Source organism: Mesorhizobium sp. WSM4845, assembly GCF_055811455.1.
In genome coordinates, this window is sequence record NZ_JBVVQA010000007.1 from 1 (window position 1) to 112,596 (window position 112,596).

The window sequence follows — 112,596 nt, forward strand, 5'->3', positions numbered from 1 at the left end:
TTGACCCGGTCGCCGAGCTCGGCCGCCAGCGTTTCCAGCTTCTCGACGCGGGTGCCGTGCAGGCCGACGACAGCGCCCTGCGCATGCAGCACCCTGGCGATCGCCTCGCCGATGCCTCCCGATGCGCCTGTGACGAGCGCCTTGCGGCCGGTCAATTCAAACATGTCTTATCCTCTTCTCAATCGTACAAGCCGGGTGAGTTCGGCTACCTCTAAACGCGTGGTTCACCCTAACGCCGCCAGCGCCGCCTCGACATCGGCCGGCGTGCCGACCGCGCCGGTGGCGATGTCGCGGTTGATGCGCCGCGCCAGTCCCGACAGCACCTTGCCGGCACCCACCTCGTACAGCGTCGCAATGCCGTTGGCGCCAAACCATTCCACCGTTTCGCGCCAGCGCACGCGCCCCGTCACCTGTTCGACCAGGCGGTGGGCGATCGCATCCGGATCGCTGGACGGCGTGACCGACACGTTGGAAACCACGGGTACGAACGGCGCGTTCTTCGTCACGCCGGCCAGCGCCTCGCGCATGACCTCGGCCGCCGGTGCCATCAGCGCCGAATGGAAGGGCGCCGAGACCTGCAGCATCAGCACCCGCTTGGCGCCCTTTTCCGTGCACAGCTTCGCCGCCTGCTCGACGGCCGCCCTGGCGCCGGAGATCACCAGTTGGCCACCGCCATTGTCGTTGGCGATCTGGCAAATCGAATCTTTGGCCGCTTCAGCGCAGGCGGCTTCGACATCGGCCTGTTCCAGCCCGATGATCGCCGCCATGGCGCCCTCGCCGGCCGGCACAGCCGCCTGCATGGCATTGCCGCGGATACGCAAGAGCCGGGCGGCATCGGCGACCGAAACGAAACCGGCGGCGGCAAGTGCCGAATATTCGCCGAGCGAATGGCCGGCGACATAGGCGACCTTGTGCTTCAGCGAGAGGCCGCGCGATTCCAGCGCCCGGATCGCGGCGAGCGACACAGCCATCAGCGCCGGCTGGGCATTGGTGGTCAGCGTCAGCCTCTCTTCCGGCCCTTCCCAGATCAGCTTCGACAGGTTTTCGCCGAGCGCGTCGTCGACCTCTTCGAAGATCTTCCGCGATTCCGGAAAGGCGTCGGCGAGGTCCTTGCCCATGCCGACAGCCTGGCTGCCCTGTCCCGGAAAGGTGAATGCGACGGCCATGCGTGCCTCCCAAGCGGCTGATTTTTCCTGCCTGTGACGCAAGGCGGGCGGACAAGTCAAGTCCGCTAGCACCCCGACCCGCGCCGCTCCGGCTCGGTATCGCTGGCCGAGTACCTGTTCCAAAAGGCTTTTTTTCGATCACTCATGATGAAAATCGCTCACGATTCGTTTGCTGGCTCTTCTTATTTCAGCCACAGACGCTAGCTTTTCGTGACATATCGATGACAGCTGAATGACACTTTTGTGTGTGGTCGGGGGAATTGTAAGGTGGCAAGGATTAAGAAAGGCGTTGGCAAATCCGCGCCACAGTTTCTAGAAGGCGATCCGGCCACCGGCTATCTGCCGGGCCGGAAATGGCCCGTTATCCGCTATGGCCTCGTCAGCCTTCTCGCCGCCACCATCCTGGTTTTTGCCATCGAACTGATCGTGCGCGGCGACTTTGCCGGCACCGTCGGCTTCTTCCTGCAGCCCTTCAAGCCGGGCTGGACCACCATCATCATCTTCGCGCTGATCCTGATCGGCCTCGATGCCGTGCTCGGCCGCAGCCACCAGAGCCTGATGATCGTCGCGCCGCTGACGCTGGCGCTGGCCTTTGTCGGCCACCAGAAATCGCTCTATCTCGGCGATCCGCTCTATCCGACCGATTTCCTCTATTCACGTCAGATCGTGGCGCTGATGCCGCTGCTGGTGCGCGAACGTCCGGGAACCGCCATCGCTCTGGCGGTCGGCACCGTCGGCAGCCTCTCGCTGCTCGTTTATGGCTGGCGGCTGTGGCGCCGCCGCGTACCGGCGCTCGGTCGCAAGGGACGCCTGGCCCGGCTGACGCTGACCGTGCCGCTGCTCGCCTTCTTCGTGTCGATCATGGATTACGCGACGTTCTCGTGGACCCGCGACCGGCTGCAAATCATCCCGATCATGTGGGACCAGAAGGAAAATTACGCCTCCAACGGCTTCGCACTGGCCTTCGCCCTCAACGTGCCGATGGCCCATGTCCCCGCGCCTGCCGGCTACTCCGACAAGGCGATCGCGGCGATCGAAAGACCTGATGTGAAGGCATCGGTGCCAGCCGAGAAGCCAGACATCATCATCGTCATGAGCGAATCCTTCTGGGATCCGACCGAACTGCCCGGCGTCACCATCACGCCCGATCCGATTCCCAACGTGCGGGCGCTGCGCTCCGGCCACGTGTTCTCGCCCGAATTCGGCGGCATGACCGCCAATGTCGAGTTCGAGGCGCTGACCGGCTTTTCCAACGCCTTCCTGCCGGCCGGCAGCATCCCCTACCAGCAATATGTCCGCGCGCCGGTGCCGTCGATGGCGACGTTCCTGAAAAGCCAGGGCTATGAGACACGCGCCATCCATCCGGGTACAAGCTGGTTCTGGAACCGAACGCCGGTCTATGCCGATTTCGGCTTCGATGACTTCAAGTCCGAAGAAAACATGCCATATCTCGAAAAGCGCGGGCCGCTGACGTCGGACGCGGCGATGACCGACGAGATCATCCGCGAAGCCGACGCCACGGACGATCCGTTCTTCTACTTCGCCGTCAGCCTGCAAAACCACGGACCCTATGAACCGAATCGCTATTACAATCCGACCCACAAGGTGCAGGCTCCGACCAGCCAGTGGGCAAAGGATTCGCTGCTGAGCTTCACGGAAGGCGCATCCGACGCCGACAAGAGCCTCGAGCGCCTCATCGAATGGGCGAAGAACCGGCGGCGACCGACGGTCATCGCCTTCTTCGGCGACCATCTGCCGCCGCTCGGTCCGGTCTATGTCGAGACCGGCTTCCTCAAAGATAACGTCGCGCCACGCAAGGAGCCGCCCGACCAGATGCTGCTGCATCACCGAACACCGCTGATCGTATGGTCCAACCGCACCGGTCCGGTCGCGGACATGGGAACTGTCAGTCCAGCTTTTCTGCCCTACCATGTCCTGACCACGGCCGGGATCAGCCACCCCTATTACACCGGCTTCCTCGGCCAGATGCGCGAGCGCTACAGCGTCGTCGACCGCAATTTGTTATTGACGCCGACGGGCGAGGACACGCCCGACTGGGCGCGCAAGAAGCAAATCGACCCGGCGATTCGCGATTTCCGTCTGCTGCAATACGACATGATGTTCGGCAAGCGCCGTGCAGCGCCCGATTTCTTCCCGGAGACGGTGAACAAGCGGGTCCCGCATACAAGCTGAAGATGCGCGACATGTCGTCCTGAGCGCGGCGGTTTTTCGGCTCGCCCTTGTCTTGCGGCCAAATTCCTGTATAGACGCCCGCAATCTGCCGGTCCTTGCTGGGGGCTGAACGGAGGGCCGGAGGTTTTTCGAAACCTTCGTGTGGAGCCAGAAGCGCTTCCGCCTCCCGTGTCTCCGCTCTCGACCGTCTCGTCATGCTCCTTTCTTCCCCGCCCTGCCAGGGATCGCCGGGTCAGAGAAGTTGCAGAGGCTTTTGCCGCCGGGACCGGGAGAGAAACGAAGAAAGGCAAAGAACAATATGGCTCTTTACGAACATGTGTTTCTTGCCCGGCAGGACCTCTCGCAGCAGCAGGTCGATGCGCTTGTCGAACAGTACAAGGGCGTCATCTCCGCGAATGGCGGGTCCGTCGGCCGGGTCGAGAACTGGGGACTGAAGTCCCTCACCTACCGGGTCAACAAGAACCGGAAGGCATACTATACGCTGATGGACATCACCTGCCCGCCGGCCGCGCTCAACGAGATGGAACGCCAGATGGGCCTGTCGGAGGATGTGCTGCGTTTCCTCACCATCAAGGTCGATGCGCATGAGGAAGGCCCGTCTGCGATGATGCAGAAGCGCGAAGAGCGCTCGGAACGCGGCGGCTTCGGCGACCGTGACCGTGGCCCACGCTCGTTCGGCGACCGCGATCGCGGCGATCGCCCGCCGCGCAGCTTCGGTGGCGATGGTGCAGACCGTGGCCCGCGCCGTCCGCGCGAAGCTGTTGAAGGGGGTGCAGAATAATGGTCGACATCAACCAGATCCCGACCCGGCGCCCGTTTCATCGCCGCCGCAAGACCTGCCCGTTCTCCGGCGCCAACGCGCCCAAGATCGACTACAAGGACGTACGTCTGCTGCAGCGCTATATTTCCGAACGCGGCAAGATCGTGCCGTCGCGCATCACCGCCGTCAGCCAGAAGAAGCAGCGCGAACTCGCCAAGGCGATCAAGCGCGCCCGCTTCCTCGGCCTGCTGCCCTACGTGGTTCGCTAACACTGATCAGTTGACCATGATCTTATCCGAAAACCGGTTTCCACTTTTCGGGATCATGGTCTAGCCAGCGGGCGGTTCGCCGCCCGCTTTTCCCACGGCGACGGGCGCCGCGGGGTTGCCATCAAATCCCGGGTTGGGGTGAAGACCTCTAACTGCCGCGACAGGCAGGACAGCGACATCGGCGGCGACGCCCTCAGCTTCCTGACCTGTTCCAGTCAATTCGGCGTCGATGCCAGTGATTTGGCGCCCAAACGAAGGAACAAAACCATGGAAGTCATTCTTCTCGAACGCGTTTCCCGCCTCGGCCAGATGGGCGATACCGTCAAGGTCAAGGATGGATTCGCCCGCAACTTCCTGCTGCCGCAGGGCAAGGCGCTGCGCGCCAACGAAGCCAACAAGAAGAAATTCGAAGGCCAGCGCGCCCAGCTCGAAGCCCGCAACCTCGAGCGCAAGTCCGAGGCCATGCAGGTTTCGGAGAAGCTGGACGGCAAGAGCTTCATCGCCGTGCGTTCGGCCGGCGAAACCGGCCAGCTCTACGGCTCGGTGTCGACCCGCGACATTGCCGAGTTGCTGACGGCGGAAGGTTTCTCGGTCAACCGCAACCAGATCCTGCTCAACCAGCCGATCAAGGCCATCGGCCTGACCAATGTGGCGATCGCGCTGCATCCGGAAGTCGAGGTCACCATCACGCTCAACATCGCCCGCACGGCCGACGAAGCCGAGCGCCAGGCCAAGGGCGAGACGCTGACCACAGCCGAAGCCATCTATGGCGACGACATCAACGACAATGCGCGCCCGGACAACTTCTTCGATCCCAATGCCGAGTTCGAAGGCGGCGAAGACAACGGCTGATTGCACGTCACAAGGCGTCAGGGCGGCGCTTTAAAACGTTTCGTCGGCTTCCAGTCATTTCTGGACCAACGCCCGGGCGCCTCGCCCGGGCTTTTTTGTGCCAAACGGAACTTTTCGACCCCCTATATCTTGATGCAGACTATAGCGCCGCGCGTCGTTTGGACGCGCAAAGGACGCTGCAGACTTTGGTTCGGCGCATGATCCTTTCCGAAATCGATTTCGATTGTCGGGTCATGCGCCGAGACAGCGTGTCTGACCGAGAGGGGACATTTGTTCATGAATATTCTGCTGAAACGCATTCTCGACCGCCTGGTGCGCACCGGCAATCTCAAGGTCACCGGACCGAAAGGCCTCTCCGTGACTTTCGGTGACGGCAGCGGCGATCTGGTGCACATGCACATCAAGACCACGCATGCCGAGCGCGCCATCAGCTTCGATCCGATGCTGGCGGTGCCGGAAGCCTATATGGACGGTGAGCTCGACATACTCGAGGGCGGCGTGCTGGGGGTGATGCGCATCGCCTTCCAGAACATGGATAGCGGCGGCATCGATGCCACCTGGTCGAAGGCGATAGAAGGCCTGCGTCACGCTTTCCGCCGCCTGCAGCAGATCAACACGGCGGCGCGCGCGCGCCGCAACGTGCAGCGCCACTATGATCTGTCAGGCGACCTCTACAGACTCTTCCTCGACGACGACATGCAGTATTCCTGCGCCTATTTCGAGCAGCCTGACATGACGCTCGACGAGGCGCAGGCAGCCAAGAAGCGCCATATTGCCGCCAAGCTCAGGCTGAAGGCCGGCCAGACGGTGCTCGACATCGGCTCCGGCTGGGGTGGGCTCGGTCTCTATCTCGCCAAGTCCTTCGACGTCGAAGTGCAAGGTGTGACGTTGTCGACAGAGCAGCATGGCGTCGCCACCGACCGCGCCCATGCGCAAGGCCTGGAGAACCGCGTGCATTTCGAAGTGAGGGATTACCGCGAGCTCAACGAGCGCTTCGACCGCGTCGTCTCGGTCGGCATGTTCGAGCATGTCGGCGTCAACCACTACCGCACCTTCTTCGACAAATCGGCGACGCTCTTGAAGCCGGACGGCGTCATGCTGCTGCACACGATCGGCCGCTCCGGCGCGCCGTGGGCAACCAGCGCCTTCATCCGCAAATACATTTTCCCGGGCGGCTACGTCCCCTCGCTCTCGGAAGTGATGCCGGCGATCGAAAAGTCGGGCCTCATCGTCACCGACATCGAAGTCCTGCGGCTACATTATGCCGAGACGCTGAGACATTGGAGCCAGCGCTTTGCCGCCAACCGCGACAAGGCCAAGGCGATCTATGACGAACGGTTTTGCCGCATGTGGGAGTTCTATCTGGCAGCCTCGGAAGCCGCTTTCCGCTGGCAGGATCTGGTGGTCTTCCAAATCCAGATCGCCAAGAAGAACGACACGCTGCCGATGTCTCGTGATTATATGGCCAAATGCGAGAAGGCGTTGCAGCTGCGCGACATGGGGCATCGTCCAAAAGCCCCTGCCGCCAAGCCCGCCCGGCGCCGCAAAGTGGCGGATATGGAATAGACCGCCGGCGATCACGCCATTGCCGCTTGCCATTGCCGGCCCACACGCTGAAAAAGGTCTCGCCGTCGCCGCGAGACTTTTTTCATGACCTATCTCATCTACATCGTTGCTGCCCTTGCCGAGATTGCCAGCTGCTTTTCGATCTGGGCGTGGTGGCGGCTGGAAAAGTCGCTGCTGTGGCTGGCGCCAGGCCTGGTCTCGCTCGCTTTGTTCGGCTTCCTGCTGGCGCTGGTAGACATCAGTGCTGCGGGCCGCGCCTATGCCGCCTATGGCGGCATCTACATCTTCGCCTCGCTCGGATGGCTGTGGCTGGTGGAAGGCGTGCGCCCCGACCGCTGGGACCTTGCCGGTTCCGCGCTCTGCATCGTTGGCGCCTCGGTGATCCTGCTCGCACCTCGGGGTGCCTGATCTATGGAACTGCCTATCCCGCTTCGACGGGGCGTCGAGCGCCTCCTCGAAAAAGTGCCGCTGCCGACGCTGAAGCAAGCGGCAAAAACGCTGTCGGACCGCTATCGCGCCGAACTGCGCGACGGCCGCCTGCATTTGGCCGAGGAGATCGCGGTCAAGGCCTATCTGGCGACGCGGCTGCCGGCGACCTATGCCGCTGTCCGTGCCAGTCTCGATGCGGTCAGCGAGGCAAAGCCCGATCATGCACCCAAAACCCTGCTCGACGTCGGCGCCGGCCCCGGCACCGTGCTTTGGGCTGCGCTCGATCTCTGGCCCGACCTCGAGCAGGCGGTGCTGATCGAGGCGAGCGCCGCGGTGCGCCGGGTCGGCGCGGCGCTTGCCGCTGAGGCGATGACGGCCAGGGTCGCCTGGCTGGCCGGCGATGTCAGCCTCGATCTCGCCGATCTCAAGCCGGCCGAGCTGGTCACCTGCGCCTATGTGCTGGACGAGATCGGACCGGTGTCGCTGCCAAAACTGATCGACCGGCTCTGGCACCTGACCGATGACACGCTGCTGGTCGTCGAGCCGGGCACGCCGGCCGGATGGCAGCGCATCCTTGCCGTGCGCCGGCAGCTGATCGAGGCGGGTGCGCACGTGCTTGCGCCTTGCCCGCATAAGTCACCCTGCCCGCTCGCGCCGCCCGACTGGTGCCATTTTTCGCGCCGCGTCGCGCGTTCGCGCCTGCACCGGCTGGCTAAGGACGCCGACGTGCCATGGGAGGACGAGAAATTCATCTATGTCGCCGCCTCCCGCCACGCTGTTGCCCCGCCGCAGGCGCGTGTGATCGCACCACCGAAATCAGGCTCGGGCAAGGTCCTGCTGAAACTTTGCGAAAGGGACGGCGGTGCGGACGAGAAACTGTTCACCAAGCGCGACGGCAAGATGTTCAAGACAATGCGGCGGCTCGACTGGGGCGACGCGCTGCCTGAGTGATTGGCAGCTATTTTCCTGTTTTGTTCTCGCCCGAGAACGGCTAGGCTCGCCGTCTTGATTCGAGTCAATCGAGATTCTTTCCACCGAAAAATCTTGGCTGTGAATCGCGGGCACCGAAGCTGATTGAATGAAGACTGATGCAGATAAGTCATCACCGACCTATCCCGTTCTGATATCGAGAGACCGGCATCGAAATCGGGGACGTTATGGCAGAGGCAGCACGAAAATTCGGCGTGGCGGAAACACCGCTCTATCGCGAGGCACCGAACAACATCGAAGCCGAGCAGGCGCTGCTCGGCGCCATCCTCGTCAACAACGACGCCTTCTACCGCGTGTCGGATTTCCTGAAATCCGGCCATTTTTACGAGCCGCTGCACAGAAAGATCTTTGAGGTCGCCGCCGAGCTCATTCGTATGGGCAAGATAGCGACGCCGATCACGCTGAAGACCTTTCTGCCGGCCGACGAGAGGGTCGGCGACATGACGGTTGCGCAATATGTGGTACGGCTGGCCGTCGAGGCGGTCACCGTCGTCAATGCCGCCGACTACGGCCGCGCCATCTATGACCTCGCCACGCGCCGCGCCCTGATCACCGTCGGCGAAGACATGGTCAACATCGCCTACGACGCGCCGGTCGACATGTCGCCATCCGAGCAGATCGAGGATGCCGAGCGGCGCCTGTTCGAACTGGCCGAGACCGGCCGCTACGATGGCGGCTTCGAGAGCTTCACCGACGCGGTCAAGACCGCTGTCGACATGGCCAACGCCGCCTATATGCGCGACGGGCATCTGTCGGGCGTCGCCACGGGCCTGCGCGACCTCGACCGCCGCATGGGCGGCCTGCAGCCGTCCGACCTGATCATCATCGCCGGCCGCCCGGGCATGGGCAAGACCTCGCTTGCCACCAACATGGCCTTCAACATCGCCGAAGCCTATGTGCCGGCGCAACAGGCCGACGGTTCGTTCAAGGCGGCAAATGGCGGCGTCGTCGGCTTCTTCTCGCTCGAAATGTCGTCGGAACAGCTCGCCACCCGCATCATTTCCGAACAGACCGAAATCCCGTCGTCGAAAATCCGCCGCGGCGAGATCAGCGAAATGGATTTCGAAAAGCTGGTCGCCTGTTCGCAGACGATGCAGAAGATCCCGCTGTTCATCGACCAGACCGGCGGCATCTCGATCGCTCAGCTCTCGGCGCGGGCGCGGCGGCTGAAGCGCCAGCGCGGCCTCGACGTCATCGTCATCGACTATATCCAGCTGATGCAAGGGTCGAGCGCCAAATCCTCGCAGAACCGCGTGCAGGAGATCACCGAGATCACCACCGGCCTGAAGGCGCTGGCCAAGGAGCTGGCCGTGCCGATCATCGCGCTGTCGCAGCTGTCGCGTCAGGTCGAAAGTCGCGATGACAAGCGCCCGCAGCTCTCGGACCTGCGCGAATCGGGTTCGATCGAGCAGGATGCCGACGTGGTGATGTTCGTCTACCGCGAGGAATACTACCTGAAGAACCGCGAGCCGAAGCCTGGCACCGACGAATACATCAAGTGGGAACACGAGATGAACGAGATGCGCGGCAAGGCCGAAGTCATCGTCGCCAAGCAGCGCCATGGACCGACCGGCTCGGTCAGCCTCGCCTTCCAGGGCGAGTTCACCCGCTTCTCCGACCTCGCCGAGGAGCATCATATTGCGGAGAGGTTTGAGTAGCTTTTGACTTCCCGCCGCGCTCCTTCCCACCCCCCTCTGGCCTGCCGGCCATCTCCCCCGCAAGGGGGGAGATCGGCAGCTTTGCCGGCGTCGCTCTTCCTGCAACGTCAGCGATTGGCCAAAGCGATGGCGACATCCAATCTCCCCCCTTGCGGGGGAGATGTCCGGCAGGACAGAGGGGGGTGGGAAGGATCACCAGCCTCCGGCCGCTTTGGAGCGTCGTCAGCCTGATGGCCAAGTCCCGCGTCCAGTTCATCTGCCAGAATTGCGGTTCGGTGCATCAGCGCTGGGCTGGCAAATGCGATGCCTGCGGCGAGTGGAACACGCTGGTCGAGGAAGGCACGTCCGGCGGCATCGGGTCGGGGCCGGCCAACACCCGCAATGCGCGCAAGGGGCGCGCGGTGGTGCTCACAACTTTGTCCGGCGACATCGAGGACGCGCCGCGCATCGTTTCCGGCATCGGCGAGCTCGACCGCGCCACCGGCGGCGGTTTCGTGCGCGGCTCGGCCCTGCTGGTCGGCGGCGATCCCGGCATCGGCAAGTCGACGCTGTTGACCCAGGCCGCCGCAGCACTGGCGTCCAAGGGCCACCGCATCGTCTACGTCTCGGGCGAAGAGGCGGTTGCCCAGATCAGGCTGCGTGCGCAGCGGCTCGGCGTCGCCGATACTCCGGTGGAGCTTGCCGCCGAAACCAATGTCGAGGACATCCTCGCCACCATCACCGACGGCAAGCGGCCGGACCTGGTGATCCTCGATTCGATCCAGACCTTGTGGACCGACATGGCCGATTCGGCGCCCGGCACCGTCACCCAGGTGCGTGCCGCGGCCCAGGCGATGATCCGCTATGCCAAATCCACAGGCGCGGCGATCGTGCTCGTCGGCCACGTTACCAAGGAAGGCCAGATCGCCGGGCCGCGCGTCGTCGAGCATATGGTCGACGCGGTGCTTTATTTCGAGGGCGAAGGCGGCCACCACTACCGCATCCTGCGCACGGTGAAGAACCGCTTCGGACCGACCGACGAGATCGGCGTGTTCGAAATGTCTGATATGGGCCTGCGCGAGGTCGCCAATCCATCCGAGCTTTTTCTCGGCGAACGCCATGCGAAAGCGCCGGGCGCCGCGGTTTTCGCCGGCATGGAGGGTACCAGGCCGGTGCTGGTCGAGATCCAGGCGCTGGTGGCGCCGTCGTCGCTGGGCACGCCGCGTCGCGCCGTCGTCGGCTGGGACGGTGCCCGGCTGTCGATGATCCTCGCCGTTCTCGAAGCCCATTGCGGAGTCCGCTTTGGCACGCATGACGTCTATCTCAACGTCGCCGGCGGCTACCGTATCTCGGAACCGGCCGCCGATCTGGCGGTTGCGGCCGCACTGGTTTCCTCGCTCACCGGTCTTGCCCTTCCCGCCGATTGCGTCTATTTCGGCGAAATCAGCCTTTCGGGCGCCGTGAGGCCGGTTGCGCACGCGCAGCAGCGCCTGAAGGAAGCCGAAAAGCTGGGTTTTGGAAGCGCGGTTCTGCCCTTGGGCAGCGAGGAACTTGCCGGGGGGATAGGGGCCGGCGCTTTCCAGCCCACCGAGCTTGCCGATCTCGTGGCGCGCATAGCCGGCTCACGGCGCAGCCGCGCCGACGAGCAAGAATGACGCGGCTCATGAAGTGGGGCAAAAGACATGCCGATTACGCTGCTTGACGGAATTCTCGTCGGCTTCACCTTGGTCTCGGCGATGCTCGCCATGGTTCGCGGCTTTTCGCGCGAGGTCCTTTCCGTCATCTCCTGGATAGCGGCGGCCGCGGCAGCGTTCTTTTTCTATCAACCGGTCCTGCCTTACGTTCAGCCCTATGTCGACAATGAGAAGATTGCCATGGTGGTGGCCGCCGGCATCGTCTTCATCGTCGCGCTGATCGTCGTCTCCATCATCACCATGAAGCTCGCCGACTGGATCATCGATTCCAGGGTCGGCGCGCTCGACCGCACGCTTGGTTTCCTCTATGGCGCGGCGCGCGGCATCCTGGTCGTCGCGGTGGCCCTGCTGTTCTTCAACTGGCTGGCCGGCCCCAAGGCTCCGGGCTGGGTCGCCGATGCCAAGTCAAGGCCGCTGCTCGAATCGATCGGCGCCAAGCTCGAAAGCCTGCTGCCCGAGGATCCGGAAAACGCGATCCTCAACAGGCTCAATCCGAATCAGCCGGCACCCGAGACCGGCACCGAGACACCTCCGGCAGCGGATGCACCCGCGGCGGACGCACCGGCAACCGGCGACGATGCTCCGGCGCCCGACGGCAGCGAGACCGACGCACCACCGGCTGACAATGCACCGGCCAATCCGGCGCCTGCAAACTGACGATCATGTGAAGGCCGCAAACTCTACGTTGCTCTCGAGCCGTCATCACACTATATAGCGACTTTAGCGGAGCTGAAGATGGCAGACGCAGACGACGTGCTTTCCGCCGAGGCTGACGATCATTTCCATGACGAATGCGGTGTGTTCGGTATTTTTGGCCGGCAGGACGCTGCGGCTATCGTCACGCTCGGCCTGCATGCATTGCAGCACCGCGGCCAGGAAGCGGCCGGTATCGTTTCCTATGACGGCACCCAGTTCCATGTCGAACATCATGTCGGCCTGATCGGCGATACGTTCACCAAACAGCGCGTCATCGACAGCCTGCAAGGCAACCGCGCCATCGGCCACACCCGCTACGCCACCACCGGCGGCGCCGGCCAGCGCAACATCCAGCCGTTTTTCGCCGAACTCGCCGATGGCGGCTTCGCCGTCGCCCACAACGGCAACCTCACCAACGCCATGACGGTGCAGCGCGCGCTTCAGAAACAGGGCGCGATCTTCTCGTCGACCTCCGACACCGAGACACTGCTGCATCTGGTCGCCACCAGCAGGGAACGCGATCTCAACTCGCGCTTCATCGATGCGGTGCGCCAGGTCGAAGGTGCCTTCTCGCTGGTGGCGATGACTTCAAAGAAGATGATCGGCTGCCGCGATCCGCTCGGCATCCGGCCGCTGGTGCTCGGCGATCTCGACGGCGCCTGGATCCTGGCTTCCGAAACCTGCGCGCTCGACATCATCGGCGCGCGTTTCGTACGCGACCTGAAGCCCGGCGAGATGGTCGTCGTCACCGCCAAGGGCATCGAGAGCCTGTTTCCGTTCGAGCCGCAGAAGACCCGCTTCTGCATCTTCGAGTATGTTTATTTCGCGCGTCCGGATTCGTCGGTCGAGGGCCGCAACGTCTACGAGGTGCGCAAGCGCATCGGCGCCGAGCTGGCGCTCGAAAGCCCGGTCGAGGCCGATATCGTGGTGCCGGTGCCGGACAGCGGCACTCCGGCGGCGATCGGCTTTTCGCAAGCCGCGGGCATCCCGTTCGAGCTCGGCATCATCCGCAATCACTATGTCGGCCGTACCTTCATCCAGCCCGGCGATTCGATCCGCCACATGGGTGTCAAGCTCAAGCACAACGCCAACCGCCGCATGATCGAAGGCAAGCGCGTGGTGCTGGTCGACGACTCGATCGTGCGCGGCACCACCAGCCAGAAGATCGTGCAAATGGTGCGCGATGCCGGCGCCAAGGAAGTGCACATGCGCATCGCCTCGCCGCCGACGCGCGCTTCCTGTTTCTACGGCGTCGATACGCCGGAGAAGTCGAAGCTGCTGGCGTCACGCATGTCGGTGGAAGAGATGGCCGAGTTCATCCGCGTCGATTCGCTCGGTTTCCTGTCGATCGACGGGCTCTACCGCGCCGTCGGCGAGGCCGGCCGCGACAATGAGCAGCCGCAATTCTGCGACGCCTGTTTCACCGGGCAATATCCGACCCGACTTGCCGATTTCGAAGGTTCGGACAATGTGCGCACGCTGTCGCTGCTGGCGGCGGGCGGGGCGTAAGATTGCCGGAACACCAATTGCCTTCCGAGTTTCACGCCTGCTCACGGAGGCCCTCGCATGATCCCTGCCACTAGCCTCGACCTGTCCGGCCGCGTCGCGGTCGTCACCGGCGCCTCGCGCGGCATCGGCTACTTCATCGCCCTGGAACTTGCCGCCGCTGGAGCGCATGTCATCGCGGTTGCCCGCACTGTCGGCGGACTGGAGGAACTCGACGACCAGATCAAGGCGGCGGGCGGACAGGCGACGCTGGTGCCGCTCGACCTCGCCGACATGGCCGGCATCGACCGGCTGGGCGGCGCCATCCATGAGCGATGGGGCAAGCTCGACATCCTGGTCGCCAACGCGGCGGTGCTCGGCGTCATCTCCCCGATCGGCCATGTCGAGGCCAAGACTTTCGAGAAAGTTATGACCATCAACGTTACCTCGACATGGCGGCTGATCCGCTCGGTCGACCCGTTGCTCAGGCTCTCCGACGCAGGCCGTGCCATCGTGCTTTCCTCCAATGCCGCCCATTCGGCGCGGGCCTTCTGGGCGCCCTACGCGGCGTCGAAGGCGGCAGTCGAGACGATGATGCGTTCCTGGGCGCATGAGACGGAAAACCTGGCCCTCAGGGTCAATGCCGCCGATCCCGGCGCCACCCGCACCGCCATGCGGGCGCAGGCGGTGCCCGGCGAGGATCCGGAGACGCTGCCGCATCCCCAGGAGATCGCCAAACGCATCGTGCCGCTGGCCAGCCCTGCGCTTACGGAAACCGGGCTGATCTTCCAGGCCAAGCACAACCGCTTTGTTGCCTACCGGCAGCCGGAGTAGACGCATCGCGCATTTCGACGGAAGAATTGCGCCGCCGCCGACGTTATTGGAATGCCAGATTTTCCGAAACGGAGGACCACCATGCGCAGACTGCTTCTCGTCACCGCCGCTGCATCGCTGGCAGCCATCGGCGTCGCATCCTCGCAGGACGCGACGATGAGCTTCTTCGTCACCAGCGTCGGCTCGGGCAAGGGCGCCGATCTCGGCGGCCTCGCGGGCGCCGATGCGCATTGCGCCTCGCTGGCTGAAGCCGCGGGCGTTGCGGGCAAGACATGGCGCGCCTATCTTTCGACCAGCGACACCGATGCGCGCGATCGCATTGGCACGGGACCGTGGTTCAACGCCAAGGGCGCCAAGATTGCCGACGATGTCGCTTCGCTGCATAGCGATGCCAACGCCATCACCAAGCAGACGGCGCTCAACGAAAAGGGCGAAGTGGTCAACGGCCGCGGCGACAAGCCCAACCGGCACGACGTGCTGACCGGCTCCAAGCCCGACGGCACGAAAATTGCCGACCAGACCTGCGGCGACTGGACGCTCAGCGGAGCGGAAGGTGCGGCAATGACGGGCCATCACGACCGCACCGGTCTCGACGATTCGGCCGCCGCCAAATCGTGGAATTCCTCGCACGCTTCACGCGGCGGCTGCAATCAGGAGGCACTGAGGAGCACCGGCGGCGACGGCCTGTTCTACTGCTTTGCCGTAAACTGAGCCGGCCCAACAAATGCAGGACATCACGCGGCTGTGGCGACCCACCGCGCCCGGCCGAGCTTTCGTCGGTTGCCCAGAATTGATAGGATCGCCCGACTCCCACAACAAACGAGGAATCCCATGGCGGCTCCGAGCGTAGCGCTGGTCTGGTATCTGGTGATTGCCGGCCCGCAAGGCGGCATGGTGGTGCTGCCCAGCACGTTCGACACTCGCGAACAGTGCGCCTTCGCCGTCACCGAATATCAGAAGCAGCCAACGCCGGCCGGCTGGTCGGTGCAGTGCGTGCCGAGCGCCTCGCCGTTCGCCGACGAGGGCGAAAGCGAGTAGCCGGCGGCGCGCGTTCAGCGCTGAGCGCTGACCGTCAGTTCCGGCCTGGTATTGATGGTCTGAAACACCACGCAATAGCGTTCGGTCAGCTTGAGCAGTGTGTCGACGCGCTCTTGTGGCTCGTCGGTGTCGAGGCCGAAATTCAGCCGGATGGCGCGGAAGCCGACCGGCGCATCTTTTGCCACGCCTAAAGTGCCGCGAAAATCGAGATCGCCTTCGGCCTCCACGGTGGCGGCGCCGAGCTTGAACTCCAGTGCCGTCGCCACCGCCTTCAGCGTTACGCCAGCGCAAGCGACCAGCGCCTCCAGCAGCATGTCGCCCGAGCACAGTTCGAGCCCGGAACCGCCGGTAGCCGGATGCAGACCGGCAACGGCGAGCGCCCTGCCGGTCTCGACCTTGCAGGCGATCGACTGGTCGTCGACCGAGCCCTTGGCCCGAAGCGTGATCAGCGCGCGCGATGCGTCGTCGCGATAAACCTCCTTGAGCGGCGCCTGCATGGCCTTCAGTCCGGTGGTGTCCATGTCCAACCCTTTTCGGCAGTCAGCTTTATCGCTCGTCAGGATACTCGAATAGAACCGGTACGGCCTAAACCTTGATTTCACGACATTTGGATCGGAGTGACAAGCTGTCCAGACATTGCTGCGTCGTTAGACCTGGCGCCCTTTCATGCGGCCTGGGGCCGCCACGCGATGACGCCGTCCGTCCGCGCCCGCACCTCGGGTGAGGCCAGGCAGGTGGCGACGGCCTCGTAGCCGGGAGTGCCGGGGTACCGGGCGACGTACGTTGGCGGGCTGTGATTGGCGGGGCAGAGGATGATCGCTTCGTCGGTGCCGACAGCCGCCAGGTCCAGTATCGCGCAGGAGCGCGTGAGCAGAAAAAGCGGTCGACCGCCGGGGCCGCGGCGACGCAAATGGGCAATCAGGGCTTCTTGCGAGGCTTGATCCAGCCCGTGTTCGATCATGTCGACGACCAGGATGGCCGGACCTTCGGCTTCCAATCCGACGAGTAGAGCGATCATTTCGTCGGACACCACGGCGCCGTCCTCGACGAGCCAGGCCAGCGTCTGATCGACCTGCGACCTGAGAGCTGGGTCGGCGTCCACGCGAGCCAGAGCCGCCGCACAGCCATTCGCCAGTCGGTCCAGGCCAAGGAAGGCGGCGTCAGGCAATGTCTCGGCCAGGCGCTGAGCCAGCCGGGTCTTGCCACTGCCCAGCGGGCCGATGATGTAGTTCAGCGGTCGGATCTGTCCCAGTTCGAACCGCTCGCCTCCCCAAGGCCAGGGAAGGTCGAAAGCGACGCTGAGCGTAGCCTCTGGCGCCAGCAGGCGCGCCAGTTCCCCGGCGCCTGGCGCTTCGCCTCGAGCGAGGTCGTCCCGCAGGCTACCGATCTTCTCTATTACGCCGACAAGCTGGCGCAGCCGGCTCTCGAGTACCGCCTGGTGTGCGGCCAAGGCCGGCTCCATGCCCCGGGAGTCACCCTCCAACACCCGCGCCACTTGGGCCAGGCTGAAGCCAAGCGCGCGCAGGGCCGCGATCTCGGCGCCCCGGCTCATCTCGACAGGACCGTAGGCCCGCCATCCGGCCGCGGTGCGGATCGGAGCGATCAGGCCACGCTGCTCATAGAGCCGCAGGGCCTTGGCCGACACACCGAGCCGGCCGGCGGCTTCGGAAGCATTCAGGAACTGGGCGGAAGAGTTCATGAATCACCTCGTTGCTGTTGACCGCGTTTCTATCGGGGCTGACCCTGGGGCCGAGTCAACAGGGATGTTCGCGGTCCGCAGGAGCCGTGCGAACGGGATGGTCACTTCGTGTCGAACTGACACATCGGCTTTGATGAGATGAATCGACTTGCAATGAACATTCCCGAAGGCGGCTGCAGGATACGGCAACCCTGCTGACAGTACGGTGTCAGGACAAAGCAGCATAGTCTGGTGACATGACTGGATTCCTAACCATGCCTGACTCCGCTGCCGAGCGCACCCTTGGCATCATCCTGGTTTCGGCGTCGGCGGCGGTGTTCGGCCTGACCGGCGTATTGACCAAGTCGATCCATGCCGATCCGCTCACCATCACCTGCTGGCGCGGCTTCGTCGGCTCGATCCTGATCAGCCTCTACGTGCTTTTGCGCCGCCGCCAATCCGGTGGGCGTGAAAGCCTGCGCCTCGGCTGGCGCGGCTGGCTGTTGGCGATTGAGGGCGCGCTCGCCAGCATCGCCTTCATCTCGGCGTTCAAATTCACCTTCGTCGCCAATGTTGCGATCATCTACGCCACTGCGCCCTTCGTCACCGCGCTGCTTGCCTTCATTCTCGTTCGTGAGCGCTTCCGGCTGCAGACGCTTGCCGCCGCCGCCGTGTCGCTCAGCGGCGTGGCGATCATGGTCTGGTCCGGCTTCGGCACCGGCCATCTGTTCGGCGACGGGCTGGCGCTGCTGATGACAATCGGCAGCGCGCTCTACATGATCATGGTGCGGGCTTTCCGCGACACGCCGGTGGTGTGGGCCGGGGCGGTGTCGGCATTCCTTTTGTTCGTGCTCGGTTGGTTCGTCACCGATCCATTGGCCGTCTCGGCCAGGGACGCATTGTTGCTCGTCGCCTTCGGCACGTTGTTCGCGCTGGCCTCTATTCTGTGGACGGAGGGCGCGCGGCTCATTCCGGCTGCCGAATCCGGCCTGCTGGGCTCGGCTGAAGTACCGTTCGCGATCCTGTTCGCCTTCCTGTTCCTGGCCGAGGTCCCGCCAGCCGCCAGCATGATCGGCGGCGCCATCGTGCTCTGCGCGGTGTTCGCCCATGCCGGGCGCGACTGGCAAGCGGCCAGGCAGCGCTCTGCCTGAGAAAAATCTGCCGCCGAATAAATTTGCGGGTGCAAATAAATTAGCAAGGTCATGGAACCATCAACAGGTTCAGGCATTGTTAGGTTTGACGGGTCATCCAAGTCCCCCCAAACCCCTCGGCCCGTCTAACCTATAGCCGATCGCAAGGTCGGCTTTTTCTTTGCGAAATCAGCTTGGTGCGCCTGCCAAGGCAAGGTTGCCGCTGAACAGCGCAGCCAGATCCTGGGCCGGGGGCTCGGCATCCTGGCGCAGCCGGATGGCGAACTCGGCGGTGGGAACCGGCGGCAGGCCAAGGTCGCGCGGTGCCTCGACGATGCCGGAATGGGCAAACCGCGCCGTCCGCAGCGTCAGAGCGATCCCGGCATTCACCGCCGTGCGCAGCCCGGCCAGGCTGGCACTGCCGGCGGCGATGCGGTAGCGGCGGCCTGCCCTGTCGAGTGCCGCGATCGCCGCTTCGCGAAAGCCGCAATGCGGATCGAGCAGCGCCAGCGGCAGTTCGTCCTGGTGTGTGGCCAAGCCTCTTTGCGAACAGAGCCACATCATCGGCTCGCGGAGCACACCGATTTCGTCCGGCGCCGGAGCCTGTCGCATGGCGACCATCAGATCGAGGATGCCAGTTTGCAGCGCCTCGGCCAATTCGGCGGAGCGGCCGACGCGCAGTTCGATCCTGACGCGCGGATAGCTCGCGGCAAAGGCCCTGAGCAAATCCGGGAGGCCGCTGTCGGCGAAATCTTGTGTCGTGCCGATGGCCACGCGCCCATCGGCTCGCACGCCCTTGAGGGCCAGCCACGCCTCCCGATGCACAGCAAGGATGCGCCGTGCGTGGCCGACCAGATCTTCGCCCGCCGGCGTCAGGACGCGCCCTCTTCCCTGCGGCACCAGAAGTGGTTCGCCGACAATATCCTCAAGCCGCTGCATCTGCGTGGTCACCGCCGACGCCGAGCGCCCGACAAATGACGCCGCCTGCGCCAGCGAGCCGCTGTCGACGAAGGCGAGAAAGGTTTTGAGGAGGTCGGGGTCGAGCATAATTCGACAATATCAAAGTTTTCCCTGAAAACAATTCGATATTCATAACGCAAGAGCGACGGCAAAGATCTCCGACGGCGAAGAGACGCCGTGTGACCCGAGGAGAGAAATTATGCCGATCATCAATGTCAGTGTCACAGGCAAGCCCGATGCCGCTTTGTCCGCCGCCATCGCCAGGCAGGTGACCGAACTGACCGCCACCCATTTGCGCAAGGATGCGACGATCACGGCGGTGGCCATTTCCTACCATGACCCCGAGCACTGGTTCGCCGGCGGCAAGTCGCTGGCCGAGCACGGCGCCAAGACCTTCTGGCTCGACATCAAGGTGGTCGACGGCACCAACACCAAGCTCGAACTGGAAGCCTATCTCAAGGCGATCTTCGCCGCCTTTGGCCGCTTGCTAGGTGAGATGCACGAAGAAAGCTACGCCTTCGTGCACGAAGTGCCGGCCGCCGCCTATGGCTATGGCGGCAAGACGCAGGAATTCCGCTTCATCAGCGGGAGGCTGAAAGCGGCGTGAAGGACGCCCCCTTGGGTTCCCTTGCGGGGAGAGATAGGGCGCAGGCATTCGTCTCACGGCTGAAACGGGCAACACCCGCAACGGCGCGTTGATCATGACGCGCAGCACTCGTCGCCGAGACGGCAAAAGCACGACGCACGAATCTCGACGTCGGCCCGCGACATCGCCAGATCGAGGCGAGGCTGAATGGCGTCGGCCTCTTCGTGCTGGCCAAGCCGATGCAGGGCTTCGACATAGCCGTGCAGGCCCCAGACGTTGTCGGGGTGCCTCGAGATCCGCCTGTAGCCACGATCCATTCCCAGATCCGCCTCATAGACCTGCGCCGCTCTCGGGCGTGCCCCTGCTCGAGGAGTAAGACCCCAAGGGCGTGCCGTGTCGGCTGCATCCAGCCCCAAGGCTCGTCATAGGGAAGGCCGTCGTCCCGCGCCACTGCGGCGCGGAGATGCGCGAAGGCCGCTTCGTGATCGTCCTTCCGATACGCGATCTCGCCTCGAAGCATCTCCGCGGCGACCGCCAGAATGTCAACGTAGCGGTAATTGAAGAACATGCGTGCTTCCGGAACGCGGGCGAACGCCTCCTCGAAGCGGCGCTGCTCCGCTTCGGCCACCGCTGTTCGTCCGAGCGCGGCATGGGCAATGCCCTTAGCATAGTGCCAGACCGTCGTGGTCGCCCGGTAGAGATCTGGATCCTCGGGAAGCGGTTCGTCCAGAATCTCCTGCCATTTGCCGAACCCCACCAGCACGTGCGCTTTCATGGGCAAATAGCCTTCCAGCCAGTCGGCCATCGGCGGCGTTGCCTGTCGCAGCAGCGCTTCCGGGACGGTGTCAAGCATTTCGTTGGCTGCGTCCAGGGCGGGACGGAACTGGCCGAGGAACATCGCCGCATAGAGCTTGAAATGATAGTCGTGACATCGCGAGAGGTATAGAAGTTGAAGGGACCCTCCCGCTCCAGATACTTGCGGTCGGCTTCGATTGCCCGCTCGTTGGCGACTAGCGCTGAGTGATAGTCACCGCAGAGAATATCGATGTGCGAGGGCATGTGCCGCAAATGGCCGGCGTCCGGCACGAGATCGCGAAGGGTATCGGCCGGGCGCAGTGCCCGTTCGGGATGCGGCGACATCTCCATGGCGTGAATGTAGTGATGGATGAGGCCGGGGTGCGCAACCTCGCGCTTATCCAATAGGCGCAGGCTCTGTTCCAGCACCGCCACGACTTCGACTGTATCGGCGCCCTCAGCGGGTTCGCCGCTCTCGAGGTCCCACAACTGCCAGGGCGTGCGGTCCATCAATGCCTCAGCGAAGAGCGCGGCGACGTCGGCATCGTCCGGAAACGCTGCGTAGACTTTCCGCATTGCCCCCGCATAGGCGTCGCTCCAGGTGCGCAGGTCTTCGTTATCCGCCACGTGATCCGACTGGTAGCGACGCTCCAACCCCCCGGATCAGCGCCTTCTCCACCGGCCCCGCACCATCGGCGAGCGCCAGCGCTTCCTCCGTCGCGCGACGCGCCTCGACCAGCGTCTGCTTAAGGTCCTCCTCGTTGAAGTCGGCCCACGGCTTGTTGTAATAGGGGCCGAGGGCATAGGCGACGCCCCAATGGGCCATGGCGCAGCCGGGATCACATTCGGCCGCTTTGCGGAAACACTTGACCGCCTCTTCGTGGTTGAATCCATAACGCCAGATGAGGCCGCGATCGAACCAGACCTGAGCCTCGGACGAGCTTGTCGTCACCGGCCGGCTGTATCGACCGAGGTTATAATACTCGTGCATCGCACCCCCCAACAGACAAATAGCGGCAGGGTAGGCCCCACTCCCGGCGATAGCCTGCGGTTGTAGCGTTAGGCGAGGAACGCTTCCTCCCTGCAGAGGTTCCGGTCGACCGAACAGGGCCTTCTCTGAAGACAAGATCTGCACCCATCTGACTGTCTCACGGAGCATCCAACATAGTCTACGAACCGGACACCCATTCGCAAATGTAGGCGTGGTGCCGAATGCGGTGGGCTGTTCGAGCAGCATCTGCATTTGCGCCGAATACGGCAAGACGCCGAAACTGACGAAGGACGCCCATCGAGGAGTATCGGGCACGGCGGGCGGCGAGAAGAAAGAACCTCCGCATTGACGTTGAGCCCACTTCGTCTAGGTTCTCATCGAAGCGGTCACGAAGAGCCGCGAGGTCAAAATCTGTTGGGAGAGACGCGGCATGATCCTGACACTGGCGCTGCTTGCAGGTCTCGTCGCGGCCTGGCTGCTGATCGGCGTGGTGGAAAAATTCCGCCTCGGCCTGCGCTTCACGCAGGCGCTGCTCTATGTGCCGTTCAAGCTCGCCTACCGGATTGCCGATGACCGTATCAAGATCGCCCGCAGAACAGCCGCCCCGGTCATCTACGTCATTTCGCACCAGTCGCGCCTCGAACCGGCGCTGATGCTGTCACTGCTGCCGGAAGACACGCTGCACATCCTCGACGAGGTCTCGGCGCGATCGCCCTGGCTCGAACCATGGCGCGAGCTTGGCCGCACCATCGCTTTCAACGCCGAGCATGTCTTCGTCAGCCGCCGGCTGGTGCGGGTGCTGAAGGGCAAGGGCCGCCTTGCCGTCTATCTGCCGGATGCGGTCGAGCCTGATATCAAGACATTTCGCCTGTTTCGCGCCGTCACCCGCATCGCCATGCAGGCCGATGCCCGCATCGTGCCGATCTTCGTCGCCGGCGCGCGCACTCTGCCGGTATCGCTGACTGCGGCGGACAAGGCGCCCCGGCGCTGGTTTCCGCTCCTGTCGATCAGCGTGCTGGAGCCGATGACCATCGCCGAGCTGGTGGCGCGAAACCCTGATCAGTCCTCGAACACCAATACGCTGTTCGACCGTTTCGCCGAAGCCCGGCTTTTCGGCAGCGATCTTGACCGCGGCCTGTTCCTCGCCATACGCGACGCCGCCGACCGAGTCGGCGCCTCGCATCCTATCGTCGAAGACGTGGTCAGCGGCACGCTGGATTACAGAAAGCTGTTCATCGGCGCGCGGGTGCTGGGCCGCCGCTTCGAGGCGGTGACGGCGCCGAATGAAGCGGTTGGAGTGCTGCTGCCCAACGCCAACGGTGTCGTGCTGTCACTCGTTGGCCTGTTGTCGGCGAGCCGGGTGGCGGCGATGATCAACTACACCGCAGGCCCGGCCAGCGTCACCGCCGCCGTGCGCACGGCGGAGATCCGCACCGTGGTCTCGTCGCGCGCCTTTGTCGACAAGGCCAGCCTCGCTGACATCGTCGCGGCGGTAGAGGAAGGCGGCGCCAGGCTGTTGTGGCTGGAGGATGTGCGGGCCAGCGTAACCGTACTGGACAAGCTCGCCGCCGCCTTGCTGTGGCGCTGGCCGCTGCAGCCGCAGAATGCGGCCAAACCAGCGGTGATCCTGTTCACCTCAGGCTCGGAAGGCACGCCGAAGGCGGTGGTCCTGTCGCACAGAAATCTTCTCGCCAACGCCATGCAGGCTGAGGCCCGCATCACCATCTCGCCGGCCGACATCCTGCTCAACGTGCTGCCGGTGTTCCACTCGTTCGGGCTCACCGGCGGCACCATCCTGCCGCTGGTCACCGGCGTGAAACTGTTCCTCTACCCCTCGCCGCTGCACTACAAGCTGATCCCCGAGATCGCCCGCAAGGCAAGGCCGACGGTCATGTTCGGCACCGACACGTTCCTCGCCAACTATGCGCGCACCGCCAAGGACGGCGATTTCTCCAGCCTGCGCTTCATCGTCGCCGGCGCCGAGGCGGTGAAACCGGAGACGCGCCGCGTCTACCGGGAGCGCTTCCAGGCCGAGATCATCGAGGGTTTCGGGCTGACCGAGGCAGCGCCCGTCGTTGCCGTCAACACCGCCATCCACGGCCGCGACGGCACGGTCGGGCGACTGTTGCCGGGCATGCGCATGAAGCTCGAGCCGGTCGAGGGCATCAGCGGCGCCGGACGGTTATTGCTCAAGGGGCCGAATTTGATGATGGGCTACATGACCTCAGATCGGCCCGGGGAATTGCAGCCGCTCGACGGCTGGCACGATACCGGCGACATTGTTTCTGTCGACCGCGAGGGCTTCATTACCATTCGCGGCCGGGCCAAGCGCTTCGCCAAGATCGCCGGCGAGATGGTGTCGCTGGGCGCGGTCGAGATGCTGGTGCAGTCGCTGTGGCCGGAAGAGCACCACGCTGTGGTGGCGGTGCCGGACAAGCGCCGCGGCGAGCGTATCGTGCTGGTCACCACCGCCGATGACGCCGACCCCGATGAATTGCGCAAATTCGGCAGACAAGCCGGCGCCGCCGATCTGATGGTGCCGAACGACATCGTCAAGGTCGAGGAAATCCCGGTGCTGGGCTCTGGCAAGACCGACTACGTCTCGACCCGCAAACTGGCAATTGACCGACTGGGGCTCAGCGCGGCGGCCTAGCGCCTAAAGCGCGTCGCGTCTGGAGGGATTTATGCGACGCGCTTTAAGTTCTTGCTTGAATGCATCTCGTTGTCCCAAAACCGCTGCGCACCTTCGGGTCAGGCCCGAGGGCATGCTTTTGGGCGACATGCATTAGAGGACCACCACCGACAACAGCAGGATGAACCCGACCGCCATCATCAGCAGGCCCGGCCAGTTCTGCGACAGGCCGAGGAAACCGAGGCCGCGCCGCCGCGGCTCAAGTGTCGGGCCTGGCGTTGCAAGATTTGGCGTCGAGCGATCCGGCGCCGCGCGAGCAGGCGCCGGATCGCTGAGCCGCCCACGCCAAAGGGCTGCGCCGGCCATATACACAATGCCAGCGACAATGAGCAACGCGCCAATGAGGACGACAGCCATTTCTCTCACTCTTCTTTAAGCTCCTGCGCCTGGGACAGCAGCTTCAAGGGCTGATAGCGAGGCGTTCGCGACGTCGCTCGCCTCGCCCGCTGAGACAGAACGGTCAAGACGCCGGCAGGTTCCCGCTAGAGCGGGATGCGTCCGACTTGAACTAGTTGAACTATCAGCGAATTGGCGACAGATCTGTCAGCCGAAGTCCGAAGGCGGCACCTTCTCGCCTTCGCGCTTGGCGCGCCTGGAATAGGCGCGGATGCTGAGCGGCAGGAAGAGCAGATAGCCGGCAACCGACGCCGTCAGCGTGTACCAGGGATAGGTCATCAACAGCAGGATGTAGAGGACGACACCGAGGATGATCGGCAGCACCTTGTCGCCCGGGACTTTCAGGCTTTTTCCGGAATAGACCGGCAGCCGGCTGACCAGCAGGAAGGCTATCAGAACGGTGAAACCGGCGGCGATGAAGGCGGCAGGGCGGGACGGCTCCACACCAAGCCGCAGGAAGTACAGGTAAAGCGGCAGCATCACCAGCACGGCGCCCGCCGGCGCCGGCACGCCGACGAAATACTCGGTCTGCCACTGCGGGCGATCAGTTTCTTCGTCGAGCACGTTGTAGCGAGCGAGTCTCAGCCCGCAGGCGATGGTGAACAGCAGCGCGGCAATCCAGCCCGGCGAGCCGGCCTGGTCGAGCAGGAAGGCATAGAGCACCAGCGCGGGTGCTACGCCGAAATTGACGATGTCGGCCAGCGAATCCATCTGCGCGCCGAATTTGGACGTCGCCTTCAGCATGCGTGCCAGACGGCCGTCGATGCCGTCGAGGAAGGCGGCCAGCAGCACCATCACCACTGCCGGCTCGAAACGGCCTTCGAAGCCGAAGCGGATGCCCGAGAGGCCGGCGCAGATGGCGAGCACTGTGACAAGATTGGGCAGCACCATGCGCATCGGAATTTCACGGATGCGCGGGCCGCCGCTGCCATGCGCCTCGAATTTTTTGAACGGCGCGCCCACGGCTCAGGACACCCGCACGAGCGGCGTTGCGGCAACGCCGCCGAATTCGGCCAGTATGGTTTCACCGCCGACTGCAGTCTGGCCGACGGCGACACGCGGCGTTGCGGTCGACGGCAGGAACACATCGATGCGCGAGCCGAAGCGGATCAGCCCGAAGCGCTCGCCGATGCCGATCGTGCCGCCGGTCTCGGCCCAGCAGACGATGCGCCGCGCCACCAGGCCGGCGATCTGCACCGCGGCCACCGTGCCGTTCGGGCTGTCGATGACCAGGCCATTGCGCTCGTTGTCGGCACTCGCCTTGTCAAGTGCGGCGTTGAGGAACTGGCCGGGCCGATGCTCTATCCTTGTGATGCGGCCGCGCACCGGAGCCCGGTTCACGTGGCAGGAGAAGACGTCCATGAACACCGAGATGCGGGTCATCTCGCCGCCCCCGAGGCCAAGTTCGCGCGGTGGCACTGCCGGACCGACCGCCGTGATGATGCCGTCGGCCGGGCTCACCACCAGCCGGTCGTCGACCGGCGTGACGCGCTCGGGATCGCGGAAGAAATAGACGCACCAAGCCGTCAGGATGAGGCAGACCCAGAACAGGATCGAAGAGAAATAGCCGAGGAAAAGCGTCACCGCTGCGAAGGCGGCGATAAACGGATAGCCTTCGCGATGGATCGGAACCAACGTTTTCTTGATCGTGTCGACGAGGTCCATGGAATGGAAACAGCCTAGTTTCAGGTCCGGCCTCAATAGCGGAAACACCCTGTGGCCGCAACGCGACAATGAGGGAACGCCGGATCCGGCGTTCTCGTCCGCATTAGCCGATCGCGGGCGTTGGAAGGGGTCCAATGAGCCTGTCCAAAAAAGCATGACTGGTGTCGGGGCGAACCGGCCTCATGCGTCCTTGGAGATACGGGCCTTGTCAAAGCGCCCGCCGAACGAAAGCTGGAGGCAACAAATGCTGTCACGGAAATCAGCAGCAAAGGAAGCGCGGGTCGTGATGAACGGTCTGGCGTTCGGCGAATCGCCGCGCTGGCATGATGGCAGGCTTTGGATCTGCAACTGGGGAACCGGCCAGATCATCGCCGTCGATGCCGACGGCAACAGTGAGGTCATGCTCACCGTGCCGGCCACCCTGCCCTATTCGGTCGACTGGCTGCCGGACGGTCGCCTGGTCGTCGTCTGCGGGCGTGAGGGCTTGGTGCTGCGGCAGGAAGCAGACGGGACGCTGGTCACCCACGCCGATCTGCGACACCTCTCAGGGAACGCCTGGAACGAGATCGTCGTCGACGGGCGCGGCAACATCTACGTCAATGGCGGTGGGCCAGCGCCGGTTCCCGGCCAGCATTTCGGCCCCGGCACCATCGTGCTGATTGCACCGGACGGGTCGGTGCGGCAGGTGGCGGACAAGATCGCCTTCGCCAATGGGATGGCGGTGTCGCCTGACAACAAGACGTTGATCGTCGCCGAGTCCCACGCCAACAGGCTGACCGCCTTCGACATCGCCGCCGATGGCGGCCTTGCCAACCGGCGGCGATGGGCCGACCTCGGCAACGGCTTTCCCGACGGCATCTGCCTCGATGCCGAAGGCGCCATCTGGTATGCCGACGTCCCCAACCGGCACTGCGTGCGGGTGCGCGAGGGCGGGGCGATGCTCGACAGTGTCGATGCCGATCGCGGCTGCTTTGCCTGCATGCTCGGCGGCGCCGACGGCAAGACGCTGTTCATCGTCGCCGCCGAATGGCGCGGCTTCGAGCACATGATCAGCGATGCGCGCACCGGCCAGGTGCTCAGCATCGAAGCTTCCGCGCCGGGCGCTGGCTGGCCGTAGGGGCTAGGACACCTCGGAGGGGCGGCGGCGGACGACAACGCCGAACTCGTCGCGCTCGCGAGCAATGCGCAACCGCTCCTCGGCCTCGGTTGCCTCACGCTGGCGATCCCACATCGACGCGTACAGGCCGGCCTTGCGCATCAAGGCGGCATGCGTGCCGCGCTCGGCGATCTGGCCGTCCTGCAGCACGATGATCTCGTCGGCCGAAATCACCGTCGACAGCCGGTGGGCGATGACGATGGTGGTGCGACCCTTGCTGACGAGGTCGAGTGCCGCCTGGATCTCCTGTTCGGTATGGCTGTCGAGAGCCGAGGTCGCCTCGTCGAGCATCAGGATCGGCGGCGCCTTCAAAATGGTGCGGGCGATTGCCACGCGCTGCTTCTCACCGCCGGACAATTTCAGTCCGCGCTCTCCGACCATCGAACGGTAGCCGTCGGGCAGCCGCTCGATGAACGGTCCGATCTGGGCGAGTTCTGCCGCCTTGCGCACATCCTCCTCGCTGGCATCGACGCGGCCGTAGCGGATGTTGTAGGCGATGGTGTCGTTGAACAGCACGGTGTCCTGCGGCACCATGCCGATCGCCGCGCGCAAGCTCTGCTGAGTCACGTCGCGAATATCCTGGCCGTCGATCAGAATCTTGCCGCCCTGGATGTCGTAAAAGCGGAACAGCAGCCGCGAAATGGTCGACTTGCCGGCGCCCGATGGCCCGACAATGGCAACCGTCTTGCCGGCCGGCACTTCGAAGCTGATGCCTTTCAGGATCTTGCGGTTGGGATCGTAGGAAAACTGCACGTCGCGGAACTCGACCTTGCTGGAGCCGACGACCAGCGGCTTGGCCCCCGGCATGTCGACGATCTCCTGCGGCACATCCAGCAGACCGAACATCTGCTCGATGTCGGTCAGGCCCTGGCGGATTTCGCGATAGATGAAGCCGATGAAGTTGAGTGGCACCGAAAGCTGGATCAGCATGGCGTTGATGAACACGAAGTCGCCAACCGTCTGCGTGCCGGCCTGCACCTCCAGCGCCGAAAGGCACATGACGATAACCGTTCCGAGACCGAAGATGACGCCCTGGCCGAAGTTCAGCCAGCCGAGCGAGGTCCATATCCTGGTGGCAGCGGTCTCGTAGCGCGCCATCGAACGGTCGAAGCGCTCGGCTTCCATGCCCTCGTTGTTGAAATATTTGACCGTCTCGAAATTGAGCAGCGAGTCGATCGCCTTGGTGCTGGCATCGGTGTCGCTGTCGTTCATGTCGCGGCGAATGACGATGCGCCAGTCGCTCGCCCTGATGGTGAACCAGATATAGAGCCAGACCGTCACCGCCACCACAGCCACGTACTTCCAGCCATAGGTGACCGCGAAGATGCCGGCTGTTAGCGCGAATTCGAGGATGGTCGGCAAGGTGTTGAGCACGGTGAAGCGGACGATCGTCTCGATGCCCTTGGTGCCGCGCTCGATGATGCGCGACAGGCCGCCGGTGCGGCGCTCGAGATGGAAGCGCAGCGACAATCGATGCATGTGGATGAAAGTGCGGAAGGCGAGTTGGCGCACCGCGTATTGTCCGACGCGGGCAAACAGCGCGTCGCGCAGCTGGTTGAAACCGAGTTGCACCAGCCGCACGACATTGTAGGCGATGACCAGCATGACTGGCGCCAGCATGAAGGCCGGCAGCGGCGGCGCCGACTTGGCGTCACCAGCCAGCGCATCGGTCGCCCATTTGAAGAAGTAGGGACCGGCAACCAGCGTCAGCTTGGCGACGACCAGAAGCACGGTCGCCCACACCACCCTCGCCCGCAAATCGGCACGGTCGGCCGGCCACATATAGGGCCAAAGATTGCGCAATGTCTTGAAGGTCGAGCCAGAATCGGCGGAGACGGTTTTTTCGGCCATTTTATCGCCTTTTCGTATTTCTTATTGTTTGACCACGATCTTTTCCGAAAACCGGCTTCCACTTTTCGCTGAGACGGTCCTTCGGTTCGGGATGATGGTCTAGCGGCCGGAGCAGCACGAATTGACCAGAGCGGCCAGCGATGCGGAAACATCTTCGAGCGCATCGCTGTCGACTTCATAGCGCGAGCGTTGCCGATCCGGCTGGTAGCGGACGAGCCCGGCTTCGACCAGTATCTTCAGGTGCTGCGAAACGGTGGACTGCGCCAGGTCGAGATGGTCGACGACCTCGCTGCAGCAGCAGGAGCGGCTGGCCGAAAGGTGCCGGAGAATTTCGATCCGGGCCGGATGCGAAAGCGCGGCGAGCTTCGCGGCGACGGCCTGGCTGTCGGCGAAGCCGCAGGTCTTCTCGGTCAAGGGAGCGTTCATCGTCTATCGGCGATAGACGATGAATGAACTTTCCGCAAGAGCCCGCTAGAGAAGAAAAGGATTTCTAGTTGGCCTTTGTCGGGGCCGTCGTCATCTGGTCGCCCATCGCCTTGAGGTTGGCGGCTTCGCCTTCCTGCGATTTTCCGGGGACCTTGAACACCTGCCCCGGCCAGATGCGGTCGGGATTCCTGATCTGATCCTGATTGGCGAGGTAGATGGTCGAGTAGCGAACGCCTTGGCCGTAGACGCGCCGCGAAATCCGCCACAGCGTATCGCGGCGGCGGATGATAACGGCGCTGTCGGCGTGTTCGAGCTTCGGCGCCGCGGTCTCGGGCACTCCGGTCGGGGGCGTCGCAGCCGCCACATCGGCTGGCGCCTCGGTCGCGGGCGCCGCAGGCGTGGTTGCCGGCGCGGCCGGCCTTGCCTCGGCAGGCGCCACGGCCGCGATCGACTCGCCCGGCTCGCGCTCGAACGGCACGGCGGCACGGGCCACCACCTTGACCCCGTCGGCATCGAGCGCATCGACGTGGATCGTATAGGTGCCGACCGGAATGTTGCGCGTCGCCTCGACCAGGAAATGACCGTCGGGCGAAGTCTTCGCGTCGCCGAGCAAGATATCGTTGGCATAGGCGCGCACCTTGCGGCCGGGGTCGGCGAGCCCGGCGACGAAGATCTTGTTGCCGTCGATCTCGATCGCTTCGACGACGACCTTTGGCCCTGCAGCTAGTGTCGCCGGTGCGGCCGGCCCGCCCGGAGCGGGCGCGGGGGCGGCGTCGACGGTGGCCGGCGCCGTGGCAGCCGGTGCGGCTGGTGCTGCGGCAGCGGGGTCCCCGGCAGCGGAGTCCTCGGAAGCCGGGGCGGCCGCCTTGTCGCCGGCAGACGGCGATTCAGGCTTTGTCTCGGGTGAAGGAACGGTGAGCAATTCGGAGGCCTTGCCCGGCTCCTCGATCATCGCCAGCACCTGGCCAGCAGGACTCTTGGGAATCGAGACGATAGCCGTCTGCGCCGAGGGGGTCACGACATTGCCGGTCATCGAGCGCAGCGCGATCGTGTAATCGCCGGGTTTCAGCGCATCGTCGAGAACGATGGCAAAAGCGCCATCGGCACCGGCGACCGTCGAGCCGAGAACCGTCGAACCGTTGAGAATCTCGACCTTGGCGTTGGGTGCGGCTTTGCCGGCGACGACAATAGAGCCCTTGATCTCGACCCGAACGATGTCGAAAGTCGGCGCAATCGCATCGGCCGCCGCCGGCGCTGCCGGTGCCATCGCAACAGCGGCAGGCGCCGGCGGCGGCGGTGCATCGGTCACTGGTTCGGCCGGCGTCTCCACCGGCGGCGTCAGCGATGCCACTTCCGCCGGCGGCGTGCGAGTGAGATACGGATCGAGCGCGCCCGACACATAGGCGGTTCCCGCCGCGGCGACGGAGCCGCCGACGACGAACAAAAACGCCTTCAAAGGATTAATTGCCATATTTCCCTGCCCTTAGCCACCTAATGCGGTCTAGCCTGTTTTGCCCAAGGCGACAAGAACAAGGGGGACCGACAAGAAAAAGGGCCGACACGAATAAACCGGGCCGACAAGAAAAAACCCGCCCGGGCTTGACCGCGAATAAAGACCCAATCACCAATCATCTCATGAACACGATTCGATCCATCTGCGTCTATTGCGGCTCGTCTCCGGGCCGCGATGTAACCTATGCCAAGGCCGGACACCTGCTTGGGCGTTCGATCGCCAAGTCCGGCCTGCGTCTGATCTATGGCGGCGGCACCAGGGGCATCATGGGAGCCGTCGCCGAGGGCGCAATGCGGGCCGGCGGTAAGGTGACGGGGATCATTCCGCGCTTCCTGATCAACAGGGAGGCCACCGAAACCGCGCTTGACCGACTTGACGAGCTCGTCATCACCGAAAACATGCACGAGCGCAAACATACGATGTTCGAGAAATCCGACGCGTTTGTGGCGCTTCCGGGCGGCATCGGCACGGTCGAGGAAATCATCGAGATCATGACCTGGGGCCAGCTCGGCCATCATCGCAAGCCGATCGTCTTCGGCAACGTTGGAGGATTCTGGGACCCGATGCTGGCGCTGCTCGACCATATGATGGCCGAAGGCTTCATCCACACCGCGCAGCGGGTCAGGCCGCTGGTGGTCGACGATCCGGAAGCGATCGTCGCTGCCATCATGGTCGCGGGATCGTCGGTCGACGCACCGACCGAAGGCGTGCAGTCGGTGATCGACAAGCTTTAGGGGTATATAGGGGAGTATGTAGTGCATGCCGCGCTCATGAGGCGCTGCCCTACTGCCCTACTGCCCTACTGCCCTACTGCCCTACTGCCCTACTGCCCTACTGCCCTACTGCCCTACTGACCCGCCAGATGACATTGCCGACATCGTCGGCGACGAGCAGTGCGCCCCTCTGATCGATAGCAACGCCGACCGGACGGCCCATCGCCCTGCCGTCACGCCCGACGAAGCCAGCGAGCACATCTTTCGGGGGACCGCTCGGTTTACCACCGCGGAACGGCACGAAGATCACCTTGTAACCGCTGAGCACACTTCTGTTCCACGAGCCGTGCTGACCAACGAACGCGCCGTTGCCGTAGGCTGGGCCGAGCGACGCCCCTTTGGAGAAGGTCAGTCCCAGCGAGGCGGTATGGGAACCCAGCGCGTAGTCGGGCTTGACCGCCCTAGCCACGAGACCGGGGCGCTGCGGCTTGACGCGTTCGTCGACGTTCTGTCCGAAATAGCTGTAGGGCCAGCCGTAAAAAGCGCCGTCACGAACCGAGGTCATATAGTCCGGCACAAGATCATCGCCGATCTCGTCACGCTCGTTCACGGCGACCCAAAGCTTGCCGGTTTCAGGGTTCCAGGAGAGCCCGTTCGGGTTGCGCAGCCCTGACGCGAAGACCCGGGTACGGCGGGTCGACCGGTCCACTTCAAGGACGGCGGCGCGGTTCTTCTCCGCGGCCATGCCGTTTTCTCCAACGTTACTGTTGGAGCCGACGGTGACATAGAGCTTGCGTCCATCCGGACTTGCGATCACATCCTTGGTCCAATGATGGTTGAGATCTCCGGCCGGTAAGTCGACGATCGTTTCCGGCGGCGTTGTGGCTCGGGTCTGGCCATTGGAGTAGGGGAAAGCGACAAGCGCGTCGGTGTTCGCTACATAGAGAATGCCTTTGGACAGCGTCATACCAAAGGGAGAATTGAGGCCTTCTGCGAACGTCCTGCGCACATCCGCAATGCCGTCGCCATTGGTGTCGCGCAGGAGCGTGATGCGGTTGGCGCTTTTGGTCGCGGCCCCGGCGCGCTTCATAGCCAGGTCCATAAAGACCTTTCTAAGGCTGAAGCCTTCGTCATGCTTGGCAGGGGCATTGGTTTCGGCAACCAGCACGTCCCCGTTCGGAAGCACGTGCAGCCAGCGCGGATGGTCGAGGCCGGTGGCGTAGGGGTTCACCGTCAGCCCGTTCGCCGGGGTCGGCATATCACCTTTCTGCCAGCCCTTCGCCTCGGCGATGTTGACGGTCGGGATCAGCGTCGGTCTTGGTTTCGGTAAGGTTGGGTTGGGGCCATAGCCGGTTATTGCCCCCGTTTTCTGCGCCGAAAAGCCAGCGCAGCCCGCAATGACGGCTCCCAATACCGCTATGAGTAGGCTTCGTGGGAAGCCGGCATGCATCGGACGTCCTCCGCATGGATTGCGTCGTGCCCTTTACGCAAACGCGAGTCAACGACGTATTATTCCAAACTGGCTCCAAACAACGGCGTTGGTACGCCGCCTCGGATGACCGTCAAAACAGTCACACGAAAACGGTTCGCCCGTGCTAATAATCACAGTCTAGGTCGCCACCACGCGGCGAGACTGGCGACGCGATCATGAACATCCCTCTCAATCCAGACGGCAGCGATCTGTCGCCTTACCTGCCGGACGAGCACGGGCTGTTCTTCGTCTATCACTTCACCGCCGAAGGCACGAGAACCAAAGACGCGACCACCACACACTGGACATGGCGCAGCTACCAGGTTTCCGACATGCGCGCCCGCCACGAGATCGCCACCGAGCCGGCTTTGCCGCCGCCGGTGCGCGATGCCTTCCTGTCGGCCGGCCATGGCTGCCATATCGACCTCGAGGGCGACTGGCTCTACGGCGATTTGCCGGACCTGCGCCACGACTATTCGGCGGAGGCGCGCGGGCTTGGCCATTTCCGCTTCGCCTTCAACGACACGATGCTGATCGGCGGCCGCAAGCAACCGCTGCAATCGGTCGACAAGATCCGCAAGGCGATCGACAACGGATCGCGAAAGTTCCGCTCTCCGGCCGAACTGATCGAGGCTGTCATGGGCCAGTCGCTCGACGGCATGACGACGGAACTCGCTGGCCTTGGCGACACGCTCGATGGCATCGAGGACCGCATCGTCTGCGATGCATGGCACAATGAGCGGCAGGCGCTGGTCGATGCGCGGCGGCAACTGGTGGTGATCCATCGGCAGATGGCGACGCTGACCAGCCTGTTCCGCCATCTCGACCATTCGCATCGCAATGATCTGCCGGACGCGATCAACGACATGGCGGCACGGCTTTCGCATCGCGCCCATACCTTGCATCATGACGGCGAGCAATTGCAGGCCCGCGCCCGGCTCTTGCAGGACGAGCTGATGGCCAAGCTGACGACGCAGTCGAACCAGTTGCTTTACATGCTGTCGGTGATGACCGCGGTGCTGTTGCCAATGACGATCATCTCAGGCCTGTTCGGCATGAATGTCGGCGGGCTGCCGCTGGTCGATACGCCGGTGGGCTTTTGGGTGGCGTCGGCGATATCGCTCGCCGTTGCGGTGGTCGTCTATCTGTTCGTCAGGCGGCTGGGGCGCGGGATGTAGCGGCACCGTTACAAGGTCGCGCGAAAATCCTCGATGACAGTGCCGGCAGCGCGCACCTCCGCTTCGTGGTTCGGCTCGCGCCACACCTCCGCAAGGGCTGCCGCGTACCATTCGCGCATCGCCGGCAGAGCCAGCAATCGCGCCGGATAGGTGGCAGCTGCGCCCTCGAAGGACAGTCCGTAGGATTGAGCCCTAAACGCCACCGGGGCAAAGAAGGCGTCAGCGGCAGTGAAGCGATCGCCAGCCAGGAACGGTCCGCCGAAGCGGCGAAGCCCATCGTCCCAGAGATCGCCGAGACGAAAGAGGTCGTGCTTCAGCGCATCCGACATCGGCACCGGCGCGACGCGGACACCGCAGTTCATCGGACAGGAGCCGCGCAAGGCGGTGAAGCTCGAATGCATTTCGGCCGCTGCCGACCGCGCCCAGGCTCGCGCCTTCGCGTCGGCCGGCCAGACGCCAGCGTGGCGCTCGGCCAGATATTCGGTGATGGCGAGCGAATCCCAAACTGCCCAGCCGTCGTCAATCAGGCACGGTACGAGGCCGCTGGGCGAGAACGGCCGGTAGAGGCTCCAGCTCGATCCGGTCGGAAACGGTGTCCGCCGCTCCTCAAAGGGGACGCCCAATGTCCGCATCAGCACCCATGGCCGCAGCGACCACGAGGAATAATTCTTGTTTGCTATGTGCAGCACGTACATCGAAAATCCTCGCTCTAACGCATTGCCGGCCGGATCTCGCGGCCGCGGAACATCGACCAGGAATAGATCGCCAGCGCCGCCCAGATCAGGCCGAAGGCGATGGCCTGGGTGCTGCCGAAGGGTTCGCCGAAAATCAGCACGGCGATCAGGAACACAATGGTCGGCGCGATATACTGCATGATGCCGATGGTGGAGAGACGCAGCAGCTTGGCCCCGAAGCCAAACAGCAGCAGCGGTATGGCGGTGACCGGGCCGCAGCCGATCAGCAGTGCGGTATCGTTCAGGGAACTGGAGACGAAATGGTCCTGCCCGGTGACGATGAGGAAGATGATGTAGCCGAGCGCCGGCACCGACAGCAAAAGCACTTCAAGCAAGAAACCCTGGCTGGGACCGATCGGCAGCGTCTTGCGGAAGAAGGCGTAGGCGGCGAAGGAAAACGCCAGCACCAGCGACACCCAGGGCAGCTTGCCGGCGTCGATCGTCAGCACCGCGACCGCGATGGCCGCCAGCACCACCGCCGCGATTTGCAGCCGGTCGAGCCGTTCGCTGAGCAGCAGCGCGCCGACGACGACGCTGACAAGCGGGTTGATGTAGTAGCCAAGCGCGGTCTCGATGGTACGGTCGACCGCGATGGCCCAGACATAGATGCCCCAGTTGACCGAAATCAGCGCCGCCGTCAGCGCCGCCATGGAAATGATGCGCGGCGAACGCAACGCCGCTTTGAAATCCGCCGTGCGGCCCGCCCAGATCAAAACGGCCGCCGCGATCGGCACCGACCAGACGATGCGGTGCGCGATGACTTCGGCCAGCGGCAGATGTGCGACCGCCTTCATATAGAAGGGCAGCAACCCCCACAGGAGATAGGCGCCCAGCGCCAGCAGGAATCCACGCCGGGCCTTCGAGTCTGCTTCGAGCTGAATTGCGTCCGTGGCCATGGCCCAACGCTATGCGCCAGCCGCCGGGCCAAGACCATCGCAAAGTTCTGATGGATCAATGGACTTTCGCTGATGGTTCAATCCTACTCCGCCGCGACCAGCCCGGCCATTTCGCGCTTCTTCATCAGCTTGTAGACGATCGAATCCATCAGCGCCTGGAACGAAGCGTCGATAATGTTTTCGGAGACGCCGACCGTCCACCAGCGGGCGCCGGTCGCATCGTGCGATTCGATCAGCACACGCGTGATCGCCTCGGTGCCGCCATTGAGGATACGCACCTTGAAGTCGGCAAGCTCGAGGTCAGCGATCTCGTTCTGGAATTTTCCAAGATCCTTGCGCAGCGCGATGTCGAGTGCGTTGACCGGACCGTGCCCTTCCGCCACCGACATCTTCTCCTCGCCATCGACCAGCACCTTGACGATCGCCTCTGAGACCGTCTTCAGCTGGCCATTGGCGTCGAAGCGGCGCTCGACCATGCAGCGGAACGAGGTGACGCTGAAGAATTCCGGCAGGCCGTGCAGCATCTTGCGCGCCAGCAGCTCGAAGCTGGCATCGGCGCCTTCATAGGCATAGCCCTCGGCCTCGCGCTCCTTGACCACTGATATCAGCGCGTCCAGCCGGTGATCGTCTTTCGGCATTTCGATGCCGCGCCGTTTCAACTCGGCGAGGAAATTGGCCTTGCCGCCCTGGTCCGAGACCATGACCCGGCGGCGGTTGCCGACCGCTTCCGGCGGCACATGCTCGTAAGTGGCCGGCTCCTTGGCCAGCGCCGAGGCATGGATGCCGGCCTTGGTGGCGAAGGCGGAAGCGCCGACATAGGGCGCCTGCGCTTCCGGCGCGCGGTTCAGCAATTCGTCGAGGGCGCGGGACAGGCGCGATATGCCGGCCAATGCTTCGGCCGAGATGCCTGTCTCGAAGCGGTTGGAAAAGGCCGGCTTCAGCGCCAGCGTCGGCACGATCGAGATCAGATTGGCGTTGCCGCAGCGCTCGCCGATGCCGTTCAGCGTGCCCTGGATCTGGCGCACGCCGGCCTCGACGGCGGCCAGCGAATTTGCCACCGCCTGGCCGGTGTCGTCATGGGCATGGATGCCGAGATGGTCCCCCGGTATGCCTGCCTCGATGATCTTCTCGACGATGGCGCGCACTTCCGACGGCTGCGTGCCGCCATTGGTGTCGCACAGCACCACCCAGCGCGCGCCGGCGTCGTAAGCGGTCCTGGCGCAAGCCAGCGCATAATCGGGATTGGCCTTGAAGCCGTCGAAGAAATGCTCGCAGTCGACCAGTGCTTCCTTCCCGGCAGCAACCGCCGCCTCGACCGACGCCTTGATCGCCTCGAGGTTTTCTTCGTTGGTGCAGCCCAGCGCGACGCGGACATGGTAGTCCCAGCTCTTGGCGACAAAGCAGATGGCGTCCGACTTCGACTGGACCAGTGCCGCAAGGCCTGGATCGTTCGAGGTCGACACCCCTGCCCGCTTGGTCATGCCGAAGGCGACGAATTTGGCGGTGGCCGTGCGGTGCTTGGCAAAGAAGGCCGTGTCGGTCGGATTTGCGCCGGGATAGCCGCCTTCGATATAATCGACGCCGAACCCGTCGAGCAGCCCGGCGATGGCGATCTTGTCCTCGACCGAAAAGTCGATGCCCGGCGTCTGCTGGCCATCGCGCAGTGTGGTGTCGAAGAGATAGAGGCGCTCGCGGCCCATGATCATTTCCCCGCAAACTTATCCGTCGCCCGGATCAGCCGGTCGAGGATGCCCGGCTCCGAATAGGCATGGCCGGCGCCCTCGACCAGATGGAAGTCCGCCTTCGGCCACGCCTTGTGCAGCGCCCAGGCATAGCGCGCCGGGCACGGCATGTCGTAGCGGCCATGGACGATGGTGCCGGGGATGTCCTTCAACTTGAAGGCATCACGCAGCAGTTGCCCTTCCTCAAGCCAGCCAGCATGGACGAAATAATGGTTCTCGATGCGGGCGAAGGCCACGGCGTAATCGTCTTCGCCAAACCGGCTGCTGGTTTCCGGATCGGGCAACAGCGTGATCGTCTCGCCTTCCCACAGGCTCCAGGCGCGGGCGGCCTCGACCTGCGCCTTGCGGTCGCTGCCGACCAGCCGCTTGCGATAGGCGGCCATCATGTCGCCGCGCTCGCCCTCGGGGATCGGCGCCAGGAAGCGCTCCCATTTGTCGGGGAACATTTCCGAGACGCCGAACTGGTAATACCATTCGAGCTCCGCGCGCGTCAGCGTGTAGATGCCGCGCACGACCAGTTCGCTGACCCGCTCGGGGTGCGTCTCGGCATAGGCCAGCGCCAGCGTCGACCCCCACGAGCCGCCGAACACCAGCCATTTGTCGAAGCCGCACATGTCGCGCAGGCGCTCGATGTCGGCGATCAGATGCCAGGTGGTGTTGGCCTCGAGCGAGGCGTTGGGCGTCGACTTCCCGCAGCCGCGCTGGTCGAACAGGATGACATCGTAAAGCTTCGGATCGAACAGCCGTCGGTGCTTTGGCGAAATGGTGCCGCCCGGTCCGCCATGCAGGAACACGGCCGGCTTGGCGCCCCTGGTCCCGGAACGCTCCCAATAGACCTGATGGCCATCGCCGACATCGAGCATGCCTGAGTCGAAGGCCTCGATCTCCGGATAGAGGGTGCGCAGGTCATTGCTCATAATTTCAGGCCCTGTTGCGGCCAATTGGCCGTCTCGTGATCCGGATGCTGGAAGGAGATGATCGATTCCTGCCGGGTGTAGTAGTCAGGATCGTCATGGACCGGCGCGTCGAAGATCTTCTCCACCCAAGGCAGCCGGGCGGCATAGTTGATCTGGATCTGCGGTGCTAGGTCGGAGCGATCGTCAAAGGCGCCGATGGCGATCTCAAGCCCGCCAGGCTGCCTGTAGGTCAACGGCGTGCCGCAGCGGCTGCAAAAGCCGCGATCGATGTTGACCGACGACTGGAAATAGCTCGGCTCCTCGCGCACCCATTCGACACCGTCCTTCGGCACCGTCACCAGCGCGCCGAAGAAGGAACCGAACTGTTTCTGGCACATGCGGCAATGGCAGATGGAAGGGCGTCCAAGCGCCCCACGAATGCGGAAACGCACGGCGCCGCACTGGCAGCCGCCGGTTCGAACGGTTTCGGTCATGATCTTTCCTCCGGCGGCCATTGTTCGGTGTCGTGGTCGGGGTGCTGGTAAGAAACGAGATCGGCGAGATAGGAGGACGACGAAACATCGGCCATCGTGTCCTCGCCAGGCAATTCGTGGATGTGATCGACATAGGGGAGTTTTGCTTCGGTGCCCCACTGGATGGTCGGCGCGATCTCCTCCGCATGGTCGAAGGCCGCGATGGCGAGTGCGATGCCATCGGGCGCCTCGAAAGTCAGCGGCGTGCCGCAATCGGCGCAAAAACCGCGCCAGGCGGCGTTGGAGGAACGAAAGCGTTTGGGCGGGCCGCGCGTCCAGTCGAGTTTTGCGCCACGCACCGACACCAGCGGCAGGTAGAAATTGCCGCTTGCTTTCTGGCACATGCGACAATGACAGACGGAGGCGTCGCCCAGCGCGCCTTCGTCACGGAAACGCACGGCGCCGCACTGGCAGCCGCCTGTGTAGACCGGTCTGTTATCCAGGCTCATCACTTCACTCCGGGGCCTGGCAGACGGCTTCGACATTGTTGCCGTCGGGGTCGAAGACGAAGGCGCCATAGTAGTTCGCGTGATAGTGCGGACGAAGGCCCGGCCCACCATTATCCTTGCCGCCGGCGGCGATGGCGGCGGCGTGGAAGGCATCGACTTCAGCGCGGCTGCGCGCGGTGAAGGCGACATGCTGGCGGTCCTTCGGGTTGTCCTTGCCTTGATGCAGCCAGAACACCGGCCGGTCGCGGCCATAGCCGCCGACCATGGCGCCACCGGTGTATTCCTGCGGCACCATGTAGAGCAGCGAGGCACCGAGCGGCGCCATCGCCCTGTCGTAGAAAGCTTTCGACACGTCGAAATCGGAAACGGTGATGCCAAGATGGTCGATCATGGAACTACCTCCCTCGCTGCTTCGCCGGCCGGCATTTCGGCAGCGGCCAGGCCGGCTTCGATGACAATGTGCTGGCAGACGTTGTCGATGTCGCGAATGACGTCGTCGTTCCAGAAACGCAGGATGGTCCAACCCAGCGCCTCTAGCTTCGCGCTTCTTGCCAGATCGGATGCCGAAGGTTCAGACCGGGCATGCTGGGAGCCGTCCAGTTCGACAATCAGCTTTTTGGCGGGGCAGGCGAAATCGACGATATAGTAGGCGATAGGCATCTGCCGCCTGAAGGCTAGTCCCATCAGCCTGTGCGCTCTAATCTCATTCCAAAGCTTCAGCTCGGGTTCGGTCATAGCGCTGCGCATCTTGCGCGCATTGCTGCGGTTGTTGGCGGGTGTTGGGAAATGCGTCATCGCGTTTCGCCCCCCTCTGTCCTGCCGGACATCTCCCCCTCAAGGGGGGATATTGGACGGCACTTCGGCTTTCGCCAATCGCCGTCGTTGGTGATTGGGCGAAGCTGCCAATCTCCCCCCTTGAGGGGGAGATGTCCGGCAGGACAGAGGGGGGTGCCTCGCGCCACCTTCACCGCTTTACCTCCCAGTTGGTGATGCGGGAGCCGGTGGCGGGGTCCTTGCCGTCTTTCAGTTGCACGCCTTGCGCCAGAAGCTCGTCGCGAATGCGGTCGGCCTGGGCCCAGTTCTTGGCGGCGATCAGTTCCAGGCGCCTGGCGATGGCCCTGGCGATGGCATCTTCATCAACCTTGGCCGGCGCAACGTCGAAGCCGAGGAACGACAGTGCCGCCTTCAGCGAAGCGGCAGCATGGTTGCCCGCGGCGGCAGCGTTGCCGCCGCCAGCAGCATTGGAATCCACAGCCTCGCCGGCCAGTTGCGTCAGCACCTGGAACGCAGGATAGGTTGCGAGATCGTCCGACAAGGCTTCCACCACTTCGACCGGCAATTGATTGGCCGCCGCCGGTGCCAGGTCCGCCGCCCGCTTCCATTTGCGCAGCGTATTTTCCGCCTCCTCCAGCTTGCGCACGGAAAAGTCGATCGGCTCGCGATAATGCGTCATCAGCATCGCCAGCCTGAGCACCTCGCCCGGCCACTTGCGGCCGCCAAAGGTCTCCGTCTCCAGCAACTCGTTGATCGAGTAGAAGTTGCCCAGGCTCTTGGACATCTTCTGCCCCTCGACCTGCAGGAAGCCGTTGTGCATCCACACCTTGGCCATGACCTCAGTGCCATGGGCACAGCGCGACTGTGCAATTTCGTTCTCGTGGTGCGGGAAGATCAGGTCGAGCCCGCCGCCATGAATGTCGAAGACCTCGCCGAGATAGGCGGCCGACATCGCCGAGCACTCGATGTGCCAGCCCGGCCGGCCCCTGCCCCACGGGCTGTCCCAGCCCGGCTCTTCCGGCGAGGACAGCTTCCACAGCACGAAATCGCCAGGGCTCTTCTTATGCGGATCGACGGCGACGCGAGCGCCGGCCTGCTGTTCGTCGAGATTGCGTTTCGACAATTGGCCGTAGTCCGGCATCGAGGCCGTGTCGAACAGAACTTCGCCTGCCGCAACATAGGCATGGCCGCGTTCGATCAAGCGTTGAATCAAGGAGATCATGTCGACTTTGCCATCTGCGCGCGGCTCGACGAATTCAGTGGCCCGCGGCTCGACCGTAGGTTGCAGGCAGCCGAGCGTCGCTACATCCTTGTGGAACTGGTCAGCGGTCTTTTCGGTGACCCGCCGGATCGCCTCGTTCAGCGACAGCGTTCCCGAGGCAATCTCGGTGCCGAAATCGCGCAGTGCGCGGTCGTTGATCTTGTCGTCGACATCCGTGATGTTGCGCACATAGGTGACGTGCGCTTGCCCGTAGAGATGGCGCAGCAGACGAAACAGCACGTCGAAGACGATCACCGGTCGCGCATTGCCGATATGGGCAAAGTCGTAGACCGTCGGGCCGCAGACATACATGCGCACATTGCGCGGATCGATCGGGAAGAAATCCTCCTTGGTCCGCGTCAGCGTGTTGTAGAGGCGCAGGCCCTTCGATGTGTCAGACATTCGTGCCTTCCCGGTGCGTTACTTTTTGGTTGGGGCCACTTGCGCCGAGACGCAATCAGCCACCAGCCTGCTGGCTGGGGCGTTTGTCCACTCTAGAAGGAAGATAGGCGAAAACGTCCGGACCAGCGCGAAGCTAGCCAATAATGCAGATGCCACAAATGGCGAAAGACGTTCTCATGAGCGGCTTTATCGCCTCAGCCAGTGTTGCCGTCAAGTCGCAACTTTCGGCAAAAGAGCCGCTGGATCACAGGTAATGACGCGGTGAAACATTTTATTAAACATCTCGGCACAGTCATGAAACATTCACCGGCTAGATCAGCAGATGTCACGATTTGGTCGGATTCGACCAGCAAACGCGGACACGAAGACGTTACCAGGGAAGAGAAAGATGCCTCGAGCCAAGCAGGACTCCAGCAGCGCCAAGCAACCGGCGCTCGGCACCCAATACCGGGCGATCGGCCCGGCCGCGATCGTCGCCGCCCTTCTCCACACAGCGAAGAAGAAGAAGCCGGCGCAGAAGATCACCTCGCCGCGCGCTGCCTGATGTGACGTGCGGCCGGCGGGTTCGCCAGGAAATGGCAGCGCCGGCAATGAAGGCGCTGAAGCGCCCCAGAAAATAGCAGCTACTGCTGAAACAAGCTCATCTGACTGTCGTCGGCGCCCGGCTTCCGGCGCCTGGCCTTCTTGAGCTCCGGCCACCTTTCCTGAATCTCCGGTCCGGTGTTGGCGACCTTGTTGACGAGGTCGGAAACCGGGACGGCCTCGAAGAAATCGAGTTGTGCCGGTCTGAGCAGGTCGGCCACGTCGCGCGGCTCGCGCGTGCGGCAATCCAGCCAGCGGGCGAAATCCTGCGGATCTATCACCAACGGCATGCGGTCGTGGATATGGGCAATGTCGGCATTGGCGTTGACGGTCAGGATGGCGCCGGTGTCCATCTCCGAGCCGCCCGGCTCGGCATAGGTCTCGATCAGTCCGGCGAAGGCGACAAGCCCGCCATGCTTCGGCCGCACCCAATAGGGCTGTCCCCGCTTGCCGCCTGATTGACGCCATTCGTAGAAGCCGGAAGCCGGCACCAAAGCGCGGCGATGGCGCATGGCGGCGCGAAACGAGGCCTTTTGCGCTGCTCCCTCCGCGCGCGCGTTGAACAGCAACGGAAACGCACGCGTGTCCTTCACCCACGCCGGGATCAGCCCCTCGCGCACCAGCATCGGCTGCCGGTCTTGCAGGTTCGAGTCTGGCAGGTTCGCGCCTGGCGCTCGCGGCAAGCCTGCAATCGCCATCAGCACCGGCTGCGTCGGTGCGATGTTGTAGCGGGGCGGGAAATCCTCCAGTTCTGGCAGACCGAGAAAAGCGGCGGCCCGGTCCGGCGTGGCGGTCAAGGCGAAGCGTCCGCACATAAGCTGAAACTCGTTGGATTGGTCGGATGTGAAGGTGGCGATGGAACCGGCGTTGCGCAACCGCTAATGCTTGCTCTCGCCGACCGGTCCACAACCGGCTGCGGCAAATGGCGATCGGAGATCCATGGACGAGATGCGCAAAATACTCCCGGCTGTATCGGTCGCCATTGTCCGCGGCGACACGGTGCTGCTGGTCAAGCGGGCTCGGCAGCCTTCGCAAGGATTCTACGCGTTTCCAGGCGGCAAGGTCGAGGCCGGCGAAACGCTGGAACAAGCCGCGCAGCGCGAATTGCTGGAGGAAACCGGGTTGCATGCGCACAACTACCGCCGCCTTCGGGAAATCCACATCGACGGCGGCAGCGACGGGCATCCGGTCGACTATCTGCTGACGGTATTCGGCGCCACCTATGCCGGCGGCGAGCCCGTGGCCAGCGACGACGCCGAGACCGCCGCCTTCTATACACTCAGCGAAATGACGGCGCTGCCGCTTGCCGCTTCAGTATTTGCCGTTGCCGACGAATTGCTCAGGAATGCAGGCGCGTAACCTCCAAAATCGCCTTGCAGGCGACAAATTGTTTGGCCACATAGATTTATGATCCGCGCATCGGTTTTCCTTGCAGCTTGCCTCGCCGCCAGTACGGCAATCGGGACGCGGCCGGCCATGGCCGCCGAGTCGCCGTTCGAGCCGGGGCTGATGCGGCTGGCCGAGGTGCTTGGCTCGCTGCATTTCCTGCGTAATCTGTGCGGCGAGAAGGGCGACCAATGGCGGGTCGAGATGGAGAAGCTGATTGCTTCGGAAAACCCGAACCCGGAGCGGCGCGCCCGCTTCATCGCCAGCTTCAACCGCGGCTACCGCTCCTTTGGCGGCACCTACACACAGTGCACCGCCTCGGCGACCGAAGCCATCAGCCGCTACATGAAGGAAGGCGAGACGCTGTCGCGCGACATCGCCTCGCGCTACGGCAACTGAGCCTGACCTGGCTCCCCCTGCTTGTGTCCCGGCCCGCTTGTGTCTGGTGGCGTCTTGGTGCAATTGTTGTGTTGCACTTCTGCAACGGTGTTAACAAAACGTTACGGCGCGGATGTGGAATTAACTCAAACTGAAGGTTTTCATCCCGCTCGCCGGCCTAATCGGCTAAGTTTTGAATCGGATCGAACGCAGGTTTGCAAAACGTGACGAACCCTTGTCGAAACGACCCCAGAAATGTCGTATTTACAAGTACTTACTTAACCTGCGAGTAAAAGGGACAGCCCAAGCCTGATCCGCATCCGCCGGATCGCCGCTTGAAAAGGGTGGACATCGCAATGGAACATGGCGTCAACGACATCGACGCGCTGGTCAGGGAAGAAAAGCGCCTGACTGCAGTGGAAAGCCACAGCGAGGCCTGGGCGGAAGGGCTTTCGGCCGGAATCGAGACGGAAATCATCGCCGAGGCGGCCCTCGAAACCGCGTTCGGCGAGATGCTGCGCGCCAATGGCGAGACCTCAGCCCTTGCCTTGCTCGACCGCATGCGTGAAAAGGTCATAGCTGGGGCCTTCGAGCCGGGACGGCTGCGGCACTGATTGGCATCAGGCTCTTCGATGACGGCGTGCCGCTTGGGCGTCTGCCCCGGGCACCTGGGCGGGCCTGGGCAGCTGGACGGAATCATGGAGAGGCAGGCGGTGAATTTTTCGACGTCAGGCCAGCCGCGTGGCTTGGCCCTCAGCATCCGGCTTGCCGCTGTTTGCGCCGCGTTTCCGCTGGCGCTTTGCCTCGCAATCAGCCCCGCCTATGCTTTGAGTGAAATCAAGCGCGAGGACCTGCCCTCGCCAGTCACGCCGCCCGCCGACGACGACATGTCGCCGCCCGGAACCGCGGTGCCGACGCCCGGCCCGCTCGGCGCGACGCCGCCTGCGGCGAGCCAACCGACGCCACCCGACGAACGGGAACAGGTCGAACCGGGCGGGCCAACAGACGATGGTGGCATAGCCAATCCGCAAGTCGACCCGGATGAACCCTTGCCCGAGGTCGTCTACGATCTCGGCAAGCTGCCGGAGCCGGTCAGGCGCATGCACGATTTGATTATCGGGGCCTGCAAGAGCGGCGACATCGAAAAACTCCGGCCGCTGATCGGCCAGGGCGATGCGATGACCCAATTGTCGCTGGCCGAGATCGAAGGCGATCCGATCACCTTCCTGAAAGGGCTTTCGGGCGACGCGGAAGGCCAGGAAATCCTCGCCATCCTGGAAGAGGTGCTCAGTGCCGGCTATGTCCATGTCGATGTCGGCACGCCGCAGGAGCTCTATGTCTGGCCATATTTCTTCGCGCTGCCGCTGGACAAGCTCGACGCCAGGCAGCGGGTCGAGCTGTTCAAGATCGTCACCGCCGGCGACTATGACAGCATGAAGCAGTTCGGTGCCTACATCTTCTACCGCGTCGGCATCACCCCGGATGGACAGTGGACGTTTTTCGTCGCCGGAGACTGAGCGGCATAGCCTCTCCTACCCTCAAGCCCGCCCAGAGCATCGGAGTCGATACCGGTTTTGGGAGAATCCGATGCTCAAACAGAAGATAAGCGGCGGGACGATGCGATTTGAAAGTCCGCCGCTCTATACCGCCAGCGCCTCGGAAAACTCCACCGCACTGCCCTGTCCGGGTGTGACGATCTCGCCTTCCCACATTACGCGCCGGCCGCGCACGATCGTGCCGACCGGCCAGCCGGTGACTTGCCGGCCGTCGTAGGGCGTCCAGCCGGCCTTCGAGCCTGCCTGCGCCTTGGTGATGGTCTCGCGGCGCTTCAGATCGACGATCGTGAAATCGGCGTCGTAGCCGGCGGCGATGCGGCCTTTCCTGGCCATGCCGAAGATACGCTGCGGGCCGTGGCTGGACAGGTCGACGAAACGCTGCAACGTCAGCCGGCCGGCATTGACGTGATCGAGCATGATCGGCACCAGCGTCTGCACGCCGGTCATGCCCGACGGCGAGGCCGGGTAGGGTTTCGCCTTCTCGGCCAGCGTGTGCGGGGCGTGGTCGGAACCCAGCACATCGACAATGCCTTGCGCAATGCCGCGCCAGATGCCGTCGCGGTGGCGCGATGCGCGTACCGGCGGGTTCATCTGGATCAGTGTGCCAAGCTGCGCATAATCATCCGCGCTCAGCGTCAGATGATGCGGCGTCGCCTCGCAGGTCGCGACGTCCTTGTGCTGTTCGAGGAAAACAATCTCCTCGGCGGTCGAGATGTGCAGCACGTGGATGCGGGCGCGAACCTGGCGCGCAATGCGCACCAGGCGCTCGGTGCAGTGTAAGGCGGCGATCTCGTCGCGCCACACAGGATGCGAGGCCGGGTCGCCCTCGATGCGCTCGCCAAGCCGCTCGCGCAGCCGGAATTCGTCCTCGGAATGGAAGGCCGCACGGCGGCGCGTATTCCTCAGGATCGAGGCAACGCTTTCATCGTCCTCGACCAAAAGGTCACCGGTCGACGAGCCCATGAACACTTTTATGCCGGCAGCACCGGATAGCCGCTCAAGGTCGCCGGCGTCCTTTGCGTTCTCGCGGGTGCCACCGACCCAGAAGGCAAAGTCGCAATGCATGCGGCCGGTGGCACGGCGAACCTTGTCGGCAAGCGCTGCTTCGCTGGTGGTCAGCGGGTTGGTGTTGGGCATCTCGAAGACGGCGGTGACGCCGCCCAGCGCCGCTGCCCGCGAACCTGTCTCCAGATCTTCCTTGTGCTCCAGCCCCGGCTCGCGGAAATGCACCTGGCTGTCGACGACGCCCGGCAGGATGTGCAGGCCGCGACAGTCGACCGTTTCGCCAGCGGAAGCCTGGCCGAGATCGCCGATAGCGGCGATGCGCCCGCCGTTGATGCCGATGTCGCGCCGGCCTTCGCCGTCGTGGTTGACCACCGTGCCGCCTGTCAGGATGAGGTCGTAGGTCGTGGCCATGCTGATCCGGTCTCTTGCGGGGGGAGTGCCAGCGGCTTACGTAATGGCCGACCGTTTTGCAAGATCAGGTTCTTTTCCGCCCATGCCCTTTGCCCAGTTGAAAGACCGCGCGCTCGTTTCCGTGTCAGGCCCGGATGCCGAGAGTTTTTTGCAGAACATTCTGACCACCGACCTCGACGCGCTGGCTCCCGGCGAGGCAAAGCCGGGCGCTTTGCTGACGCCGCAAGGCAAGATTCTGTTCGACTTCCTGATCTCCCGCGCTGGCGAGAATTTGTTCCGCCTCGAATGCCGATCCGATATATCAGACGATTTCATACGCCGGCTGATGCTCTACAAATTGCGCGCCAAGGTCGAGATCGCCAAGGCAGATCAGGGACTTGTCGCTGTTGTTTGGGGGGATGATTCAACTGCTTCGCGGTTTGATTCAACGCCGGTTGCCGATGCACGGTTCCGCGACGCAGTCGTCAATCGCTTTTATGGCGCCGCTGCCGCTGGCGGCGACCCGGCCGCATGGCAAGCTCTGCGCATCGCCCATGGGATTGCCGAAAGTGGCAGCGACTATCAGCTCGGCGACGCCTTCCCGCATGATGTGCTGCTCGACGAGACCGGCGGCGTCGGCTTCAGGAAGGGTTGCTATGTCGGCCAGGAGGTGGTTTCGCGGATGCAGCATCGCGGCACCGCCAGACGGCGGGTGCTGATCGTTTCGGCCGAACGGCCCCTGCCCGCTCCTGGCACAGAGTTGACAGTTGCAGGGCGACCGGTCGGCACGCTTGGTACGGCCGCCGGCACGGCGGGCCTCGCCATAGCCCGCATCGACCGCGTCAAGGCAGCGCTCGACTCCGGCCAGCCGATCATGGCGGATGACGTCCCGGTGTCGCTCACCATCCCGGCCTGGGCGAAATTCATCTTCCCGCAGGAACCCGTCGGCGCGGAGGAGGCCTGATGGCGACCGACCGTCCCGGCGCGCCGCCGCGCGCCTGGCAGCGCATGCTGTCGGGCCGGCGGCTCGATCTGCTGGACCCCTCGCCGCTCGACATCGAGATTTCGGACATCGCCCATGGGCTTGCCCGCGTCGCCCGCTGGAATGGCCAGACCATCGGCGATCACGCCTTTTCCGTCGCCCAGCATTCGCTGCTGGTCGAGGCGCTTTTCGGCGAGCTGGTGCCGGACGCCCCAGCCGATGCGCGGCTGGCGGCTTTGCTGCACGACGCGCCGGAATATGTCATCGGCGACATGATCTCACCGTTCAAATCGGTGATGGGCGGCAGCTACAAGGAGTGCGAGCTGAGGCTGCAGCGTGCCATCCATCTGCGCTTTTTGCTGCCGGTCGAACCGGTTGCGGGCCTGCGCAAGGAGATCAAGCGCGCCGACCAGATCGCCGCCTATTTCGAGGCGACGCTGCTTGCCGGTTTTTCGACCGCCGAGGCGACCGAATTCTTCGGCCGGCCGCGCGGCTTCAATGCCGACCGCTTCGATTTCACCCCGCGTTCGGTGACCTGGGCGCAAAACGCGTTTCTCAAACGGTATGCGGCAATCGAGAAATCGCGGCGCCAAACAGTGCAGCCGGCCGACTGAAAAACGCTGAGGGGATACAGCGCCGTGTTCGGGCGGGGAGCCGAAGGTGTGAGCCTGCCGCGACGGATAGAAGGCTGGGGCGTCGATCGGATAGAACCCCTGCTACCGTCCCTGTCGGTCGAGCCGCTCCAGGAACCACTGCGTCAGCCGCACCCAGACCTCATCTTTTTCGCCAGAGTCCTCCCAGCCATGGTCGAGGTTGGGATTGTCGTTGACCTCTATGACGAAGACACCGTCCTTGGTCTCTTTGAGGTCGACGCCGTAGAGGCCATCGCCGATGCAGCGCGCCGCCCTCACTGCCGTCTCGACGACATGGGCCGGCGCCTCCTTCAAGGTGAAGGTCTTGATGCCGCCCTGGTCAGGCTTGCCGTTGGCCTTGTGGTTGACGATCTGCCAGTGCTTCTTGGCCATCAGGTAGTGCACGGCAAACAGAGGCTGGCCGCCGAGCACGCCGACGCGCCAGTCATATTGGGTCGGAATGAATTTCTGTGCGATCAGGAGATCGGAATCCTCCAGCCATTCGGTGGCAAGCGTCTTCAGCTCCTCCAAGGTAGCGCATTTCTTGACTCCGCGTGAAAACGACGAGTCCGGGATTTTCAGCACCAGCGGAAAGCCCAGCGTCTGCGCCGCCACTTCAAGGTCCGAGATGCCGGCGATCATCACCGTCGGCGGCACCGGCACCTTGTTGTAGGTCATCAGCTCGTTGAGATAGACCTTGTTGGTGCAGCGGATCATCGACAGCGGATCATCGATGACCGGCATGCCTTCCTGCTGGGCGCGGCGCGCGAAGCGGTAGGTGTGATTGGAGATCGAAGTCGTCTCGCGGATGAACAGCGCGTCGTAGTTGGCGAGCTTGGCCAGATCCTTTTTGGTGATCGGCTCGATTTCGACGCCCATCTTCTCGGCGATCTTGGCCCAATAGCGCAGCGACGAGATCTCCGATGGCGGCAACTCCTCATGCGGATCGACCAGCGTGGCGAAGGTGTAGCGCGCCGGCGTGCGGCCCTTGGTGTCACGCCACTCGCGGCTGGTGTAGGTCTCGAGGCACTGAAGAAAGCGCTTTTCTTCCTCCTCGGTCATCCTGGCCAGCGGATGGAAGCCGATCTTGCGGATCGAGGCCCATTCGGCGCTGTCCGTGATGTGGACTTCCAACGCCGGCGCCCGGAACCAGTCGAACAAAAGCTTGGCGAAGCGATCCCATATCCTCGACGAGCCGATGCCGAAGAAGATGCAGACTTTTTGCGGAAAGGCTCCGCCCAGATCCTTGCGGCATTTGTTGAGTGCGAGTTCCAGTTCCGGCAGCGCATGCTCGTAGAGCTTGCGCTCGGACAGGTCGATCATCGTCTCGACCGTCGGAATGACCTTGTGACCGCGCGAACCGGCGAGCAGCGAGGCATAGTAGCCGCGGCTTTGGTAGCCATAATTGTTCGACAGGTTGATGACTTTCGGCCGTTGGCCGCGAAACAGCGCCGGATGCGCAAGATAGTCGCGATTGGTGATGATCTTGTGCGGTGTCGCCACCTGATCGAGATCGTTCTGCCGGCCGGTAAGGATGACCCAGGTCATTGTCTTCAGCGCTTTCCGAGGATTATGGCGGCACGCAATCCATCGCGGCCGAATTGCGCCATGTTCATGAAGATGCCGTAAGGCACCGGAATGTTGGCGGCATCAAGGATGGTCTCCTGTCTCTCGTCTTCGACCCAGGGATCATGGATCAGGATATGGTCGCCATCGTCGCCGATGGCCAGCACCCAGTGCGGAACCTTCTTGCCGAACATAAGGAAGCCGCTGATCAGGACCAACACCAGTTTTCCTTCTGCGATTGCGGTGCGGATATCGTCGATGGCGAATGGACGGTAATTCACCGGGATGCCGTAACGTTCCGCGCGCCGGCGAAAGTCGACCTGCGCCAGTTCCATCACCCGGCGCTTGTCTTGGCTGCGCACCGACTGCAGGAACAGCGCACCATGAAAGGAGACATATATCTCGGCAGACAGCCCGCTTTCGTGGCCGGCAACGGCGAGGCCGAACGGCTCGCAGCCGCCCGGCCCCGACATCATGAAAACGGTGGTCGACTCGCGCCACAAACGGATTTCCATCACCGGGTCGGGCACGAAGCCGGCATCGAAATTGGCCATCGCCATCATCAGGCAGCACGGGCCGCACGTGAATTCGCAGGTCTGCTGGTAGAACGGCACCCTGGTGGCGACCGGAATGTCGCCGCGCAGGGTCTTTTCGTAGCGCAGCGCCGTGGCGCCGTCCTCGTAATAGCCCGGTTCGCGGCCGATCTTGCGGTAGCCGCTCTGCTCGTAAATGCGGATGGCTCGGCTGTTGTCCTCGCGCACCTCGAGACGCAGCATCATGCGGTTGTGCTCGAAGGCGGCTTCCTCGGCCCGTTTCAACAGCATGCGGCCAATGCCGAGCCCGCCGAAAAGCGGACCGGTGGCAATGGAATAGAGCCGCGCGACTCCGCTGCCCTTGCGAAACAGCACGACCGCATAGCCGGCGATGCGGCCGTCGTTTTCGGCAACCAGCATCTCGGCGGTCTCGCGTTCGATCAACTGACGAAAGGAGCGGCGGGAAATGCGGTCGCCAGAGAAAACAGCTTTTTCGATCGCCGCGAGGTCATCGACGTCGGACGCGCGGGCCGTGCGAATCTCGGCAGGCATGCGGGCTTGGAAAACCTCGATTGGATTCTTGGAAAGGCCTGGTCAGAAGTGTCGACAACACAGCCGAAGCGCCAGCATCCGTCAAGCGCTATCGCACCTCGGTTCTGTAGACGCAAGCTTTGAAAAACAGCGCAGTTCAGCTGGCAAGCCCGGCGACAAGCTGGCTGTAGGCGCTCTTCGCCACTGCGGTCAGTTGCGCGCGCGGCAGCGAGCCGACGACGGCGCAGCCATAGCCCTTGTCCAACCAGTAGATCGCCTCGGGGCCGTCTTCTTCCGATCCATAAGTGCCCTTGGTCTTCTCGGCCGATTCCGCTGTGACGAACAGCGAGATGCGCTCGCCCTTGGCGTCCTCATAAAGCAACATCGCGGCCTTGCTCTCGCCAGCGGGCAGCAGCCGACCGCCGACGAGCTGGAATCCTTGCGCCGCCAGATCCGGTGCGACCAGCTTCAGGCCGACCCTATTGGACAGCCAGGTCTGCAGATGATCCTTGTCGCTGGCCGGCACTTCCACCGCATGCCGTTGCTCGGCGGCATAGAGGACATGGGCTGCGATCGCCTGCTCGACGAGTTGGTCCTCGGCCGGATCTTCCACACCGAGATGGTCGATGCCGGCGACATAACCGCCAACACCGCCGATGGCCAGCATCGCCGCTGCGGCAGCCGCCCGCCACCAGCGCGAGCTCGATGCCGCCGTCTTGACCGGCGCCTCGCCGAACACGATATTTTGCAACCGCGCCGGCACCGGCTCGTCGAGCACGCCGGCGAAGGCGGCGCGCAGTGCTGCGCGGTCGGCGACATAGCGGACGCTCCTCGCCTTCATTTCAGGATTGGCCTCGAGCCAGGCATCATAAGCCACGCGCTCGTCAACCGGCAACTCGTCATCGAGGGCCATATGGATGTCGCGTTCGGAAAAGTCGCGCCGGGTCATTTCTCGACGATCCTTATCGCCCGGCGCCGCGCGGCATCATCCAGCAGCCCGCGCAACTCGTCCCGCCCGCGCGCGATGCGCGACATCAGCGTGCCGGCCGGAACGCCGAGGATGTTGGCGGCCTCGGCATAAGAAAAGCCTTCGATGGCGACCATGACCAGTGCTGCGCGCCGATCGGGGCTGATCGCCTGCAACGCGTCGATGATCTCGCGCGAGGCGATGCTCTCCACCTGCTCAGCGGGCGCTGCCTGCGCCTCGCGCGCTTCCAGCGGCAGGATCGCTGCTTCGCCGCGCCGGTTCACCTTGCGCATCTGGTCGATGAACAAATGATGCATGATCGTAAACAGCCACCTCCTGGGGCTTTCTCCAGTCTGCCAATTGTCGAGCCGCACAAGCGCCCGCTCGAGACAGTCCTGAACGAGATCGTCGGCGGAATCGCGGTCGCGCAGCAGCGAGCGCGCATAACGGCGCAGGCGTGGTATCTCGCCCAGGATTGCTGCCTTCTTTTCGTCCATGACCGCTGGTTCTGAGGTCGCCCTTGTTCATCCGATTGAACGCGCCTTCACAGCGCGGCGCAAGCGGCCAGCGCGAAGCGGTCCGCCGCCCGGCCACCCAAGCAACATGATAACGCTGGCGCGGACTGGTTTATTCCCGGTGGGATTGAGAGGGAAGGCAGAGTCGTGGCATGTGCCGGAAAGCGCAGCGATCTACAATCGAGCCGTCGAGTTCCTTCGCATCCCCCAGCGCTGCGGAATATCCCACGCCGTATTGGCACTCACAGTTGAACCGCCCGGATCGGGCTCGCCAACGTCAGTCTTCCCATGCCTCGTCGGTGAATGCCTTCATGTCGAAGTTGGGGTCGGATGGCCCCAACGCGGCACACTTCTCCTGCCACACCGCAATCCTGTCACGCAAAGGCTTGCGGGCGTGGTTACGCTCAAGTTCATGCAAAAGTGCAATCCGCACTGCTTCCGTTTTACTGGCAGCGTTGATCTCACACTGCAATTTTGCGGCCACCGCATCCACTTCTTTGTCGCGAAATTAGAGAGGCACTTTTGAATATCTCCTGCTGAACCTTCAACTATTCCATTTTATTGGACATTCAAACAGACGATTCCTTAGGTTCCTCTGGCCGCTCTTGTCAGCAGCCGCTGGTAGAACAGGCCGATGCCGATCAGCACCGCGCCGAGGCCGATGAAGGACAGCGCCCTCAGCACGCCTTCCAGTTCCGACATGTCGAAGAGGAACACCTTCAACACCGCGACCGAGATCAGGGCGGCCGACGCAACGCGCAGCACCTGCGACTTCAGCCAGACGCCGGCGGTGAGCAGCGCCACACCGATGATCAGCCACAGCGCGGAATAGGTGTAGGTTTCAAGCTGACCGAGGCCGCTCCACAGGCCGATGAACTCGCCCTTGAACAGCCGCCGCACCGACAGCGTCGCATAGACGAAGGCGAGCAGCGCCGCCACCAGCGCCAGCATCGCGGCATACCATTTCGGCCGCTTGTCACGTGCGTAAAGCGCGAGCCCCCCGGCAGCGAGGGCCGGCAAGAGATAGGCGAGGAACAGCAGGTTGAACACCGGGATCCGGCCGGTTGATTCGTCGGTAAACAGCGGGTTCAGCGCCACAAAATGCTGGATGACGATGAAGGCGACCGAGACGACGCCCGCGGCAAGCGAACCATAGCGCAGCACCAAGCTTGGCGAGCGCATGTCGACGGCGACCAGGATGGCGCCGGCGCCGATGGCGATCAGGGTGTAGATCGCCTGCTCGGCGAGCGTCGCAGCACCCATGTCGATGACGCCGCCATGCATGGCATGGCGCACCAGTATGGCAACCGTGAGCACTGCAAACAGCGCTGCGCCCGCTTCCATGGCGAGGCGTGGCCGGCTATTTGTGGTGCGGGCGAGTTGCCAGGCGGCGAAGCCGAAGGCAAGCGCCGGCACGCCATAGCCCGGCAGCAGCCAGTTGAACACCGGCGTCCTCGACAGGAATTCAGCGCCGACGATTGTCGGATCGAAGGCGATGCGGCCGAGCACCGCGATGACCGCAGCGACCGAAATCCAGCCGAGCACCGGGTAGGCGCGCCAGCGGGTGGCCAGCGCCGGCACGATGGCCGCGGCACCCAGAAAGATGGTCGTCCAGCCGGACCCAAAGGCCATGTAGAGCATCAGCAAGGCAGCGACTGCTGCCCCGCCAAGCGCGAACGAGACGGCCGCACCGCCCTGCAGCGGCGGCTGTTCACCGCGCGCAATCCACTCGCCGCCGGTGGCGAAGACCACCACCAAAAGGGCTGCAACCGCCGCGTAGACAAGATCGCGGTCGAGATTGCCGAAGGTGAACCAGAGCGCCAACAGAATGACCAGCGGCGCGACAACGCCCCATGCCGCCCATGAGGCGGCGCGGATGTGAGCCGATGCAGCAAATTTGCGCGCTGCCCAGAAGCCGGCTGCGATGAACACAAGTCCGAGAACGATGCCGATCCTGAGTATCAGCGTATCGGCAACTGCCGCCGGCAGGCCATCGACGCCGAGAGCGCCACCCGAAAAGTCTGAAACGACAGAGGTTGGCGGAATGATGCCGAGATAGACCAGAACCGTCGCCAGCCCTGCGGCGTGCAGAAGCGCCAGCGCCAGCGGTCGGTAGAGCGCTACCGCGACCAGGGCTGCGATAAGGGCTGCACCCGGCAGAGCATCGCCGGCAGCGTATGCGGGGTCGACGAACAGCGCCATCGCCGAAAGGCCGACGAAGAAGCCAGGCGCGACCGATGGCCAGTCGAAGCCCCTGGCGGGTTCTGCTTCGCCACCGCGACGGCCGAGCCAGACGAGGGCGAGCACCGCCAGGGTCACCGCATTGATAAAGAGGACGACAGGCAGGTTGGTGCCCGGCGCATCGGTCATGTAAAGAATGGTCCAGAGGCCGGTGCCGACGAACGCTGCCGCCATCAGCAATTTCCAGTCGCGCAGGCGGGCGATCACGCCGGTAGCGGCGAGCACAATCGCCAAATAGCCGAACAGCGCCCAAGGATTCGGCGCCTGCGAGGCGACCAGCATGGGCGTCACCACCGCGCCGAGCAGGCCGACACCGGCCAGCGCCTTGCCATGGACGAGGGCTGCTGCGATCGTCGCCACACCGATGGCGCCGAGCAGCGTGAAGGCGAGCGCCGGCCCGATGAAGCCGTAGACGCCATGCGCGGCATAAACCGTGCCGAACAGGATGAAAGCACCGGCCGCCGTCAGGATCGCCGGAATATAGGCGCCGGCGACTCCCTGCACCGGCACCTTGAAGCCGGTACGGCGGATGAACTCGCCGACGGCGACCAGCACCAGCCCGAGCATTGCTGCCATGCTCAGCCGCACGCCGGGACCGAAAATGCCGGCCTCGATGGTGTAGCGGATCAGAAACAGCCCGCCCAGCGCCAGCGCGATGCCGCCGACCCAGACCGCCCAGCGGGTGCCGAGCGCCGTTTCAATATCGGGTTTTTGGGCCGGTTTCGCCGTCGCGGCCACCGGTTGCGCAGGTGCAGGCCCAGCCGGCGCCGCTTCACCCGCAGCCCACGGTCCGGATGCAGCCTCCGTGGCTTCAACCTCCGTGGGCGGCTTTTCCTCAGCAGCAGCTTCGCCCGCCGGTGGCGGGGCAATGTCGGTGACGGCCGCAATTGCCGCGTCTGCCGGCATGCTGTCGTTTGCGGCCTGTTCTACCGGCTTGGCCTGCGGCGGGGCCACATGGACGCCCGAAAGCACGAGGCTGCGCAGCGCACCAAGTTCGCGCTCGATCAGGCCGATGCGGCTCTGCTGGCGCGAGATAATGACGAACAGCGCGATGATCGCGACGAGGCCGATCAGGCTTTCGAACATGGCGGTTCCCCCAACCAAGCCAGTAGTGACCGACAAATACGGCGGCCAGACGGCCAGCCGAGTCAGCGCCGCCAGACTGGCGAGCGGAAAGACTGGCGAGCGGAAAGATCGAGCATGTTTCGGTGCCGAAAGCCAGCGGCGGCGCCTTGTATTTGTTGTCGATGATGCGCTGGAGTAATTCCAGGCCGGTATATTCAGCCGATGTCGGCGTGTGGAATGGTGCCGAGGCCGGGCGGCGAGACCCGGCCTGGAAAGAGTTCCACGTCGCTCATGTAATGATTTCTCCGGCGGCGGTCTCGGCGCCAATCTCTTTGCCCGCCGCATGGTGCTTGCGTAGGGCGGCGAGGAAGCCGGTGCGGGCACCGGGCGCCTCGATCCCGCGCGGCTCGTAGACATGGCGGGAAAAAAAGAAGCCGGTCAGCCGGAAGGCGTCCTCGATCGCCGCCGGATCGGCGCGCAGCCCGGAGCCGCGCTGCAGGAATTCGGGGAGCACCAGCATCTTGTCGCGCCATGGCGCGCCTGCGGCGCGCGACACGGCGCGCCCGGACTTCGGCGAGACATAGGCAAGGTCCTGCCTGGCGCCGGTCGCGGCACACTGGCTGAGATCGAGGCCGAAGCCGAGTTCGTCGAGAATCAGCAATTCGAAGCGCGCCACCAGCTCGCCGGCGGCGTCCGCATCGTCGAGATGGGCGATCATCACGGCCAGCGTCTCGTAGAGACCGTCATGCGCGTCGCGCTCGGGCAGCAGGCGCAGATGCGCCGCCATGGTCTGCAGCCCATAGATGGCGACGGCGCTGTCCATGAGCCGGGCGGCGTTCATCTCGATCGCCTCGGCCTGGAAGGTGCCCAGATGCTCGTCGAGTCGCGCCCGCCACAACAGGTCGACGCGGTTGCCGGGCTGCAGAACCGGCTGCTGCTTGCGCGAGCGGCCGCCGCGCACAAGGCCGAGGTGGCGGCCGTGCGCACGCGTCATGACCTCAAGAATGGCGCTGGTTTCGCCATGCTTGCGGGTGCCGAGAATAATTCCCTCGTCGCGCCATTCCATGAACGTAGCTTGTCATCGCTTCGGTGGCGAAATCAAGTTTTTCAGGTGCTGTGTGGGTGCCCTCCGCGGCGATCCGCGCGGAGGTGATCGGCAAGCACTTCATCGATCACGCGTCGCGACTTTTCAACCTCAATTGGATTGATGTCTATATGGCCAGCGACCGTAATCAGCGCTTTCCATAGCGTCCAGCCACCGCCTCGCGCCCAGGTTGCCTCATCGGCCTGAAGACCGGCGCGAAACACCTCTCGGCTTTTCCCTTCGAAGAGCGTCCACGCAATCGCCAAGTCGCACGAGGGATCGCCCACGCCTGAAGTTCCGAAGTCGATCACGGCGCTCAAAGCACCTTGCCTGACCAACAGGTTTCCCCAACTGACGTCGCCGTGGAACCAGACGGGCGCGCCGTGCCATGTCGCGGCAAGCGCTGCTTCCCACACCGCGCTCGCGGCGACCCTGTCGATCTTGCCGTCGAGGGTTGCAATTGCTTGCCGGGTCCTCACCGTCATAGACGCTCAGTGGTCCGCCGCGAAAAAAATTGTGCTGCCCTGGCGCCGGTCCACCGGCGGGATCGATCCGTTGCAGGGCGACCAGGAACTGGGCCAGGCCGGCCGCGAATTGCGGCAGGCTGGCAATACGCTCCAGCGTCGCCGTCTCGCCTTCGATCCAGCGGTAGACGGACCAATGCCAGGGATAGTCATCGACCGGGGCTCCCATCGCCAGCGGGACAGGGACAGGCAGCGGCAGCAGAGGCGCAAGCCTTGGCAGCCAGCGATGTTCCTTTTCGACCTGCAAGGCATAGGCCGCCGCACTCGGCAGCCTCACCAGCATATGGTCTCCGAGATGAAAGGTCCTGTCGTCCCATCCGCCTGATGCAACCGGCCGGACAGCAAGATCCTTCCATCGGGGAAATTGCGTGGCGACCAACCGGCTCACGAGGGCTGTGTCGATAGTGACTTCTGGTTCGAGCATGATCTTTTCCGAAAACCGGCTCCCACTTTTCGGGAACATGCTCTAATGCGGAAAATCCAGCCCCATCTCGCGATAGCGCTCGGGGTCGTCGCCCCAGTTCTCGCGCACCTTGACGAACAGGAAAAGATGCACCTTCTGTTCAAGGATACCGGATATCTCCATGCGTGCCGCCTGGCCGATGGCACGGATCGTCTCGCCCTTGTGGCCGAGCACGATCTTCTTCTGGCTGTCACGCTCGACATAGATGGTCTGGTCGATGCGCACCGAGCCGTCCTTCTTCTCTTCCCATTTCTCGGTCTCGATATGGGAGGAATAGGGCAGTTCCTGATGCAGCCTGAGATAGAGCTTTTCTCGGGTGATCTCGGCCGCCAGCTGACGCATCGGCAAGTCGGAGATCTGGTCTTCCGGGTAATACCAGGGGCCGGCAGGCAGGGTTTCCGAGAGATAGTCGAGCACGTCCTTGCAGCCCGACCCGGTTAGCGCCGAGACCATGAAGGTGCGCTTGAACGGCACTCTTTCATTCGCTGCCGCGGACAGGGCCAGCAGCGTCTCGGGCTTGACCCGGTCGACCTTGTTGAGGATCAGCACCATCGGCTGGCGGACATCCTTCAGCCGTTCGAGGATCGCGTCGGCGTCGCCCCTGATGCCGCGCTCGGCGTCGATCAGCAGCAGCACGATGTCGGCGTCCTTGGCGCCGCCCCAGGCGGTCGTCACCATCGCCGTGTCCAACCGCCGCTTCGGCTTGAAGATGCCCGGCGTGTCGACGAAGACGATCTGTGCGTTATTGTGGATGGCGATGCCGCGCACGATGGCGCGCGTCGTCTGCACCTTGTGGGTGACGATCGACACCTTGGCGCCGACCAGTTGGTTGACCAGCGTCGATTTCCCCGCATTGGGCGCGCCGATCAACGCGACGAAGCCAGAATGCGTGGTGGCGGCTTCTGTTGCCGGCGGCGGGACGTCTTCGGTGGCGGTCATGCCGCGCTCCCCTTGTTCAGCCAGACGCCTTCGCGCAACAGCAGTGCAGTAGCGGCGGTTTGCTCGGCCTCGCGCTTAGAGCGCCCGCTGCCGGTCGCCGGCGGATAGGCGCCGACCTTGACGCTGACGGTGAACAGCGGATCGTGGTCCGGTCCCTCGCGGCTGTCAATTATGTAGACCGGCACGGCGCCTGCCGCCTGATGCGCCCATTCCTGCAGTTCGGTCTTGGCATCGCGGCGGGCGGCACCGATGGCCTGCGAGCGCGGCCGCCAGTATTTGTGGATGAAGGCGCGGGCCGCCTCCAGCCCGCCGTCGAGATAGAGCACGGCGATCAGCGATTCCAGCGCATCAGCCCGCAGATTGACGCGTTTGCGCCCGTCCAGGCCGCGTACGTCCGAGCCGGCACGGATCAGCTCCGGCAGGCCGATCTCCTCGGCGATGTCCGCCAGCACCTCGGCATTGACCAGCGCGTTGAGCCGGAGCGACAGCTCACCTTCGGCAGCATCAGGATACGCCGCCAGCAGCATGTCGGCGACGACCAGGCCGAGGACGCGGTCGCCCAGGAATTCGAAACGCTCATAGTCGATGCCGGCATGGCTGCTGCGGGCGCTGGCATGGGTCAGCGCGCGCTGCAAGCGCAGTCGATCGGCAAAGGCGTGGCCGGTGCGCTCCATGAGCGCTTCGGCGAGCGCGTCGACGGTCAGCCGTTTTGTCGCCACCATGACCTATTTGACGAAATGGAGCAGGCGCGACGCGCGCATCTGCGACGGCCATTTCCAGATTTCGAGCGGGCTGGCGCTGCCACCGATCGAGAAGAAGATGAGGTTGGCGCGACCGACCAGGTTCTCGTCGGGCACGAAACCGACGGTGAAGCGGCTGTCCGAGGAATTGTCTCTGTTGTCGCCCATCATGAAATAGTGGCCGGGCGGCACGTCGAACTCCTGGGTGTTGTCACCGATCGAGTTGGGTATCAGGTCGAGCGTGTCATAGCTGACGCCATTCGGCAATGTCTCGCGATAGACGTTGACCGGCCCGCTCTCCTCGGTGATGTCGCGATTGTCGATCTGCCCGACCTTCTGGCGCTGCACGCCGACGCCGTTGATGAAGAGCTGGCCATCCTTGACCTGGATCTTGTCGCCCGGCAGGCCGACGACGCGCTTGATGTAGTCGACGGAGGGGTCCGGCGGGAACTTGAACACCGCCACGTCGCCGCGCTTCGGCTCGGCGCCCCAGATGCGGCCCGAAAACAGGTCCGGCCCGAACGGCAGCGAATAGCGCGAGAAGCCATAGGACCATTTGGTGACGAAGAGATAGTCGCCTTCGAGCAAGGTCGGCCGCATCGACCCGGACGGAATAGAAAATGGCTGGAAAAGAAGCGTACGGATGACCAGAGCGAGCAACAGCGCCTGGACGATGACGCTGACGGTTTCGCCAAGCCCGCCGGATTTCTTCTGGGATTTTTCAGCCACGCTCATGTCGTCCTCGATTATGCGTTGGTTGGTATAGAGTCTCGGCGCGCGCTGGGCAACGTCATGCCGGTGGTCAGATGCGATCAATATGGCGCTTATTCGACGGGCATCGCCTCGATTATCACAAAGGCTTGAGCAAGCGGAAAATCATCGGTGATGGTGAGGTGGATCGCCGCTCTGTGCCCTTCAGGCAGGATCTTGTCCAACTGCGCCGCCGCCCCGCCGGTCAACGCCATGGTCGGCTTGCCGCTGGCCAGATTGACGACGCCCATGTCGCGCCAGAACACCCCTTGCGCCATACCGGTGCCCAGCGCCTTGGCGCAGGCCTCCTTGGCAGCAAAACGCTTGGCATAAGAGGCGGCGCGGGCGCCGCGGTTTTCGGAGCGGGCCTGTTCGACCTCGGTGTAGATACGCTGGATGAAGCGCTGGCCATGGCGCTCCAACGATTTTTCGATGCGTCTGATATCGATCAGGTCGCTGCCGATGCCAATGATCATTGAGCGGGAACTTCCCGTCCGGCCGTTCCAGCTCTGTTCGTCAGGCGCATGGAGCGCGAGAAAGAGCGGCGTGGCCATACGTAGGTGCGCACCCGCTCGAGAAGACCATCAGGCTTGCGGCGTCGAAAAAGCACTCTGTCCCTGTCCTGATCCAATACGCCGGCCCCGGCCACCCGGTAGCGGGTCTTCAAGCACGCCGGAAGGCAACCAAGGCTTCGATATAGCGACACCCAAGTCCCAAGACAACGAATCGCTGCCGCGATGGTCTGCCACAGGAGGTAACCAAATGCGACGGGTTCGCCTTGCCCCGAAGCAGCAAGTTGCATGGATGTCAGCTTGCGAGCGCCAAGCTTCAGCCGCAATCCTATAGTGCGCGGCCGGCGTTGCCGGTCTCGAAAACCCAGCCGTCGGGGTAATCTTGAGCAAAGCCAGCCTCGGGAATGAGCAGCGTAGCACGGTATGGCACTGTGGGAGCCTCGTAGATGTACTCGGTCTCACTCACACGATGGTAGGTTTGCGGCAGAACAACCAAACTCGACACGCCAGCCACCAGCCAGGCCACCGGAAAATCCGCCTTGTCGCCGACCTTCAGGTTCATTCTGCGAATTTGTTGTAGGTTCGTCGCCGGCGTAAAGCTGTAGTCCAGATCCACCATCGACTGAACCGCCGGCTGCCGCTGCCCATTGACAGTCCAGCCGGTCTCGTTGCGGATTATTGTGAGATCAACTGACTGGGAACCGATGAACCCGCGAACGCTGCCGGATTTGGTCGTCCAATCTTCGGCCAGTTGCACAGTGTAGTCCAAACGTGCCGGGCCCGCATCCGACAGGTATACAGCGGCTCCATTCAAGTGCCAGCCGAGGTCTGCCTGCTTTAGCTGCACGACATCGTGCCCTGGTTCGTCCGTCCTGCGCCAGATAGCGAGTAGAGACATCTCTCACCTCTCGATGCGTTGTTCATCACCACGATCAATTTTTCGGCCGAGGTCGGATACGAGTTGCTGAAGACTGCTCCCCAATATGACCAGGCTCACTCCGAGCAAGGCGACATCCTTGATCAGAAAGGCACCTAACCCGTTGAGGAAGGGAAACCCTCCGGAGCCCGTTTCCCAGATCGGCAGGGTGAACATTGTCGAGGATGTCAGCGCGAAGATGACTGAGCCGATGGCACCCCCCACGAGGCCGGCCCAAACGCTGCGGACAGATGCTATCAGCAGAAGCGCTGTGACCAGTTCGACCACGCCCAGGAAGTAGGAGGCTCCCGCAGATCCGAACGCGGGATAGAGCCATGCCAGCCAAGGCGTATTCTCGATGAAAGGCCTAAGCGCCTCGATCTCGATTGCAGTAAATTTCAAAATGCCGATCAACAGCAGAGGGAGCGCCACCCCCAGAAGGGTTACCGCGCGACCGACGGCAGCAAGGTGGTAGCCAGCTTGATTGATGCGCGCCACGAACGGAGCGTTGGCGGTTGCAGAGGTGAACATGGCCTTCTCCTTTCGATTTGTATGCTCAAAGCATATAATAATTCGACCTTGATGTATATGCTCCGAGCATATATTTTTTGGCGATGACCGATTCCAGGATTGAAAATGTGATTGGCGCTCTAGCGCTCGCCTTTGCGGACATTTTGCAGCGGGACGCTCAGGCCAAAGCACCGGAGCCCGGCCCAGCGGCTTCCGCGATCACCCTCATTGGCCACGTACCGGGCCTGTCGATCGAGAGGCTGCGCCGCGCATTGTCACTGTCCCATTCGGGCACCGTCAGACTGGTCGATCGACTGGTCGCGGAGGGATTGGCGGCTCGGTTCTCGGCGCCTGACGACCATCGCGCGGTAGCGCTAAGGCTCACTCCTTTGGGCGAGACGACCTGCAGTGCTATTCTTTCCGCTCGCCAGAAAGGGCTCGCGTCAGCGCTCGCTGTTCTAAGTCAGGAGGAGCTGCAGGAATTCGGTAACCTTGCCGCCAAGCTGTTGCGTGGGCTCGTCAGCACCGAGGACCATGCATACCGTATTTGCCGGCTCTGCAACTATACCGCTTGCCTTGACTGCCCTGTGGAAGCGGAACTGGCCTGAGCTGTGGCTTTGGCAAAACTAAAGCGCGTCGCACCTCGATGATGGCTGCGGCGGGCGTGAACACGGTTGCCCGCAAGCCGACTTGCCGATGCGCTCGTTCGCGCCGAAAATTCCGGTTACCTGTTGTACCAGCTGATCTCGACGAGATTGCCGTCCGGATCGCGGAAATAGACGGACATCATCGGGCCACGGGCTCCGATCCGCTCGACCGGCCCGACTTCTATCGCCACGCCATTGGCAGCCAGGCTGGCACATATCTCCGAGAGCGGGCGCGCGGCGACCAGGCAAAAATCCGCGGAGCCCGGCGTCGGCGCCTTGGCCTTCGGCTCGAAAGTGTGGCCTGCCTCATGCACATTGATCTTTTGCGTTCCAAACAGCAGCGTCGTCGGCCGGTCCGGCTCGTCGAGGCGCTTGAAGCCGAGCACGCGCTGATAGAAGGCGCAGGTGTCTTCGACGGAGCGAACGGTCAGCACGAAATGATCGATGCCGGTAATCACGGTAGCGCCTCAGTTAATGTTTGTTTTAGCAGGTCGTGTCCCAAAACCGCTACGCACCCTCGGTTCAAGCCCCGGTTCAAGCCCAAGGCATGCTTTTAGGCGACATGCCTTAAATGTTGCGGCTGCCCGGCTTGACAGGCGGTATGGCGGCAAGCTCGGGCGGCAGCCTGTCGGCCGGGTAGGCCGGAACCTCATATTCGGCGAGCGCGATCAGCGGCACGCCGACATCGGTCTTGCCGGCCGAGCGGTCGATGATGCAGGCAGCGGCAACCACCTCGGCGCCAAGCGCGCGCAGGCAGTCGATGGTCTCGCGGATCGACAGGCCGGTGGTGACGATGTCCTCGACGATGACGACGCGCGACCCGCTGGCGATCTCGAAGCGGCGGAGCCTGAACTCGCCCGCTTCCCGCTCGACCCAGATCGCCGGTGCGCCAAGATGGCGCGAGGTTTCGTAAGCCGGGATCAGCCCGCCGATCGCCGGGCCGACGACATAATCGATCCTGCCGGACACAGCAGCGCGGATTTTTTGGGCCAGCGCCTTGCACAGGCGCTCGGTCTTGTCGGCATGCATGAAGACCCGCGCCTTCTGCAGGAAGACCGGGCTACGCAAGCCCGATGTCAGGATGAAATGCCCTTCGAGAACGGCACCGGCTTCACGGAAAACGCCCAGCACTTCGTCGGTGTTCATTGTTCGCTCCATGTGGATGGCAGTGAATAGTGAATAGTGAATGGTGAATAGTCAGTAGTCAGTAGTCAGTAGTCAGTAGTCAGTAGTCAGTAGTCTGCAGTGAGAGCACCCTTCTTTCACTATTCACTATTCACTATTCACTATTCACTATTCACTATTCACTATTCACTATTCACTATTCACTATTCACTACTCTCGCCATTCACCCATTCACGCGCCGTGCATCGCTGACGCTCGAATTGTCCTTGAGCTGCGACAGCAGCCGGTTCAGGTGCTTCAGGTCCCAGACTTCGAGATCGATCAGCATTTCGGTGAAATCAGGCGCGGTGCGCACCATCGACAATGTATGGATGTTGGCGTCGTTGGATGCAACGACCTGCGCAATGTCGGCCAGCGAGCCCGGCGCGTTGATGGCGGTGACCGAGACGCGCGCCGGAAACCGCTCCTTGGTGCGCTCGTCAATGTCCCAGCGCACGTCGATCCAGCGTTCTGGCTGGTCGTCGAAGGCCTGCAGCGCCGGCGACTGGATCGGATAGATGGTGATGCCGGTCCCCGGCTGCACGATGCCGACGATGCGGTCGCCGGGCACGGCACCTTCCGGCGCGAAGCGCACCGGCAGGTCGCCGCGCACGCCGCGGATCGGTACGGCGCCGTCCCTTAGCTGGTCCTTGTCCTTGCGTGCGGCGCGGCCCGGAATCTGGAACAGCATGCCGGCGGCGTTGCGGATCTTCGACCAGCCCTCCTCGCGCTGCTTGGGCGCCGCCAGCGTGATGCGCTCGTCCTTGTAGTCGGGAAACACCGCCTTGATGACATCGGTAGAGGCAAGTTCGCCGCGGCCGACAGAGGCCAGCACATCCTCGATGTCCTTGCGTGCCAGCCGATGCAGCACCGATTTCAAGCTTTCCTTGGTAAAAATTTTGCCTGACCGTTCGAAAGCACGTTCCAGTATGCGGATGCCGAGACCCGAATACTGCTTGCGGATGGCGTTCTTGGTGGCGCGGCGGATCGCCGAGCGCGCCTTGCCGGTGACGACGACCGATTCCCATGCCGCCGGCGGCACCTGCGCCTTGGAGCGGATGATCTCGACCTCGTCGCCATTCTTCAGTTCGGTCATCAGCGGCATGATGCGGCCGTTGACCTTGGCGCCGACGCAGGTGTCACCGACATCGGTGTGCACGGCGTAGGCGAAATCGATCGGCGTGGCGCCGCGCGGCAGCGCGATCAGCATGCCCTTGGGCGTGAAGCAGAAAACCTGGTCCTGGAACAACTCGAGCTTGGTGTTTTCGAGGAAGTCCTCGGGATTGTCGCCTTCGGCAAGCTGCTCGATGGTGCGCCGCAGCCAGGCATAGGCGTTGGTCTCCTTCGAGATCGCATGGGCAGTGCCGTTCACCTTGCCGCCGCTGTCCTTGTAGATCGAATGCGCGGCAACGCCATATTCGGCGATCTTGTTCATCTGATAGGTGCGGATCTGCAGCTCGACGCGCTGCCGCGACGGTCCGACGATGGTAGTGTGGATCGAACGGTAGTCGTTCTGCTTCGGCGTCGAGATGTAGTCCTTGAAGCGACCGGGCACCATCGACCACGCCGTGTGGATGGCGCCGAGCGCCCGGTAGCAGTCCTCGACGGTATCGACGACGACGCGAAAGCCGAAAATGTCGGACAGCTGCTCGAAGGACAGCGCCTTGGCCTCCATCTTGCGGAACACCGACCACGGCTTCTTCTGGCGGCTCTTGACCTCGGCCTTGATCGCATATTTGTCGAACAGCGTGGACAGCGCCTTCTCGATCTCGGACAGCACATCCTTGTTGCGCTCGAAGATTTCGGCGAGCCGCGCGGTGACGGCGCGGTAGGCTTCGGGATTGATGAAGCGAAAGGCGATCTCCTCGAGCTCCTCGCGCATGCCTTGCATGCCCATGCGCCCGGCCAGCGGCGCATAGATATCCATCGTTTCCTCGGCGATGCGCAGGCGCTTGGCTTCGGGGACATGGTCGAGGGTGCGCATGTTATGCAAGCGGTCGGCAAGCTTGACCAGAAGCACGCGAACGTCTTCTGATATCGCCAGCAAGAGCTTGCGCAGGTTTTCCGCCTGCTCGGCCTTCTTGGAGACGAGGTCGAGTTTCTTCAGCTTGGTCAGGCCTTCGACCAGTTTGCCCATTTCCGGGCCGAACAGCTCGTCGATCTCGGCCCTGGTCGCCGTGGTGTCCTCGATGGTGTCGTGCAGCAAGGCAACCGCGATGGTCGCCTCATCCATGTGCATTTCGGTGAGGATGGCGGCGACTTCGAGCGGATGCGAGAAATAGGGATCGCCGGAGGCGCGCTTCTGGTGACCATGCTTCTGCATGGCGTAGACATAGGCCTTGTTGAGCAGCGCCTCGTTGACGTCAGGCTTGTAGCGCTGGACGCGCTCGACAAGCTCATACTGACGCATCATGGGCGGGATCTCGCAGTGCTGAAATGAATCATGCGCCGCACTGGCGTACGGCGCATGTCATAGATAACCACGAAACCGCCGGCGCGAAAGTGTCGGCGGCCGGTGGGAAGATTAATAATCGTCGCTTTTTTCCGGCGGCACCAGACCTTCGATGCCGGCCAGGAGGTCTTCCTCGGTCATGCGGTCGAAGGTGATGTTGTCCTCGGTGTCGTCCGCGTCAGTTGCCGCAGCGGCGGTACCGGTCTGGTCGGCGATCGCCTCGCCGTCGGCTTCCGGCTCGTCGACCTCGACATGCTTCTGCAGCGAGTGGATCAGGTCTTCCTTGAGGTCGTCGGGCGACAATGTCTCCTCGGCGATCTCGCGCAGCGCGATGACCGGATTCTTGTCGTTGTCACGAGGAACGGTGATCTGCGCGCCCTGGCTGATCTGACGGGCGCGGTGGCCGGCCAGAAGCACGAGCTCGAAGCGGTTGTTGACCTTGTCGATGCAATCTTCAACGGTTACGCGGGCCATGAGCTGCCCCTTTCATGCCTGGATTTGATGGAAAACAGGCGCGGTCCATAACCCGAACGCCGCCAAAATACAAGCTTTTTGGCAGTGCCGGACAATGCCGGGCCTGGGGGCCTGGGCCCGGGGTCTGGCCAAGGCCAGTCTGGGCGCGCGCCGCCTGCGACATGCGGCACCGATCACAATTGCTTGCTATGCAGCATCATACCCTTGGATTGCCGTAAAACCGGCGTTATCTCGAATGACGAAGGTCAGCCGGTTATTTCAAGCTGACCGATAGTCACGCGCATTTAGACGACCGCATATTTTCGAAAAGGAATATTTCCATGTTCGACCCTCGTGAAAAAATCGCCCTTTTCATCGACGGTGCCAATCTTTACGCCACCTCGCGCGCGCTCGGCTTCGACATCGACTACCGCAGGCTTTTGTCGAACTTCCAGAAGCGCGGCTACCTGCTGCGTGCCTACTACTACACCGCGCTGGTCGAGGATCAGGAATATTCCTCGATCCGGCCGCTGATCGATTGGCTCGACTATAATGGCTTCAAGGTGGTGACCAAGCCGGCCAAGGAGTTCACCGACTCGACCGGCCGCCGCAAGATCAAGGGCAATATGGACATCGAGCTGACCGTCGATGCGCTGGAACTCGCCGATGTCGTCGACCACTATGTCATCTTTTCCGGCGACGGCGATTTCCGCACGCTGGTCGAGGCGCTGCAGCGGCGCGGGCGCAAGGTCTCGATCGTCTCGACCATGGCTTCGCAGCCGCCGATGATTTCCGACGATCTGCGCCGCCAGGCCGATCATTTCATCGACCTGATTACCTTGAAGAGCGATGTCGGCCGCGATCCGTCAGAGCGGCCGGTGCGCCGGCCCGAACCGGCCGAAGTCGACGAGGACGAGTATTGACGGCGGCGGTCTTGACCGCTCCCCTGGTCGCGTCCTCCGAGCCCGACCGCGATTGCCCGCTCTGCCCGCGGCTGCATGATTTTATCGCGCAATGGCGGCAGCGCGAGCCGTCCTGGTTCAATGCACCAGTGCCAACCTTTCTGCCACCCGAGGGCGAGGATGCGGTGCGGCTGCTGATCGTCGGACTGGCGCCGGGCCTGCGCGGCGCAAACCGCACCGGACGCCCTTTCACCGGCGATTTTGCCGGCGACCTGCTCTACAACACGCTGATCGCACACGGCTTTGCCCGCGGCCAATTCAAGGCGCGGCCCGATGACGGGCTGGAGCTTGTCGGCACGGCGATTACCAATGCAGTTCGCTGCGTGCCGCCGGACAACAAGCCGGCCGGCGCCGAGATTGCCACCTGCCGGACGTTCCTGGTGCCGACGATCGCGCGGTTCAAGAACCTGCGCGCCGTGCTGGCGCTGGGCTCGATCGCGCACCAGTCGACCGTGCGGGCGCTCGGCCAGCGTGTCGCCGCTTATCCGTTCAAGCATGGCGGGCAGCAGCAAACCAATGGCGTGACGCTGTTTTCCAGCTATCATTGCTCGCGCTACAACACCAACACCGGCGTGCTGACGGAAGCAATGTTCGTCAACGTCTTCAGGGAGATAGCGGCGTTTCTGGAGAGATAGATTCGGGCGGTGACGCAAACAGCTCGGCCAATTTCTCCGGCCCGCCCTGAAGCACATTCAGATCGACATCCCCGATGATGCCGTCGACGCGACCGCTGTCGTGGTACTGCCAATAGATCCAGTCGTCATGACCTGGCTGCAGCGCCAGCGAACGAACCCAGCGCCGGCGGCCGACAATCTGGCCGGCATAGGCCCGTGCCGCGTCGTCGGTCACGTAGAGTATCGCCGTCTTGCCGAAAGCTGCCTCGACAGGGCCGAGGAAAGCCGAGAGTTCAACACTCAATTCTTCGGGCGATGGCCGCCGCTGGCAATTGCCGACGAATTCGATATCCGCCACCGGCGGCAGCAGCGCTTGATCGCGCGGCACGACGGAGATGAAATTCTTCGCCTGATCGGCGCCAGGCCGGCAGAAGGTGAAGAAATGATAGGCGCCGACCGCCAGACCAGCCGCTCGCGCCTCACGCAGATTGGCGGCGAAGGCATCGTCGACGTGGTCGCCGCCTTCAGTTGCCTTGATGATGGCGAAGGCGACATCGTCGGCGGCTACACGCCGCCAGTCGATCTGTCGCTGATGATGCGAAACGTCGATGCCCCTGACCGGATATTTGCTGCGGTCCGGAGAAAACGGTCGGGAGTAAAAATAGCCGGCGGCCGTGACAAGGCACGCCAGGATCAGGCTGGCCGCACCCCAAAAGACAATCCGGTTCCTCATCCGGTTCTTCAAAAGAGTGGCTCCCGGCCTACCCACGCTCCTTCAGCAGCCGGCCCTTTTCGCGCGACCAGTCGCGCTGCTTTTCGGTCTCGCGCTTGTCGTGCAGTTTCTTGCCGCGGCCGACGGCGAGCAAAAGCTTCGCCCGGCCTTTTTCATTGAAATAGATTTTTAGCGGCACCAGCGTCATGCCTTCGCGATCGACGCTCTGCGACAGCTTGGCCATCTCGCGCTTGTTGAGCAGGAGTTTGCGGCGCCGGCGCGGCTCATGGTTGAAGCGGTTGGCTTGCAGATATTCCGGCAGATAGGAGTTGATCAGCCAGATCTCGCCGCCCTCGACCGAGGCGTAGCTGTCCTGGATGTTGGCCTGGCCCTGGCGCAGCGACTTCACCTCGGTGCCGGTCAGCACCAGGCCGGCCTCGATCGTGTCGAGCACCTCGTAGGAAAACCGCGCCTTGCGGTTTTCCGCAACGGTCTTGTTGTTGGGATCGGCTTTTCTGACCTGGTTCATGACGTCTAGAGTCCGTTTCGAAACTCGCTCCTGCGAGTCAGATGATGGTGGCACTAGAGCGCCGCGCGTTTTTTAAACGCGCAAAGGACGCTCTAGAAGTCTGAGTTTGCGCATGGTCCTTTCCGAAAGCGAACGCTTTCGGGGCCATGCGAGAACCGGAGCGGAACGTACATATAGTACGTGAGCACCGGAAGCGCAGGTGACGCCTTCAGTTGGCCGCGGGAGTAGAGTTTCCAAACGGGCTCGCTAGTTAATCAAGCCGGCGTGCTTCATGGCCGCATCGATCTTCTCGGCGGTCGACGGCTCGACGGTGACCAGCGGCGAACGCAGCACGTTCTCGACCTTGCCGAGCTTCGACAGCGCATATTTCGCGCCGGACACGCCGGGTTCCAGGAAAATCGCCTTGTGCAGCGGCAGCAGGCGGTCCTGCAAGTCCAGCGCCTTGGCGTTGTCGCCGGAAAGCGTCGCCTCCTGGAATTCGGCGCACAGCCGCGGCGCGACGTTCGCCGTCACCGAGATGCAGCCGACGCCGCCATGGGCGTTGAAACCGAGCGCCGAGGCGTCCTCGCCGGAAAGCTGGATGAAATCTTTGCCACAGGTGGCACGCTGCTCGGAAACCCGCTCGACCTTGCCGGTGGCGTCCTTGACGCCGACGATGTTCTTGAAGTCATGCACCAGCTGGCCCATCGTCTCGGGCATCATGTCGATCACCGAGCGCGGCGGAATGTTGTAGATGATGATCGGCAGGCTGGTCGCTTTGGCGACGGCAGCGAAATGCGCATAGAGGCCGCGCTGCGTCGGCCGGTTGTAGTAGGGCGTGACGACGAGTGCCGCGTCGGCGCCGGCCTTCTCGGCATATTGCACCAGGCCAACCGCCTCCTCGGTGTTGTTGGAGCCGGCGCCGGCGACGACCGGAACGCGGCCCTTTGCCACCTCGACGCACACTTTGACGACGTGGCGGTGTTCGTCATGCGACAGCGTCGGCGACTCGCCGGTGGTGCCGACCGGAACCACGCCGGTCGTGCCTTCAGCGATCTGCCAGGCGATGAAGGCGCGAAACGCTTTCTCGTCGAAACGGCCGCTCTTTTCGAACGGTGTCACGAGCGCGGTAAGCGAGCCTCTCAGCATGTCGTCCAACTCCTTGGGACTGGCGCATGAGCCCGAAATCGGAGCCGATTCACGGAAAGGTCATGCGCCAAATTAAAAGTGCCACAGCGTCCTTTGCGCGTCCGAGATGACGCGCGGTGCTGCAGGTGTTTTGTCGTGCGCGCCTTCTAGCCGAAAGCGAAGCGGCGCACCATAGTCTCGACATTGTTGCGCGGCAAGCATGACAAGAATGCCAGCAAGCGCAATTTGAACCGATAGCCCCGTTTACAGGCTCTTCACCACAGCCAACTAGGCTTCAGTTGATCTGTGCCTGTTGGTGATTGTGCAAGACAGGAAATGATGAAGACGATGCCGACCCGGCAGCCTCATTTTTTCGCGCTGCTTGGCGCAATTCTCCTGTTGACGCCGACCCTTGTGGCCGCCGGCAAGGTCGATGCACAGGTCACGTCGACCATTCCGAAGCCAAACCTGCTGGATACCGGCCTGCAGGGTCCGGAATCCCCTCCCGCCAGCGTCGCCAGGTTGAAGAGCGGCCTCGATGCGCTGGCGGCAAACGACATTGCCGGTGCGCGCCAGGTGCGCGACGCCCTGCCGGTCAATTCGCTCGACCAGCACATCCTTGCCTGGGCGATCGCGTTCTATGGCGGCGACAAGGTGCCAAGCGGCGACATCGCCGATGCTGCGAAAATGCTGCCGAACTGGCCGGGCATGATCGCCTTGCGCAAGAACAGTGAGCGCGCGCTCTACCGCGAAAACCCCGCGCCTGAGATCGTGGTGCAGGCTTTCGGCGGCAGCCAGCCGCAAACAGCCGAGGGCGTGGTGATCCTCGCCCGCTCCTATGTCTCGCTCGGCAACGTCGAGGCGGCGCGCTCGGTGCTGTCGCCTTTCTGGCGCACCGAAAAACTGCAAGCCAGGGACGAGGCGGCAATCATCCAGGAATTCGGCAAGCTGATTCCCGCAGCCGACCACCGGTTCCGCATGGAGCGCATGTTTTATGCCGACCGGGTGAATTCGGCGCTGCGCGTCGCCGGCCTTGCGGGCGCCCGGCAACTGGCCGACGCCTGGGCCGCGGCGGACAAGGGCGACAAGAATGCGGTCGACAAGAACGCGGCCAGGCTGCTGAAGGTGGTGCCCGCCGCGCAGCGTTCGGCCGGCTATCTCTTCGCCCAAGCCCAATATCTGCGCAAGCAGCAGAAGTTTTCCGACGCCGCCGCAATGGTGATGAAGGCGCCGAGCGACCGCAACGCTCTGATCGACCCGGATGCCTGGTGGGCCGAGCGCCGGGTGCTTTCGCGCGAACTGGTCGACCAGGGCGACATGAAGACCGCCTACAGGATAGTCGCCGCACACGCCGGCGAAACTGCTGCCAACGCGGCGGATGCGGAGTTTCATGCCGGCTGGTACGCGCTGCGCGGCCTCAACGATCCCACCACCGCTGCCAAGCATTTTGAGCGGATCGCCGGTCTCGCGCAGGGGCCGATATCGCTGTCGCGCGCCTACTATTGGCTCGGCCGTGCCGCCGCGGCCGGCGGCCCCGGCAGCGCCAGGGATTATTTTAGCCGTGCCGCAGGTTATGGCACGACGTTCTACGGCCAGCTCGCCGGTGAGCGCGTCGGCCGGCAGGTCCTCAACATCGCCCATCCGCAGCCGAGCGCCACCGATCACCGGAATTTTTCCAGCCGCGAGGCGGTCAGGGCCATCAGGCGACTTCAGCAGGCGGGCTATCAGCGCTACGCCGACACGATTTTCCGCGACCTCGCCGGCCAGTTGAGCAGCCCCGGAGAGCTGGCGCTGCTGGCCGCGATGGCGGAAAAGCAGGGCAATCACTTCCTGGCACTGAAAGTCGGCAAGATCGCCGGCGCGCGCGGCATCGATGTCGGGGCGCTTTCGCATCCGCTCGGCGTCATTCCCGAGACAGCCAATATTTCCGGCTCCGGCAAGGCGCTGGCCTATGCGATCGCCCGCCAGGAAAGCGAGTTCAATATCGGCGCCGTCTCCAGCGCCGGAGCGCGCGGGCTGCTGCAGCTGATGCCGGCGACCGCCAGGCAATTGGCTGACAAGGCCGGGATGACCTTCTCGCAGGCGCGGCTGACCACCGACGCCGGCTACAACGCGACCTTGGGCGCCGCCTTCCTCGGTGAGCAGCTCGGCCGCTTCGACGGCTCCTATGTGCTGACCTTCGCCGGCTACAATGCCGGCCCCGGCCGCGCCGCCCAGTGGGTGGCCAGATATGGCGACCCGCGCGGCAAGGACATCGACGCCGTCGTCGACTGGATCGAGCGGATTCCCTATACCGAAACAAGAAGTTACGTCCAGCGCGTGATGGAGAATTACGAAGTCTACAAGATGCGTATTTCCGGCAAGTACGACATTGTCGGGGACCTGGTGAACGGGCGGAGTTGATCCGTTCGGGCGAAGGCTGGCTTGGCGAAGCACCCCCCTCTGCCCTGCCGGGCATCTCCCCCTCTTGCCATATGCGCTAAGGTAGGAGTTGCAGCGGGGAATCGGTTGTGATTCTACGCTGCGATGACTCACGAATCGCTTGTAGATGACGGCTGGGCCGAGACGATTGAGCTTCTCGGTGGTGAAGAGTTGATCGCGGGGAGTGCTCGCGAGACGAAGGCGTTCCTGCGGCCGCGGGGCGTCAGATCGGCTACTGATCTGTTGCGCCTGACTCTGGCTTACTGCCTTGGCAAGGTGGGCATGCGGGGCGTCGTGGCCTGGGCGGCGGCGAGCGGGATCGCCGACATCTCGGACGTGGCGTTGCTCGGCCGGCTGCGCAACGCAGGGCCGTGGCTGCAGCAGTTGATTGGGTATCTTTTGAAGCGCGAGGAGGTAGGCTTGGCCAAGGGCCGGCTGATCCGCATCCTCGATGCGACATCGGTTGCCAAGGCCGGTGTGCATGAGAAGAAGAACAATGGCCTTTGGCGTATGCACTGCGCCTTCGATCTTGAGCGCGAGCAGTTCGATTTCCTCGAGATCACCGACCAGAGCGAGGCCGAGCTGATCGACCGCGTGCCGGTGGTGGCGGGCGAGATCCGCATCGGCGACCGCGCCTATCTGCAGGCCGAGCGGATCGCAAAGGTCATGGCGCAAGGCGGCGACGTTGTCGTGCGTGCGGCGTGGAAGAATGTGCGATGGCTCGATGCCAGCGGTAAGCCATTCGATCTCATCGGCCACCTGAAGAGCTGCCGCGAGGAGGTCATCGAAACGCCTGTCTGGCTGGGCCTCAAGAAGAAGGGCGAGCCCCTGAAGATGCGCCTGATCGCCTTGCGCAAATCCGAGGCCGCGACACAAGAAGCGCGGCGCAAAATCAACAAGGAAGCCAAGGCCAAGGGCAAGCAGGTTCAACCGGAGACGCTGATTGCTGCCGGGTTTGTTATCCTTGTGACCTCGCTTGACCAGGAGGAGTTTCCCTCCGGCACAGTTCTCAAGCTCTATCGCATGCGCTGGCGCATCGAGCTCGCCTTCAAGCGTCTGAAGAGCCTGATCGGACTGCGCGCGCCTCCCGCCAAAGACCCAAGGATCGCAAAGCCTTGGATTCTTGCCCACTTCCTCATCGCGCTTGTGACCGAACCCCTCTCGCAGGAGTTGGGTGTCTCTCCCCCTTGAGCGACGGACGCCCGCTGCTGTGGCGCGCTACCCGCCAGATCGTCGCCTCTCTGATCGCAGCGATCTTTGCTCAACCTCCCTTGGCAACCCTGCGCCAAAATCTCCATGCCTTGCGACATCGATGGCGTGAACCACCACGAAAGCGCAAATTTCAGTCCATGCCGAAGCTATCTTAGCGCATATGCCCTCAAGGGGGAGATTGGCAGTTACACTGGCAGCGCCTTCCTTATCAGCGTTGGCGATTGGCGAAAGCAAAGGGACAGCCAATCTCCCCCCAAGTGGGGGAGATGTCCGGCAGGACAGAGGGGGCGCTGTCCGGGGCGCTGTTCCGCCGACATCTCGAAAATGACGCTTCGATTTGACCACCCCCGCCCTCGCCTGTAGCAGTCGAGACGATCCGACAACGGCGAGGAATCGAGTCCCAAAATGTCGAGCGGTTTTTCCGACTTCTTCTACGCCTCGCCGGACGGGCTTGAACTCCACGCCCGCATCTATGGCGAAGCGAATTCCGGCCACTGGCCGGTCGTCTGCCTGCCTGGCCTGACCCGCAATTGCCGCGATTTTCATGAGCTGGCGCTGCATCTGTCGCGGCGGGCGCAAACGCCGCGAAAAATCGTCGCTTTCGACTATCGCGGGCGCGGGCAATCCGCCTACGACCCCGATGTCGGCCACTACAACATCGGCGTCGAAGGCGGTGACATCCTCGCCGGGTTGGCGGCGCTGGGCATCGACGAGGCTGGTTTCATCGGCACGTCACGCGGCGGGCTGATCATCCATGTGCTCGGCGTGATGCGGCCGGCAGTCCTGCGGGCTATCGTGCTCAACGATATCGGCCCGGTGCTCGAGGCCGGCGGTCTCGCCCATATCCGCTCCTATCTCGAGCGCGCGCCGAAGCCGAAAACCTACGCCGAGGCCGTCGGCGCCCAGCGCGGCGCGCATGGCAGCGACTTTCCTGCCCTGACCGAGGCGGATTGGGAGCGGATGGCAGCGGCGCTCTACCGAGATACGGTTGAAGGATTATTGCCGGATTTCGACCCGAAGCTGGTCGACACGCTGGCGGGACTCGACCTGACCCAGAAGCTGCCAGACATGTGGCCGCAGTTCGAGGCACTGGCGGCAATACCCTTGCTCGCCATACGCGGCGCCAATTCGAAGCTGCTGTCCGCCGAGACCTTCGAACAGATGCGAAACCGTCATCCTTGTGTCGAGACGATCACGGTCGAAGGCCAGGGCCATGCGCCTTTCCTCGATACCGGCGGCCTGCCCGGCGCCATCGCCGCTTTTCTGGACAGGACCGAGCAACGCTTCGCCGGGAGCCGGTTTTTTCAACGATAATGGGTCAGGCTTGTTGATTGTGCCGGCGCTTTTCTTTATCCACCAGCGCAACGGAGAGGTGGCCGAGTGGTCGAAGGCGCTCCCCTGCTAAGGGAGTAGAGGTCAAAAGCTTCTCGTGGGTTCGAATCCCATCCTCTCCGCCATCCCGCTTCGCGCTTCGCGCTCGCCGCTTTTCGCCATGCGGCGATTCTGCGGCAATGCCTTGGCCGGCGACTCACAGACATCGCCGCAATTGCGGCAGGCAATTGCCGGAATCGGCCGGATTGCAAGGGCTGGCCCAATGGGTCTCCAACCTGTCTCCGGCAGCCCAATGGTTAACGGGAGCTTTCCGAGTGAGGCCAAATCGTGTCATTTGTGCAACAAGGCAGGGTGATAGCGCCTGCACAGACCTTTCGCCGATGCGATGGTTGTTGAACGCCGCCGCCTCATGGGTAATGTCGGGTTCGAAGGAGCGGCGCGGTGCGCATCTTTTTCGGTAGTGGGGATGGGGCAGGGAACGCTGTCCTTCAGCAAAGAATACCCAGACCCGTTTTTTAACTTTTGACTGGAGGTCAGAAAATGAACATCAAGAGCCTTCTTCTTGGCTCCGCTGCGGCTCTGGTCGCAGTTTCCGGTGCGCACGCCGCCGACGCCGTCGTCGTCGCCGAGCCGGAACCCGCTGAATACGTCCGCATCTGCGACGTCTACGGCGCTGGCTACTTCTACATCCCCGGCACCGAGACCTGCCTGCGCATCGGCGGCTATGTCCGCTACGACATCGGCGTCGGCGACGTCGGCTCGTTCGACGGTGCTGAGAACTTCGACGTCGAGGACGGCGACATCCAGGACACCTACTACAAGCAGGCCCGCTTTAACCTGAAGACCTGGACCGGCCAGGAAACCGAGCTCGGCACCTTGAAGACCTACACCGAGACCCGCTTCAACTTCGGCAACCGGAACCGGCACGTCAGCAGCACATACGTCCCCGGTCCCGATCCGGACGGTGACGGTCCGCTGCCCCCGCTGCCAGGTGAGACTATCATTGTCGCTAACCCTGCCGAGAACAAAGGCATTTCGCTGAACTTCGCCTGGATCCAGCTCGGCGGTCTGCGCGTCGGTAAAGACGAATCGGCCTACGATACGTTCATCGGCTACGCCGGCAACGTCATCCAGGATACGCTTGTTCCTTACGGCGGTTTCGACACCAACGTCGTCCAGTACTATTTCGACGCCGGCAACGGCTTCTCGGCCGTGGTCTCGCTCGAACAAGGTTATGGCGACTTCACGATCGACAGCTATGTTCCGCATGTCGTCGGCGGCCTGAAGTGGACGCAGGGCTGGGGCGCCATCACCGGCGTCATTGCCTACGACGCCAACTACGAAGAAGTGGCCGGCAAGGTTCGCCTCGACATCACCCCGATGGAGAACCTGTCGCTGTTCATCATGGCCGGCTACGGCACTGACGACAACTACGAGGATCCCGGCTTCGCAACACCCGTCGCCGGCGGCCGCGGCATGTACAAGCTGTGGAGCGGCAACTGGGCGGTCTGGGGCGGTGGCACCTACACCATCAACGAGAAGACCTCGTTCAACACCCAGATCTCGTATGACGAAGGCGAAAACCTCGGCATCGCTGCCAACATCGCCTATGACATCGTTCCGGGCCTGACGATCACGGCCGAAGTCGATTACCTGCACGCCGGCGACTTCGGCGAGGACGACTTCTCCAACTGGACCGCTGCGGACGACGAAGACAGCCTCGGCGGCATGCTCCGCTTCCAGCGCTCGTTCTAATCAGCAGCGTCTGACTGAACTCGAACCCGGCGGGCAACCGCCGGGTTTTTTCGTATTGGCGTGGCTGTCAAGGGCGGAATGTTTTCAGCCGAATAATGCAGCTGCACAGAATGAAAGCAGCGGCGATCCTTCGCGCCCCCCTCTGTCCTGCCGGACAGGGCTCTTCCTTCTCCCTCTGTGGGAGAAGGTGGATTGGCGCGCAGCGCCAAGACGGTTGAGGGGTGTTGGACGGAGTGCGGTTGGTGCCAAGCTGGAACACCCCTCATCCGACCGAGCTTCGCTCGGCCACCTTCTCCCACAAGGGGAGAAGGAGAGAGCCCCGGTCAAATCTCAGCAAGATCGCCCAGCGACTGGATCAGTGGCTGAATTTCGTTTTCATAATTCTTCCAGCGCTTGACCGACGATTTGTATATCGGTTGGCGAACCTGCCAGCGGCTGGGCGTGTTGACCGAACCATCCCTGTCGAAAAAGCGCAGGCAGGCGTCATCCCAAGGCAGCCCGAGATAATCTATCAGGCGGCGCGACTGGGCTTCCTGGTCCTCAACCAGCGTTTCATAGCGATTTTCGAAGATAAGGCCTGGAAAGACCTCGTTCCAGTGCCGCATCAGGCGGTCATACTCGCGATAGTACAGGCCTAGTGTATTCAGGTCGGTGTTGTAGCTGTGTGCCTCGCTGAAGTTGAGGACGAAGCAGGAGACGCAATTGTCGATGGCATCACGTCGGCAATGAATGATGCGTGCGTTGGGGAAGAGAAGGCCGATAAGGCCGATCAGTTCAAAATTGTGCGGCGTCTTGTCCACGACGCGAAGTGCGGCAGGCGCCCGCTCCCGCAAATAGGACAGATGCTCTTCGGCCAAGGTTCTGGACAGGTCTTCCGTGATCGAGGTGATCGGCTGGTTCAAATCACCAGCCGATGATGTCTTGAGGCCGATCGCATTAGCAACCCGACTCAGTTTGCTAAGCTCCCCTGCGCCATGAATGTCGGGATGGCTGGCGCAGATCTGCTCGGTGAGCGTCGTCCCCGAGCGGGGCATGCCAACCACGAACACAGGCGCTTCGGAAGGATTTCCATAGCCGGCCCTGGCAGCCAGAAAGTCCGGCGTGACGGTTTCAATCATCGAATCGACCCACCGACGATACAGATCGATATCGAACCTTTGGCCGGAGGCCTGTTTCGCCTTGTTGAAATGGTCGAATGCCTCGTCATAGCGCTTGAGGTCGTTCAGCACCTTGCCGGCGGCGTGATGGAGTTGCTGCGCGCCTTCCGAACCAAGTTTCGGATTACCGAGCTCACGAAGGATGGATTGGAGCTCCTCGGGCTCCTCGGTGAAGTTTCGCGTCTGTACAAGGTCGTTGTAGGCAGCCGGCACGCCAATACGACGTGCGATCGCTTGCTTCAGATAGGCGGCGGCTTCATCCATACGCCCCAGGCCGCTGAGCGCGCTGGCCAGCCCGGCTCGCACCTTGGGATGATCGCGGTTGATTTTCAGCGCCTTCTCGTAAAGCGGCAGAGCCATGTCGGGCTTGTCAAACGCCGTGTAAGTGCGCCCCAATGCACAAAGTGCTTCGATAAGGCCGGGCTGCAGTTCCAGGGCGTACTGCATATGCTTGATTGCTGGCGCATACTCGCTGACCTTCACATAGGCCTCGCCCAGGCTGAGGTGGTAGTAGGGGTTTTTAGGTTCCTCGCCGACCGCCCGTGCGAAATATCGCAAGGCCCGCTCATCGTCGTAACCCAGGTATATGGTCCCCAGGATGTATAAGGCGAGCGGATGGTTTGGCGTGCGCTCCAGAACCCGAAGGCATAGGTCCTGAGCCTCGTCGAGCCGCTTGGCCTGCTGAAAGGCATATGCCTGTTTCAGCAATGCGTCGTCGGCCTGCGCACGCGATTGGGCGCTTGCTTTCTGCGGGCTCACCAAAGGCTTCACTATCGGCCCCTTCACTTTTGGCGCGGGTCCGGGCTTGATGTGCTTTGACCAGGCAGGCGGGAGTCGATTGTTCATGATATCTCGCTAGCAAAAAGAAATATCTCGCTAGCAAAAAGTGCGGGGGGAATCCAGCATGCTGGCTGCAGCCAAGGCGGGAGCTTGCGCGGCCAACTGTGCCGCGCTAGCAAGAAGGCCCCTTTCGAGCGAGCCCCCTTTTTTAGCGAGCCTTGCCATGCGCCAGCGCCCTCCCCTCACGCCGATCGTCAGCGTGCTTCCTTCGACGGTGCCGTTTGTCGGCCCGGAGGCGCAGGAGCGGGATCGCGGCCGCGCGTTTCGCGCCCGCATCGGCGCCAATGAGAGCAGTTTTGGCCCCTCGCCGCGCGTCATAGCCCGCATGGCCGGCATCGCCCGCGACATGTGGATGTATTGTGATCCAGACAATCACGATTTGAAGGTGACTGTTGCCGCGCATCTTGGCATTGGGGTCGAAAACGTGGTGGTCGGCGAAGGCATAGACGGGTTGCTCAGCCTGGTGGCGCGCATGTATGTGGCACCGGGCGACGCGGTGGTCACCTCGCTCGGCGCCTATCCGACCTTCAATTTCCATATTGCCGGCGTCGGCGGCCGGCTAGTCGCGGTCCCCTACGAGAACGACCGGGAAAGCCTGGACGGCCTGTTGGCTGCGGTCACCAGGGACAAAGCGCCGCTGGTCTACCTGTCCAACCCGGACAATCCGATGGGAAGCTGGTGGGAGGCGGCGGAGCTCATCCGCTTCATCGAAGCCCTGCCGGAGACCACCATGCTGGTGCTCGACGAGGCCTATGGCGAATTGGGCCCTGCCTCGGCGCTGCCGCCGATCGACGTGTCGCGGCCGAACGTCATCCGCTTGCGCACCTTCTCGAAGGCCTACGGGCTGGCCGGCATACGCTGCGGCTATGCGGTAGCCGACGCTCAGGTGATCCGCGATTTCGAGAAGATCCGCAACCACTACGGCGTCAGCCGCATGGCGCAGATCGCCGGCGTCGAGGCGCTGGCCGATCAGGACTATCTGCAAAGTGTGGTGGCGCGGGTCGCTTCCGGCCGCCGGCGCATCGCCGAGATCGCCGAGGCCCATGGGCTGAAGCCGCTGCCCTCGGCTACCAATTTCGTCACCATGGACTGCGGCGGCGACGGCGCCTTCGCGCTGAAGGTGCTGCAGGCGCTTTTGTCGCGCGATGTGTTCATCCGCAAGCCGATGGTGCCGGTGCTCGACCGCTGCATCAGGGTCAGCGTCGGCCTCGACCACGAACTCGACATTTTTGCCGAGGAATTGCCGGGTGCGCTGGCGGCGGCACGGGGAAGCTGAGAGGCGCTCTTCCTTCTCCCCTTGTGGGAGAAGGTGGATCGGCGCGTAGCGCCGAGACGGATGAGGGGTGTTGGACGGAGTGCCGACGGTGCCAAGCTGGAACACCCCTCATCCGACCTCGCTTCGCGAGGCCACCTTCTCCCACAAGGGGAGAAAAAGGAGTCGCGCTCTTGAATTAATTGAACGTTCGTTTTATTCTTGCCCTCTCAACGAGGCTTGCATGGCGCGCACGACCGGTTCCGACGGCGAAAAGACCGAAGCGGCGGTCCGCGAGTCGGCGGTCAGCCTGATCGCGCGCCTCGGATATGAGGCGATGTCGATGCGCCAGCTGGCCGCCGAGGTCGGCGTCCAGGCGGCGGCGCTCTACCGTTATTTCCCGACCAAGCAAGACCTTTTGTTTACGCTGATGCGCGAGCACATGGAAGGGCTGATCGAGGCGTGGGACGCGGCGCGCCCGGCCGCGGCCGATCCGGCGACCCGGCTCGCCGCCTATGTCGAAAATCACATCGCCTTCCACATCGAACGCCGCCATTCCACCCATGTCTTGAATATGGAATTGCGCAGCCTGTCGCATGACCGCCTGACGCAGATCCTGCGTATGCGCACCGCCTATGAGAAGGAGCTGCGCGTCATTTTGCGCGACGGCGCGGAAGCCGGCGTCTTCGACGTCGAAGACACAGGGCTGACCGCCATGGCGCTGATCCAGATGATGACCGGCGTTATCGTCTGGTTCCGGCCGGGCGAGCGGCTATCGATCTCGGAGGTAACCGCCACATATCTTTCAATGACGATACGCCTGGTTGGAAGCAAAGGCCCATGGCGCGACAACGACCTGCAGCGCCGCAGCCGGCGAGCAAAGGATGCTGTAGCACTTTGATTTTGCGCCCTTCCCGAAATCGAATTCGATTTCGGGGCCGTGCGCCGGGAGGAACGGCATGTACACGCACACACTCAACTTCGGGCTTGACGAAGACATCGAAGCGCTGCGCGACCTGGTGCGGCGCTTCGCCCAGGACAAGATCGCCCCGATCGCCGCCGAGATCGACCGCTCGAATGAATTTCCGGCGCATCTGTGGGCCGAGCTCGGTGGGCTCGGCCTGCTCGGCATCACCGCCGATCCGGAATTCGGCGGCACCGGCATGGGCTATCTCGCCCATGTCGTGGCGATGGAGGAGATTTCGCGCGCCTCGGCCTCGGTCGGCCTCTCCTATGGCGCCCATTCCAACCTCTGCGTCAACCAGATCAATCGCTGGGCAACACCGGCGCAGAAGGAAAAATATCTGCCTGCGCTGTGCAGCGGCGCAAAGGTCGGCGCGCTGGCAATGTCGGAATCCGGCGCCGGCTCCGACGTCGTGTCGCTCAAACTGCGCGCCGAAAAGCGCAATGATTGCTATGTACTCAACGGCACCAAGATGTGGATCACCAACGGCCCGGACGCCGAGACGCTGGTCGTCTACGCCAAGACCGATCCAGAACTCAAGTCGCGCGGCATCACCGCCTTCATCGTCGAAAAGGATTTCGCCGGATTTTCCGTCGCGCAAAAGCTCGACAAGCTCGGCATGCGCGGCTCCAACACCGGCGAACTGGTTTTTTCGGATGTCGAAGTGCCGTTCGACAATGTGCTGCATGAGGAAGGGCGCGGCGTCGAGGTGCTGATGTCGGGCCTCGACTACGAGCGCACGGTGCTCGCCGGCGGCCCGCTCGGGCTGATGGCGGCGTGCCTCGATGTGGCGGTCCCCTATGTGCACGAACGCAAGCAGTTCGGTCAGCCGATCGGCGAGTTCCAGCTGGTGCAGGGCAAGCTCGCCGACATGTATACAACGATGAACGCCGCGCGCGCCTATGTCTATGCCGTCGCCGCCGCCTGCGACCGCGGCCAGACGAGCCGCAAGGACGCCGCCGCCTGCGTGCTGTTCGCTGCCGAAAAGGCGACGCAGATGGCGCTCGACGCCATCCAGCTGCTGGGCGGCAATGGCTACATCAACGACTATCCGACCGGCCGGCTTTTGCGCGACGCCAAGCTCTACGAGATCGGCGCCGGCACCAGCGAGATCCGCCGCTGGCTGATCGGGCGGGAAATCATGGCGGAAGGAGTCTGATGGCGCTATCTCCTGAATTTGCCATGCTGGACGATTTGCCCCATATTTCTCGTAATATGTCATATTTTTGGAACGAGGCGGGCTATGGCGAACGGAACCGAAAAGGCTGGGTTTGACGAGAATCCGCCGACACAATTCGACGCAGGAGCTCAAAAAACTCCGCTCCGGCTGCCACCGAAGCGCGAGCGCGTCAGGCTTGGCGAGGGCGGACGCTTCGTTATCCCGGCTGCGATGCGCGAGGAAATCGGGGTGAAGCCTGGTGAGGACTTGATCCTTCATGTCGAGAACGGCGAGTTGCGGGTAAGGTCGTGGCTTCGGAACCTGCAGCGCGTCCAGGCCGAATTGTCAGCGTTGAAGAAGCCCGGCGAAAGTGTCGTCGACGAATTTCTGAAGGAGCGGCGGGAAGAACAGCGTCGAAGCGATAGACGTTTGGATCGGCTTCATGCCGAAGGTACGGCGAGGAAGGGAGCGAAGTGAAACCTTACGTCATGGACAGTTCGGCGGCGCTTGCGATCCTGCTTGACGAGAAAGGCACCGATATTGCCCTGGGTTTCGCGCCGGATGCGCAATGCAGCTCCGTCAATGCGGCCGAAATCATAGCCAAGCTGATCGACAAGGGACGCAGCATGGAAGAGGCCGCGGACGACCTCGCCAGTCTCGGCATGCCGGTCGCTGCTTTCGACGAGATGATGGGCATCGCCGCCGGTCAGCTTCGCGAGCTGACGCGGCATCGCGGCTTGTCGCTGGGCGACCGGGCCTGCCTGGCCCTGGCAATTCGCGAGAACGCCATTGCCGTCACCGCCGACCGCGACTGGGGCGACCTGGATATCGGCTGCAAGATCGAATTGATCCGGTAACGCCAATGGCCCCCCTCACCTCGCAGATCTCGCCAGCCTCCGACACCTTCCGCGCCAATGCCGAGCGCATGCGGGCGCTGGTCGCCGACATTGCGCAAAAGGCGGCAACCGTCGAGCGCGGCGGCTCGGAGGAAGCGCGTGAGCGCCACCAGAGCCGCGGCAAGCTTTTGCCGCGCGAGCGCCTCGCCCAATTGCTCGACACCGGCTCGCCATTCCTCGAGATCGGCCAGTTCGCCGCGTGGTCGATGTATGGCGAGGATATCGCATCGGCCGGTATCATTGCCGGCATCGGCCGCGTCGAAGGCACGGAAGTGATGGTCGTCGTCAACGACGCCACGGTGAAGGGCGGCACCTATTATCCGCTGACGGTGAAGAAGCATCTGCGCGCCCAGGAGATCGCGCTGCAGAACAGATTGCCTTGCGTCTATCTGGTCGACAGCGGTGGCGCCAACCTGCCCAACCAGGACGAGGTGTTTCCCGACCGCGACCATTTCGGCCGCATCTTCTACAATCAGGCCAACATGTCGGCTGCTGGCATTCCGCAAATCGCCTGCGTCATGGGTTCGTGCACGGCGGGCGGCGCCTATGTGCCGGCGATGTCGGACGAGACGATCATGGTACGCAACCAGGCGACCATCTTCCTCGGCGGTCCGCCGCTGGTGAAGGCCGCCACCGGCGAGGACGTCAGCGCGGAGGAACTGGGCGGCGCCGAGGTCCACACGCGGCTTTCCGGCGTTGCCGATCATTTTGCGCTAGACGACGAGCATGCGCTGGCGATCGCGCGCCGCATCGTCAAGAACCTCAATCGAAAGAAGCAGATCGGGCTGGCGCTGCGCGATCCGATTGCGCCGCTTCATGCGGCCGAAGAACTCTACGGCATCGTGCCGACCGATCTGCGCCAGCCCTATGACGTGCGTGAAGTGATCGCCCGCATCGTCGACGGCTCCGAATTCGACGAGTTCAAGCAGAATTATGGCACCACGCTGGTCACCGGCTTTGCCCATCTCAACGGCATGCCGGTCGGCATCATCGCCAACAACGGCGTGCTGTTTTCCGAAAGCGCGCTGAAGGGCGCGCATTTCATCGAGCTGTGCTGCCAGCGCAAGATCCCGCTGATCTTCCTGCAGAACATCACCGGCTTCATGGTCGGGCGAAAATACGAGGCCGGCGGCATCGCCAAGGACGGCGCCAAGCTGGTGATGGCGGTCGCCACGGCCCGCGTGCCGAAGGTCACCATGATCATCGGCGGCTCGTTCGGCGCCGGCAATTACGGCATGTGCGGACGCGCCTATTCGCCACGCTTCCTGTGGATGTGGCCGAATGCCCGCATTTCGGTGATGGGCGGCGAGCAGGCGGCCACCGTGCTGGCCGTGGTCAAGCGCGAGGGGATCGAACGCAAGGGCGGGGAATGGAGCGCGGAGGAGGAGGCAAAATACAAGAAGCCGATCCTGATGAAATACGAGCATGAAGGCCATCCGCTGTATTCCTCCGCCCGGCTCTGGGACGACGGCATCATCGATCCGGCCAAGACGCGCGAGGTGCTGGCGCTCAGCCTGTCAGCCGCGCTGAACGCCGGGATCGAGGAGACGAGCTTCGGCGTGTTCAGGATGTGACGATGAGCGAGCCCAGGATTCGCGTTCATGTCGGCGACATCACCAGGCTGGCGGTCGATGCCATCGTCAACGCCGCCAACACCTCACTTCTGGGTGGCGGTGGCGTCGACGGCGCCGTCCACCGGGCGGCCGGCCCCGAGCTTCTGGCCGAATGCCAATCCCTCAATGGCTGCAAGGTCGGCGACGCAAAACTCACCAAGGGCTACAGGCTGCCGGCACGCTATGTCATCCACACGGTCGGACCGGTCTGGCAAGGTGGCGGCAAGGGCGAAGCCGAGTTGTTGGCCTCCTGCTACCGCCGGTCGCTCGAACTCGCCGCCGGCAAGGATTGCAGGACGGTGGCATTTCCGGCGATCTCGACCGGTGTATACCGGTATCCAAAGGACCAGGCGACGCAGATCGCCGTTGGTACCGTGAGCGCCTTCATCAGCCACAACGCGGTTCCGGAAACCGTTATCTTCTGCTGCTTCGACCAACAGACGGCGGACCTGTACCAACAGGCGTTGCTGCGCATGGCGGGAGCGTAACCGGCTCAGGTAAGAAAATCCATCCATAGTTCTCAGACTTATTTTCATTCCCCGACCTGGCCAGACGAAAGAATCGCGGCTATTGCTCATTGCAAATACCAATGGGGATTGGGCGAAGATGAGACAGCAGCTTTTTCAGAAAACAACTGTATCTGTACTTGCGGGATTGCTTATATTAGCGGCACCCGGCATCGGAGCGGCGGAACCGCTGGCGGGAAGCAAGGGCGACAAACGTTTCGCCGTCCATTTTCCGGCAGGTTCGACCGGAGACTGCCCGAAGGCCTACAAGGCCTATGTCGCGGCGAGCGGCCATTCGGCCTATGCGACGACGTTCCAATCGCGCGTGACCGACCTCTACATCATCTGCGGCTCCAAACTCAATGCACCCTCGCAACAGGCCGCGGAAGAGAGTGCGTTGCGCAATTGCCAGGCCGGCTTGACGAGATGGAAGGTCAAGACCGCGGCCGGCGGCTGCGGGATCGCCGCGTCCAAATAGGTCACGACCGGAGGAGCTTGCGAGATCGCCGCCTCCAAGTAGGCAGGCTGGCTTACCGATCCTTTGACAATGGCCGGACTGCAAAGCAGGGTGTTGCCACAGCTCGCGTGAAGGAGCATTCGCGCCGTTGGCGGCAAGCTCTGGCTTTGGAGGTCCCATGTTCGCCAAAATCCTGATCGCCAACCGCGGCGAAATCGCTTGCCGGGTGATCCGCACCGCGCGCAGGATGGGCGTGCGCACGGTCGCTGTCTATTCCGACGCCGACGCCGGTGCCTTGCATGTCGGGATGGCCGACGAGGCGGTGCATATCGGACCCTCGCCGGTCGGCGAAAGTTATCTGCGCGGCGACAAGATCGTCGCGGCGGCTTTGGCCACCGGCGCCGAAGCCATCCATCCCGGCTACGGTTTTCTGTCGGAAAACCCTGATTTCGTCGATCAGGTGACAGCCGCCGGGCTCGTCTTCCTCGGCCCGTCGGCCGCCTCGATCCGCGCCATGGGGCTGAAGGACGCGGCCAAGCGGCTGATGGAGAAGGCCGGCGTGCCGGTTGTGCCGGGCTATCACGGCGAGGCGCAGGAGATCGTGCTGCTCGCCTCCAAGGCACGCGAGATCGGCTATCCCGTGCTGATCAAGGCGCGCGCCGGCGGCGGCGGCAAGGGCATGCGGCGCGTCGAACATCCCGACGACTTTTCCGAGGCGCTGTCGGGTGCGCGGCGCGAGGCCAAGGCCGCTTTCGGCGACGACCGCGTGCTGGTCGAGAAATATGTCGACAAGCCGCGCCACATCGAGGTTCAGGTTTTCGGCGATAGCTTCGGCAATGTCGTGCATCTCTACGAGCGCGACTGCTCGGCGCAGCGCCGCCACCAGAAAGTGATCGAGGAGGCACCCGCCCCCGGGATGACACCAGCATTGCGCAAGGCGATGACGGAGGCGGCGGTGAAGGCCGCCAAGGCGATCGACTATTCCGGCGCCGGCACGATCGAGTTCATCGTCGACGCCTCGCAAGGGCTGAAGGCCGACCGCTTCTGGTTCATGGAAATGAACACCCGCCTGCAGGTCGAGCACCCCGTCACCGAAATGGTCACCGGCACCGACCTGGTCGAGTGGCAGTTGCGGGTGGCGTCCGGCGAAAAGCTGCCGAAGACGCAGAGCGAGATTGCGCTCTCCGGTCACGCCTTCGAGGCGCGCATCTATGCCGAGGACGCGGCAAAGGGCTTTTTGCCGGCGACGGGCACGCTGCATCACCTGAAATTTCCGGATACAGTGCTGGAGGGCGCCAGCATGCGGATCGAGACCGGCGTGCGGACCGGCGATGCCATCTCGCAGTTCTACGACCCGATGATCGCCAAGCTCGTCGTCCACGGCAAGAACAGGCAGGCGGCGCTCGAAGCACTGGGCATTTCCCTTTCGCAAACCGAGATCGCCGGCTCGACCGTCAACACCGCCTTTCTCGCGGCTCTCGCCGCTGACGCGGATTTTTCGGCAGGTGACGTCGACACCGGGCTGATCGGCAGGCACCAGCAAGCGCTGACCGCAGTGCCGCCGCCGAGCAGCGAGATCGTCGCTGCAGCCGCACTTGAGGCGTCCGGCGCCGGGGCTCAGGCGCCGACCCGCGACCCGTGGTCGTCGCTTGCCGGCTATGCGCATTTCCACGCGATGGCGCGGCGCACGCGGCTTCGCTACGGCGAGGACGATATCCTCGCGCTTGTATCGATGCGGCCGGACGGGCGCTGCCAGGTGGCACTGGACGCACCTTATGACAGCGCGCTTGATCTTCGCGCTGCCCCTCGCCTCGCCCGCTGGCCAGGCCATGTCACTGTCTTTTCAGGCGCCGTCGGCTACAGCTTCGCGGTGCCGGACCCGTTGGCAAGGGCCGACGAAATCGCCGCCGGTGCCGACAGCCTGCGCGCGCCGATGCCGGGGCTGGTCAAGCTGGTGCGCGCGGCAAAAGGCGAAGCCGTCATCAAGGGCCAGCCGCTGTTGATCCTGGAAGCGATGAAGATGGAGCACACGATTTCCGCCACGCATGACGGGACGATCGCCGAGATCGCAACAGAGGGCGCGCAGGTCACCGATGGAACGGTGCTGGTCCGTTTTGCCGAGGAAGCCCACGGCTGACGCTGTTCATCCAAGGAGAGGCGACGACGGAAGACGCGCGCCACAAACGCATCACCAAATGAAAATGGCCGGATCTGCCCCGGCCATCTCCGATTGTCGACAGGCGCTAAAGCGCGTCGCACGCGACGCGCTTTGGTTCTTGTTTTTGTGCATGTCGTTTTCGCAAAACCGCTGCGCACTTTTGCGCGACATGCAATGGCGATCAAGGCTGGATCGGCGCGTATTTGCCGTCGTGCCACTGGTTGATGTCGTAGCTGACGTTCTTGAGGTCGCCCTTTTCATCGAAAGTGACAGGGCCGACGACGGTGCTGATCGACTCACCGTTCTTCAGCGCTTCGGCAACCTTGGCAGGGTCGTCGCTGCCGGCGCGCTTGATGCCCTCGGCAAAGGCCTGGATCACGGCATAGGAGAACAGCGTAAAGCCCTCGGGCACGAAGCCGCCCGCCTTGATCTTTTCGATGGCCTGCTTGGCTTCGGGCTTCGCCTGCGGATCCGACGGGAAGACGAACATGGTGCCTTCGCCGGCCGGGCCGGCAACCTGCCAGAATTCCGGCGTGGCAATCGAGTCCGGCATGATCAGCTGGAACTTGAAGTCCTGTTCCGCCGACTGGCGCAGGATGAGGCCGGCCTCTGGGTGGTAGCCGCCGAAATAGACCACATCAGCCTTCAACTCCTTGAGCTTGGTGACAAGCGCCGAATAGTCCTTTTCGCCGGCGTTGATGCCCTCGTAGAGGATCTCGTTGAGGCCGTTCTGGTTCATCGTCGCCTTGACGGCATCGGCCACGCCCTGCCCATAGGCGCTCTTGTCATGCATGATGACGACCTTCTTGCCGGCGTATTTCTTGGCGATCCATGGACCGATAAAGGCACCCTGCGCATCGTCGCGCGTATAAAGGCGCATGATCGTCGGCCAGCCGGATTTCGCCGCCGCGTCCGTCAGTTCCGGGTTCGACGAAGCCGGACTCATCATCATCGCACCGGCTTCGGCATAGACGGCCGAGGCCGGGATGCTCGAGCCCGAGCAGGCATGGCCATCGATGAACTTGACGCCGTTGGCGACGATGCGGTTTGCGACCGAAACTGCCTGCTTCGGATCGCACTGGTCATCCTGGACGTCGAGCTTGATCTGGCGGCCGTCGACGCCGCCGGCGGCGTTGATCGCGTCGGCCGCGGCTTGCGCGCCCTGCTTGAACTGGTCGCCGATGGTGGCAAGCTGTCCGGTCATCGGTCCGACCACCGAAAAGGTGATGTCTTCGGCGAAGGCAACCGGCGCACTCATCACCAGGCCGACAATGGCCGCGCTCAAAATACCCAACTTTTTCATGGCGATACAACTCCTCCACTCGCGCGCGGCCGCTCCGGCCGCGCCTCTTCCAGAATAGGTGGGAGAATTTCACCCTTCGCCAAGCCTGTCTTGGCGCATCGGCGGCACTCGATTGGGCCTGCCGCCTTTCTGTTGACCATGGTCTTTTTGTAAAACCGGCTTCCACTTTTTGGATCATGGTCCGAAAACGCGAAAAGCCGCGCCTGCCTTGTTCCGGCCGGTCGCGGCTTTGTCGATCGAACAATCCCGAACGCTCCCACGCGCGCCCCTTCCCTGTCGTCGCGCAGCTGGGCGTTACCCGGCCTGCCACGTTCTTGTCATTTGTTGGTCCGGCCGTCTTCCCGCGGCCTTGTTCTTGCCGGTCCGGCCGTCTTCGCGCGGCCTTGAAGCATCCCCGTCGGTGATCTCAGTGTCTGATGAACACCGGGCCTGATGAGCTCAGGCCTAGACTTAGTGCATCGTCATCCATTCGCGGGCTTCGCGCAGCGCCCTGGCGATCTCGACCTTCGACATGGCGGCCGACAGTTCCGAGCGCAGTTCCGCGGCCCGGACCGAGCCCTTGATCGCAGCGATGTTGAACCATTTGTGGGCGGCGACGACATCGGTCTCGCAATCGCGGCCGGTCGCATACATCATGCCCAGTTCGAAAAGAATGTCGGCCTGGGCAGTTGCCCCCATGGCGCCGAAGCCGGCTTCAGGCATTTCAAAACGTGCCATTTCAATCCCCTGTTCTAGCCCCTGTCAGGCTCCCGAGAGCTGCCTCGTTCTGTCCCCTGGAACCCTTGGGGCGGCTGCTCTTTCGATGCTTTCGAGAATGAACCGAAGGCTTGAATCCGTCGTTAAACGGCGTGCTTAATTTGAGGAAAACAAAGCTAAAACAAGAGGTAAACGCCGAAATTCATTAACGATGCAAAGCCAGCAATTGCGCCGGTTTGCGCCAAAATTGATGAAAATTTGCGAGGCGCAAAGCAAGACTCCGCTAACCACGGAAGACAAAGCCAGCATGCCCGGTGTTTCTTTTCTCGCCGACCAGACCGCTTCGGGTGGCTGGAAAAATCCCAAACTCTTCCGCAGCGGCACCGCTTTTGTTTCGTCGGGAGGTGGATTAGCTTACGTTTGCGTAAGAGGCAGACCGGCGGGGGCGCAACAACGCCCGGCCGGATGCCCACAGGGAGGAGAAACATGTTTCGCAAAATCAGCATGGCCCTCGCGGCCACATTGATCATGGCCGGCACGGCTTGGGCCGACCCGATCGAAGGCAACTGGAAAACGCAAGCCGGTTCGACCGCCGCCATCACGGGCGGTGGCGACGCATTTTCCATCACGCTCAAATCTGGCAAGTTTGCCGGCAAGCGCATCGGTTCGTTCAAGGTGTCCGGCGCCAACAAATATACGGGGACGATAACCGACCCGGAGACCGACAAGACCTATTCCGGCAAGGCCTCGGTCTCAGGCGCGTCGCTCAAGATGAGCGGCTGCGTGCTCGGCGGGCTGATCTGCCGGAGCCAAACCTGGCACAAGCTCTGATCGTTTCGACTGCACCACAATGAAAACGGGGCCGCTAAGGCCCCCGTTTTTGTTCGCGCCTCTGTGTTTGCGAACTCCGATCGATCGCGCAGGCTGCGCCTTCCGCGCCCTAACAGTCCAAATTTGAACCGCAGATGAACGCCGGCATCAGAACCGGTTCAGTTGCATCAGGGCATTCTCATGCGTGTCGAAGGAGACACCACGCCATGTTCGCCCGCCGCTTCACCATCGTCTGCCTGCTGATGAGCCTCTTCGGCGTGTCGTTCGCCATCCTCGTTGCCGAGGCTGGGCGCCCGGCCCGCAACTGGGACCAGGCCAATTCCTGCCGGTTCGGTTGCCCGAGCCACCTTCGCCATTGACGCCGACAAAAACCCCACAGAGAGAAGCAACAAGCCATGGACCGCATCGTCGCCAACGCCCTCAAGACCCTTCGGCTTGTGCCGCGGGCGACGCTCATCCTGATGGTTCTTGCAGCGCCGGTTCTGGCCGTGCCCACGATGCGCGCCGATGCTGGCTCGATGATCGAAGCGCCGGCGCTGAAGAAGACCGGCGTCGGCTTTGTGCTGCTGGTCAGCCTGCGGCGCGGCTAGCCAATCGGCTTCATCGAAACAATGCAAAACAAAAAACGACCCTTCGGCCCCCTCCCAACCGCATCGCCAAGCCTCTATATTGGGTCATGGAAAAGCGAATCTATCCCCAAGCCATAGACTCAGTCGTGATGCCGGAGCCGTTTGGCCGGCAGATCTTCAATGATGCAGCAAAGGCCGTCGCGGCCTTGCAGGCGCTCTACGACCGCAACACCAAATTCCTGCGCGATTCGTTTACGGCGCTCGCCGCAGGCGGCGACAACAACAAGCGCTACCGGGCGTTTTATCCGGAGGTCGGCGTCACCACGACTTCGTTCACCCAGATCGACTCGCGGCAGGCTTACGGCCATATGCCAACCCCCGGGCATTTCTCGACCACCATAACCCAGCCCGCCCTTTTCGAACGCTATCTCATCGAACAGCTTCGCCTGATCATGCGCAATCATGGCGTTCCAGTCACAGTTTCGGAATCGACGACGCCCATCCCGCTGCATTTCGCGTTCCTGGAAGGCTCGCATGTCGACGGCGCGGCAGCCGAGCGCATCAGGCGGCCGATCCGTGACCTGTTCGACGTTCCGGATCTCGACGGCACCGACGACCAGATCGCCAACGGCACGTTCGAAGTGGCGTTAGGCGAAGCCAGGCCATTGGCGGCATTTACAGCGCAACGCATCGACTACTCGCTGCACCGGATGTCGCACTACACGGCGACCAGCCCCCAGCATTTCCAGAATTTCGTGCTGTTCACCAATTACCAGTTCTACATCGACGAATTCGTCGCCCGTGCGCACGATCTGATGGCGAAAGGCGGCGGCGGATACGTCGAATTCGTCGAGCCGGGAAACGTCGTCACCAAGGCTGGACAAAACGCGCCCAGCCATGGCGTGGCGCCGCCACGCCTGCCGCAGATGCCGGCCTATCATCTGAAGAAGCCGAACCATGGCGGCATCACCATGGTCAATATCGGCGTCGGCCCCTCCAATGCCAAGACGATCACCGACCACATAGCGGTGCTCAGGCCGCATGCCTGGGTGATGCTCGGCCATTGCGCCGGCCTGCGCAACACCCAGGCGCTGGGCGACTATGTGCTGGCGCATGCCTATGTGCGGGAAGATCATGTTCTGGACGACGATCTTCCGGTCTGGGTGCCGATCCCGCCGCTGGCCGAAATCCAGGTGGCGCTGCAGGAGGCGGTCGCCGAAGTCACCGGCCTTTCCGGCTATGACCTCAAGCGTATCATGCGCACCGGCACAGTCGCTACCATCGACAACCGCAACTGGGAGTTGCGCGACCAGCGGGGGCCGGTTCAACGGCTGTCGCAATCACGGGCGATCGCGCTCGACATGGAGTCGGCGACGATCGCGGCCAATGGCTTCCGCTTCCGCGTACCCTACGGTACGCTGCTTTGCGTCTCCGACAAGCCGCTGCATGGCGAATTGAAGCTGCCCGGCATGGCGACCGAATTCTACAAGCGGCAAGTGGCACAGCATTTGACCATCGGCATCAGGGCGATGGAAAAGCTGGCCGAGATGCCAATGGAACGGTTGCATTCGCGCAAGCTCAGAAGCTTTTCGGAGACGGCGTTCCAGTAGCACCGCTCGGCCTGCGACCTTGGTAACAGCGCGGCAGGGCATTTCGTAATCTTGCTTTGGGCTGCATTTCTGCCGATAAGCAAAGTAGATGGCACCCGTTCGAGACATGATGGCTTCGATGGCATTCGTCGCAATGCTCGTCTTCTCGGTCGCGCTGGTGGCCGGGTTTTTCGGAACGCTGCATCCGGCCTTCGATTCCTTCGCTCATTTCCGCGTTCATCTTGCCGTGCTGATGGCGCTTTGCGCGCTGCCGCTGCTGGCGACCTCGTTTCGCCTGCAGGCGGCCACAGCACTGCTCTTTGCGGTGGCTGCCTTTGCCACCACCTCGAACGTCCTGGTGCCCCGCCTGTGGCCGGTCCAGGCAGCCTACGAAGCCGAGGCCGGCGATCAGGCGGTCTACCCCGGTGACCAGATGGTCTACCGCCTGCTGCAGATGAACTTGCGGTTCAACAATCCGACACCGAAGAAAGTACTGTCGCTGATCGGCCGGACCAATCCGGACGTGATCACTCTCGATGAAGTGTCGGAGATGTGGACGACCGAGCTTGGCTATATTGCCAGCGCCTATCCCTACCGGATCATCTGCCCCTACCCCAATGGCGTGTTCGGCGTTGCGCTGCTGTCCAGGCGGCCGTTTGCCGCCGGAACGCAACCGCGCTGCGACAGGCGCGGTGCGATGGCCATCGCGACGGTCGATTTCGGCGGAACCGACGTCGACGTCGCCGCCATGCACCTCACCTGGCCATGGCCGCGCAACCAGTCACGGCAGATCGGCGGATTGTCCGGGGAGTTCGCCTCGCTCGGCGAGACATCGATCATGGCATGCGACTGCAATGCAGTGCCGTGGAGCGCCGCCGTCCGGCGCGTGGCAGGTCTTGGCAAGCTGACCGTGGCGCCTTCGCCGGGGCCGACCTGGCTCCCTATCAAGCTGCCGGAATTCCTGCGCTTCGCCGGACTGCCGATCGACCTTGTTTTCAGCAAGGGCGCGGTTCTCATCCATTCGGTGTCGAGGCTAGAAAACACCGGCTCCGACCATCTTCCGCTGATGGTGGAGTTCTCGCTCAGGCAGGAACAGAAGAAGCCGGTCGACGAACAAGAAACCGCGACGGCATCGGTGAGACAGAACGGCAGGACCCGAGGCTGAGCTACTGCTTGCGCAACAGCGCCCTGATGAGGTGCTCGACATGGCCGCCGTCGCGATGCTCGCGCGCGTCGAAGGCGTTCTGTTTCGCCTCGTATTCGGCATAGACGGCCTTGATCCGGCGCCTCGCCTCGCGGTGGGTCTTGCTGCAAAACAAGTTGTCGGCGAACTCCAGTCCAGTGATCGATTTCTCGGTCGCCCGCATCATTGTCCTGGCGATGCGGCCATGGTTATGCTCGTGAGCACGAACGCCCGCGAAAAACCGCTTCCAGCGCTTCTGCAGCGCCGGTGTCGCGGCTGAGGCCAAACGCGGCAAGGTGTAGGTGAGATCGAGCGTGCCATTGGCTTGGCGCAGACGGCAGACACCACCCTCCCTTGTGACGTCAAGGTCCCAATCCACGGTATAGGCGGCCAGCGCGATGGCGTGCGTCATGAAGCCGTGCCGCTTCGGACCGTTGCGGTCCATGGCCTCGATCAGGGCGGCGCCCGTGGTTCCAGTGATGTCGTAGGTCCGGGTCTTGACCAGCACCTTCGTGTCAGCCAATGCCGGCGGTGCGAAGCCGCACAAGCCGCCAATCGCCACAAGGCACGTCAGAACCGCCAGGCGCATGGTCATCTCCCGGGTCAGAAAGAATGGAACCACAGGCGCCGCCCCGCTTCAACTTCTTTTAGACGCCGCACATATAATAGGCCTTCACGCGCTTTCATTTTGGTCAACGGTCGAGACAGCTGCCGGGCAGATCTGGCTTGCTGGGCTACATGTTCTGGTAGACTGGGCCTTCACCACCTTGTGGCGGCACCCAGGTAATGTTCCGGTTCGGGTCCTTGATGTCGCAGGTCTTGCAGTGGACGCAGTTCTGCGCGTTGATGACGAAGCGCACGTCCTTCGCCGCGGGATCGGCGGCGGCGTTGCCATCCTTGTCGACCCATTCGTAGACGCCGGCCGGGCAGTAGCGTGTCGAGGGCCCGGCATAGACATCGTGTTCGGAGCGCTGCTGCAGGTCCATATCCGCGACCAGCAGGTGGACAGGCTCGTTTTCCTCGTGGTTGGTATTGGACAGGAACACCGAGGACAGGCGGTCGAAGGTGAGCACGCCATCCGGCTTCGGATAGGCGATCTTCTTATGCCTGGCGGCCGGTTCAAGCGTCGCATAATCGGCCTTGCCGTGCTTCAGCGTGCCGAAAGGCGAGAACCCGAACAGCGAATTCAGCCACATGTCGAGGCCGCCGATGCCGACGCCGACGACGGTGCCGAAGCGCGACCACAACGGCTTGACGTTGCGCACCTTCTTCAAATCCTTGCCGATGTCGGTCGCCCGCCATGCCGCCTCGTAGGAAGCCAGTTCGTCATTGGCGCGGCCGGCGCCGATCGCCTGGGCGACATGCTCGGCCGCCAGCATTCCGGAGAGCACGGCATTGTGCGAACCCTTGATGCGCGGCACGTTGACGAAGCCGGCAGCACAACCGATCAGCGCGCCGCCGGGGAAGGACAGTTTCGGCACCGACTGCCAGCCGCCCTCTGTGATGGCACGGGCGCCATAGCCGAGCCGCTTGCCGCCCTCGAATGTGCCCCTGATCGCCGGGTGGGTCTTGAAGCGCTGGAACTCGTCGAACGGAGACAGATAGGGGTTCTTGTAGTTGAGGTGGACGACGAAGCCGACCGCCACCTGGTTGTCCTCCAGATGGTAGAGGAAGGAGCCGCCGCCGGTCTTCATGTCGAGCGGCCAGCCGAAGGAGTGCTGGACAAGGCCCGGCCGATGGTTCTCCGGCTTGACCTGCCAGAGCTCCTTGAGACCGATGCCGTATTTGCCGGGCTCGCGGCCGTCGGAAAGATGGTATCTGGCGATCAACTGCTTGGCCAGCGAGCCGCGCGCGCCCTCGCCGATCAGCACATATTTGCCCATCAGCGCCATGCCCGGCGCGAAGCCCGGGCCATGCGTGCCATCCTTCTCGACGCCCATGTCGCCGGTGACAACGCCGGCGACCGCGTCCTCGCCACTGTAAATGAGGTCCACGGCGGCAAAGCCCGGATAGATCTCGACGCCCAGCGCCTCGGCCTTGGTCGCCAGCCAGCGGCAGACATTGCCGAGCGAAACGATGTAGTTGCCGTGGTTGTTCATCAGCGGCGGCATCAGGATATTGGGCAGACGGAACGAACCGGCGGGGCCGAGGACCAGGAAATGGTCTGCGGTGACCGGCGTCTTGAACGGATGTCCCTCCTCGTCACGCCAGCCCGGCAGCAGCCGGTCGATGCCGATCGGATCGACGACGGCGCCGGACAGGATGTGGGCGCCGACTTCGCCGCCCTTTTCCAGGACGACAACGGAAAGCTCGGGATTGACCTGCTTGAGACGGATAGCGGCAGCGAGGCCGGCCGGACCGGCGCCGACGATGACCACGTCGAATTCCATGCTTTCGCGTTCGATCTCGCTCATCAACCCCTCACTGGCTGCCGCATTTGCGCATCTTGCTGGCTTATCCGCTGCATAGCGCATCAATTCGCGACGCGAAACCGGCGCTGACGTGACAATGCCGATTTCGTCAAAAAGGCCGCGCATCGTACTACAAAATCGCGATTTGCGGGTCCACCAACATCGATCCGGGTCCGAAGAGAGCGGTTGCCCTGATTTTTTTTAATTGTTCGACGGCTTGCTTATCGGCCATACTTCGCACCATGCGCACATACGGGCCATCCGGCTTTTCATCGACGCGCTTTTTTTCGTCGCCCGGACGGATTTGCCGGGCGCTCGTTTTGGCCCTTTTGCCGCTGGCGTCGGTTGCCGCCCACGCCGAGCCGCAAAGGGTCTGGGTGGCCGGAGCCTACTCCTTTTCCGACGAACTGGGCGGCTTCCGCATCACCAGCGCCTCGGGCATCGGGACAAAGGAGGACCCGCTTGTCATCACCGAAGAGCTGAATTCGGCGACACCAGTGACACTGACGATCCGCACGACAAAGCCGATCCAGCCCTTCGGCACTGCGGGCCAATTTGCCAACGGCCTCATGTATATGCGCGTCGACGTGCTCAACAACAGCGGCCAGGCCTGGGTCGAGTTCCAGTTCGAGCTCCAGGAGATACTCCACCGGCCGAGCGTTTTCGGCGACGGCCTGTCGTTCGACCAGCGCAACAAGACGCCTGACAACATCTGGTCGAGCAGCTTTGCCGATTTCGATCGCGACTTCGAACCCTATGACCGGCTGCTGTTCAAGAGCGGCAAGATCGACCCGTTGAAGACAGCGAAATTCGATTACCTGATCACCGACTACACACCACGCTGGACGTTCTATCTGGTGCAGGATCCACGTATACCGTCGAGCTGAACCACTTCGTCATCCAGGGCGAAGCAGGAGCGAAGCGACGACGCTGAGGCCCTGGATGACGAAATCATGAAGCATCGCGCCAATCACGATGTTGCAAATTCCTGCCGCGCGACCGAATGTGAAAGCATGACTGCCGTTTCCCGAGACAACCGACCTGAGATTGCGGAGCTGCTGGCCTTCTACGCCAGCGCCGGCGTCGATGAAGCGCTCGAAGAGGAGCCGCTGAACAGGTTTGCCGAGGCTGCGTCAAAGCCGCCTGAGCGGGGGCCAGCGACAGTTACGCCGCCAACCGGTGAGAACGCAGCGCTGCCACGCTCGACAAGCCTGTCACGCGCCGGAATGGGCGAAAGGCAAGCTGCGGCACCGGCGGCGCGCGCGCCGACCGGTACTGCGACAGTGCCCGACGAGCAGCAAGCGGCATTGGCGCGACACCTGGCGACGACGGCGGCGACCCTGGACGAGCTTCGCCAGCACATGGCGGCTTTCGAAGGCTGCAACCTCAAATTCACCGCCAAGAACCTGGTGTTCGCCGATGGCAATCCGAATGCCGCGGTGATGCTGGTCGGCGAGGCACCCGGGCGCGACGAGGACATCGAGGGATTGCCGTTCGTCGGCCGCTCGGGCCGGCTGCTCGACCGGATGCTGGCCGCGATCGGCCTCGACCGGACCTCGGCCTACATCGCCAATGTCATTCCCTGGCGGCCGCCGGGCAACCGCACGCCGACGCCGCACGAGACCGAGATTTGCCGGCCGTTCATCGAACGGCAGATCGAGCTGGTCAATCCGAAGGTGCTGGTCAATTTGGGCGGCCCCTCGGCAAGCACCCTTCTCAACACCACAGAGGGCATCCTGCGGCTGCGCGGCAACTGGCGCGTCCACACGACCGCCGCCGGCATTGCCATCCCCGCCATGCCGACGCTTCATCCGGCGTATCTCTTGCGAACCCCCGCGCACAAGAAGCTGGCGTGGCGGGATTTCCTTGAAGTGAAGGCGAAGCTTCGGGCGCTGGGTTGAGGGTTCGAGATTAGCCAGTCTCTCCCCTCGTGGTACCCTCGTGGGGGAGATGGCCGGCAGGCCAGAGGGGGGCGCGAAGGATGGCCCACTTTCGTGCTATCCCGATAGGTCGGCTGGACAGCGCCCCCCTCTGCCTTGCCAGGCATCTCTCCCACAAGGGGGGAGATTGGCTGTCATCACCGCTTTCGCAAATCTCCGACGTAGATGCTGTACCTATAACCTCCCCGGTAATTGAAATGCATCTGCGGCCGGCCTAGTCATGCGCCCATGACCGTAACCCAGACTTCCGCCGGCAGCCTCATTCGCGAATGGCGCACGCGCCGGCGCATGAGCCAGCTCGATCTCGCCATGGAAGCCGAAATCTCGCAGCGGCATCTGAGTTTCGTGGAAAGCGGCCGCGCGGCACCCTCGCGCGACATGGTGCTGCATCTGGCCGAGCAGCTGTCGATCCCGTTGAGGCAGCGCAACCAGCTCCTGCTGGCCGCGGGCTTTGCCCCCAGCTTCAGCGAGCGTCCGCTCACCGATGCCTCGCTGGCGCCGGCGAAGGCGGCGGTCGAGATCGTGCTCAAGGGGCACGAACCCTTCCCGGCGCTGGCTGTCGACCGGCACTGGAACCTGGTGTCGGCAAACGCTGCCATCGGCCCATTCCTCGCCAACGTCGCCGAGCCTTCCTTGCTGAAGCCGCCGGTCAACGTGCTGCGGCTCAGCCTGCACCCGGGTGGCGTCGCGCCGCGCATCGTCAACCTGGCCGAATGGCGCGCGCATCTTCTCGACCGGCTGAAACACCAGAACGACGCCACTGGCGACCCGGTTCTGGTCGAACTGGAGCGCGAGCTTCGGACCTATCCGTCCGGCCTGAACGGCGCACGGCCGGTGCCGGTCGAGCCGAACGCGATCGTGCACCCGCTGCGGCTTGCGCATGGCGATGCCGTGCTGTCGTTCATCAGCACCATCACCGTGTTCGGCACGCCGCTCGACGTGACGCTGTCGGAACTGGCGATCGAATCGTTTTTCCCCGCCGATGAGCAGACAAGGACCGTGCTGGTGCGGTTGGCGAACGAGCGGGCCGAGCCGTCCTGATCATCCTTGCGGCGGGGTCGCCTGGCGGGTGCGGGCACGTTCAAGGCCCAGTTGCCGCTCGCGCCAGATGATGAAGATGCCCGCGGCAACGACGATCACGCCGCCGATAAGCATATGAACCGTCGGGACGTCGCCGAAGGCGAGATAGCCGACAACAATGCCAAGCAGCATCGACGTGTATTCGAAAGGCGCCACGACCGAGGCCTCGGCATGGCGATAGGCGGCCGTCATCAGAATCTGAGCGAGCCCGCCGCAAAAGCCTGCAGCAACGAGCAGGCCCGCCTGCGCCGGTGTCAGCGCCTGCCAGCCGAACGGCAGCGACAGCAAGGCCAGGAGGCTCGCCGTCACCGAAAACCACAGCACGATGGTTGCCGTCGGCTCGCTCTGGACAAGGTTGCGCACCAGCAGCATGGCGACGGCCGAGATCGCTGCCGCGACCAGTGCGGCGATGACGCCGAGCACCTCCTGATCGCCGAGCGCTGCGCCCGAACCCAGCAGCGTCAGTTCCGGCCATGAGATGACCAGCACCCCGACCAGTCCGACCGCAACCGCGCTCCAGCGATAGACGCGGATCGCTTCGCCGAGGAAGATCGAACTGAACACCACCACCAGCAGCGGCTGTGCGTAGTTCAGCGCGATCGCTTCCGGCAGCGGCAGCCGTATCAGCGCGAAGAAGCCGAGCCCCATGGCGCAGACGCCGACAACGCCGCGCGCAATGTGGTTGAGCGGGCGCTTGGTCGAAAACGCGGTGCCAAGCTTTCCCTGGAAGGCCAGGAAGACGACGATCGGAAAGATGGCAAAGAACGAGCGGAAGAAGACGATCTGGCCGGCCGGCACCGTGCCCGCCGCCTTGATGCAGGACGACATGGCGACAAAGACCGCCACCGAGACGATCTTGAGCATGATCCCGGTCAGCGTGTTGTGCCCGCCGGGATGGTCCGTCGGGTTCACTTGGCAGCTGCTTCCTGGATCGCCGCCCAGATGCGCGCCGGCGTTGCCGGCATGTCGATGTGCCTGATGCCGTAGGCGCGATAGAGCGCATCCGTCACCGCGTTGAGCGCGGCCGGCGTCGCTCCGATCGTGCCCGCCTCGCCTGCCCCCTTGATGCCGAGTGCATTGGTGGTCGAGGGCACGTTGCGGGTCTCGAAATGGAAGAACGGCAAATCGTCGGCGCGCGGCATGGCATAGTCCATGAAGCTTGCCGTCAACAGCTGCCCGTCCTCGTCATAGACCGTGTTCTCGGTCAGCGCCTGGCCGATGCCCTGGACGACGCCGCCATGCACCTGGCCGGCCAGCAGGACAGGGTTCACGGTGACGCCAAAATCGTCGACGATCGTATAGCGGACAATTTCCGTCACGCCGGTGTCGGGATCGATCTCGACCTCGCAGATGTGGGTGCCGTTCGGATAGGTGCATTCGTCCTGCACGAACTCGCCAAAGCCCTTGAGATCGTCCGGGTTCCTGGCGGCCTTGGCGATGCTCGAAAAATCGATCGTGCGATCGGTGCCGACGATGCGGGCAACGCCGTTGAACAATTCGACGTCGTCGGCCGAGGCTTCCAGCTCATCGGCGGCGATGCGCCTGATCTTGATGGCCAGATCCTCGCCGGCGCGAGAAGCTGATACACCGCCAAGCGGAATGGAGCGCGAGCCACCGGTGCCGCCGCCGGCCTTCAGCTCGTCGGTGTCGCCCTGGCGGACATGAATGTTGCCGATGTCGAGATGAAGCTTTTCCGAGAGGAACTGCGCATAGGCGGTCGCATGCCCCTGCCCGTTGGTCTGGGTGCCGATCTTCAGCGTCACCGTGCCGTCGCCGTTCAATTCGACAAAGGCCGGTTCAGAGCCGGGAAAGGCACAGGCCTCGATATAGGTCGCCATGCCGATGCCGCGGATTTTGCCTTCCGCCTTCGACTGCGCCAGTCGCTCCGGGAACGCCTGCCACTCCGCTTGTTCGATGGCGCGGTCCATATGGCCTGCGAATTCACCGGTATCATAGAGGCGGTCGGTCTGCGTGCGGTAAGGAAACTGTTCGGGCCTGATGAAATTGCGCCGGCGGATCTCTTCGACTGGCAAGGCCAGGTCGTGGGCGCAGGCGTCGACGAGCTTTTCCAGCAGGAATGCCGCTTCCGGACGGCCGGCGCCGCGGTAGGCATCGACCGGGCAAGTGTTGGTGTAGAGGCCGGTCACCGAAACGTCGAGCGCCTGGATGTCGTAGACGCCGGTCGACATGGTGACGCCGATATAGGGGATGAACGGGCCATATTGCGAGATATAGGCACCGATATTGGCGAGGAGATCGACCTTCATGCCGAGAAAGCGGCCGTCCTTGTCCATCGCCATCTCGGCGGTCACGACATTGTCGCGACCTTGCGCATCGGTGAGGAAATGCTCGGTGCGGTCGCCGGCCCATTTCACCGGGCGGCCAAGGCGCCTGGCGGCCTCCAGCACCAGCGGATGCTCGCGATAGACGAAGCTTTTCGGCCCGAAGCCGCCGCCGACATCCGGCGTGATGACGCGCAGCTGATTCTTCTTGATCTTGAATATGTCGGCCAGGATGTACTGCATGGAATGCACGCCCTGCGAGCCTGTGGTCAGCACGAAGCGGTTCTCCTGCGTGTTCCACTCGCCGATCGCCGAACGCGGCTCCATGTAGTTGCAGACCAGCCGGTTGTTGATGAATTCGATGCGGGTGACATACGCCGCCCTGGCGAATGCCGCCGCGGTCTTCGCCTTGTCGCCGATGTGGTAGCTGAAGGCGCGGTTGGAGCCGAGTTCCGGCCAGACAAGCGGCGTGCCTTCGTCAAGCGCCGTGGCGGTGCCGGACGCGGCATCCTCGCCCTCGTATTCGACCTCGATCAGTTCGGCCGCGTCCTGCGCCAGCGCGCGGCTGTCGGCGACGACGAAGGCGACGGCGTCGCCGACATAATTGACCCGGTCGCGGCAAAGGACCGGAATGTCGCGGGTCGGCGCCTTGGTGCCGTCCGGCTGCCTCTGCATGACGCCGGATTTCAGCTTGCCGAGATGAGCAAGATCAGCACCGGTCAGCACCAGATGGACGCCAGATGCCGCCTTGGCCGCCTCGGTCGAACCGAGGGTGAAGCTTGCCTTGGCCACCGGCGAGCGCAGGACATAGCCGTGCAGGAGGCCGGCCGGCTGGATGTCGTCCGTATAGCGACCGAGACCCTTGAGGAAGGCCTGGTCCTCGCGACGCAGCACAGAGGCGCCCATGCCGAATTTCGGTGTGACGACGGTCATGGATACCTCGCGACGATGATTGGAAAACGAGTGCCTGAAATAGGCGCTGCGCCAGTTTTGTCGAGTGACGGTTTCGTGTAAAGAGCGCGTGCTTCACATTTCTTCGACCAGCGGACCCACCTGCCGCTGCGGGAATCGACAGGAAAACCAACGGAAATGCGCACGGACACCGGCCAGGTCTTCAAGCTCGAAGACTATCGCCCCACCGACTATCTCATTCCGGAAACCGGCCTGACTTTCCGGCTGTCGCCGGAAGCCACGCGCGTCATCGCCGTGCTGACGGTCGAGCGCCGTGACGGCGTCGCGGCGTCAGTGCCGCTGGTGCTGGACGGCGATGGCCTGACGCTCGGCCGCATCGCAATCGACGGCCAGACACTCGCGCCCACCGATTTTTTCGCCACGCCCGATCAGTTGACGATCACCACGCCGCCCGCAGCAGCCCGTTTCCAGCTGCTGATCGAAACCGAGCTGGCGCCGGCGCACAACGAAGCCCTAATGGGCCTCTATCGCTCCAGCAACGTCTATTGCACGCAATGCGAGGCCGAGGGCTTTCGGCGCATCACCTATTTTCTCGATCGTCCGGATATCCTGTCGGTCTATACGGTGCGCATCGAGGCGCCGCACCACGAGGCGCCACTGCTTCTTTCCAACGGCAACCCGGCTGGCTGCGGCGAACTTGCCGACGGCTGGCACTATGCAGTCTGGCACGACCCTTTCCCCAAGCCGTCCTATCTGTTCGCCCTTGTTGCGGGGGCTCTCGGCAAGGTCGCGGACAGCTTCGTCACATTGTCCGGCCGCCAGGTCGAGCTCGGCATCTTTGTCGAGCCGGGCAAGGAGCGGCTCGCCGGCTACGCCATGGACGCCCTGAAACGGTCGATGAAATGGGACGAGGAAGCGTTCGGCCGCGAATACGACCTCGACGTCTTCAACATCGTCGCCGTGTCCGACTTCAACATGGGCGCGATGGAGAACAAGGGCCTCAACATCTTCAACGACAAGTATGTGCTGGCCGATCAGGAGACCGCAACGGACGCCGATTTCGCCAATATCGAGGCGATCATCGCGCATGAGTATTTCCACAATTGGACCGGCAACAGAATCACTTGCCGCGACTGGTTCCAGCTTTGCCTGAAGGAAGGGCTGACAGTTTTCCGCGATCACGAATTCTCCGCCGACCAACGCTCGCGAGCGGTGAAACGCATCGCCGAAGTGCGCACGCTCAAGGCACATCAGTTTCCCGAAGACCAGGGACCGCTGGCGCATCCGGTGCGACCGCGCCGCTACCGCGAGATCAATAATTTCTACACGGCGACAGTCTACGAAAAGGGCTCGGAAGTGGTGCGCATGATCCGCACCATTCTCGGCGCCGAGACGTTCCGAGCCGGCATGGATCTCTATTTCGAGCGCCATGACGGCGAGGCTGCAACCATCGAGGACTTCATCAAGGTGTTCGAGGATGTGTCCGGGCGCGACCTCGCGCAATTTTCGCTGTGGTACCATCAGGCCGGCACGCCCAATCTGACCATCAGTTCGACGCACAATGCGGCGGCCCAGGAATTCACGCTCGAGATCGAACAGTCGGTGCCGCCAACGCCGTCCGAAAGCCGCAAGCGGCTGATGCATATTCCGCTGGCCTTCAGCCTGGTCGGCACCGACGGCAAAGCGATAGAATATGGCGGCGTCGAGGGCGCCAGCGTCGAGGACGGCGTCATCCATATCCGCAAGCGCCGGCACATGGTGCGCTTCTCGGGCGTCACTGAGCGCCCGGCGATGTCGCTCAACCGCGGCTTCTCGGCGCCGGTGACGCTTTCCGTCGAGCAGAGGGCCGACGATCAGTTCTTCCTTGCTGGCCATGACAACGATACCTTCTCGCGCTGGCAGGCGTTTAACACGCTTTTGACCGAGGCTCTGATATCCACCTTCCGCCAGGTCCTTGACGGCAAGCAGCCCGGTTTCGCATCGCGGTTGATCGAGCTTGCCGGCAAAATAGCCGGCGACGAGACACTCGAACCGGCCTATCGGGCGCTGGCTTTGGCGCTTCCTAGCGAAGCCGATATCGCCCGTGACATCGGCAAGAACATCGACCCCGATGCCATTTTCTCGGCCCGCGAGGCGCTGACGGTCGCGATCGCCGAGGCGAATCGCGAGATATTCTCCGACCTCTACGATCGACTGACCGACAAGCACGCTTTCAGTCCTGATGCGGCAAGCGCCGGTCGCCGGGCGCTGCGCAACACCTTGCTCGACTATCTTTCGCTGCTGCATGGAGGTGCGGCGCTTGCGGCCCGGCATTTCCAGTCCGCGACCAACATGACCGACCGGGCCGCCGCATTGAGCGTGCTTGCGCTGCGCCATAACGGTTTGCCCGCGACGGTCAAGGCGCTGGCGGAGTTCGAAGCGAAATATGCGACCGATCCGCTGGTGATGGACAAATGGTTCCATATCCAGGCCAGCGTGCCGGGCCCGCAAACCATTCATGCAGTGCGCGCCCTGACCGGCCACCCGGCCTTCTCGATGGCCAACCCGAACCGGGTGCGCTCGCTCGTCGGCACGTTTTCCAGCGCCAACCAGACCGGCTTCCATCGCGCCGACGGCGAAGGCTACCGGTTTTTCGTCGAAACGGTCCTGCAGGTCGAAAAGCGCAACCCGCAATTGGCCGCCAGGCTGGCGACGGCACTCAGATCATGGCGCTCGCTGGAACCTGCCCGGCAGGGCAAGGCAAGGGAAGCGCTGCTTTCGATTGCCAATACCGAGAACCTGTCGGCCGATTTGCGCGACATCATTGAGCGCACGCTGGCGTAAGGTAATTTGATATTCAGGTGATGCCGGCCTGCGAACGGCGGCTTCCTGCGCTTCCGGTGCTCACGTACCAAAAAGTACGCTCCGCTCCGGTTCTCGGAATCCACCGTTCTCGGCACGGCCTGACCTGAATCTCAACACACCTTAGAAGGTTGCCGCCCGGCACCATCGGGCGGAAAAGCCATTATTTTAGTCGATTTTTAATCTTTTTTCGCTGCGCCTATGGACAAGCCGAATCACCTTTGATTCTTTAGCTGAAGATTCGGAAGTGCGGCGTCGCCGGATCGTCAAGCAGATTTAAGATCGGGGAGAGCCATTTATGGCGAAGGCGGACGCGTGGGGCGCGCCCGGAGGGACGGGTTTTGAGCAGCGTGAGGCGGGAAGCGACGGTCTCGCCGGCAATGCGCGGCTGATCGCCGAACCCGCCTACCGACGGCTTCTGGCAGCCGAGCCATTGCTGCGCCGATCGATACCGGCCCTCATCATCATTTTCCTGATTGTCATCGCGGCACTGCGGTTCCTGTCGCTGATGCACGAGCGCGACGACGTGGAACGCGACGCCAAGGCGATCCTCTCGCTCGCGGCGGGCCAACTGGCCAGTTCGATCAGCGTCGATGCGAACATGGCCTCGACGCCTGGCGCGACGCAGGACTTGTTGGAGGGCATCAGCCGTCAGGGCGCCATGGGCCGAAGCCACGTGCTTGCGGTCACCGACAGCGCGTTCAAGATCGTTGCCGTGACACCGCAATCGACGGGCTGGGAAGGGCGGTCGCTCGACGCCATCGCCCAGGGCGGTCAACCGCTGTTCATGTTCGGCGACCGCGCCGGGGTGATGGAGGTCAGCATCGGCGGCCAGGACTGGTATGCCGCGGTGAGCCTGGCAAACGGCAGGAATGGTGCTGCCGCAGCGCTCGTCCCGCAGGATGCGGTCTTCGACACGTGGCGCAAGACCGTTTCGCTCAACGTCACGCTGTTCGTGCTGACGGCCGGCGTGCTGATCATCGTCCTCTATGCCTATTTCGGCCAGGCGGCGCGCGCCCAGACCGCCGACCGCATCTATCTCGAAGCGCACCAGCGCATCGACATGGCGCTGGTGCGCGGCCGCTGCGGCCTGTGGGACTGGGACATGGTGCGCGGCAAGATGTACTGGTCGCGTTCGATGTACGACATGCTGGGCTATGAGCCCTGCGACACGATGCTGTCGTTCGGCGAGGTCGACGGGATCATCCATCCCGAGGACGGCGACCTATTCCAACTCGCCAACAGGATCGTCGCACGAGAGATCGACCACATCGACCAAGTGTTCCGGATGCGCCACGCCGACGGACAATGGGTGTGGATGCGCGCAAGAGCGCAGGTGATCGACCCGGAAGCGCCGGAGATCCAGTTGATCGGCATCGCCGTCGACGTCACCGAGCAGCGGCATTTGGCGCTGCGCTCCGAGGCCGCGGATCTTCGCCTGCGAACGGCCATCGAAAACATCAACGAATCCTTCGTGCTCTGGGATTCGGCCCAGCGCCTGATCATGTGCAATTCCAAGTACCAGCAGGACAACGGCCTGTCGGATCGCGACGTGATGCCGGGCGCCTCGCGCGCCGTTCTCGAAGATCGCATGCTTGCCTTCGCCTCGGAGCGCCGGCTTGCCAACACCAACGGGCAGCAAGGCGGCGTGACCTTCGAGCGGCAGCTTGCCGATGGCCGCTGGCTGCAGGTGAACGAATTACGGACCAGGGACGGCGGCACCGTCTCGGTCGGCTCCGACATCACCCAGATCAAGCTGCACCAGGAGAAGCTGGTCGACAGCGAGCGCCGGCTGATGGCGACGATCCACGATCTCAGCCTTGCCCGCCGGGCAGAGGAAGAGCGGTCGCGCGAACTGGTCGAGCTCAATCACAAATACATGAAGGAAACCGAGCGCGCCGAGGCCGCGAACCGGGCCAAATCCGAGTTCCTGGCCAACATGTCGCATGAATTGCGCACGCCGCTCAACGCGATCATCGGCTTCTCCGAACTGATGGAACAGGCGCTGTTCGGGCCCCTGGGTTCGCCGCGCTACGAGGAATACGCCACCGACATCAACGGCAGCGGCAAATATCTTCTGGGCGTCATCAACGACATCCTCGACATGTCGAAGATCGAGGCCGGCCAGTTCTCGATGGATCAGGAGGAGATCGACCTCTGCCCGCTGATGCGGGAAACGGTGCGCGTCATCTCGCTGCAGGCGGCGGAAAAGTCGATCACCGTCGAAACACGCATCCCCGATTCGCTGACGCTGTTCGCCGACCGCCGGGCGATCAAGCAGATCATCATCAACCTGCTGTCGAATGCGGTGAAGTTCACCGGCCAGGGCGGCCGCATTGCGGTAAGGGCCCGCAACACCTCCAGCGCTCTGGTGCTGACGATCGAAGACAATGGCTGCGGCATCCCGAAGGAGGCGCTGAGCAAGCTCGGGCGGCCGTTCGAGCAGGTGCAGAACCAGTTTTCCAAGAGCCATGCCGGTTCCGGCCTTGGCCTTGCCATCTCACGCTCGTTGGCCGAGCTTCAGGGCGGCGCCTTGAAAATCCGCTCCACCGAAGGCACCGGCACGATCGTGTCGGTGCGCATTCCGACCAGGAAGCCGACGCAGCCAGTCAGGGCCGCCGCCTGACTAGTGAATAGTGAATAGTGAAATAGTCAGTAGTGAATATCTAATTCCATTCACCATTCACTACTCACTACTCATTCACACGAAGCAAAAAGCCAAAATCCTTCCTGACATTTTGCGACGTCTCCTTGAGGTGCGCTTCCAGCACCCCGAAATCCGGCAGGTCGGTGACCGCCAGTAGCAGATCCGAAAGCCCCGGCGGAACGTCGTCGCGTTCGAATACGCCGGTGAGGCAGAGCCGCGTCATCTGGGTCAGCGCCAGATAGAGCGCATAGGCATCGCAAAGCTCCTGCCTGATCTGCGCCTTGGCGAAATCCGGTGCCAGCCTCGACAGCACGTCCGCCGTCCCGGTGACCCGGCGGCCGGCTTCGACCTTTCCCGTGATCACCGCCACCTGCGCGATGAATTCGAGATCGATGAGACCACCCGGGATCAGCTTGATGTCCCAGAGATCGCGCGGCGGTTTTTCCTTCTCGATCATCGCGCGCATCTCGGCCGCCTCGGCCATCACCTTGGCGCTGTCGCGCGGCAGGGCAAGCACCTGTGCCACTTCGGTCTCGACCTCGGCGCATAGCGCTTGATCGCCGCCGATCGCGCGGGCCCTCGACAGCGCCATATGCTCCCAGGTCCAGGCATCCTTGCGCTGGTACTTCTTGAAGGCATCGACATGGGTCGCCACCGGCCCCTTGTTGCCGGACGGCCGCAAGCGAAGGTCGAGTTCGTAGAGAACGCCCTCGGCGGTCGGCGCGGACACCGCAGCGATCAGCCGCTGCGTCATCCTGGCGTAATAGTGCGACGGGGCGAGCGGCTTGTCGCCATCGGATTCTTCGGCATCGGCGTCGTGATCATAGAGCAGGATGAGGTCGACGTCTGAGCCGGCCGTCAATTCGCGGCTGCCGAGCTTGCCCATGCCGAGCAGCGCAACCGTGCCTCCGGCGATGCGACCGTGGCGTAGCGCGAACTCGGCGATGACCGCCCGCAGCGCCGCGTCGATGGTGAGATCGGCCAGATCGGAAAAGGCACGGCCGGCGCGCGCCGGATCGATCGAGCCGGCAAGCAGCCTGACACCGATCAGGAATTTTTGCTCGGACGCAAAGATGCGCAAGCGGTCGAGCACGTCCTCATAGGCCCTGTCGCCCTCGAGGAACGCGGCGAGACGGCCGGACAGATAGGCGCGATCCGGCAGTTCGGTCAAAAGGGCCGGATCAAGCAGGCCGTCAAACACGTGCGGCCGACGTGTGATGATGGCGGCCAGCCGGGGCGCCGCGCCCATGATGGTCGCCAGCAGCTTCAGCAGAGCCGGATTGGAGTGGAGCAGCGAGAACAGCTGAATGCCGGCGGGCAGACCGGCAAGGAATTCGTCGAAGCGTATCAACGCCTCGTCCGCGCGGCGCGTCTGGCCGAAGGATTGCAGCAGCGCCGGCGTCAGTTCGGTCAACCGCTCGCGCGCCTCGGCTGACTGGGTGACGCGATAGCGGCCGAAATGCCAGCCGCGGATGACGCGGCAGATGTCGCTCGCCCGCTGGAATCCCAATCTCTGCAGGGTCTGCAACGTATCGGGGTCGTCGACATCGCCGGTAAAGACCAGATTGCCGATGCCCGCCGAAAGCTCGGGCGCGGTCTCGAAAAGCGCTGCGTAGTGGCGTTCGACCTGATGGAGTGCGGCGCGGAACGCCTCGGCAAAGGTCGCCGCATCGGCAAAACCGAGCAGGCGAGCAATGCGTTCGAGCCCTTCGTCATCGTCCGGCAGTATGTGGATCTGCTCGTCGGCGACCATCTGAACGGCGTGCTCGACGCGGCGCAGGAGCCAGTACTGCCTTGTGAGCGTATCGCGCGCATCGGCAGTGATCCAGCCGCGTGCCGCAAGCTGGCCAAGCATCGGCACCGTCTCGCGGCCGCGCAGTTCGGGGAAGCGGCCGCCGGCGATGAGCTGCTGAGTCTGGACGAAGAACTCGATCTCGCGGATGCCGCCGCGGCCGAGCTTGACGTTGTGGCCCTTCACCGCGATCTCGCCAAGACCCTTGTGGGCATGGATCTGGCGCTTGATCGAATGGACGTCGGCGATCGCCGCATAGTCCATGTATTTGCGCCAGATGTAGGGCTGGAGCTCCTTCAGGAACGCAGTGCCGGCGGCGACATCGCCGGCCACCGGACGCGCCTTGATCATTGCGGCCCTCTCCCAGTTCTGGCCCCGCGCCTCGTAGTAGCGCAGCGCCGCCTCGACCGGGATCGCCAGCGGCGTCGAACCGGGGTCGGGACGAAGCCTGAGGTCGGTGCGGAAAACATAGCCGTGTTCGGTGCGGTCCTGGAGCATGCGGACCAGCCGGCGGGTCAGGCGCGAAAACAGCTCCGTCGCATCGAGCGGATCGACGTCTGCTGGCGCTTGCGGGTCGAAGAAAACGACGAGGTCGATGTCGGAGGAGAAGTTCAGCTCATGCGCGCCAAGCTTGCCCATGCCGAGCAGGATCCAGCCCGACCGGCGCGCCGGATCCTCGAGATCCGGCAGTTTGAGCTTGCCTTGTCGGTGCGCGTCGCGAAGCAGGAAGTCGACGGCAGCGCGGGTGCAGGCGTCGGCAAGATCGCTCAGCCGCCGTACTGTGATTGCAGTTTCGGCCTCGCCTGCAAGATCGGCCAGCGCGATCAGGACATGCGCTTCCGCTTTCCATTGCCGCAACTCCATCATCAGGCCGTTTTCAGAGATGGCTTCCGC

Annotated in this window: 107 protein-coding genes, 1 tRNA gene and 1 pseudogene (1 of these 109 only partly in view); 54 read left to right on the plus strand and 55 right to left on the minus strand. The window is 63.3% G+C overall.

Annotated elements, in window-relative coordinates; translation table 11 throughout:
• Together AC0L2C_RS10240 and fabD are read right to left on the minus strand one after the other, a co-directional pair.
• A partial coding sequence (locus tag AC0L2C_RS10240; RefSeq protein WP_473523394.1) for an SDR family NAD(P)-dependent oxidoreductase occupies positions 1–164 on the minus strand: 164 nt, incomplete at its 3' end.
• Between the two features lie 60 nt (positions 165–224).
• On the minus strand, positions 225–1,166 hold the full coding sequence (gene fabD / locus AC0L2C_RS10245; RefSeq protein ID WP_287214301.1) for an ACP S-malonyltransferase: 942 nt from the start codon (positions 1,164–1,166) through the stop codon (positions 225–227).
• A gap of 267 nt (positions 1,167–1,433) precedes the next feature.
• Here fabD and AC0L2C_RS10250 point away from each other — a divergent pair, with 267 nt between their 5' ends.
• From AC0L2C_RS10250 to AC0L2C_RS10315, 14 genes are all read left to right on the plus strand, one after another.
• A complete protein-coding gene (locus tag AC0L2C_RS10250; protein WP_473523294.1) occupies positions 1,434–3,359 on the plus strand; it encodes an LTA synthase family protein in 1,926 nt (641 codons plus the stop codon).
• A gap of 298 nt (positions 3,360–3,657) precedes the next feature.
• Positions 3,658–4,140: a 30S ribosomal protein S6 gene (rpsF, locus tag AC0L2C_RS10255; protein ID WP_027152675.1), complete on the plus strand. Its 483-nt coding sequence runs from the start codon at positions 3,658–3,660 to the stop codon at positions 4,138–4,140.
• The gene (gene rpsR, locus AC0L2C_RS10260) at positions 4,140–4,388 is read left to right on the plus strand and encodes a 30S ribosomal protein S18 (RefSeq protein WP_006203718.1); all 249 of its coding nucleotides are present in this window, start codon (positions 4,140–4,142) and stop codon (positions 4,386–4,388) included. The genes rpsF and rpsR overlap by 1 nt, the downstream gene beginning before the upstream one ends.
• Positions 4,389–4,655: 267 nt before the next feature.
• Positions 4,656–5,240 carry a 50S ribosomal protein L9 gene (gene rplI, locus AC0L2C_RS10265; protein ID WP_473523295.1) on the plus strand — a complete coding sequence of 195 codons (585 nt, stop codon included), beginning with the start codon at positions 4,656–4,658 and terminating at the stop codon, positions 5,238–5,240.
• Between the two features lie 276 nt (positions 5,241–5,516).
• The gene (locus AC0L2C_RS10270; protein ID WP_128172736.1) at positions 5,517–6,806 is read left to right on the plus strand and encodes an SAM-dependent methyltransferase; all 1,290 of its coding nucleotides are present in this window, start codon (positions 5,517–5,519) and stop codon (positions 6,804–6,806) included.
• 84 nt (positions 6,807–6,890) lie between these two features.
• The gene (locus AC0L2C_RS10275; protein ID WP_473523296.1) at positions 6,891–7,214 is read left to right on the plus strand and encodes a YnfA family protein; all 324 of its coding nucleotides are present in this window, start codon (positions 6,891–6,893) and stop codon (positions 7,212–7,214) included.
• 3 nt (positions 7,215–7,217) lie between these two features.
• Positions 7,218–8,186: a small ribosomal subunit Rsm22 family protein gene (locus AC0L2C_RS10280; RefSeq protein ID WP_473523297.1), complete on the plus strand. Its 969-nt coding sequence runs from the start codon at positions 7,218–7,220 to the stop codon at positions 8,184–8,186.
• A 206-nt stretch (positions 8,187–8,392) separates the two neighbouring features.
• A complete protein-coding gene (locus AC0L2C_RS10285) occupies positions 8,393–9,883 on the plus strand; it encodes a replicative DNA helicase (protein WP_023800713.1) in 1,491 nt (496 codons plus the stop codon).
• A gap of 230 nt (positions 9,884–10,113) precedes the next feature.
• Entirely contained in the window at positions 10,114–11,517 is a 1,404-nt protein-coding gene (gene radA, locus AC0L2C_RS10290) for a DNA repair protein RadA (protein ID WP_473523395.1), read from the plus strand.
• A gap of 27 nt (positions 11,518–11,544) precedes the next feature.
• Entirely contained in the window at positions 11,545–12,213 is a 669-nt protein-coding gene (locus AC0L2C_RS10295; RefSeq protein ID WP_027152682.1) for a CvpA family protein, read from the plus strand.
• Positions 12,214–12,291: 78 nt separating this feature from the next.
• Complete coding sequence (gene purF / locus AC0L2C_RS10300) at positions 12,292–13,761, plus strand: amidophosphoribosyltransferase (protein ID WP_023800717.1); 1,470 nt, start codon at positions 12,292–12,294, stop codon at positions 13,759–13,761.
• A 57-nt stretch (positions 13,762–13,818) separates the two neighbouring features.
• A complete protein-coding gene (locus AC0L2C_RS10305; RefSeq protein WP_287301978.1) occupies positions 13,819–14,571 on the plus strand; it encodes an SDR family NAD(P)-dependent oxidoreductase in 753 nt (250 codons plus the stop codon).
• A gap of 81 nt (positions 14,572–14,652) precedes the next feature.
• A complete protein-coding gene (locus tag AC0L2C_RS10310) occupies positions 14,653–15,282 on the plus strand; it encodes a hypothetical protein (RefSeq protein ID WP_287301980.1) in 630 nt (209 codons plus the stop codon).
• Positions 15,283–15,402: 120 nt separating this feature from the next.
• Positions 15,403–15,609, plus strand: coding sequence for a hypothetical protein (locus AC0L2C_RS10315; RefSeq protein WP_091590527.1), 207 nt, complete (start codon positions 15,403–15,405; stop codon positions 15,607–15,609).
• 14 nt (positions 15,610–15,623) lie between these two features.
• Here the strand turns inward: AC0L2C_RS10315 and AC0L2C_RS10320 are convergent, their stop codons facing one another.
• Positions 15,624–16,130 (minus strand): OsmC family protein, encoded by a 507-nt coding sequence (locus tag AC0L2C_RS10320; protein ID WP_287301981.1) that lies wholly within the window; start codon positions 16,128–16,130, stop codon positions 15,624–15,626.
• A gap of 143 nt (positions 16,131–16,273) precedes the next feature.
• Entirely contained in the window at positions 16,274–17,308 is a 1,035-nt protein-coding gene (locus tag AC0L2C_RS10325) for a MerR family transcriptional regulator (protein ID WP_287301983.1), read from the minus strand.
• A 254-nt stretch (positions 17,309–17,562) separates the two neighbouring features.
• Between AC0L2C_RS10325 and AC0L2C_RS10330 the strand changes: the two genes are divergently transcribed.
• On the plus strand, positions 17,563–18,438 hold the full coding sequence (locus AC0L2C_RS10330; protein ID WP_473523298.1) for a DMT family transporter: 876 nt from the start codon (positions 17,563–17,565) through the stop codon (positions 18,436–18,438).
• A gap of 168 nt (positions 18,439–18,606) precedes the next feature.
• On the opposite strand, the gene AC0L2C_RS10335 is transcribed toward AC0L2C_RS10330, so the two are convergent.
• Positions 18,607–19,464, minus strand: a complete 858-nt coding sequence (locus AC0L2C_RS10335) for a LysR substrate-binding domain-containing protein (protein WP_473523299.1) — start codon at positions 19,462–19,464, stop codon at positions 18,607–18,609.
• A gap of 112 nt (positions 19,465–19,576) precedes the next feature.
• Here AC0L2C_RS10335 and AC0L2C_RS10340 point away from each other — a divergent pair, with 112 nt between their 5' ends.
• Positions 19,577–19,984, plus strand: coding sequence for a tautomerase family protein (locus tag AC0L2C_RS10340; protein ID WP_287120904.1), 408 nt, complete (start codon positions 19,577–19,579; stop codon positions 19,982–19,984).
• On the opposite strand, the gene AC0L2C_RS10345 is transcribed toward AC0L2C_RS10340, so the two are convergent.
• Genes AC0L2C_RS10345 through AC0L2C_RS10355 form a run of 3 tightly spaced genes read right to left on the minus strand, consistent with a single transcriptional unit; the run spans position 19,959 to position 21,749 of the window.
• Positions 19,959–20,768 carry a hypothetical protein gene (locus AC0L2C_RS10345; RefSeq protein WP_473523300.1) on the minus strand — a complete coding sequence of 270 codons (810 nt, stop codon included), beginning with the start codon at positions 20,766–20,768 and terminating at the stop codon, positions 19,959–19,961. The genes AC0L2C_RS10340 and AC0L2C_RS10345 overlap by 26 nt on opposite strands.
• Positions 20,735–21,412 (minus strand): hypothetical protein, encoded by a 678-nt coding sequence (locus AC0L2C_RS10350; RefSeq protein WP_473523301.1) that lies wholly within the window; start codon positions 21,410–21,412, stop codon positions 20,735–20,737. Before AC0L2C_RS10350 ends, AC0L2C_RS10345 begins: the two co-directional genes overlap by 34 nt.
• Positions 21,375–21,749: a tetratricopeptide repeat protein gene (locus AC0L2C_RS10355; protein ID WP_473523302.1), complete on the minus strand. Its 375-nt coding sequence runs from the start codon at positions 21,747–21,749 to the stop codon at positions 21,375–21,377. The genes AC0L2C_RS10350 and AC0L2C_RS10355 overlap by 38 nt, the downstream gene beginning before the upstream one ends.
• Positions 21,750–22,179: 430 nt before the next feature.
• Between AC0L2C_RS10355 and AC0L2C_RS10360 the strand changes: the two genes are divergently transcribed.
• Positions 22,180–24,402 (plus strand): AMP-binding protein, encoded by a 2,223-nt coding sequence (locus AC0L2C_RS10360; RefSeq protein ID WP_473523303.1) that lies wholly within the window; start codon positions 22,180–22,182, stop codon positions 24,400–24,402.
• A gap of 132 nt (positions 24,403–24,534) precedes the next feature.
• Here AC0L2C_RS10360 and AC0L2C_RS10365 read toward each other — a convergent pair whose 3' ends face one another.
• The 3 genes from AC0L2C_RS10365 to AC0L2C_RS10375 form a co-directional block, all read right to left on the minus strand.
• Entirely contained in the window at positions 24,535–24,798 is a 264-nt protein-coding gene (locus tag AC0L2C_RS10365) for a hypothetical protein (protein ID WP_091590516.1), read from the minus strand.
• A 186-nt stretch (positions 24,799–24,984) separates the two neighbouring features.
• Positions 24,985–25,800 carry a CDP-alcohol phosphatidyltransferase family protein gene (locus AC0L2C_RS10370; protein WP_023800727.1) on the minus strand — a complete coding sequence of 272 codons (816 nt, stop codon included), beginning with the start codon at positions 25,798–25,800 and terminating at the stop codon, positions 24,985–24,987.
• Between the two features lie 3 nt (positions 25,801–25,803).
• Positions 25,804–26,502: a phosphatidylserine decarboxylase gene (locus AC0L2C_RS10375; RefSeq protein WP_473523304.1), complete on the minus strand. Its 699-nt coding sequence runs from the start codon at positions 26,500–26,502 to the stop codon at positions 25,804–25,806.
• Positions 26,503–26,746: 244 nt separating this feature from the next.
• On the opposite strand from AC0L2C_RS10375, the gene AC0L2C_RS10380 reads away from it, so the two are divergent.
• Positions 26,747–27,619 (plus strand): SMP-30/gluconolactonase/LRE family protein, encoded by an 873-nt coding sequence (locus AC0L2C_RS10380; RefSeq protein WP_287216724.1) that lies wholly within the window; start codon positions 26,747–26,749, stop codon positions 27,617–27,619.
• 3 nt (positions 27,620–27,622) lie between these two features.
• Here the strand turns inward: AC0L2C_RS10380 and AC0L2C_RS10385 are convergent, their stop codons facing one another.
• The 3 genes from AC0L2C_RS10385 to AC0L2C_RS10395 all read right to left on the minus strand — a co-directional run bounded on the left by AC0L2C_RS10385 (position 27,623) and on the right by AC0L2C_RS10395 (position 31,406).
• On the minus strand, positions 27,623–29,509 hold the full coding sequence (locus AC0L2C_RS10385; protein ID WP_473523305.1) for an ABCB family ABC transporter ATP-binding protein/permease: 1,887 nt from the start codon (positions 29,507–29,509) through the stop codon (positions 27,623–27,625).
• A 99-nt stretch (positions 29,510–29,608) separates the two neighbouring features.
• Positions 29,609–29,935 carry an ArsR/SmtB family transcription factor gene (locus tag AC0L2C_RS10390; protein ID WP_473523306.1) on the minus strand — a complete coding sequence of 109 codons (327 nt, stop codon included), beginning with the start codon at positions 29,933–29,935 and terminating at the stop codon, positions 29,609–29,611.
• A 64-nt stretch (positions 29,936–29,999) separates the two neighbouring features.
• Positions 30,000–31,406 (minus strand): Ig-like domain-containing protein, encoded by a 1,407-nt coding sequence (locus tag AC0L2C_RS10395; protein WP_473523307.1) that lies wholly within the window; start codon positions 31,404–31,406, stop codon positions 30,000–30,002.
• Positions 31,407–31,570: 164 nt separating this feature from the next.
• Here AC0L2C_RS10395 and AC0L2C_RS10400 point away from each other — a divergent pair, with 164 nt between their 5' ends.
• Complete coding sequence (locus AC0L2C_RS10400; RefSeq protein WP_027152697.1) at positions 31,571–32,182, plus strand: LOG family protein; 612 nt, start codon at positions 31,571–31,573, stop codon at positions 32,180–32,182.
• Positions 32,183–32,279: 97 nt separating this feature from the next.
• Here AC0L2C_RS10400 and AC0L2C_RS10405 read toward each other — a convergent pair whose 3' ends face one another.
• Complete coding sequence (locus AC0L2C_RS10405; protein ID WP_473523308.1) at positions 32,280–33,611, minus strand: PQQ-dependent sugar dehydrogenase; 1,332 nt, start codon at positions 33,609–33,611, stop codon at positions 32,280–32,282.
• A 197-nt stretch (positions 33,612–33,808) separates the two neighbouring features.
• On the opposite strand from AC0L2C_RS10405, the gene AC0L2C_RS10410 reads away from it, so the two are divergent.
• Positions 33,809–34,810 (plus strand): transporter, encoded by a 1,002-nt coding sequence (locus tag AC0L2C_RS10410; RefSeq protein WP_473509983.1) that lies wholly within the window; start codon positions 33,809–33,811, stop codon positions 34,808–34,810.
• 8 nt (positions 34,811–34,818) lie between these two features.
• On the opposite strand, the gene AC0L2C_RS10415 is transcribed toward AC0L2C_RS10410, so the two are convergent.
• From AC0L2C_RS10415 to cysS, 9 genes are all read right to left on the minus strand, one after another.
• A complete protein-coding gene (locus tag AC0L2C_RS10415) occupies positions 34,819–35,505 on the minus strand; it encodes a glutathione S-transferase family protein (RefSeq protein ID WP_473523309.1) in 687 nt (228 codons plus the stop codon).
• A 14-nt stretch (positions 35,506–35,519) separates the two neighbouring features.
• Positions 35,520–36,440 (minus strand): EamA family transporter RarD, encoded by a 921-nt coding sequence (gene rarD / locus AC0L2C_RS10420; protein WP_128170805.1) that lies wholly within the window; start codon positions 36,438–36,440, stop codon positions 35,520–35,522.
• A gap of 83 nt (positions 36,441–36,523) precedes the next feature.
• On the minus strand, positions 36,524–38,140 hold the full coding sequence (gene cimA, locus AC0L2C_RS10425; protein ID WP_473523310.1) for a citramalate synthase: 1,617 nt from the start codon (positions 38,138–38,140) through the stop codon (positions 36,524–36,526).
• Positions 38,141–38,142: 2 nt separating this feature from the next.
• Entirely contained in the window at positions 38,143–39,099 is a 957-nt protein-coding gene (pip, locus tag AC0L2C_RS10430; protein ID WP_287239237.1) for a prolyl aminopeptidase, read from the minus strand.
• The gene (locus tag AC0L2C_RS10435; RefSeq protein WP_023800738.1) at positions 39,096–39,572 is read right to left on the minus strand and encodes a GFA family protein; all 477 of its coding nucleotides are present in this window, start codon (positions 39,570–39,572) and stop codon (positions 39,096–39,098) included. The genes pip and AC0L2C_RS10435 overlap by 4 nt, the downstream gene beginning before the upstream one ends.
• Positions 39,569–40,060 (minus strand): GFA family protein, encoded by a 492-nt coding sequence (locus AC0L2C_RS10440; RefSeq protein WP_473523311.1) that lies wholly within the window; start codon positions 40,058–40,060, stop codon positions 39,569–39,571. Before AC0L2C_RS10440 ends, AC0L2C_RS10435 begins: the two co-directional genes overlap by 4 nt.
• Positions 40,061–40,064: 4 nt before the next feature.
• Positions 40,065–40,451: a VOC family protein gene (locus AC0L2C_RS10445; RefSeq protein ID WP_473523312.1), complete on the minus strand. Its 387-nt coding sequence runs from the start codon at positions 40,449–40,451 to the stop codon at positions 40,065–40,067.
• Positions 40,448–40,855 carry an endonuclease domain-containing protein gene (locus tag AC0L2C_RS10450; protein ID WP_473523313.1) on the minus strand — a complete coding sequence of 136 codons (408 nt, stop codon included), beginning with the start codon at positions 40,853–40,855 and terminating at the stop codon, positions 40,448–40,450. Before AC0L2C_RS10450 ends, AC0L2C_RS10445 begins: the two co-directional genes overlap by 4 nt.
• Before the next feature lie 169 nt (positions 40,856–41,024).
• Entirely contained in the window at positions 41,025–42,497 is a 1,473-nt protein-coding gene (gene cysS, locus AC0L2C_RS10455) for a cysteine--tRNA ligase (protein WP_473523314.1), read from the minus strand.
• Between the two features lie 388 nt (positions 42,498–42,885).
• Between cysS and AC0L2C_RS10460 the strand changes: the two genes are divergently transcribed.
• Positions 42,886–43,041, plus strand: a complete 156-nt coding sequence (locus tag AC0L2C_RS10460; RefSeq protein ID WP_473523315.1) for a hypothetical protein — start codon at positions 42,886–42,888, stop codon at positions 43,039–43,041.
• 79 nt (positions 43,042–43,120) lie between these two features.
• On the opposite strand, the gene AC0L2C_RS10465 is transcribed toward AC0L2C_RS10460, so the two are convergent.
• Entirely contained in the window at positions 43,121–43,894 is a 774-nt protein-coding gene (locus AC0L2C_RS10465; RefSeq protein WP_473523396.1) for an SOS response-associated peptidase, read from the minus strand.
• Positions 43,895–44,018: 124 nt separating this feature from the next.
• On the opposite strand from AC0L2C_RS10465, the gene AC0L2C_RS10470 reads away from it, so the two are divergent.
• From AC0L2C_RS10470 to AC0L2C_RS10485, 4 genes are all read left to right on the plus strand, one after another.
• A complete protein-coding gene (locus tag AC0L2C_RS10470; protein ID WP_128248328.1) occupies positions 44,019–44,438 on the plus strand; it encodes an NUDIX hydrolase in 420 nt (139 codons plus the stop codon).
• A gap of 48 nt (positions 44,439–44,486) precedes the next feature.
• Positions 44,487–44,864: a TIGR02301 family protein gene (locus tag AC0L2C_RS10475; protein WP_128187866.1), complete on the plus strand. Its 378-nt coding sequence runs from the start codon at positions 44,487–44,489 to the stop codon at positions 44,862–44,864.
• Between the two features lie 335 nt (positions 44,865–45,199).
• Positions 45,200–45,457, plus strand: a complete 258-nt coding sequence (locus tag AC0L2C_RS10480; RefSeq protein ID WP_023800747.1) for a hypothetical protein — start codon at positions 45,200–45,202, stop codon at positions 45,455–45,457.
• 99 nt (positions 45,458–45,556) lie between these two features.
• A complete protein-coding gene (locus AC0L2C_RS10485; protein ID WP_473523397.1) occupies positions 45,557–46,360 on the plus strand; it encodes a hypothetical protein in 804 nt (267 codons plus the stop codon).
• 123 nt (positions 46,361–46,483) lie between these two features.
• On the opposite strand, the gene AC0L2C_RS10490 is transcribed toward AC0L2C_RS10485, so the two are convergent.
• Entirely contained in the window at positions 46,484–47,815 is a 1,332-nt protein-coding gene (locus tag AC0L2C_RS10490) for a dihydroorotase (protein ID WP_473523316.1), read from the minus strand.
• Positions 47,816–47,897: 82 nt separating this feature from the next.
• Here AC0L2C_RS10490 and ygfZ point away from each other — a divergent pair, with 82 nt between their 5' ends.
• Together ygfZ and AC0L2C_RS10500 are read left to right on the plus strand one after the other, a co-directional pair.
• Entirely contained in the window at positions 47,898–48,758 is an 861-nt protein-coding gene (gene ygfZ, locus AC0L2C_RS10495) for a CAF17-like 4Fe-4S cluster assembly/insertion protein YgfZ (protein WP_128248325.1), read from the plus strand.
• Positions 48,758–49,390 (plus strand): HD domain-containing protein, encoded by a 633-nt coding sequence (locus AC0L2C_RS10500; RefSeq protein WP_128248324.1) that lies wholly within the window; start codon positions 48,758–48,760, stop codon positions 49,388–49,390. Before ygfZ ends, AC0L2C_RS10500 begins: the two co-directional genes overlap by 1 nt.
• A gap of 102 nt (positions 49,391–49,492) precedes the next feature.
• On the opposite strand, the gene AC0L2C_RS10505 is transcribed toward AC0L2C_RS10500, so the two are convergent.
• From AC0L2C_RS10505 to AC0L2C_RS10570, 14 genes and pseudogenes are all read right to left on the minus strand, one after another.
• A complete protein-coding gene (locus AC0L2C_RS10505; protein WP_473523317.1) occupies positions 49,493–50,956 on the minus strand; it encodes a RimK family protein in 1,464 nt (487 codons plus the stop codon).
• A 5-nt stretch (positions 50,957–50,961) separates the two neighbouring features.
• Positions 50,962–52,059 (minus strand): peptidase C39 family protein, encoded by a 1,098-nt coding sequence (locus AC0L2C_RS10510; RefSeq protein ID WP_287229965.1) that lies wholly within the window; start codon positions 52,057–52,059, stop codon positions 50,962–50,964.
• A gap of 136 nt (positions 52,060–52,195) precedes the next feature.
• Positions 52,196–52,987 carry an anti-sigma factor family protein gene (locus AC0L2C_RS10515; RefSeq protein ID WP_128170817.1) on the minus strand — a complete coding sequence of 264 codons (792 nt, stop codon included), beginning with the start codon at positions 52,985–52,987 and terminating at the stop codon, positions 52,196–52,198.
• Positions 52,984–53,502 (minus strand): sigma-70 family RNA polymerase sigma factor, encoded by a 519-nt coding sequence (locus AC0L2C_RS10520; RefSeq protein ID WP_023800756.1) that lies wholly within the window; start codon positions 53,500–53,502, stop codon positions 52,984–52,986. The genes AC0L2C_RS10515 and AC0L2C_RS10520 overlap by 4 nt, the downstream gene beginning before the upstream one ends.
• Positions 53,503–53,797: 295 nt before the next feature.
• A complete protein-coding gene (locus AC0L2C_RS10525) occupies positions 53,798–54,013 on the minus strand; it encodes a type II toxin-antitoxin system VapB family antitoxin (RefSeq protein WP_287229966.1) in 216 nt (71 codons plus the stop codon).
• 92 nt (positions 54,014–54,105) lie between these two features.
• A complete protein-coding gene (locus AC0L2C_RS10530; protein WP_287229967.1) occupies positions 54,106–56,847 on the minus strand; it encodes a DUF2339 domain-containing protein in 2,742 nt (913 codons plus the stop codon).
• Positions 56,848–57,115: 268 nt separating this feature from the next.
• Positions 57,116–57,892, minus strand: coding sequence for a DNA repair protein RecO (gene recO / locus AC0L2C_RS10535; RefSeq protein ID WP_023800760.1), 777 nt, complete (start codon positions 57,890–57,892; stop codon positions 57,116–57,118).
• A 41-nt stretch (positions 57,893–57,933) separates the two neighbouring features.
• Positions 57,934–58,858, minus strand: a pseudogene (locus AC0L2C_RS10540) (aminoglycoside phosphotransferase family protein).
• Positions 58,859–58,900: 42 nt separating this feature from the next.
• Entirely contained in the window at positions 58,901–59,836 is a 936-nt protein-coding gene (era, locus tag AC0L2C_RS10545) for a GTPase Era (protein WP_473523318.1), read from the minus strand.
• Positions 59,833–60,558 (minus strand): ribonuclease III, encoded by a 726-nt coding sequence (rnc, locus tag AC0L2C_RS10550; protein WP_473523319.1) that lies wholly within the window; start codon positions 60,556–60,558, stop codon positions 59,833–59,835. The genes era and rnc overlap by 4 nt, the downstream gene beginning before the upstream one ends.
• Positions 60,559–60,561: 3 nt before the next feature.
• Positions 60,562–61,311, minus strand: a complete 750-nt coding sequence (gene lepB / locus AC0L2C_RS10555) for a signal peptidase I (RefSeq protein ID WP_473523320.1) — start codon at positions 61,309–61,311, stop codon at positions 60,562–60,564.
• Positions 61,312–61,400: 89 nt separating this feature from the next.
• The gene (gene acpS / locus AC0L2C_RS10560; protein ID WP_023800765.1) at positions 61,401–61,802 is read right to left on the minus strand and encodes a holo-ACP synthase; all 402 of its coding nucleotides are present in this window, start codon (positions 61,800–61,802) and stop codon (positions 61,401–61,403) included.
• Positions 61,803–62,166: 364 nt separating this feature from the next.
• Complete coding sequence (locus AC0L2C_RS10565; protein ID WP_287064367.1) at positions 62,167–62,736, minus strand: putative glycolipid-binding domain-containing protein; 570 nt, start codon at positions 62,734–62,736, stop codon at positions 62,167–62,169.
• 3 nt (positions 62,737–62,739) lie between these two features.
• A complete protein-coding gene (locus tag AC0L2C_RS10570) occupies positions 62,740–63,285 on the minus strand; it encodes a DUF417 family protein (protein WP_473523321.1) in 546 nt (181 codons plus the stop codon).
• Between the two features lie 83 nt (positions 63,286–63,368).
• On the opposite strand from AC0L2C_RS10570, the gene AC0L2C_RS10575 reads away from it, so the two are divergent.
• Positions 63,369–63,872 (plus strand): MarR family winged helix-turn-helix transcriptional regulator, encoded by a 504-nt coding sequence (locus AC0L2C_RS10575; protein ID WP_023800768.1) that lies wholly within the window; start codon positions 63,369–63,371, stop codon positions 63,870–63,872.
• A gap of 116 nt (positions 63,873–63,988) precedes the next feature.
• Here the strand turns inward: AC0L2C_RS10575 and AC0L2C_RS10580 are convergent, their stop codons facing one another.
• The 4 genes from AC0L2C_RS10580 to rpoZ all read right to left on the minus strand — a co-directional run bounded on the left by AC0L2C_RS10580 (position 63,989) and on the right by rpoZ (position 68,001).
• The gene (locus tag AC0L2C_RS10580) at positions 63,989–64,369 is read right to left on the minus strand and encodes a VOC family protein (RefSeq protein WP_473523322.1); all 381 of its coding nucleotides are present in this window, start codon (positions 64,367–64,369) and stop codon (positions 63,989–63,991) included.
• A gap of 109 nt (positions 64,370–64,478) precedes the next feature.
• Positions 64,479–65,057 carry an orotate phosphoribosyltransferase gene (pyrE, locus tag AC0L2C_RS10585; protein WP_023800770.1) on the minus strand — a complete coding sequence of 193 codons (579 nt, stop codon included), beginning with the start codon at positions 65,055–65,057 and terminating at the stop codon, positions 64,479–64,481.
• Between the two features lie 202 nt (positions 65,058–65,259).
• The gene (locus AC0L2C_RS10590; RefSeq protein ID WP_287068708.1) at positions 65,260–67,488 is read right to left on the minus strand and encodes a RelA/SpoT family protein; all 2,229 of its coding nucleotides are present in this window, start codon (positions 67,486–67,488) and stop codon (positions 65,260–65,262) included.
• Positions 67,489–67,599: 111 nt separating this feature from the next.
• Complete coding sequence (gene rpoZ / locus AC0L2C_RS10595; protein ID WP_023800772.1) at positions 67,600–68,001, minus strand: DNA-directed RNA polymerase subunit omega; 402 nt, start codon at positions 67,999–68,001, stop codon at positions 67,600–67,602.
• Between the two features lie 320 nt (positions 68,002–68,321).
• Between rpoZ and AC0L2C_RS10600 the strand changes: the two genes are divergently transcribed.
• Both AC0L2C_RS10600 and AC0L2C_RS10605 read left to right on the plus strand, forming a co-directional pair.
• Positions 68,322–68,903, plus strand: coding sequence for a LabA-like NYN domain-containing protein (locus AC0L2C_RS10600; RefSeq protein ID WP_023800773.1), 582 nt, complete (start codon positions 68,322–68,324; stop codon positions 68,901–68,903).
• On the plus strand, positions 68,900–69,577 hold the full coding sequence (locus AC0L2C_RS10605; RefSeq protein ID WP_373420431.1) for a uracil-DNA glycosylase: 678 nt from the start codon (positions 68,900–68,902) through the stop codon (positions 69,575–69,577). The genes AC0L2C_RS10600 and AC0L2C_RS10605 overlap by 4 nt, the downstream gene beginning before the upstream one ends.
• Here AC0L2C_RS10605 and AC0L2C_RS10610 read toward each other — a convergent pair.
• From AC0L2C_RS10610 to dapA, 3 genes are all read right to left on the minus strand, one after another.
• Positions 69,546–70,289 carry a glycoside hydrolase family 25 protein gene (locus tag AC0L2C_RS10610; protein ID WP_287068709.1) on the minus strand — a complete coding sequence of 248 codons (744 nt, stop codon included), beginning with the start codon at positions 70,287–70,289 and terminating at the stop codon, positions 69,546–69,548. The genes AC0L2C_RS10605 and AC0L2C_RS10610 overlap by 32 nt on opposite strands.
• A 28-nt stretch (positions 70,290–70,317) precedes the next feature.
• On the minus strand, positions 70,318–70,797 hold the full coding sequence (smpB, locus tag AC0L2C_RS10615; protein WP_128172698.1) for an SsrA-binding protein SmpB: 480 nt from the start codon (positions 70,795–70,797) through the stop codon (positions 70,318–70,320).
• A 246-nt stretch (positions 70,798–71,043) separates the two neighbouring features.
• Complete coding sequence (dapA, locus tag AC0L2C_RS10620) at positions 71,044–71,925, minus strand: 4-hydroxy-tetrahydrodipicolinate synthase (protein ID WP_236371719.1); 882 nt, start codon at positions 71,923–71,925, stop codon at positions 71,044–71,046.
• 327 nt (positions 71,926–72,252) lie between these two features.
• Here dapA and AC0L2C_RS10625 point away from each other — a divergent pair, with 327 nt between their 5' ends.
• From AC0L2C_RS10625 to AC0L2C_RS10645, 5 genes are all read left to right on the plus strand, one after another.
• The gene (locus AC0L2C_RS10625; RefSeq protein ID WP_473523323.1) at positions 72,253–74,307 is read left to right on the plus strand and encodes a lytic transglycosylase domain-containing protein; all 2,055 of its coding nucleotides are present in this window, start codon (positions 72,253–72,255) and stop codon (positions 74,305–74,307) included.
• Positions 74,308–74,430: 123 nt separating this feature from the next.
• Positions 74,431–75,516: a transposase gene (locus AC0L2C_RS10630; RefSeq protein WP_127212741.1), complete on the plus strand. Its 1,086-nt coding sequence runs from the start codon at positions 74,431–74,433 to the stop codon at positions 75,514–75,516.
• Positions 75,517–75,942: 426 nt separating this feature from the next.
• Positions 75,943–76,851 carry an alpha/beta fold hydrolase gene (locus AC0L2C_RS10635; RefSeq protein ID WP_473523324.1) on the plus strand — a complete coding sequence of 303 codons (909 nt, stop codon included), beginning with the start codon at positions 75,943–75,945 and terminating at the stop codon, positions 76,849–76,851.
• Positions 76,852–76,903: 52 nt separating this feature from the next.
• Positions 76,904–76,994: transfer RNA gene (locus tag AC0L2C_RS10640), tRNA-Ser, on the plus strand.
• A 415-nt stretch (positions 76,995–77,409) separates the two neighbouring features.
• Positions 77,410–78,624 (plus strand): porin, encoded by a 1,215-nt coding sequence (locus AC0L2C_RS10645; RefSeq protein ID WP_473523325.1) that lies wholly within the window; start codon positions 77,410–77,412, stop codon positions 78,622–78,624.
• A gap of 323 nt (positions 78,625–78,947) precedes the next feature.
• On the opposite strand, the gene AC0L2C_RS10650 is transcribed toward AC0L2C_RS10645, so the two are convergent.
• Positions 78,948–80,627: a tetratricopeptide repeat-containing sulfotransferase family protein gene (locus AC0L2C_RS10650; RefSeq protein WP_473523326.1), complete on the minus strand. Its 1,680-nt coding sequence runs from the start codon at positions 80,625–80,627 to the stop codon at positions 78,948–78,950.
• 157 nt (positions 80,628–80,784) lie between these two features.
• Here AC0L2C_RS10650 and AC0L2C_RS10655 point away from each other — a divergent pair, with 157 nt between their 5' ends.
• From AC0L2C_RS10655 to AC0L2C_RS10695, 9 genes are all read left to right on the plus strand, one after another.
• Entirely contained in the window at positions 80,785–81,897 is a 1,113-nt protein-coding gene (locus AC0L2C_RS10655) for a pyridoxal phosphate-dependent aminotransferase (protein WP_473523327.1), read from the plus strand.
• Between the two features lie 220 nt (positions 81,898–82,117).
• Positions 82,118–82,774, plus strand: coding sequence for a TetR/AcrR family transcriptional regulator (locus AC0L2C_RS10660; protein WP_473523328.1), 657 nt, complete (start codon positions 82,118–82,120; stop codon positions 82,772–82,774).
• A 58-nt stretch (positions 82,775–82,832) separates the two neighbouring features.
• Positions 82,833–83,996: an isovaleryl-CoA dehydrogenase gene (locus tag AC0L2C_RS10665; protein ID WP_473523329.1), complete on the plus strand. Its 1,164-nt coding sequence runs from the start codon at positions 82,833–82,835 to the stop codon at positions 83,994–83,996.
• Positions 83,997–84,080: 84 nt separating this feature from the next.
• Positions 84,081–84,473 (plus strand): AbrB/MazE/SpoVT family DNA-binding domain-containing protein, encoded by a 393-nt coding sequence (locus AC0L2C_RS10670; RefSeq protein WP_473523330.1) that lies wholly within the window; start codon positions 84,081–84,083, stop codon positions 84,471–84,473.
• A complete protein-coding gene (locus AC0L2C_RS10675; protein WP_473523331.1) occupies positions 84,470–84,853 on the plus strand; it encodes a type II toxin-antitoxin system VapC family toxin in 384 nt (127 codons plus the stop codon). The genes AC0L2C_RS10670 and AC0L2C_RS10675 overlap by 4 nt, the downstream gene beginning before the upstream one ends.
• A 5-nt stretch (positions 84,854–84,858) precedes the next feature.
• A complete protein-coding gene (locus AC0L2C_RS10680) occupies positions 84,859–86,466 on the plus strand; it encodes a carboxyl transferase domain-containing protein (protein WP_473523332.1) in 1,608 nt (535 codons plus the stop codon).
• Positions 86,467–86,468: 2 nt separating this feature from the next.
• Entirely contained in the window at positions 86,469–86,993 is a 525-nt protein-coding gene (locus tag AC0L2C_RS10685) for an O-acetyl-ADP-ribose deacetylase (RefSeq protein WP_473523333.1), read from the plus strand.
• A 118-nt stretch (positions 86,994–87,111) separates the two neighbouring features.
• On the plus strand, positions 87,112–87,489 hold the full coding sequence (locus AC0L2C_RS10690; RefSeq protein ID WP_473523334.1) for a hypothetical protein: 378 nt from the start codon (positions 87,112–87,114) through the stop codon (positions 87,487–87,489).
• 157 nt (positions 87,490–87,646) lie between these two features.
• Positions 87,647–89,605, plus strand: a complete 1,959-nt coding sequence (locus AC0L2C_RS10695; RefSeq protein WP_473523335.1) for an acetyl/propionyl/methylcrotonyl-CoA carboxylase subunit alpha — start codon at positions 87,647–87,649, stop codon at positions 89,603–89,605.
• Positions 89,606–89,807: 202 nt separating this feature from the next.
• On the opposite strand, the gene AC0L2C_RS10700 is transcribed toward AC0L2C_RS10695, so the two are convergent.
• Together AC0L2C_RS10700 and AC0L2C_RS10705 are read right to left on the minus strand one after the other, a co-directional pair.
• Positions 89,808–90,929, minus strand: coding sequence for a branched-chain amino acid ABC transporter substrate-binding protein (locus AC0L2C_RS10700; RefSeq protein ID WP_473496035.1), 1,122 nt, complete (start codon positions 90,927–90,929; stop codon positions 89,808–89,810).
• A 450-nt stretch (positions 90,930–91,379) separates the two neighbouring features.
• A complete protein-coding gene (locus tag AC0L2C_RS10705; RefSeq protein WP_027152750.1) occupies positions 91,380–91,646 on the minus strand; it encodes an SEL1-like repeat protein in 267 nt (88 codons plus the stop codon).
• Positions 91,647–92,111: 465 nt separating this feature from the next.
• Between AC0L2C_RS10705 and AC0L2C_RS10710 the strand changes: the two genes are divergently transcribed.
• From AC0L2C_RS10710 to AC0L2C_RS10730, 5 genes are all read left to right on the plus strand, one after another.
• Positions 92,112–92,456, plus strand: a complete 345-nt coding sequence (locus AC0L2C_RS10710; RefSeq protein WP_027152751.1) for a DUF2147 domain-containing protein — start codon at positions 92,112–92,114, stop codon at positions 92,454–92,456.
• A gap of 206 nt (positions 92,457–92,662) precedes the next feature.
• Positions 92,663–92,815, plus strand: a complete 153-nt coding sequence (locus AC0L2C_RS10715; protein WP_287205745.1) for a hypothetical protein — start codon at positions 92,663–92,665, stop codon at positions 92,813–92,815.
• Positions 92,816–92,851: 36 nt separating this feature from the next.
• Positions 92,852–93,046, plus strand: a complete 195-nt coding sequence (locus AC0L2C_RS10720; RefSeq protein WP_287140474.1) for a hypothetical protein — start codon at positions 92,852–92,854, stop codon at positions 93,044–93,046.
• Positions 93,047–93,174: 128 nt separating this feature from the next.
• Positions 93,175–94,635 carry an AMP nucleosidase gene (locus AC0L2C_RS10725; RefSeq protein WP_245277730.1) on the plus strand — a complete coding sequence of 487 codons (1,461 nt, stop codon included), beginning with the start codon at positions 93,175–93,177 and terminating at the stop codon, positions 94,633–94,635.
• A gap of 118 nt (positions 94,636–94,753) precedes the next feature.
• Entirely contained in the window at positions 94,754–95,779 is a 1,026-nt protein-coding gene (locus AC0L2C_RS10730) for an endonuclease/exonuclease/phosphatase family protein (RefSeq protein WP_287239287.1), read from the plus strand.
• Between the two features lies 1 nt (position 95,780).
• Here AC0L2C_RS10730 and AC0L2C_RS10735 read toward each other — a convergent pair whose 3' ends face one another.
• Entirely contained in the window at positions 95,781–96,386 is a 606-nt protein-coding gene (locus AC0L2C_RS10735; protein WP_128172683.1) for a DUF922 domain-containing protein, read from the minus strand.
• A gap of 145 nt (positions 96,387–96,531) precedes the next feature.
• Entirely contained in the window at positions 96,532–98,211 is a 1,680-nt protein-coding gene (locus AC0L2C_RS10740; RefSeq protein ID WP_287285243.1) for an electron transfer flavoprotein-ubiquinone oxidoreductase, read from the minus strand.
• A 239-nt stretch (positions 98,212–98,450) separates the two neighbouring features.
• Between AC0L2C_RS10740 and AC0L2C_RS10745 the strand changes: the two genes are divergently transcribed.
• From AC0L2C_RS10745 to AC0L2C_RS10755, 3 genes are all read left to right on the plus strand, one after another.
• Positions 98,451–99,095 (plus strand): hypothetical protein, encoded by a 645-nt coding sequence (locus AC0L2C_RS10745; protein WP_128184623.1) that lies wholly within the window; start codon positions 98,451–98,453, stop codon positions 99,093–99,095.
• A 126-nt stretch (positions 99,096–99,221) separates the two neighbouring features.
• Entirely contained in the window at positions 99,222–100,109 is an 888-nt protein-coding gene (locus tag AC0L2C_RS10750) for a uracil-DNA glycosylase (protein ID WP_287306247.1), read from the plus strand.
• A 267-nt stretch (positions 100,110–100,376) separates the two neighbouring features.
• Entirely contained in the window at positions 100,377–101,189 is an 813-nt protein-coding gene (locus AC0L2C_RS10755) for a helix-turn-helix domain-containing protein (protein ID WP_287239292.1), read from the plus strand.
• Here AC0L2C_RS10755 and AC0L2C_RS10760 read toward each other — a convergent pair whose 3' ends face one another.
• On the minus strand, positions 101,190–102,092 hold the full coding sequence (locus tag AC0L2C_RS10760; RefSeq protein WP_287122135.1) for a DMT family transporter: 903 nt from the start codon (positions 102,090–102,092) through the stop codon (positions 101,190–101,192). It lies immediately after the preceding gene.
• 44 nt (positions 102,093–102,136) lie between these two features.
• Complete coding sequence (locus AC0L2C_RS10765; protein ID WP_473523336.1) at positions 102,137–104,443, minus strand: xanthine dehydrogenase family protein molybdopterin-binding subunit; 2,307 nt, start codon at positions 104,441–104,443, stop codon at positions 102,137–102,139.
• Positions 104,444–104,599: 156 nt separating this feature from the next.
• On the opposite strand from AC0L2C_RS10765, the gene pepN reads away from it, so the two are divergent.
• Complete coding sequence (gene pepN / locus AC0L2C_RS10770; protein WP_128247446.1) at positions 104,600–107,245, plus strand: aminopeptidase N; 2,646 nt, start codon at positions 104,600–104,602, stop codon at positions 107,243–107,245.
• A gap of 316 nt (positions 107,246–107,561) precedes the next feature.
• On the plus strand, positions 107,562–109,889 hold the full coding sequence (locus AC0L2C_RS10775; protein ID WP_287052499.1) for a PAS domain-containing sensor histidine kinase: 2,328 nt from the start codon (positions 107,562–107,564) through the stop codon (positions 109,887–109,889).
• A 67-nt stretch (positions 109,890–109,956) separates the two neighbouring features.
• Here AC0L2C_RS10775 and AC0L2C_RS10780 read toward each other — a convergent pair whose 3' ends face one another.
• Positions 109,957–112,596 carry the 3' portion of a bifunctional [glutamine synthetase] adenylyltransferase/[glutamine synthetase]-adenylyl-L-tyrosine phosphorylase gene (locus tag AC0L2C_RS10780; RefSeq protein ID WP_287258526.1) on the minus strand. Its footprint extends 318 nt past the window's final position, so the window shows 2,640 of its 2,958 coding nt (coding positions 319–2,958); its start codon lies off the right edge, out of view; its stop codon occupies positions 109,957–109,959.

Excerpts from the sequence above, each read along its gene's own strand:
- fabD (WP_287214301.1), bottom strand. The coding sequence starts at position 1,166 with ATGGCCGTCGCATTCACCTTTCCGGGACAGGGCAGCCAGGCTGTCGGC.
- rpsF (WP_027152675.1), top strand. The coding sequence starts at position 3,658 with ATGGCTCTTTACGAACATGTGTTTCTTGCCCGGCAGGACCTCTCGCAG.
- rpsR (WP_006203718.1), top strand. The coding sequence starts at position 4,140 with ATGGTCGACATCAACCAGATCCCGACCCGGCGCCCGTTTCATCGCCGC.
- rplI (WP_473523295.1), top strand. The coding sequence starts at position 4,656 with ATGGAAGTCATTCTTCTCGAACGCGTTTCCCGCCTCGGCCAGATGGGC.
- AC0L2C_RS10270 (WP_128172736.1), top strand. The coding sequence starts at position 5,517 with ATGAATATTCTGCTGAAACGCATTCTCGACCGCCTGGTGCGCACCGGC.
- AC0L2C_RS10275 (WP_473523296.1), top strand. The coding sequence starts at position 6,891 with ATGACCTATCTCATCTACATCGTTGCTGCCCTTGCCGAGATTGCCAGC.
- AC0L2C_RS10280 (WP_473523297.1), top strand. The coding sequence starts at position 7,218 with ATGGAACTGCCTATCCCGCTTCGACGGGGCGTCGAGCGCCTCCTCGAA.
- AC0L2C_RS10285 (WP_023800713.1), top strand. The coding sequence starts at position 8,393 with ATGGCAGAGGCAGCACGAAAATTCGGCGTGGCGGAAACACCGCTCTAT.
- radA (WP_473523395.1), top strand. The coding sequence starts at position 10,114 with ATGGCCAAGTCCCGCGTCCAGTTCATCTGCCAGAATTGCGGTTCGGTG.
- AC0L2C_RS10295 (WP_027152682.1), top strand. The coding sequence starts at position 11,545 with ATGCCGATTACGCTGCTTGACGGAATTCTCGTCGGCTTCACCTTGGTC.
- purF (WP_023800717.1), top strand. The coding sequence starts at position 12,292 with ATGGCAGACGCAGACGACGTGCTTTCCGCCGAGGCTGACGATCATTTC.
- AC0L2C_RS10305 (WP_287301978.1), top strand. The coding sequence starts at position 13,819 with ATGATCCCTGCCACTAGCCTCGACCTGTCCGGCCGCGTCGCGGTCGTC.
- AC0L2C_RS10310 (WP_287301980.1), top strand. The coding sequence starts at position 14,653 with ATGCGCAGACTGCTTCTCGTCACCGCCGCTGCATCGCTGGCAGCCATC.
- AC0L2C_RS10315 (WP_091590527.1), top strand. The coding sequence starts at position 15,403 with ATGGCGGCTCCGAGCGTAGCGCTGGTCTGGTATCTGGTGATTGCCGGC.
- AC0L2C_RS10320 (WP_287301981.1), bottom strand. The coding sequence starts at position 16,130 with ATGGACACCACCGGACTGAAGGCCATGCAGGCGCCGCTCAAGGAGGTT.
- AC0L2C_RS10325 (WP_287301983.1), bottom strand. The coding sequence starts at position 17,308 with ATGAACTCTTCCGCCCAGTTCCTGAATGCTTCCGAAGCCGCCGGCCGG.
- AC0L2C_RS10330 (WP_473523298.1), top strand. The coding sequence starts at position 17,563 with ATGCCTGACTCCGCTGCCGAGCGCACCCTTGGCATCATCCTGGTTTCG.
- AC0L2C_RS10335 (WP_473523299.1), bottom strand. The coding sequence starts at position 19,464 with ATGCTCGACCCCGACCTCCTCAAAACCTTTCTCGCCTTCGTCGACAGC.
- AC0L2C_RS10340 (WP_287120904.1), top strand. The coding sequence starts at position 19,577 with ATGCCGATCATCAATGTCAGTGTCACAGGCAAGCCCGATGCCGCTTTG.
- AC0L2C_RS10345 (WP_473523300.1), bottom strand. The coding sequence starts at position 20,768 with ATGGCCGACTGGCTGGAAGGCTATTTGCCCATGAAAGCGCACGTGCTG.
- AC0L2C_RS10355 (WP_473523302.1), bottom strand. The coding sequence starts at position 21,749 with ATGCACGAGTATTATAACCTCGGTCGATACAGCCGGCCGGTGACGACA.
- AC0L2C_RS10360 (WP_473523303.1), top strand. The coding sequence starts at position 22,180 with ATGATCCTGACACTGGCGCTGCTTGCAGGTCTCGTCGCGGCCTGGCTG.
- AC0L2C_RS10365 (WP_091590516.1), bottom strand. The coding sequence starts at position 24,798 with ATGGCTGTCGTCCTCATTGGCGCGTTGCTCATTGTCGCTGGCATTGTG.
- AC0L2C_RS10375 (WP_473523304.1), bottom strand. The coding sequence starts at position 26,502 with ATGGACCTCGTCGACACGATCAAGAAAACGTTGGTTCCGATCCATCGC.
- AC0L2C_RS10380 (WP_287216724.1), top strand. The coding sequence starts at position 26,747 with ATGCTGTCACGGAAATCAGCAGCAAAGGAAGCGCGGGTCGTGATGAAC.
- AC0L2C_RS10385 (WP_473523305.1), bottom strand. The coding sequence starts at position 29,509 with ATGGCCGAAAAAACCGTCTCCGCCGATTCTGGCTCGACCTTCAAGACA.
- AC0L2C_RS10390 (WP_473523306.1), bottom strand. The coding sequence starts at position 29,935 with ATGAACGCTCCCTTGACCGAGAAGACCTGCGGCTTCGCCGACAGCCAG.
- AC0L2C_RS10395 (WP_473523307.1), bottom strand. The coding sequence starts at position 31,406 with ATGGCAATTAATCCTTTGAAGGCGTTTTTGTTCGTCGTCGGCGGCTCC.
- AC0L2C_RS10400 (WP_027152697.1), top strand. The coding sequence starts at position 31,571 with ATGAACACGATTCGATCCATCTGCGTCTATTGCGGCTCGTCTCCGGGC.
- AC0L2C_RS10405 (WP_473523308.1), bottom strand. The coding sequence starts at position 33,611 with ATGCATGCCGGCTTCCCACGAAGCCTACTCATAGCGGTATTGGGAGCC.
- AC0L2C_RS10410 (WP_473509983.1), top strand. The coding sequence starts at position 33,809 with ATGAACATCCCTCTCAATCCAGACGGCAGCGATCTGTCGCCTTACCTG.
- AC0L2C_RS10415 (WP_473523309.1), bottom strand. The coding sequence starts at position 35,505 with ATGTACGTGCTGCACATAGCAAACAAGAATTATTCCTCGTGGTCGCTG.
- rarD (WP_128170805.1), bottom strand. The coding sequence starts at position 36,440 with ATGGCCACGGACGCAATTCAGCTCGAAGCAGACTCGAAGGCCCGGCGT.
- cimA (WP_473523310.1), bottom strand. The coding sequence starts at position 38,140 with ATGGGCCGCGAGCGCCTCTATCTCTTCGACACCACACTGCGCGATGGC.
- pip (WP_287239237.1), bottom strand. The coding sequence starts at position 39,099 with ATGAGCAATGACCTGCGCACCCTCTATCCGGAGATCGAGGCCTTCGAC.
- AC0L2C_RS10435 (WP_023800738.1), bottom strand. The coding sequence starts at position 39,572 with ATGACCGAAACCGTTCGAACCGGCGGCTGCCAGTGCGGCGCCGTGCGT.
- AC0L2C_RS10440 (WP_473523311.1), bottom strand. The coding sequence starts at position 40,060 with ATGAGCCTGGATAACAGACCGGTCTACACAGGCGGCTGCCAGTGCGGC.
- AC0L2C_RS10445 (WP_473523312.1), bottom strand. The coding sequence starts at position 40,451 with ATGATCGACCATCTTGGCATCACCGTTTCCGATTTCGACGTGTCGAAA.
- AC0L2C_RS10450 (WP_473523313.1), bottom strand. The coding sequence starts at position 40,855 with ATGACGCATTTCCCAACACCCGCCAACAACCGCAGCAATGCGCGCAAG.
- cysS (WP_473523314.1), bottom strand. The coding sequence starts at position 42,497 with ATGTCTGACACATCGAAGGGCCTGCGCCTCTACAACACGCTGACGCGG.
- AC0L2C_RS10460 (WP_473523315.1), top strand. The coding sequence starts at position 42,886 with ATGCCTCGAGCCAAGCAGGACTCCAGCAGCGCCAAGCAACCGGCGCTC.
- AC0L2C_RS10465 (WP_473523396.1), bottom strand. The coding sequence starts at position 43,894 with ATGTGCGGACGCTTCGCCTTGACCGCCACGCCGGACCGGGCCGCCGCT.
- AC0L2C_RS10470 (WP_128248328.1), top strand. The coding sequence starts at position 44,019 with ATGGACGAGATGCGCAAAATACTCCCGGCTGTATCGGTCGCCATTGTC.
- AC0L2C_RS10475 (WP_128187866.1), top strand. The coding sequence starts at position 44,487 with ATGATCCGCGCATCGGTTTTCCTTGCAGCTTGCCTCGCCGCCAGTACG.
- AC0L2C_RS10480 (WP_023800747.1), top strand. The coding sequence starts at position 45,200 with ATGGAACATGGCGTCAACGACATCGACGCGCTGGTCAGGGAAGAAAAG.
- AC0L2C_RS10490 (WP_473523316.1), bottom strand. The coding sequence starts at position 47,815 with ATGGCCACGACCTACGACCTCATCCTGACAGGCGGCACGGTGGTCAAC.
- ygfZ (WP_128248325.1), top strand. The coding sequence starts at position 47,898 with ATGCCCTTTGCCCAGTTGAAAGACCGCGCGCTCGTTTCCGTGTCAGGC.
- AC0L2C_RS10500 (WP_128248324.1), top strand. The coding sequence starts at position 48,758 with ATGGCGACCGACCGTCCCGGCGCGCCGCCGCGCGCCTGGCAGCGCATG.
- AC0L2C_RS10505 (WP_473523317.1), bottom strand. The coding sequence starts at position 50,956 with ATGACCTGGGTCATCCTTACCGGCCGGCAGAACGATCTCGATCAGGTG.
- AC0L2C_RS10510 (WP_287229965.1), bottom strand. The coding sequence starts at position 52,059 with ATGCCTGCCGAGATTCGCACGGCCCGCGCGTCCGACGTCGATGACCTC.
- AC0L2C_RS10515 (WP_128170817.1), bottom strand. The coding sequence starts at position 52,987 with ATGACCCGGCGCGACTTTTCCGAACGCGACATCCATATGGCCCTCGAT.
- AC0L2C_RS10520 (WP_023800756.1), bottom strand. The coding sequence starts at position 53,502 with ATGGACGAAAAGAAGGCAGCAATCCTGGGCGAGATACCACGCCTGCGC.
- AC0L2C_RS10530 (WP_287229967.1), bottom strand. The coding sequence starts at position 56,847 with ATGTTCGAAAGCCTGATCGGCCTCGTCGCGATCATCGCGCTGTTCGTC.
- recO (WP_023800760.1), bottom strand. The coding sequence starts at position 57,892 with ATGGAATGGCGCGACGAGGGAATTATTCTCGGCACCCGCAAGCATGGC.
- era (WP_473523318.1), bottom strand. The coding sequence starts at position 59,836 with ATGACCGCCACCGAAGACGTCCCGCCGCCGGCAACAGAAGCCGCCACC.
- rnc (WP_473523319.1), bottom strand. The coding sequence starts at position 60,558 with ATGGTGGCGACAAAACGGCTGACCGTCGACGCGCTCGCCGAAGCGCTC.
- lepB (WP_473523320.1), bottom strand. The coding sequence starts at position 61,311 with ATGAGCGTGGCTGAAAAATCCCAGAAGAAATCCGGCGGGCTTGGCGAA.
- acpS (WP_023800765.1), bottom strand. The coding sequence starts at position 61,802 with ATGATCATTGGCATCGGCAGCGACCTGATCGATATCAGACGCATCGAA.
- AC0L2C_RS10565 (WP_287064367.1), bottom strand. The coding sequence starts at position 62,736 with ATGTCTCTACTCGCTATCTGGCGCAGGACGGACGAACCAGGGCACGAT.
- AC0L2C_RS10570 (WP_473523321.1), bottom strand. The coding sequence starts at position 63,285 with ATGTTCACCTCTGCAACCGCCAACGCTCCGTTCGTGGCGCGCATCAAT.
- AC0L2C_RS10575 (WP_023800768.1), top strand. The coding sequence starts at position 63,369 with ATGACCGATTCCAGGATTGAAAATGTGATTGGCGCTCTAGCGCTCGCC.
- pyrE (WP_023800770.1), bottom strand. The coding sequence starts at position 65,057 with ATGAACACCGACGAAGTGCTGGGCGTTTTCCGTGAAGCCGGTGCCGTT.
- AC0L2C_RS10590 (WP_287068708.1), bottom strand. The coding sequence starts at position 67,488 with ATGATGCGTCAGTATGAGCTTGTCGAGCGCGTCCAGCGCTACAAGCCT.
- rpoZ (WP_023800772.1), bottom strand. The coding sequence starts at position 68,001 with ATGGCCCGCGTAACCGTTGAAGATTGCATCGACAAGGTCAACAACCGC.
- AC0L2C_RS10600 (WP_023800773.1), top strand. The coding sequence starts at position 68,322 with ATGTTCGACCCTCGTGAAAAAATCGCCCTTTTCATCGACGGTGCCAAT.
- AC0L2C_RS10610 (WP_287068709.1), bottom strand. The coding sequence starts at position 70,289 with ATGAGGAACCGGATTGTCTTTTGGGGTGCGGCCAGCCTGATCCTGGCG.
- smpB (WP_128172698.1), bottom strand. The coding sequence starts at position 70,797 with ATGAACCAGGTCAGAAAAGCCGATCCCAACAACAAGACCGTTGCGGAA.
- dapA (WP_236371719.1), bottom strand. The coding sequence starts at position 71,925 with ATGCTGAGAGGCTCGCTTACCGCGCTCGTGACACCGTTCGAAAAGAGC.
- AC0L2C_RS10625 (WP_473523323.1), top strand. The coding sequence starts at position 72,253 with ATGCCGACCCGGCAGCCTCATTTTTTCGCGCTGCTTGGCGCAATTCTC.
- AC0L2C_RS10630 (WP_127212741.1), top strand. The coding sequence starts at position 74,431 with ATGACTCACGAATCGCTTGTAGATGACGGCTGGGCCGAGACGATTGAG.
- AC0L2C_RS10635 (WP_473523324.1), top strand. The coding sequence starts at position 75,943 with ATGTCGAGCGGTTTTTCCGACTTCTTCTACGCCTCGCCGGACGGGCTT.
- AC0L2C_RS10645 (WP_473523325.1), top strand. The coding sequence starts at position 77,410 with ATGAACATCAAGAGCCTTCTTCTTGGCTCCGCTGCGGCTCTGGTCGCA.
- AC0L2C_RS10650 (WP_473523326.1), bottom strand. The coding sequence starts at position 80,627 with ATGAACAATCGACTCCCGCCTGCCTGGTCAAAGCACATCAAGCCCGGA.
- AC0L2C_RS10655 (WP_473523327.1), top strand. The coding sequence starts at position 80,785 with ATGCGCCAGCGCCCTCCCCTCACGCCGATCGTCAGCGTGCTTCCTTCG.
- AC0L2C_RS10660 (WP_473523328.1), top strand. The coding sequence starts at position 82,118 with ATGGCGCGCACGACCGGTTCCGACGGCGAAAAGACCGAAGCGGCGGTC.
- AC0L2C_RS10665 (WP_473523329.1), top strand. The coding sequence starts at position 82,833 with ATGTACACGCACACACTCAACTTCGGGCTTGACGAAGACATCGAAGCG.
- AC0L2C_RS10670 (WP_473523330.1), top strand. The coding sequence starts at position 84,081 with ATGGCGAACGGAACCGAAAAGGCTGGGTTTGACGAGAATCCGCCGACA.
- AC0L2C_RS10680 (WP_473523332.1), top strand. The coding sequence starts at position 84,859 with ATGGCCCCCCTCACCTCGCAGATCTCGCCAGCCTCCGACACCTTCCGC.
- AC0L2C_RS10685 (WP_473523333.1), top strand. The coding sequence starts at position 86,469 with ATGAGCGAGCCCAGGATTCGCGTTCATGTCGGCGACATCACCAGGCTG.
- AC0L2C_RS10690 (WP_473523334.1), top strand. The coding sequence starts at position 87,112 with ATGAGACAGCAGCTTTTTCAGAAAACAACTGTATCTGTACTTGCGGGA.
- AC0L2C_RS10695 (WP_473523335.1), top strand. The coding sequence starts at position 87,647 with ATGTTCGCCAAAATCCTGATCGCCAACCGCGGCGAAATCGCTTGCCGG.
- AC0L2C_RS10700 (WP_473496035.1), bottom strand. The coding sequence starts at position 90,929 with ATGAAAAAGTTGGGTATTTTGAGCGCGGCCATTGTCGGCCTGGTGATG.
- AC0L2C_RS10705 (WP_027152750.1), bottom strand. The coding sequence starts at position 91,646 with ATGGCACGTTTTGAAATGCCTGAAGCCGGCTTCGGCGCCATGGGGGCA.
- AC0L2C_RS10710 (WP_027152751.1), top strand. The coding sequence starts at position 92,112 with ATGTTTCGCAAAATCAGCATGGCCCTCGCGGCCACATTGATCATGGCC.
- AC0L2C_RS10715 (WP_287205745.1), top strand. The coding sequence starts at position 92,663 with ATGTTCGCCCGCCGCTTCACCATCGTCTGCCTGCTGATGAGCCTCTTC.
- AC0L2C_RS10720 (WP_287140474.1), top strand. The coding sequence starts at position 92,852 with ATGGACCGCATCGTCGCCAACGCCCTCAAGACCCTTCGGCTTGTGCCG.
- AC0L2C_RS10725 (WP_245277730.1), top strand. The coding sequence starts at position 93,175 with ATGCCGGAGCCGTTTGGCCGGCAGATCTTCAATGATGCAGCAAAGGCC.
- AC0L2C_RS10730 (WP_287239287.1), top strand. The coding sequence starts at position 94,754 with ATGGCATTCGTCGCAATGCTCGTCTTCTCGGTCGCGCTGGTGGCCGGG.
- AC0L2C_RS10735 (WP_128172683.1), bottom strand. The coding sequence starts at position 96,386 with ATGCGCCTGGCGGTTCTGACGTGCCTTGTGGCGATTGGCGGCTTGTGC.
- AC0L2C_RS10740 (WP_287285243.1), bottom strand. The coding sequence starts at position 98,211 with ATGAGCGAGATCGAACGCGAAAGCATGGAATTCGACGTGGTCATCGTC.
- AC0L2C_RS10745 (WP_128184623.1), top strand. The coding sequence starts at position 98,451 with ATGCGCACATACGGGCCATCCGGCTTTTCATCGACGCGCTTTTTTTCG.
- AC0L2C_RS10750 (WP_287306247.1), top strand. The coding sequence starts at position 99,222 with ATGACTGCCGTTTCCCGAGACAACCGACCTGAGATTGCGGAGCTGCTG.
- AC0L2C_RS10755 (WP_287239292.1), top strand. The coding sequence starts at position 100,377 with ATGACCGTAACCCAGACTTCCGCCGGCAGCCTCATTCGCGAATGGCGC.
- AC0L2C_RS10760 (WP_287122135.1), bottom strand. The coding sequence starts at position 102,092 with ATGCTCAAGATCGTCTCGGTGGCGGTCTTTGTCGCCATGTCGTCCTGC.
- AC0L2C_RS10765 (WP_473523336.1), bottom strand. The coding sequence starts at position 104,443 with ATGACCGTCGTCACACCGAAATTCGGCATGGGCGCCTCTGTGCTGCGT.
- pepN (WP_128247446.1), top strand. The coding sequence starts at position 104,600 with ATGCGCACGGACACCGGCCAGGTCTTCAAGCTCGAAGACTATCGCCCC.
- AC0L2C_RS10775 (WP_287052499.1), top strand. The coding sequence starts at position 107,562 with ATGGCGAAGGCGGACGCGTGGGGCGCGCCCGGAGGGACGGGTTTTGAG.